At 47.3% G+C, this 93290-nt stretch carries 90 protein-coding genes, 11 tRNA genes, 1 rRNA gene and 1 riboswitch (1 of these 103 cut by a window edge); of the genes, 80 read left to right on the top strand and 22 right to left on the bottom strand.

Translation table 11 applies throughout. The annotated features are described in order from the left end of the window. From rrf to GQF01_RS01085, 20 genes are all read left to right on the top strand, one after another. A 5S ribosomal RNA gene (gene rrf, locus GQF01_RS00990) occupies positions 1-55 on the top strand; it begins 84 nt to the left of the window's first position. A gap of 46 nt (positions 56-101) precedes the next feature. After that, positions 102-193: transfer RNA gene (locus GQF01_RS00995), tRNA-Ser, on the top strand. A gap of 39 nt (positions 194-232) precedes the next feature. After that, positions 233-307 (top strand) — tRNA-Glu (locus GQF01_RS01000). Positions 308-333: 26 nt separating this feature from the next. Next, a tRNA-Val gene (locus GQF01_RS01005) sits at positions 334-406 on the top strand. An 18-nt stretch (positions 407-424) separates the two neighbouring features. Next, a tRNA-Met gene (locus tag GQF01_RS01010) sits at positions 425-501 on the top strand. A gap of 68 nt (positions 502-569) precedes the next feature. Next, positions 570-646: transfer RNA gene (locus GQF01_RS01015), tRNA-Asp, on the top strand. Positions 647-661: 15 nt separating this feature from the next. Beyond that, a tRNA-Lys gene (locus GQF01_RS01020) sits at positions 662-734 on the top strand. Between the two features lie 18 nt (positions 735-752). Further along, positions 753-837 (top strand) — tRNA-Leu (locus tag GQF01_RS01025). A 144-nt stretch (positions 838-981) separates the two neighbouring features. Next, the gene (locus GQF01_RS01030; protein WP_127458787.1) at positions 982-1233 is read left to right on the top strand and encodes a DUF1450 domain-containing protein; all 252 of its coding nucleotides are present in this window, start codon (positions 982-984) and stop codon (positions 1231-1233) included. Between the two features lie 117 nt (positions 1234-1350). Further along, positions 1351-1860 (top strand): ferritin, encoded by a 510-nt coding sequence (locus tag GQF01_RS01035; RefSeq protein WP_161404912.1) that lies wholly within the window; start codon positions 1351-1353, stop codon positions 1858-1860. Positions 1861-1991: 131 nt separating this feature from the next. Further along, positions 1992-2618 (top strand): GyrI-like domain-containing protein, encoded by a 627-nt coding sequence (locus GQF01_RS01040; protein WP_161404914.1) that lies wholly within the window; start codon positions 1992-1994, stop codon positions 2616-2618. Between the two features lie 48 nt (positions 2619-2666). Further along, the gene (locus GQF01_RS01045) at positions 2667-3122 is read left to right on the top strand and encodes a hypothetical protein (protein ID WP_161404916.1); all 456 of its coding nucleotides are present in this window, start codon (positions 2667-2669) and stop codon (positions 3120-3122) included. Between the two features lie 14 nt (positions 3123-3136). Then, entirely contained in the window at positions 3137-3835 is a 699-nt protein-coding gene (locus GQF01_RS01050) for an AIM24 family protein (RefSeq protein WP_161404918.1), read from the top strand. 101 nt (positions 3836-3936) lie between these two features. Then, positions 3937-4011 (top strand) — tRNA-Gly (locus GQF01_RS01055). Positions 4012-4019: 8 nt separating this feature from the next. Then, a tRNA-Arg gene (locus tag GQF01_RS01060) sits at positions 4020-4096 on the top strand. Between the two features lie 24 nt (positions 4097-4120). Further along, a tRNA-Pro gene (locus GQF01_RS01065) sits at positions 4121-4194 on the top strand. A 6-nt stretch (positions 4195-4200) separates the two neighbouring features. Continuing rightward, positions 4201-4271, top strand: a tRNA-Gly gene (locus tag GQF01_RS01070). Between the two features lie 516 nt (positions 4272-4787). Next, positions 4788-5720, top strand: a complete 933-nt coding sequence (locus GQF01_RS01075) for an aldo/keto reductase (RefSeq protein ID WP_161404920.1) — start codon at positions 4788-4790, stop codon at positions 5718-5720. Between the two features lie 148 nt (positions 5721-5868). Beyond that, positions 5869-6018: riboswitch (cyclic di-AMP (ydaO/yuaA leader) on the top strand. A 1-nt stretch (position 6019) separates the two neighbouring features. Next, positions 6020-6928: a C40 family peptidase gene (locus GQF01_RS01080; protein ID WP_235958728.1), complete on the top strand. Its 909-nt coding sequence runs from the start codon at positions 6020-6022 to the stop codon at positions 6926-6928. 168 nt (positions 6929-7096) lie between these two features. Further along, positions 7097-7756: a hypothetical protein gene (locus GQF01_RS01085; RefSeq protein WP_161404922.1), complete on the top strand. Its 660-nt coding sequence runs from the start codon at positions 7097-7099 to the stop codon at positions 7754-7756. Between the two features lie 75 nt (positions 7757-7831). Here GQF01_RS01085 and GQF01_RS01090 read toward each other — a convergent pair whose 3' ends face one another. Beyond that, positions 7832-9013 carry a glycosyltransferase gene (locus GQF01_RS01090; protein ID WP_161404924.1) on the bottom strand — a complete coding sequence of 394 codons (1182 nt, stop codon included), beginning with the start codon at positions 9011-9013 and terminating at the stop codon, positions 7832-7834. 101 nt (positions 9014-9114) lie between these two features. On the opposite strand from GQF01_RS01090, the gene yyaC reads away from it, so the two are divergent. The 18 genes from yyaC to GQF01_RS01180 all read left to right on the top strand — a co-directional run bounded on the left by yyaC (position 9115) and on the right by GQF01_RS01180 (position 31251). Then, entirely contained in the window at positions 9115-9666 is a 552-nt protein-coding gene (yyaC, locus tag GQF01_RS01095) for a spore protease YyaC (RefSeq protein ID WP_202555964.1), read from the top strand. Positions 9667-9681: 15 nt separating this feature from the next. Beyond that, the gene (locus GQF01_RS01100; RefSeq protein WP_161405183.1) at positions 9682-11490 is read left to right on the top strand and encodes an ABC transporter ATP-binding protein; all 1809 of its coding nucleotides are present in this window, start codon (positions 9682-9684) and stop codon (positions 11488-11490) included. A 368-nt stretch (positions 11491-11858) separates the two neighbouring features. Next, on the top strand, positions 11859-12839 hold the full coding sequence (locus GQF01_RS01105) for a phosphotransferase enzyme family protein (protein ID WP_161404926.1): 981 nt from the start codon (positions 11859-11861) through the stop codon (positions 12837-12839). A 162-nt stretch (positions 12840-13001) separates the two neighbouring features. Beyond that, positions 13002-13265 (top strand): hypothetical protein, encoded by a 264-nt coding sequence (locus tag GQF01_RS01110; protein WP_161404928.1) that lies wholly within the window; start codon positions 13002-13004, stop codon positions 13263-13265. Between the two features lie 136 nt (positions 13266-13401). Beyond that, entirely contained in the window at positions 13402-14289 is an 888-nt protein-coding gene (locus GQF01_RS01115; protein ID WP_161404930.1) for a LysR family transcriptional regulator, read from the top strand. Between the two features lie 106 nt (positions 14290-14395). Further along, complete coding sequence (locus GQF01_RS01120; protein WP_161404932.1) at positions 14396-14833, top strand: rhodanese-like domain-containing protein; 438 nt, start codon at positions 14396-14398, stop codon at positions 14831-14833. Between the two features lie 124 nt (positions 14834-14957). Beyond that, entirely contained in the window at positions 14958-17078 is a 2121-nt protein-coding gene (locus tag GQF01_RS01125; RefSeq protein ID WP_161404934.1) for a helix-turn-helix domain-containing protein, read from the top strand. A 48-nt stretch (positions 17079-17126) separates the two neighbouring features. Further along, positions 17127-17591: a response regulator transcription factor gene (locus tag GQF01_RS01130; protein WP_161404936.1), complete on the top strand. Its 465-nt coding sequence runs from the start codon at positions 17127-17129 to the stop codon at positions 17589-17591. 126 nt (positions 17592-17717) lie between these two features. After that, the gene (locus GQF01_RS01135; RefSeq protein WP_407945382.1) at positions 17718-19088 is read left to right on the top strand and encodes an aspartate aminotransferase family protein; all 1371 of its coding nucleotides are present in this window, start codon (positions 17718-17720) and stop codon (positions 19086-19088) included. A 34-nt stretch (positions 19089-19122) separates the two neighbouring features. Then, complete coding sequence (locus GQF01_RS01140; RefSeq protein WP_161404940.1) at positions 19123-20886, top strand: IucA/IucC family protein; 1764 nt, start codon at positions 19123-19125, stop codon at positions 20884-20886. Positions 20887-20888: 2 nt separating this feature from the next. After that, positions 20889-22127, top strand: a complete 1239-nt coding sequence (locus GQF01_RS01145; RefSeq protein ID WP_328803375.1) for an MFS transporter — start codon at positions 20889-20891, stop codon at positions 22125-22127. A gap of 10 nt (positions 22128-22137) precedes the next feature. Further along, on the top strand, positions 22138-23970 hold the full coding sequence (locus GQF01_RS01150) for an IucA/IucC family protein (protein WP_161404942.1): 1833 nt from the start codon (positions 22138-22140) through the stop codon (positions 23968-23970). Then, the gene (locus tag GQF01_RS01155) at positions 23970-25922 is read left to right on the top strand and encodes an IucA/IucC family protein (protein WP_161404944.1); all 1953 of its coding nucleotides are present in this window, start codon (positions 23970-23972) and stop codon (positions 25920-25922) included. The genes GQF01_RS01150 and GQF01_RS01155 overlap by 1 nt, the downstream gene beginning before the upstream one ends. A gap of 76 nt (positions 25923-25998) precedes the next feature. Further along, entirely contained in the window at positions 25999-26613 is a 615-nt protein-coding gene (locus GQF01_RS01160) for an RraA family protein (protein ID WP_161404946.1), read from the top strand. Positions 26614-26642: 29 nt separating this feature from the next. Continuing rightward, positions 26643-27977, top strand: coding sequence for an LLM class flavin-dependent oxidoreductase (locus GQF01_RS01165; RefSeq protein ID WP_407945383.1), 1335 nt, complete (start codon positions 26643-26645; stop codon positions 27975-27977). A gap of 145 nt (positions 27978-28122) precedes the next feature. Continuing rightward, entirely contained in the window at positions 28123-29109 is a 987-nt protein-coding gene (locus tag GQF01_RS01170) for an ABC transporter substrate-binding protein (protein WP_161404950.1), read from the top strand. Between the two features lie 79 nt (positions 29110-29188). Then, positions 29189-30214: a FecCD family ABC transporter permease gene (locus GQF01_RS01175; protein ID WP_161404952.1), complete on the top strand. Its 1026-nt coding sequence runs from the start codon at positions 29189-29191 to the stop codon at positions 30212-30214. Next, positions 30211-31251 carry a FecCD family ABC transporter permease gene (locus GQF01_RS01180; protein ID WP_161404954.1) on the top strand — a complete coding sequence of 347 codons (1041 nt, stop codon included), beginning with the start codon at positions 30211-30213 and terminating at the stop codon, positions 31249-31251. The genes GQF01_RS01175 and GQF01_RS01180 overlap by 4 nt, the downstream gene beginning before the upstream one ends. A gap of 362 nt (positions 31252-31613) precedes the next feature. On the opposite strand, the gene GQF01_RS01185 is transcribed toward GQF01_RS01180, so the two are convergent. The 3 genes from GQF01_RS01185 to GQF01_RS01195 form a co-directional block, all read right to left on the bottom strand. Further along, positions 31614-31901, bottom strand: coding sequence for a hypothetical protein (locus GQF01_RS01185; protein WP_161404956.1), 288 nt, complete (start codon positions 31899-31901; stop codon positions 31614-31616). A gap of 116 nt (positions 31902-32017) precedes the next feature. Beyond that, the gene (locus GQF01_RS01190; protein ID WP_161404958.1) at positions 32018-33439 is read right to left on the bottom strand and encodes a sulfatase-like hydrolase/transferase; all 1422 of its coding nucleotides are present in this window, start codon (positions 33437-33439) and stop codon (positions 32018-32020) included. 50 nt (positions 33440-33489) lie between these two features. Next, a complete protein-coding gene (locus GQF01_RS01195) occupies positions 33490-34050 on the bottom strand; it encodes a hypothetical protein (RefSeq protein WP_161404960.1) in 561 nt (186 codons plus the stop codon). Positions 34051-34213: 163 nt separating this feature from the next. Between GQF01_RS01195 and GQF01_RS01200 the strand changes: the two genes are divergently transcribed. From GQF01_RS01200 to GQF01_RS01215, 4 genes are all read left to right on the top strand, one after another. Next, on the top strand, positions 34214-34510 hold the full coding sequence (locus GQF01_RS01200) for a hypothetical protein (RefSeq protein WP_161404962.1): 297 nt from the start codon (positions 34214-34216) through the stop codon (positions 34508-34510). Next, complete coding sequence (locus tag GQF01_RS01205) at positions 34504-35139, top strand: HAD hydrolase-like protein (RefSeq protein WP_161404964.1); 636 nt, start codon at positions 34504-34506, stop codon at positions 35137-35139. Before GQF01_RS01200 ends, GQF01_RS01205 begins: the two co-directional genes overlap by 7 nt. 184 nt (positions 35140-35323) lie before the next feature. Next, positions 35324-35794 (top strand): signal peptidase II, encoded by a 471-nt coding sequence (gene lspA / locus GQF01_RS01210; protein WP_161404966.1) that lies wholly within the window; start codon positions 35324-35326, stop codon positions 35792-35794. 97 nt (positions 35795-35891) lie between these two features. Continuing rightward, entirely contained in the window at positions 35892-36236 is a 345-nt protein-coding gene (locus tag GQF01_RS01215; RefSeq protein WP_161404968.1) for a hypothetical protein, read from the top strand. A gap of 53 nt (positions 36237-36289) precedes the next feature. Here the strand turns inward: GQF01_RS01215 and GQF01_RS01220 are convergent, their stop codons facing one another. Continuing rightward, positions 36290-38437 (bottom strand): DNA topoisomerase III, encoded by a 2148-nt coding sequence (locus tag GQF01_RS01220; RefSeq protein ID WP_161404970.1) that lies wholly within the window; start codon positions 38435-38437, stop codon positions 36290-36292. 187 nt (positions 38438-38624) lie between these two features. Between GQF01_RS01220 and GQF01_RS01225 the strand changes: the two genes are divergently transcribed. The 6 genes from GQF01_RS01225 to GQF01_RS36800 all read left to right on the top strand — a co-directional run bounded on the left by GQF01_RS01225 (position 38625) and on the right by GQF01_RS36800 (position 45840). After that, positions 38625-40226 (top strand): sensor domain-containing diguanylate cyclase, encoded by a 1602-nt coding sequence (locus GQF01_RS01225; RefSeq protein ID WP_161404972.1) that lies wholly within the window; start codon positions 38625-38627, stop codon positions 40224-40226. Between the two features lie 452 nt (positions 40227-40678). Further along, positions 40679-41710 carry a hypothetical protein gene (locus tag GQF01_RS01230; protein WP_161404974.1) on the top strand — a complete coding sequence of 344 codons (1032 nt, stop codon included), beginning with the start codon at positions 40679-40681 and terminating at the stop codon, positions 41708-41710. After that, complete coding sequence (locus tag GQF01_RS01235) at positions 41700-42353, top strand: DUF4129 domain-containing protein (protein WP_161404976.1); 654 nt, start codon at positions 41700-41702, stop codon at positions 42351-42353. Before GQF01_RS01230 ends, GQF01_RS01235 begins: the two co-directional genes overlap by 11 nt. After that, positions 42310-43566, top strand: a complete 1257-nt coding sequence (locus tag GQF01_RS01240; protein ID WP_161404978.1) for a DUF4350 domain-containing protein — start codon at positions 42310-42312, stop codon at positions 43564-43566. The genes GQF01_RS01235 and GQF01_RS01240 overlap by 44 nt, the downstream gene beginning before the upstream one ends. 5 nt (positions 43567-43571) lie before the next feature. Beyond that, entirely contained in the window at positions 43572-44492 is a 921-nt protein-coding gene (locus GQF01_RS01245; protein WP_161404980.1) for an AAA family ATPase, read from the top strand. After that, entirely contained in the window at positions 44443-45840 is a 1398-nt protein-coding gene (locus GQF01_RS36800) for a DUF58 domain-containing protein (RefSeq protein ID WP_161404982.1), read from the top strand. The genes GQF01_RS01245 and GQF01_RS36800 overlap by 50 nt, the downstream gene beginning before the upstream one ends. On the opposite strand, the gene GQF01_RS01255 is transcribed toward GQF01_RS36800, so the two are convergent. Then, positions 45835-46809, bottom strand: coding sequence for a stage II sporulation protein M (locus GQF01_RS01255; RefSeq protein ID WP_161404984.1), 975 nt, complete (start codon positions 46807-46809; stop codon positions 45835-45837). The two genes, GQF01_RS36800 and GQF01_RS01255, sit on opposite strands and share 6 nt — an antisense overlap. Positions 46810-46908: 99 nt before the next feature. Here GQF01_RS01255 and GQF01_RS01260 point away from each other — a divergent pair, with 99 nt between their 5' ends. The 3 genes from GQF01_RS01260 (at position 46909) to GQF01_RS01270 (ending at position 49053) form a co-directional block, all read left to right on the top strand. Continuing rightward, complete coding sequence (locus GQF01_RS01260; protein ID WP_161404987.1) at positions 46909-47706, top strand: RDD family protein; 798 nt, start codon at positions 46909-46911, stop codon at positions 47704-47706. A gap of 221 nt (positions 47707-47927) precedes the next feature. Then, positions 47928-48617: a Rossmann-fold NAD(P)-binding domain-containing protein gene (locus GQF01_RS01265; protein ID WP_202555966.1), complete on the top strand. Its 690-nt coding sequence runs from the start codon at positions 47928-47930 to the stop codon at positions 48615-48617. 142 nt (positions 48618-48759) lie between these two features. Next, on the top strand, positions 48760-49053 hold the full coding sequence (locus GQF01_RS01270; RefSeq protein WP_145667347.1) for a Dabb family protein: 294 nt from the start codon (positions 48760-48762) through the stop codon (positions 49051-49053). A 685-nt stretch (positions 49054-49738) separates the two neighbouring features. Here GQF01_RS01270 and GQF01_RS01275 read toward each other — a convergent pair. After that, the gene (locus GQF01_RS01275; RefSeq protein ID WP_161404989.1) at positions 49739-50602 is read right to left on the bottom strand and encodes an AraC family transcriptional regulator; all 864 of its coding nucleotides are present in this window, start codon (positions 50600-50602) and stop codon (positions 49739-49741) included. A 144-nt stretch (positions 50603-50746) separates the two neighbouring features. Between GQF01_RS01275 and melA the strand changes: the two genes are divergently transcribed. Next, the gene (gene melA, locus GQF01_RS01280) at positions 50747-52045 is read left to right on the top strand and encodes an alpha-glucosidase/alpha-galactosidase (RefSeq protein WP_161404990.1); all 1299 of its coding nucleotides are present in this window, start codon (positions 50747-50749) and stop codon (positions 52043-52045) included. Positions 52046-52113: 68 nt separating this feature from the next. Here melA and GQF01_RS01285 read toward each other — a convergent pair whose 3' ends face one another. Next, complete coding sequence (locus GQF01_RS01285) at positions 52114-52431, bottom strand: dehydrogenase (RefSeq protein ID WP_161404993.1); 318 nt, start codon at positions 52429-52431, stop codon at positions 52114-52116. 109 nt (positions 52432-52540) lie between these two features. After that, positions 52541-52903 (bottom strand): cupredoxin domain-containing protein, encoded by a 363-nt coding sequence (locus GQF01_RS01290; RefSeq protein ID WP_407945386.1) that lies wholly within the window; start codon positions 52901-52903, stop codon positions 52541-52543. A 261-nt stretch (positions 52904-53164) separates the two neighbouring features. On the opposite strand from GQF01_RS01290, the gene GQF01_RS01295 reads away from it, so the two are divergent. The 7 genes from GQF01_RS01295 (at position 53165) to GQF01_RS01320 (ending at position 64640) form a co-directional block, all read left to right on the top strand. Continuing rightward, positions 53165-53764 (top strand): DedA family protein, encoded by a 600-nt coding sequence (locus tag GQF01_RS01295; RefSeq protein WP_161404997.1) that lies wholly within the window; start codon positions 53165-53167, stop codon positions 53762-53764. A 113-nt stretch (positions 53765-53877) separates the two neighbouring features. Beyond that, the gene (locus tag GQF01_RS01300) at positions 53878-54444 is read left to right on the top strand and encodes a thioredoxin family protein (protein WP_161404999.1); all 567 of its coding nucleotides are present in this window, start codon (positions 53878-53880) and stop codon (positions 54442-54444) included. Positions 54445-54466: 22 nt separating this feature from the next. Beyond that, entirely contained in the window at positions 54467-55090 is a 624-nt protein-coding gene (locus GQF01_RS01305; protein WP_161405001.1) for an MBL fold metallo-hydrolase, read from the top strand. 266 nt (positions 55091-55356) lie between these two features. After that, positions 55357-55662, top strand: coding sequence for a hypothetical protein (locus GQF01_RS35820; protein WP_202555968.1), 306 nt, complete (start codon positions 55357-55359; stop codon positions 55660-55662). 223 nt (positions 55663-55885) lie between these two features. Then, positions 55886-56971 carry a Gfo/Idh/MocA family protein gene (locus tag GQF01_RS01310; RefSeq protein WP_161405003.1) on the top strand — a complete coding sequence of 362 codons (1086 nt, stop codon included), beginning with the start codon at positions 55886-55888 and terminating at the stop codon, positions 56969-56971. A gap of 130 nt (positions 56972-57101) precedes the next feature. Then, complete coding sequence (locus tag GQF01_RS01315; RefSeq protein WP_235958742.1) at positions 57102-59066, top strand: AraC family transcriptional regulator; 1965 nt, start codon at positions 57102-57104, stop codon at positions 59064-59066. Between the two features lie 489 nt (positions 59067-59555). Then, positions 59556-64640, top strand: coding sequence for an S-layer homology domain-containing protein (locus GQF01_RS01320; protein WP_161405005.1), 5085 nt, complete (start codon positions 59556-59558; stop codon positions 64638-64640). Positions 64641-64716: 76 nt separating this feature from the next. Here GQF01_RS01320 and GQF01_RS01325 read toward each other — a convergent pair whose 3' ends face one another. From GQF01_RS01325 to GQF01_RS01335, 3 genes are all read right to left on the bottom strand, one after another. Beyond that, positions 64717-65619: a TIGR03943 family putative permease subunit gene (locus GQF01_RS01325; RefSeq protein WP_161405006.1), complete on the bottom strand. Its 903-nt coding sequence runs from the start codon at positions 65617-65619 to the stop codon at positions 64717-64719. Positions 65620-65645: 26 nt separating this feature from the next. Next, positions 65646-66584, bottom strand: a complete 939-nt coding sequence (locus GQF01_RS01330; RefSeq protein ID WP_161405008.1) for a permease — start codon at positions 66582-66584, stop codon at positions 65646-65648. Positions 66585-66833: 249 nt separating this feature from the next. Next, a complete protein-coding gene (locus GQF01_RS01335; RefSeq protein ID WP_161405010.1) occupies positions 66834-67337 on the bottom strand; it encodes an RrF2 family transcriptional regulator in 504 nt (167 codons plus the stop codon). Between the two features lie 233 nt (positions 67338-67570). Between GQF01_RS01335 and GQF01_RS01340 the strand changes: the two genes are divergently transcribed. The 4 genes from GQF01_RS01340 (at position 67571) to GQF01_RS01355 (ending at position 70247) form a co-directional block, all read left to right on the top strand. Next, positions 67571-68206, top strand: coding sequence for an FMN-dependent NADH-azoreductase (locus GQF01_RS01340; RefSeq protein ID WP_161405012.1), 636 nt, complete (start codon positions 67571-67573; stop codon positions 68204-68206). A gap of 61 nt (positions 68207-68267) precedes the next feature. Further along, a complete protein-coding gene (locus tag GQF01_RS01345; RefSeq protein WP_161405014.1) occupies positions 68268-69215 on the top strand; it encodes an EamA family transporter in 948 nt (315 codons plus the stop codon). A 22-nt stretch (positions 69216-69237) separates the two neighbouring features. After that, positions 69238-69699 (top strand): carboxymuconolactone decarboxylase family protein, encoded by a 462-nt coding sequence (locus tag GQF01_RS01350; protein WP_161405016.1) that lies wholly within the window; start codon positions 69238-69240, stop codon positions 69697-69699. Positions 69700-69785: 86 nt separating this feature from the next. Further along, complete coding sequence (locus tag GQF01_RS01355) at positions 69786-70247, top strand: carboxymuconolactone decarboxylase family protein (protein ID WP_161405018.1); 462 nt, start codon at positions 69786-69788, stop codon at positions 70245-70247. Positions 70248-70318: 71 nt separating this feature from the next. Here the strand turns inward: GQF01_RS01355 and GQF01_RS01360 are convergent, their stop codons facing one another. The 5 genes from GQF01_RS01360 to GQF01_RS01380 all read right to left on the bottom strand — a co-directional run bounded on the left by GQF01_RS01360 (position 70319) and on the right by GQF01_RS01380 (position 73846). Then, positions 70319-71086 (bottom strand): ABC transporter permease, encoded by a 768-nt coding sequence (locus tag GQF01_RS01360; RefSeq protein WP_161405020.1) that lies wholly within the window; start codon positions 71084-71086, stop codon positions 70319-70321. Then, a complete protein-coding gene (locus tag GQF01_RS01365; RefSeq protein WP_161405022.1) occupies positions 71087-71857 on the bottom strand; it encodes an ABC transporter ATP-binding protein in 771 nt (256 codons plus the stop codon). 18 nt (positions 71858-71875) lie between these two features. Then, entirely contained in the window at positions 71876-72742 is an 867-nt protein-coding gene (locus GQF01_RS01370; protein ID WP_161405024.1) for a pentapeptide repeat-containing protein, read from the bottom strand. Between the two features lie 13 nt (positions 72743-72755). Beyond that, entirely contained in the window at positions 72756-73085 is a 330-nt protein-coding gene (locus tag GQF01_RS01375; protein WP_161405026.1) for a PadR family transcriptional regulator, read from the bottom strand. A 410-nt stretch (positions 73086-73495) separates the two neighbouring features. Then, on the bottom strand, positions 73496-73846 hold the full coding sequence (locus tag GQF01_RS01380; RefSeq protein ID WP_161405028.1) for a winged helix-turn-helix transcriptional regulator: 351 nt from the start codon (positions 73844-73846) through the stop codon (positions 73496-73498). Positions 73847-73923: 77 nt separating this feature from the next. On the opposite strand from GQF01_RS01380, the gene GQF01_RS01385 reads away from it, so the two are divergent. Further along, the gene (locus GQF01_RS01385; RefSeq protein WP_161405030.1) at positions 73924-74586 is read left to right on the top strand and encodes an NAD(P)H-dependent oxidoreductase; all 663 of its coding nucleotides are present in this window, start codon (positions 73924-73926) and stop codon (positions 74584-74586) included. A gap of 33 nt (positions 74587-74619) precedes the next feature. Here GQF01_RS01385 and GQF01_RS01390 read toward each other — a convergent pair whose 3' ends face one another. Then, positions 74620-75333, bottom strand: a complete 714-nt coding sequence (locus GQF01_RS01390; RefSeq protein ID WP_161405186.1) for a DUF421 domain-containing protein — start codon at positions 75331-75333, stop codon at positions 74620-74622. Positions 75334-75608: 275 nt separating this feature from the next. Between GQF01_RS01390 and GQF01_RS01395 the strand changes: the two genes are divergently transcribed. Beyond that, positions 75609-75824: a DUF3502 domain-containing protein gene (locus GQF01_RS01395; protein WP_328803376.1), complete on the top strand. Its 216-nt coding sequence runs from the start codon at positions 75609-75611 to the stop codon at positions 75822-75824. 251 nt (positions 75825-76075) lie between these two features. Beyond that, complete coding sequence (locus tag GQF01_RS01400) at positions 76076-76633, top strand: TetR/AcrR family transcriptional regulator (protein WP_161405032.1); 558 nt, start codon at positions 76076-76078, stop codon at positions 76631-76633. A gap of 255 nt (positions 76634-76888) precedes the next feature. On the opposite strand, the gene pdxR is transcribed toward GQF01_RS01400, so the two are convergent. Next, positions 76889-78325, bottom strand: coding sequence for a MocR-like pyridoxine biosynthesis transcription factor PdxR (gene pdxR / locus GQF01_RS01405; RefSeq protein ID WP_161405188.1), 1437 nt, complete (start codon positions 78323-78325; stop codon positions 76889-76891). Between the two features lie 1052 nt (positions 78326-79377). Between pdxR and GQF01_RS01410 the strand changes: the two genes are divergently transcribed. From GQF01_RS01410 to GQF01_RS01465, 13 genes are all read left to right on the top strand, one after another. Continuing rightward, on the top strand, positions 79378-80541 hold the full coding sequence (locus GQF01_RS01410) for a YhgE/Pip domain-containing protein (protein ID WP_235958745.1): 1164 nt from the start codon (positions 79378-79380) through the stop codon (positions 80539-80541). A 28-nt stretch (positions 80542-80569) separates the two neighbouring features. Further along, a complete protein-coding gene (locus GQF01_RS01415) occupies positions 80570-81166 on the top strand; it encodes a TetR/AcrR family transcriptional regulator (protein WP_161405034.1) in 597 nt (198 codons plus the stop codon). A gap of 6 nt (positions 81167-81172) precedes the next feature. Beyond that, entirely contained in the window at positions 81173-82132 is a 960-nt protein-coding gene (locus GQF01_RS01420; protein ID WP_161405036.1) for a PfkB family carbohydrate kinase, read from the top strand. Positions 82133-82275: 143 nt separating this feature from the next. Continuing rightward, entirely contained in the window at positions 82276-82983 is a 708-nt protein-coding gene (locus GQF01_RS01425) for a CpaB family protein (protein ID WP_161405038.1), read from the top strand. A 20-nt stretch (positions 82984-83003) separates the two neighbouring features. Beyond that, a complete protein-coding gene (locus GQF01_RS01430) occupies positions 83004-84239 on the top strand; it encodes an AAA family ATPase (protein WP_161405040.1) in 1236 nt (411 codons plus the stop codon). A gap of 57 nt (positions 84240-84296) precedes the next feature. Next, positions 84297-85754: an ATPase, T2SS/T4P/T4SS family gene (locus GQF01_RS01435; RefSeq protein WP_235958754.1), complete on the top strand. Its 1458-nt coding sequence runs from the start codon at positions 84297-84299 to the stop codon at positions 85752-85754. A gap of 3 nt (positions 85755-85757) precedes the next feature. Next, on the top strand, positions 85758-86690 hold the full coding sequence (locus GQF01_RS01440) for a hypothetical protein (protein WP_161405042.1): 933 nt from the start codon (positions 85758-85760) through the stop codon (positions 86688-86690). A gap of 12 nt (positions 86691-86702) precedes the next feature. Next, complete coding sequence (locus GQF01_RS01445) at positions 86703-87575, top strand: hypothetical protein (RefSeq protein ID WP_161405044.1); 873 nt, start codon at positions 86703-86705, stop codon at positions 87573-87575. A 16-nt stretch (positions 87576-87591) separates the two neighbouring features. Continuing rightward, positions 87592-87741: a hypothetical protein gene (locus GQF01_RS35825; RefSeq protein WP_164819826.1), complete on the top strand. Its 150-nt coding sequence runs from the start codon at positions 87592-87594 to the stop codon at positions 87739-87741. A 15-nt stretch (positions 87742-87756) separates the two neighbouring features. Beyond that, positions 87757-87903: a hypothetical protein gene (locus GQF01_RS01450; protein WP_161405046.1), complete on the top strand. Its 147-nt coding sequence runs from the start codon at positions 87757-87759 to the stop codon at positions 87901-87903. Beyond that, positions 87900-88325 carry a hypothetical protein gene (locus GQF01_RS01455; protein ID WP_161405048.1) on the top strand — a complete coding sequence of 142 codons (426 nt, stop codon included), beginning with the start codon at positions 87900-87902 and terminating at the stop codon, positions 88323-88325. Before GQF01_RS01450 ends, GQF01_RS01455 begins: the two co-directional genes overlap by 4 nt. Before the next feature lie 34 nt (positions 88326-88359). After that, positions 88360-88824, top strand: coding sequence for a hypothetical protein (locus GQF01_RS01460; RefSeq protein WP_202555993.1), 465 nt, complete (start codon positions 88360-88362; stop codon positions 88822-88824). Positions 88825-88878: 54 nt separating this feature from the next. Then, positions 88879-90063 (top strand): M24 family metallopeptidase, encoded by a 1185-nt coding sequence (locus tag GQF01_RS01465; protein WP_161405052.1) that lies wholly within the window; start codon positions 88879-88881, stop codon positions 90061-90063. Between the two features lie 340 nt (positions 90064-90403). Here GQF01_RS01465 and clpP read toward each other — a convergent pair whose 3' ends face one another. From clpP to GQF01_RS01480, 3 genes are read right to left on the bottom strand one after another with little or no spacing between them, the layout of a single operon-like run. Then, complete coding sequence (gene clpP / locus GQF01_RS01470) at positions 90404-90985, bottom strand: ATP-dependent Clp endopeptidase proteolytic subunit ClpP (protein ID WP_161405054.1); 582 nt, start codon at positions 90983-90985, stop codon at positions 90404-90406. A gap of 39 nt (positions 90986-91024) precedes the next feature. Beyond that, positions 91025-91333, bottom strand: coding sequence for a hypothetical protein (locus GQF01_RS01475; protein WP_161405056.1), 309 nt, complete (start codon positions 91331-91333; stop codon positions 91025-91027). Between the two features lie 14 nt (positions 91334-91347). Continuing rightward, a complete protein-coding gene (locus GQF01_RS01480) occupies positions 91348-91932 on the bottom strand; it encodes an ArsR/SmtB family transcription factor (protein WP_161405058.1) in 585 nt (194 codons plus the stop codon). Positions 91933-92306: 374 nt separating this feature from the next. Here GQF01_RS01480 and GQF01_RS01485 point away from each other — a divergent pair, with 374 nt between their 5' ends. Continuing rightward, positions 92307-92810, top strand: coding sequence for a GNAT family N-acetyltransferase (locus tag GQF01_RS01485; protein ID WP_161405060.1), 504 nt, complete (start codon positions 92307-92309; stop codon positions 92808-92810). Positions 92811-93290: the final 480 nt, after the last annotated feature.

Raw genomic sequence — 93290 nt, forward strand, 5'->3', positions numbered from 1 at the left:
TCCCTGATAGCTCAGTTGGTAGAGCACTCGACTGTTAATCGAGTTGTCACAGGTTCGAGTCCTGTTCGGGGAGCCATTTTTATCCTATGCCAGGCTTTCATGGAGAGGTGTCCGAGCTGGCCGAAGGAGCACGATTGGAAATCGTGTAGGCGTCACAAGCGTCTCGAGGGTTCGAATCCCTCTCTCTCCGCCACCTATAAGCTCGATTTACTTAAGAAAAGCCTGTTTACGTGGCCCGTTGGTCAAGTGGTTAAGACACCTCCCTTTCACGGAGGTAACAGGGGTTCGAGTCCCCTACGGGTCACCATTATTACTTTAGAAGTATATTCCCATGGAGGCTTAGCTCAGCTGGGAGAGCATCTGCCTTACAAGCAGAGGGTCGGCGGTTCGATCCCGTCAGCCTCCATTTTTACCTTTTTAACGACGCGGGGTGGAGCAGCCCGGTAGCTCGTCGGGCTCATAACCCGAAGGCCGCAGGTTCAAATCCTGCCCCCGCAACCAACCTCTTAAAGTGTGAAACTTTTGACTTCGTCAAAAGAACCCAATATGAGGTGCAATATTTTATGTGTGGAGCCGTGGTGTAGAGGCCTAACATGCCTGCCTGTCACGCAGGAGACCGCGGGTTCGAATCCCGTCGGCTCCGCCATTTTTTAATCAGTTTGAGTCATTAGCTCAGTTGGTAGAGCACCTGACTTTTAATCAGGGTGTCGTAGGTTCGAATCCTACATGACTCAGTTTTTTTTTCGTTTTATGCGGTCATGGCGGAATTGGCAGACGCGCACGGTTCAGGTCCGTGTGGGCTAACCCCCCGTGGAGGTTCGAGTCCTCTTGACCGCATCACAAAGAGCTTTCTTAATTCCTTCTAAAGGAGCTAAGGAAGCTTTTTTTTGTACATTCATTTTCAAATTACTATTGACATTGATTATTATTATCACTAATATCAGGGTATAGGCGGTATATTTGAGCGGTGGAGGTTATGACTTGAAAACGATTAAATACTGCTGCAGAAATGAGAAATTCGGATCCAAACAAATATATAAGTCGTTGAAGAATGAATACCCTGACTTGAAGCAAAAGAAGAAGGATTGCCTAGGGAATTGTAAGCATTGCAAGAAAGAGTGCATCGCGATGATCGGCAAAAAAGACTTAGTTTGTGCCGCTTCGCCTGACCTACTATATGCTCAGCTGAAGCAGATTATTGCTGAATCCAGGGCTGAAACCGTCATGGCCTGAATATTAACCTTTGTAAAATTTCCGACTTCCGTTTGTATTTGTATATGAAGTTCTGGTAATCTTGTATGTATGGGGATTTGCAAAAGATAACCATACAGAAAGGATGTGCAGCACATCATGTTAAAAGATGAACTTACGGAAGCGCTCAATGAGCAGATGAACTATGAATTTTACTCCGCGCACGTCTATTTGGCCATAGCTGGTTATTGTGCAGCAGAAAGCTTGGATGGATTCTCGAACTTTTTTATGGTTCAGGCGGAAGAAGAAAAGTTTCATGCTATGAAGATTTTCAAATTTATTAATGATCGTGGGAAAAAGGTTACCTTCGCTGGCATGGACACGCCTGTGAATGAGTACGAATCGATCCTCGACGCTTTTGAGCATGCCTACAAGCATGAGCAGGAAGTTACAAGACGCATTTACCATCTGTCTGATTTGGCACTCAACGATCGTGAGCATGCGACTATGCAGTTCCTCAAATGGTTCATTGATGAGCAGGTAGAGGAAGAAGCAATGTTCGACAGCATTATTAATAAGCTGAAAAGAATCGACAAAGACAGCAATGCCTTCTTCATGTTGGATGCGGAATTTGCACAGCGCTCATTCACTCCACCAACCGGGGAATAATTACATACTATTAATGAAGACCCAAACTTACTTTTTCGCCGTTATTGGCGAAGGGTAGGTTTTTTTATGTTTACTGACGTATAGCTGTCAGGGTTTATTTTATATACTGAAAGAAAAAAAGGAAGTGCCGCATGGAAAAATTAGATTTGACCAAAGCCTACAAGGCCTATTACACAGCTCCGACCAAACCGCAGCTAATCGATTTTGGACCAGTTTGGTATGTAACGATCCAAAGAACTGGGGATCCGAATGGAGAGGTCTTCGCATATGCCACTGAAGCACTCTATACGCTTTCTTACAGCATTAAGGGCATTTATAAGATGGAAGAGAAAGACTTCACTGTGGCCAAGCTAGAGGGCTTGTGGTGGGTAGATGGAGATAGCCGCAACGCGTTGGAGGTACCTAAGGAACAGTGGCGTTGGAAGCTGCTGATCCGGATGCCCGATTATGTCACCGCAGAGAAGGTGGAGGAAGCCCGAGTTAAAGCAATAGGTAAGAAAAAAGAACTAGTGCTGCTTTCGGATATCCAATTTGAAAGTTTGCATGAAGGAAGCTGTGTACAGATGCTGCATATTGGTCCGTATGCCACCGAGCCTGAAACGCTACGTCAAATGTATCAATTCATGGAGACAAGCGATGTAAACATTAGCGGCCTTCATCATGAAATCTATTTATCCGACCCCAGGAAGATTGAGCCTTCGAAAATGAAAACGATTTTGCGGTACCCTGTAAAGGCGGTAGGAGTGGTGAAGGGGTGATTTTTGCTGTAAAATAGAAGGAAATGTCGAACTGCTGGGGGGAAGGCGATGCGGACACGTCCTATTCAAGCGATTGGTTATGTGATCGGCGTTCTAGTGATTGGGATAGGGCTCATGATGCCTACGACTGCAGCCCAAGCCTCCTGGCTCGATCGGGTGAAAGATATTTATCAGCTGCCTGAGAATGTGGAGCAGATTCAGAAAGATTACGAGGCAACGAAACAGCAATTAGAAGAGCAAAAGGACAAGCTATCGGAAACGATTCGACATTCGCAGGAAACCGAAGAAAAGCTCCTCCAGCAAAACGAAGCACTCCAAAAGGAAAATGAACTGCTGCAAGAGCGCTTAAAGGTCATGGAGCAGGTGGCGTTAGATAAAGAGAAACGGAATCGTAAAATAACGAATATGGTTATCGCGGTAGTGCTGCTTATCGTGCTGTATTTTGTACTCGGACGGGTATTTCGGTATGTAGTCTGGCGGAGACAGAAGCGTCAAACGAGATAGGAGGCCTGAGAGGCATGGATGTAAATTTCGAACATGCAAGCTCACACGCGAAAATGGCCACCTTGCGCATCGAACAAGACGAATCAATTCATGTGCTGCATCCAAACCAGATCGTAGCTTTTCAAGGGAGGTCCGAGCAAAGAGAAGACTCTTTGATGAAGCTGCCTAGTATGTACCGCAAAAGACGTTTGATTCAATCACGCGTGCGAGGTCCCGCTCAGCTCATGCTAGGCTTGCCAGAGGGCTACAGTATGTCTGTTGTGCCTATTGGGGTTGACGATGACCTATTGTATGAGTTTCGGCATGTTCTGTTTTATACGGACGGTGTCAGCTTTACTTCTCATCTGCAAAATGTTAAGAATACGCTGATCACGCAAGACCTTGTGAAAATGCAGTTCAAAGGGCCAGGAACGCTAGGGCTTCTGACTGCTGGTCCCTTGTATCAGATGGCGTTGGATCCTAAGCAGCCTTTATATGTAGATATTAACTGTCTTATTGCGTATCCACGGAGTGCAGTGCTGCGCCTCAGCGTATACGGCAATACATTAGCGAGTCAGCATATGAATTACCATTGGGAGATGACGGGGCACGGACATGTGCTGCTGCAGCCATGCAAGCCGGATCGTAAGCTCGATGAGCATATGAAAAATGACAGCTTCTTGCGGCGAATTGCAAGGGAAGTGCTCCCTTTTGGCGGTATTTTTATAAAATAATACGTTTGTCACAAAAAACATTTGCATTTGTTCTCAAATCCTGATATATTATTCCTTGTCGCCTCTGAGAATGAAATCAAGTGACAAGCAAGATATACCGTGCGGAAGTGGCTCAGCGGTAGAGCATCGCCTTGCCAAGGCGAGGGTCGCGGGTTCGATCCCCGTCTTCCGCTCCATAATTTAAGCGCCCTTAGCTCAGCTGGATAGAGTATTTGACTACGAATCAAAAGGTCGGGAGTTCGAATCTCTCAGGGCGCGCCATTCTTACTTAAGTTATAAGCGTTTCGGGATGTAGCTCAGCTTGGTAGAGCACCTGCTTTGGGAGCAGGGGGTCGCATGTTCAAATCGTGTCATCCCGATATTACGCGGGTGTAGTTCAATGGTAGAACTTCAGCCTTCCAAGCTGGTAGCGTGGGTTCGATTCCCATCACCCGCTTCAAACAAAGAAAGAGCCACCTTCGGGTGGCTTTTTCTTTTGTGCGTTTAGGGAAGAGAAACCACAGAGGGTAGGGCCGTCCGTGAAGGCAGCTTGAGTAATCTCGTGTAGGACGAGCGTCCAAATCTACCACTGGTTGCTTCCGAAGGAAGCATGTTCAATGAGGTCGAGCAGGTGAGAGGGAACTGGAGTCCGCTATTTCGGGCAAATCTGTTTAATTCCCCGATTAGGGGGAACTACAGGGCCTTATTTGCCACCCAAAGGCGAGCTTATAGGCTGAAACTGCAAAATAACGGAACATAGTTCCCTCGGCGGGGCAAATGCACCGTTTTCCAACTAAATAGAGGCCTGTAGTTCCCGTTAACACACAGGGGAACACGATGTAGCAAATGAAAACATCCTGATAGGATGCCAGAACCTCCTCATTTCTTGGCAAAAGATGATGAAAGCGGTATACTTATTTTGTTAACGTGTGCATTATCGTGAGACGATATCAATGAAATGAGGTCGGCGACTATGAAGGCGAAGAGGCTTGGAAATGCAAGTTTTGACATCTCAAACATAACCTTTGGCTGTTGGGAGCTCGGAGGAGGTCCTTGGGAGTTCACGAACGACCAAAATAATATCGAGCTCATCCGTAAAGCTTTCGAGCTCGGCATCACAACGTTCGATACGGCAGAAGGCTACGGCAATGGGCACTCGGAAGAGATCGTCGGTGCTGCTTTGGCAGATATACGCAAACAATGTATCATCACAACGAAGGTGAGCAGAAGCAATCTAGCTCCTCAAGATGTACGGAGATCAGCAGAAAACAGTTTGAGTCGTTTGAAGACAGATTACATAGATGTTTATTACATTCACTGGCCTAGTTTTGAGATTCCCGTGCAGGATACTCTTGCTGAATTTGTGAAGCTGAAGGAAGAAGGCTTGATTCGGGCTATTGGCGTTTCGAATTTCTCTCTGGAGCAGCTGAAAGAAGCGGTGAATTACGCACAAATCGATGTAATTCAGCCTGAATACAGCTTGCTGCACAGAGCCATCGAGCAAGAGATTTTGCCATTTTGCCAGGAACATAACATTGGTGTGATGAGCTACAGCTCGATCGCGAAAGGGATTCTGACAGGTGCTTTCCATCTTGATGGAAAGACGTTGAAAGAGGGAGACTTCCGCAAAGAGAGAAGGCTGTTCCTTCCGGAGCATTTGGAGGCAGAGAAGGAGCTACTGGCTGTGATGAAAGAAATGGCTGATTCCAAAGACGCTAACGTGTCACAAGTAGCAATTGCTTGGCTGCTGCACCAGGAAGTACTTACTTCGGCCATTATAGGTACACAGGACGAGCATCATCTCGAAAATAATATCAAAGCGGCCTCATTGTCATTATCCGCCTCAGAGCTAGAGACTCTGAACACAGTCAGTGAGCGTGCATTGTCAGTAATTGGCTACTCCTAGCAGCCTAGTTGCAAACCACCCCGATGGGGTGGTTTTTTGTTATGCCTTATGGTGAGCGGGATGTAAGCATTATTCGACAAAAGCAACTGGTAAAAATTACCATTTGTCAAAAGTTGTGCCTACCAATTAAACTATGCTAGTCTAACATAGACAAAAAATGCCGAATCTCGGAGCATCGAAAGCTCTGGTACGGGGGACTTCTTTATTTGGGGTGAATGAGCGCTGCTAGCTGAGCGTACTAGGGAAAACCTCTTCCCGAACCCGTCAACTAACCTCGGAGGCGTCAAGGAGGCAAGGCTTTGAAATCTTTTTCTTCACGTCTTATTTGTTCATGCGCAATTGTATGCGCCGCAGTACCAATGTTTACAGCACACTCCGCTCAGGCTGCTTCGGCGCCAACGGACCGCCCTGTAAAGGTGCAAGTCAATGATGAGCTGCTGAAGTTCCCGGAAGTTCAGCCTTACATTGATGACAAAGGCATCATGCAAGTTCCACTCCGAGTGCTATCTGAGAAGCTGGGCTATCAGGTGAGCTGGGAGAAGCAAGCGGATCAAATCGAGGTCACACTGGTTAACAAACAGCAGTCGATCTTACTCGTGACAGAGCAGCCACAAGCGCTCGTGAACAGTAAGAAGATCAGTTTGGAGAGCAGTCCAACCGTGTACCAAGGGAACACCTACGTTCCACTGCGTTTCATCACGGAAACCTTCGGTTCGCCAATTGAATGGAATGATGCAAACCAGATCGCGATTGTGGATGTGGATGGAAAGTCGCACAAACCAGCTTGGATTGCACCTCCACCGCCGCCAGCTCCAGCACCGGCTCCTAAGGTTGCAGCAGCTCCTGCTCCGTCTGTGAGTGAGCAAATTGCTCAGACGGCAAACGCCTATATGGGCGTGCCTTATGTGTGGGGGGGCACGACACCGAGAGGATTTGATTGCTCTGGTTTTGTGCGGTTTTTGTATCAAGCGAAGGGGATCGATTTGCCTCGTACGTCAGCGGAAATGCACAGTGAAGCAGGCACGAAAGTCACGGATTTGAAAGCCGGAGACTTGGTGTTCTTTGCTTCAAAGACAGTGAATCACGTGGGCATTTATCTAGGCAATGATCGATTCATTTCAGCGACTACATCTAGAGGCGTGGCTGTGGACAGCCTGTCGAGCGCATATTGGAGCGCAAGATATGTCGGAGCGAGAAGAGTTCTGTAAGGATAGGACTATCGAACACTTGTTTCTATGTTCTTTCGAATGAAAGACATAGAGAGCGGGTGTTTTTTTTCGTTCGCAGAATCTTGCGATTTTTATCGAAATTTTATGGTTTTTAGCCTATAATGAAGAAATGTTTGGAAGAAAGAAAGAGCAGGTGAACACGAGCGCATGCATTTAAGTGTCTGGAAGAGTTGGTTTCATAAAAAGAGACATTCGAGTATAGCAGATAGCATGTATACCGTGGATAAGGGTCCTGCCATGCCAGAAGAGATCCGGGAAGTTATTCAGCAGTTTTTTCGTACATACAATCATTTCAAAGGGGCTAGGAGCCTGCAAACGGATACGTTTATCAAAGAAGTATTTTACGCAACGAAGCAAGATCCTAGAGACCAGAGAACAATAGAAGAAATGGAAGCCTATATCCAACACAAAAATGTGCTGAGGTTGCGGCTGAAATCTTATGTAATTGATGAATATTTAAGCCTAGGTGAGAAAATTTGTATGATTGGTGTTACGCGGGAATTCAACAACAATCATAAGAATCGCGTCTTGTATTTTCTAATTAAAGAAGATCATGCTTGGAAGTTTCACCATATCGCAAGGTCACATCATGGCACTATTTTAGATAAATTTCAAATTAAAGAACAAACGGGATTCGTCGTAGGCAACGATAAAGCTGCACTCCTGTTCCTGACACACTCTAGTTCAGTAGATGCCTCCACGTTTATAACGGGAGATTACGTGCATGCTGAGGGGTATTTGGACGTGGAACAAGAGCCGAGCAGCCATTTGTACTATCGGGTTGTACGAATGAATCGTGTTCACTAGCTGTAGGATCATGCCACAAACCGTGAGGGTAAGCTTTGCTCTGTCGAGTAACGCTTATTTGGCGTCTGTGCTAAACTATCTTCTACTTCTTTTTAGTTCACGCAGCGAATAAAAGGTGCCTCTCCAGTAAATGCCGCCTTGTTTCCAAGTCAGCCAAACGGAGCGAACAATCGTGTAAACAAGCAGCGAAGCGCTGACAGGAAGCAGATAAGCGGAATCACCTCTGAGGCTCATTATTCGGGACATGAGCTTGCGATAGAGCCAGATTTGCAGAATAACAGCAGCCGCATAGACGGCTCCACGCCAATCCCAGAGGAAGAGAAGGCCAAGCCATGGGCCAATAAAAAAGCCGATCTGTCCCAAACAAGCGAGCAAAGCAACGATGTAGCTGTAGCGAAAGCCAGAAAAAAGGTTTTTTTCCAGTCCAATAACCGCTTCTTTGAGCGAAGGGTACCATTCTACTTCAAGCAGGTGCATGGCAGACAATATTCTTTGGCGGAAACCTGCTCTTTTGAGGAAGATACCTAACTGTAGATCATCATCAGGTCTTAACGCGATCGCCTTATGCATGCCGATCGCTTCATAGGCGCTGCGGCTTACCATATTGAACGCGCCGATACCAATGCCAGGGGCTTTGGAGTTGTCAATATTCGCACGCCAGGGGCGAACGAATAACGAAAATGAGAACAGAAAGAAATGGACGAATCCCTTGAGTAACGCGCCTCGCGCGATCATATTTGGCGTCAGCGTGAGGTGCTGCACATCCTGTTCCTTCATATAACTGACTGCGTCAGCTATCGTGCCAGGAGTAAACAGAATGTCCGCATCTGTAAACAGCAGATACTGTCCTCTTGCCTGTAGATATCCTTGGTATAGCGCATGGTTTTTGCCAAGCCAGCCTTCGGGCAAGTGAGTGATGTGAATGATTTGCAGTTTGGTGGAGATGTCTTTCTTGCCTTCGGACCATTTGCGCAGCTCCTCCAGCCGGACACCGGTGGCATCCTTCGATCGATCATTGACAGCAATGATTTCGAGGCGCGGGTAATTCTGGGAAAGCAGATGCCTGACGGTTTCGCGGATTGTCGTTTCCTCTTCTTTGGCTGCAATGATGACAGATACAAGCGGGGGCTTGTCTGGGAATTGACTGGACTTAGACTTAGGCAGCGTTCGCAGGTGAGGCAAACCTTTTAATACATCCATAGTGACGAATAACCAATACAGGAGGGTTAGAAGAGCGATGATGCCGAGAGTGGACACAGGATACCTCCTTATGGAAGAATAGAAGTTGATCGCATTATATCATTCATCCTTGGTAGGGGGAAATTTTGCTGGAAGCTTGTAAGAGGAGGAAATGATAGATGGGGGAAACGCCCGACACACGAGAGCAGTTTTGGAAAAAAATGAATGGTGAGCAGTTGGCTCTCTTTCTTGAAACCATTGGAGAATCATCGGAGATTGAGCCGAGCGAGCTCTTTTTTGTATGTATTGGGACAGATCGATCAAGTGGAGATGCCTTGGGACCTTTAGTAGGTAGCAAGCTTGCCGAGTTTGGATATCCTCATGTCATAGGCACGTTGGAAGCACCCTGTGATGCCAGTAACATTGCGGCGCGACTGCAGGAAATTCCGCAGGGCAGTGTCGTAATTGCGATAGACGCTTGTTTGGGCCAGAAGTTGTCGGTAGGCATGTACCAAGTATCGAATCAGCCGCTTGCGCCAGGCAAGTCGGTTGGGAAAGATTTGCCCCATGTTGGCGATTACACAATTGCCGCCATTGTTAACGTGGATGGCCCAAGGCAGTATAATATTTTGCAAACGACGTCGCTTTACAGGGTTATGAATATGGCGGATGAAGTGGCGAGAGCGATTCGGCATGCATTTCCCCTCGTACCCTCGGATAGACAGAGCTAGTAACAGAATGGAGTGATGAAATTGGGACCAGGCGGTGGAGGACGGCTATCTGATAGGGATAGGCCTAAGGCGAAGTTGAAGGATGTATCGGTTAAAAGAATTCTGACCTTGTTCCGAGGCTACTGGGGGCAGTTGTCAGGCATTATAGGGCTGGCACTGCTGGCAGCTATAGTCGGGTTGATCCCCCCTTTGGTCATGAAGGAGATCATTGATAAGGCGATTCCGCAAGGAAGCATGAAGCTGCTAGCCGAGATGGCGATGCTCATGCTGCTGCTTCCAATCGTGAGCGGTGTGCTGGGCGTATGGCAGAATCATCTCAACACAAAAGTAACGCAAGGGGTAATCCGGGATTTGGGGCTGACTTTGTTTCAAAATCTGCAGCGCCAGTCGATGGCTTTCTATACGGATGCCAGATCGGGCGAAATCGTGCAGCGGATCACAGGGGATGTGCAGGCCGTTCAAGGCGTCGTTACCTCACTTGTGGTGTCATCAATTACGCAGCTTGTCATTGTTGCAACAACGATTGGTATTTTGTTTGCCCTGGATTGGAAGTTGGCGATTATCGCTGTGCTGATTCTTCCTCTTTTTATGATGCCGGTTAAAAAGGTTTCGAAGCTGCGCAAAGCACTCCGCATCCAAACACAAAAGGTGAGGTCTGATATTACCTCACAGCTAAGTGAAAACTTCGGCATCTCCGGCGCTTTGTTGACCCGTATTTTCGGTAGGGAGCGGCAGCAGGAGGCCGACTTTAAGGCAATGAACCAGAAAGTGATGGATCTGGAGCTGCGGCTTAATCTGGTCGGCCGATGGTTCGGGATGGCGACGAGTACGCTCGGGCCGCTGGGTACAGCCATTATTTACTTGTATGGCGGGTTTTCGGTTATTTCCGGCACCATGTCACTCGGGGCGATTGTTGCCTTCTCGGCCTATCTCGGCCGATTGTATATGCCTGTAGGTACACTGCTGAACCTACAGGTAGAAGTAGGGACGGCGCTGGGCGTATTCCAGCGGATTTTTGAATACCAGGACATGGTGCCCGATGTCATGGATGCTCCTGATGCGCGGCCGCTGAGCCAAGTTGCGGGGCGAGTGGCTTATAAGCAAGTTTCCTTCGCTTATAAGCCAGGGCAGTACGCGCTGCGGGACGTTACGTTCGAGGCGCAGCCGGGCGAAATGATTGCGCTCGTCGGGCCGAGCGGCGCCGGCAAATCGACGCTGATCGGCATGATCGCGCGGCTGTATGACCCGACGTCGGGAAGCGTCGAGGTCGACGGCATGAACGTCCGCGAAGCTCGGCTTGCTTCGCTTCGCGCGCAAATCGCGTACGTGACGCAGGAATCGTTTCTGTTCCACGCGACGATTGGGGACAACCTGCGCTTCGCGCGAGAGGACGCTACGCGTGAGGAGATGGAGGCCGCGTGCCGCCAGGCCTACATCCACGACTTCATCGTGTCGCTCCCCGAAGGGTACGACACGATGGTTGGAGAGCGCGGGCACCGGCTCTCCGGCGGCGAGCGCCAGCGGATCGCGATTGCTCGCGCGATCCTGAAGCGCCCGCGCATCCTCATCCTCGATGAGGCGACGTCGCATTTGGACTCGGAATCCGAGTCCTATGTGCAGGCGGCGCTCGAGGAGCTGATGCAAGGGCGCACGACGCTCGTGATCGCGCACCGGCTCTCCACGGTGCTGGCCGCCGATCACATTCTGGTGATCGAAGCGGGCAGCGTCGTGGAGCGGGGCACGCACCGCGAGCTGCTGGCTCTTGACGGGCTGTATGCGCGGCTGTACAGCACGCAGTTCGCCAAGACGGAAGAAGAGGCGTAGGGGATGGCTCTGGAAGGTCTGTAAAGTCTGCAAAGACAAGACCTTTCGGGGCTTTTTTTTGCACGCAATATTTTGCACACGAAATAGGGTTTGCGGATGTTTTAGGAGGGAGGGAACTAGAGTCCGCTATTTCGGCCGAAACCAAGTAGTTGGCTAGGAAGGGGAACTAGGATCCGCTATTATGCCTTATGTGGGCTAAATGGGCAGTCTCGGCGGCGAATAAGACCCTGTAGTTCCGATTCATGGGGGAATATGCCAGTTTTGCTGAATTAGCGGCCTATAGTTCCCTCAGCGTTGAAGGATTTGCTCGATAAACGGCCAAGTATATGTTATTTCCACATGTCGGTGATAGGACAAGGAGCAAAGCAATGGTCGAGATCAGCCAGGTGCTGGAGGAAATCGTTACAGATATTCAGAAGAGTTTTGGCAGAAGAGTTAGGGATGCTCAGCGGCTTAACAAAGGTTGGCTGAATGTAAAATGGCGACTTATGACAGACAAAGGTCTTGTATTTGTTAAGTTCTATCATCCGGATCGGTATAAGCTGCATGTGCCAGCGAAAAGAAAGAAGATAGAGAAGACCTTGTATTTGCAGCAGCGGCTGCATGAGTCAGGCTTATCCTGCCCAGAGGTGTACGCCTCATTGGAAGGAGTGTTCGTGCAGGAGACTCCGACGGGCCACCACTATGCGATCATGGACTGGGTGGAGGGAAATGTTCCCGTTCCCGGGGGCATGAGTCCTTCCCATATGTATGACTTAGGCAAAACAACAGGCCACATGCATCAAATGCTTCATGATGTTCCGCTAGCCAACCAAGCATGGGAACCGGATCAGGCAGGTTGTCTTAAGGAGCTTCAAGCTAACCTCGAGCAAGCGATCCAGAGCCATAACCTGCCGCTTATTGTGCTGTTGGAAAAGGCGATCAAGAACGTCCAAGCGCTGGATTTTGATATATTTTCAGAGAGTACGATTGGCTGGCTGCACTGGGATCTGTGGGCGGATAACCTGCTGCTTCGTGCAGATGGGGTAGCGGGAATTGTCGATTTTGACCGCATGGATGTGGCTTATCCAGAAATCGATATCGCTCGAGCTGTGTTGTCTGGTGCATGGGAGATGGATGGGATTCGTGTGGATACGGCTCAGGCTTTTCTAAATGGGTATCGGGAGCATGCTGCCGCGCCAAGGGGGATACTTCTTCGGGCTGTTCAAATGCTGTATTTAATTGAATCCATTTGGTGGCTTCGTACGGAGATTTATGAGGAGACTGGTGTCCCGGCGCGGTTTTTGCAGGAAATGGAGTGGGTTACTGAGCATTGGGACAGCATTCCTGATTTGATTGGCCACTTGTAGTAATCTTCCATGATCTGGACAAGCTAACGACAACGAAGAGGCGATGCGAGGGTTAAAAAAGAATGATCTCTATCGCCCGCAGCTAAACCTGTCCATGCCAAACTAGAACTCTTGCATACGATATAGGGAATCGCATTTCAAATAGGAAGCGGGTGAGGTTCCATGAGAAAAACGCAGGCAGCTAAATTGGAGAATCAGGTCTATTCGAACCGGGTCGCAAGATCGGAGTTCGATAACAACTGGCGAACGGTGATAGGCAGAGGCGGATATATCATCTATATTGCGACGGCCAATCGGGCTAAAGTGACGGTTCTGCTGAATAACGGGCAAAGCAAATTAATCACTTTCAATAAAGGCGGTAGAGTGCTGGTCGGTTCCGGTGGCGTTAGTCATTATAGTAAACCCCATTTGGCCAAAGACCTATAATAGAAGCTAAGAGAGGAAGGCTGCCGAGGTTCGGTGGCTTTTTTAGTAGTCCAAAAAGGACGAAGAAGACGTTATCCTCGCGTGCCATGTGTGGTACGATGTAGCTAATATGTGTACATAAAGAAGGTGATTCATAGTGGAATTAACGTATCTAAAAACCTTTCGTGAAGTAGCCAAATGGGGAAGTTACACACGCGCTGCGGAAGTGCTCGGATATGCGCAGTCGAGTATTACGACTCAAATTCAAAAGCTGGAGGAATCTTACGGAGCCGTTCTTGTAGAACGATTCGGAAGAAGTATGAAGCTCACACTTGCTGGCGAGGCGCTCCTGCAATATGCCAACGAGATCTACAGGCTCCATGAGGAGTCAAAGGAGGTTGTTTCCCAGCAGTCCAGAGGGATAATTTCCATAGGTACGATAGAAACGCTAGCTGCTTTTTTTCTTCCGCCGCATCTTCAGACGTATCGCCATCATTTCCCGGAAATTAATGTGATGATTCAACCGGGCAACGAGCCCTTCATTATTGATGCTGTGAAAGAGGGTGCGCTTGATGTGGGCATCATTCTGGATCCACCATTTCAGGATCCTGAGCTTCATTGCTGCATGTTAAGGGAGGAGGAGCTCGTTATCATCGCTAGTCCTGCGCACAAATTTGCCCGTGTAAACGAAGTGCAGATCGGAGATTTGGAAAAAGAATCGTTAATTCTAACGGAAGATGGTTGTACATACAGGGCTACGCTGCTTAGGACGCTCAAAAGCAATCAAATTCCCTATTCCTTGTCTTATGAATTTGGGAACTTAGAAGCAATCAAGCAGTGCGTCATGTACGGACTTGGCATAGCCTTATTACCGCGCATCGTTGTTGCCGAGGATATTAAGAATGGCAGGCTCACCGCAGTCCCGCTTGTTCATCCAGATTTTAAATTCTACACGCAGCTTATTTACTCAAAGAAGAAATGGCAGTCCAAAGCGTTTACTGGCTTTTTGGACGTTCTTGGCGCCTTTAATTATCAGAATGATTGAAGTTAGGTATCAAATACTATCGATAACTCCATGGTTTGGGATCGTGTTATAGTCAATTCAAGTCATTCAGCGATTGAAAATAACACTTCAAATGGAGGTAATCCCTATGAACAATCAAACGGTAGTATCGCTAGTATTGGAAACACCTGCTGCCTCACCGGTGGCTGTATATCGCCATTTTATGAACAAATTATCGATGGAAACGGATGTAGCGGATGTACGCTATGACATGCAGCATGGGGTCAATGACTTCTTGCTGATCGACGTGAGAAGCAGTAAGGCGTATACAGAGTGTCATATCCCTGGGGCGATCAATGTGCCCTCAAACCAGATCAATGATGAGACGACGGCGGCTTTGTCCAAAGACCAAGTGATTGTTGTCTACTGCTGGGGACCGGCATGCAATGGAGGCACGAAGGGCGCGGCCCGTCTATCTGGGCTTGGGTTTAAAGTGAAAGAAATGCTAGGTGGGATTGAGTATTGGCGTAAAGAAGGAAACGAGGTAGAGGGCACATTAGGGCAAGCGGCTCCATTGATCGGATAATAGTCACTCGGCGTTCCTGCACGAAATAGAGGGAGTTTTCAGTAATTCCCGTTAATTGAAGAGGCACTCCCTCGGTCATTCGATGACTTTGGGAGCAGCCTTTTTCTTTTTGGATTGGAGAGGAATGGATATTAAGGGTTTTTTAGATAAAACAATTGATATTGATTATCACTATCAATATAATAAAGTTAGTGAATTGGTAATCATCCAACAAATACCAGGTGGTGAACGGGAATTGTCTTTTCAGGAGCATATTTTACTTTGGAACCATGCGGCACTGAAAGTGCTAGACGTGCGCCGTACGATTATGCAGCCAGGTGAAAGTATACATGCCTACCAGCTTCCTGCGAGTGTATTTCTGTATGCAACACGTGGGAAAGCTCAGTTGCTGCTCGATAATAGTATGTATTCGGCGGATAAATGTCATGTTTGTCATGCAGGTAAAGGCACTTTTCTTGATATTGTCAATGTCTTGGAGACTTTTGAGTATTTTATGGTATTTTATAAAGCTGTTCTGGCGCTTCCTGCCAGGAAGGAACTGCTGCGACTGCAGGAGAAAAGCAATCCGTTCAAGCTGCAATTTGGATTCATGCCACAGCATTCGCTTTCCTTGTTTCTACAGATGGAAGAGATGCATCAACAGTGGACGCAGCTAGGCCCATTGGAAAAGTTCCATGTGAAAGCTTTATTTCATCAGTTTGTCTACGAGATGCTGCATCAGCTGCAGGAGCAGGGCAGAGAAATGACAGTTCCGGAACCTGCCTTGCAAGCGATCCGATATATGCAGGAACATTATGCGGAGCAAATGACGCTGCAAGGATTGGCGGAACTACTGGACTGCAACGGGCGTCAGCTGCAGCGGCTATTCAAAGCGAAGGTAAGTATGGGACCTATGGAATACTTAATGCAGGTGCGATTGGGAAAAGCGAAATCGCTTCTGCAGCATACGGACGTGCCTATCGCCGAAATCGCAGAGGACGTCGGATATACGGATAGTTATTATTTCAGCCGGATATTTAAAAAGCATGTTGGGGTTTCTCCAGGGCGATTCAGAGAGAAGTCTGCTCGGGCAGATTTTCGTCGCCATAATCCATGGGTTTTGTCGCAATTGCCCATTGTTCCCAGTAAATTGCAAAAGTATAGTGGGTTAAGTGAGGATGAATATCATTATCAGGAAGTCGGCGGAGGGATGTCAGCGGTGTATCCCTACTCGGTTCCAAAGTCTTCTATTGCTATTGGTTTTATGCTTACACTTGCGTTGCTCCTCAGTGTGTGCTCAGGGCCGGCCCCTATTAGCGCTCAGGCAAACGGGAGTGCAGCTTATACGAAAAGAACTTTGGTGCAGTCTTCGGCAGTAGTCGGGAAGACGGCAGAATCCAATGCTGTTAGAGCTGTACACACAACTCGTACGATCACACATCTTAAAGGCGAGCTGCCTCTCGACACTATACCGGAGAGAATTGTTGTACTCGATGCGCAATATACCGACCAGTTGTTGGCACTCGGTAGACAGCCTGTTGGCAGCGTTATTGCTACATCGGATGTTTCGGAATTCCCTGCCTATGTCTCGCATCAGCTGAGCGGCATCAAATTAATGGGGACGAAGGAAAGGCCTGATCTCGAGGCGATTCAGCAGGCAGAGCCGGATCTTATTATCTGCACGGAGTTCCAAGCGGATAGGTATGACGAGCTTGCTCAGATTGCGCCGACGCTGCTGCTGGATCGGAATGCGGATTGGCGCTGCACGCTTCATACGTTTGGGCAGATTTTGGACAAAGAGCAAGAGGTACCTGACGTATTGGCAGCTTACGAGCATAAGATTGCCACTCTGCAGACCGCGCTAGCAAGCAAGTTAGGCCGCGAAACGGTTGCCCTGATCAGGCCGCGCGACCATCAGATTCGGCTTCACACCACAGCACATCGCACAGCAGATATTTTGTACAGCGAACTAGGGATTCAAGCGCCAGATTTCGCTAATGATAGCGAGATTTCTAGCAAGTGGGTTTCACTGGAGGATCTTCAACAAGTAGATCGGTTGCTAGTGCTAACGGACGACTCGAATACAGAGCTGATCGGTGAATATCAGAAATCCGAGATTTGGCAAGGGTTAAGAGCCGTCCAAGCCAATCAAGTGTACTCCGTAAATACAACAATGTGGATCGGATATTACGGCCCCATTGCCATCGATCTTATTTTAGATGAAATAGCAGAAGCTTTCCTGCAAGAAAATTTGCTGACGGTATAGAGATAATGTGTGAGAGTCACCTACTATATACGGATGGAGAGAGAAAATATGACCTTAACCAAAGTACGATTGACGATCGATTCCAGTGCTGAGGATGAATTGGCGCGAGCTAAGCTGGTCGATCTGCATCAAATTGTCGTTGATCAGGTGATGCGGCTGGAGATGAATGAATCTGTCAAGGTCACGATTGAGTACGGGGGAGCCGATCGGGAAGATCGGCTTTCTTCACATACGGTGGTAAGCGGTGATGTTTATGTAGATGAAGTGCAAGGTGGAAAAATGGATAGTTTGAGTGAGAGGCAGCGGCAGATCGCCGAAATGTTATGCAACCATTATTCAATTAAACGAATTGCGGAAGAGCTTTATGTGAGCGTTAATACCGTTAAAAAACATATTCAGAATATGAAAAAAGCGCTCAATATCGATGTTTCGGGCGCAGATTTTATTTATACGGTGAAGAAAATACTTCAATATGGGGGCGGCGAGGAGAAGGCCATGCTTCAATCGGAGTAGCGATATTATCTGATTGGAGAATAGACTGCATTCGGATTTGTTTGGTATGCTGTTACTATTAATTGATAATGATTATCAATATCAATTAATGAACAATAAACAAACAAGATCTGAAGGAGTGAAGCAATGATGGTTAATCTTACAGTCACGGAACAGTCCCAAAATACGCGCTATCTCGAAAGCCAATCGCAGCGGGAATCCAATGCGAGATCGTATCCTAGAAGGCTTCCGATTGCGATACAAGAAGCGGAGGGAATTTACGTAAAAGATATGGACGGCAAGGTGTATTATGATTGCCTTGCAGGAGCCGGGACGCTTGCGCTCGGTCACAATCATCCTGTGGTCGTGGACGCGATCAAGGAGATGCTTGACAGCAAGCGACCGCTGCACACATTGGATCTGACAACACCGCTGAAGGAGCAGTTCGTGGATGAACTGTTTGCCAGCTTGCCAGAGGAATTCGCCAAGCATGCACGCATTCAGTTTTGCGGACCGACTGGCGGAGATGCCATCGAAGCAGCGATTAAGCTTGTCAAAACGGCTACGGGCAACCGCAGTATCCTGTCTTTCCAAGGCGGATACCACGGGTCAACGCATGCAGCTATGAGCCTTAGCGGAACGCTGGGGCAAAAGGAGAAGGTGAACGGCCTTATTCCGGACGTACACTTCATGCCATACCCCTATGCTTACCGCTGCCCGTTCGGCGTTGGTGGCGAACAGACACACGAGCTTTCCTCCCGTTATATCGAGAATTTACTCGACGATCCCGAAAGCGGTATTGTTTCCCCTGCCGGGATGATTTTCGAAGTTGTACAAGGCGAAGGAGGCTCTATCCCTGCACCAGTGGAATGGCTTCGTGAAATGCGGAGAATCACGCAGGAGCGGAACATTCCACTCATTATTGATGAGGTGCAGACGGGACTTGGGCGGACTGGCAAGCTGTTTGCTTTCGAGCATGCCGGCATCATTCCGGATGTCTTGGTATTATCCAAAGCGATTGGCGGAAGCTTGCCGCTATCGGTGGTCATTTACAATAGCAAATTGGATGTATGGAAGCCAGGTGCGCATATCGGCACGTTCCGGGGCAATCAGATGGCGATGGCAGCTGGTCTAGCTACTCTGAAATTCATCAAGGAACACGATGTTCCTGGCAAAGTAGAGAAGCTGGGTCAATATTTACGCACTCACTTGAATGAGCTGAAACTTGATGTGAACTGCATTGGAGATGTACGTGGAAGAGGCCTAATGGTCGGCGTAGAAATCGTCAACGCGAAAGGGAAATTGGATCGACTCGGCCATTATCCCCAGTATCCAGAGCTGGCTAGACGGATACAACAGGAATGCTTCCACAGAGGCTTAATTCTGGAAGTTGGCGGCCGACATTCTTCCGTGATGAGGTTCTTGCCACCACTGATCGTCACGCAGCAGCAGCTGGATGACATTGCGCGCCTGTTCAGTGAAGCTGTTCATGCGGCATGCGCAGCTCTGGATGCGTGACTGGAGCGGTAGAGAGAGGAGAGATCGACCACGGATGTTACAACAGCAAACGGACGCAGTCGCGAGAAGCACGGAGCTTGCGGAAATGGCGACCATACGCGCGTTACTAAACAGCTATTTAAGAGAAACCGGTGAGAGGGATCCACGGGCAGCAATCCCCGGATTACGCTATTTCATCGATACCTTTCCTAAGCAAGGCGATCCATTCCTGCTTCATCTTCCGATGATCGACAAAACGATTACGGGGGCCATCACGTATTATTCGGCCATAGGTCAGCATGCGTATGGATCGTTCTTCTATGAAGCGATAGCTGGCGGGGTATTTCGTGAGCTCGATATGGGACGGTTGCTTACGCTGCTGCTTACAGAGCTGGGAAACCGAAAAGAGGCCCAGAATGGTCATGCGGATGAACAGCGAGTGAGATCCCGAATTGAGAATAGCTTCCGCAAGATGAGCCACTACATGGAGCATTTCCTGAATCAAATGCAAGTGGATATGGCCTGGAAACCGGAATGCGTCCGCTCGGAGCAGTCGCTCTATATCGGTCATCCGTTTCATCCTTATCCGAAAAGCACCGAAGGTTTTGACTTTAGTGAGCTTGCCGCTTACAGCCCTGAGATGGGCGCCTCCTTTCAACTGCATTACTTTGCAGTCCGCAAAGAGTTGGTGCATGAAGAGTGGCTGGATGGAGAAGAAAGCATGGCGCTTCCGCCCTTTGCCTTATTGCATGCGCGTCAGCAGTTAGGCGATGCAGCAGGAAGCTACAAAGTGCTGCCTATGCATCCTTGGCAAGCCGTTTATGTCATGCGTCAGCCGCAAATTCAGGAAAGGATGAAGAAAGCGGATATTATCAGCCTTGGTTCATGCGGTCCTGTCGTATATCCGACTTCTTCGGTAAGAACAGTGTGGGAACCGACAGGAGGTTACGGCTTCAAGCTGCCTCTCCATGTTCGCATCACGAATCTGCTGCGGGAGAACACGCAGGAGCAAGCAGAGCGGACGATGGATGCGGCACGGGTGCTGCATCATCTTAAGGATGAATGCCAGAACGATCATTTCCAGATTCTTTCCGAGACGGGATACAGCAGCGTTAGGTTGGCAGAAATGCCAGAGGAATGGTCAGCATGTTTCACGGTCATTTATCGCCCGATGGAGCTTCCTAACCCATTCACGTACGTACTGGCATCGATGTTAGAATGCTTACCAGGTCAAACGGAGCCTAAACTGATTCAGGCAATTAAGCATAGCAGGCAGGGGACACTGCCTGACTTGCGTGAATGGATGGCCGCATACCTGCGAATTTCGATGGTCTCGCTGCTGCGCATGTTAGCTGAACAGGGAATTTCCTTCGAAGCACATCTGCAGAATTCGCTGGTGTCCTTGAAAGATGGCATGCCCGATTGCTTCTATGTGCGTGATCTTGAAGGAGTAAGCATCGACCGCCGCAAGGCAGCTGAAGCGGGCTGGACCCAGTCATTGCTGGCCGAGAGCAGTCCTGTGCTGTATGAAGAGTCTGAAGCTTGGATGAGGACTAAATACTATTTCTTCGTGAACCATCTTGGTTCACTGGTCCATACGATTGCAGCATATAGCCGTGAAGCCGAGGAGCCTTATTGGCGTATCGTCCAGCAGGTGCTCCAGCAAGAGCGTTCAGAAGCAGATGAAAGAATGCTTCCTTACATTGACGATTTGCTGCATAGCGCAAGCTTACCTGCCAAAGCCAACTTCACAAGCTGCTTTTTATCTAGGGGAGAAAGACCGCTGTTTGTCGACATCCCTAATCCGATGAAGGTGTAGCTGTGGAGAAGTGGAAACGCAACCTCTACATTCTATACGTCGGTCAATTTATGGCCATGGCCTCAACGAGCAGCATTACCCCCTTTTTACCGCTGTACTTGCAAGATCTTGGACTTACGGATCCGAAAAAAGTGCTTTTCTGGTCCGGCATGATCTATGGAGCGAACCTGTTGACTGCCTTTCTATTCTCCCCCCTCTGGGGGAAGCTGGCTGACCGCTATGGACGCAAAGTTATGCTCGTCCGATCCGGCATCGGGATGGCGATTACGATTACGCTGATGGGTGTTGCAACCAGCCCTGTGCACTTATTGTTGCTGCGTCTCGTCAATGGTGTTCTCTCCGGGTTTGGCCCGGCTGCCATCGCTCTTACCGCAACGAATACACCCAAGGAACGCGGTGGATATGCGCTGGGTATTTTACACTCCGGGGCGGTAGCCGGAACGATCTGCGGGCCGCTGCTGGGCGGTTTGATGGCCGACCATTTCGGTCTGAGAGAGGTGTTCTTTTACACTGGCATCAGCATTTTTGTGGCCGCATTGATCGTTATTTTCGGGGTTAAGGAAACATTTGAGAAGAAAGTAAAAACCGAGAAGAAAACGGATCTGATTCAGGATTTCAAAATGATTGTGGCTCGTAAGCCAATTGCTTCGCTATTCGTCTCCTCGGCAATCCTAAGGGCGGCGATGATCGGCACTCTGCCGCTTATTCCGCTGTACGTACAGCACTTGGCGACTGGATCGGATAATCTGGTCGTCTTGGCAGGGATTACCTCAGCATCCATGGGGATAGCCAATATGATTACTGCTCCGTACCTGGGGAAGCTGGGTGATAAATTCGGTTCGCATCGGGTTTTTATCTATGCGGTGCTTGGCGCGATTGTATTTTCAATTCCGCAGGCGTTTGTTCACCAATTATGGCAGTTAATTGTATTAAGATTTTGCACGGGAGCTTGTATTGGCGGCATGATGCCATCGATGAATGTGCTGATTCGGCAGTACGCGCCAATCGGCATGGAGAGCCGGACCTATAGTTATGTCAATTGTGCTGTGCTGCTTGGCGGCTTGGCAGGTTCACTCGGTATGGGCGTCATAGCGTCGAATTTTGGCTTGCCGATGATTTTTCTGTGTGCAGCCGGATTGCTTATCCTAAGTAACATTTGGATGAAAATGAAAGTGTTCCCTCACATCACGTCGCGTAAGGAATCGGCTGCCCTAGCAGGCGGCCAGGAAATAATCAAATGAGGTGTAGCGAATGAATACGACACAATGGGTACCAGCAAACCAAGCTGATTTGGATAAAAAAGTAGAGGAACGGGTGCTTGGACAGTTAATCGAAGCCGTACTTTATGAGCAAATTGCCATCCCCTTGAGCGGAGTGCCTGCTTCCGGATTTGAAGGAGAGCTTACTTTGCAAGGGAAAGCGGCTGATGGGGAGACGGTTACCTACCGTTTTCTAGCAAAAAGAAAAATGACCTTTGACCGCATCCGATTAGCCAGAGATACGATTAAACGCAAGAAGGGGAATGAAGATTGGGCCGCTGCACAGTTGTCTCCATTCGTCCTGGAAGTGCTTGGCCAGATTCAGCCAGATAAAGAACGGCTGGGCATGCTGCTGGAAGAGCTGCAAAGCACGTTCGTGAAAGATGTGCAGGCTCAGGCTTACCGGGCATCTGCGCCGCAATCTGTGCCACAATCAGGGGATCAGCGCAGCTATGATGAGTTGGAAAGCTTGCTGGACGGACACCCGTATCACCCGTGCTATAAATCTCGAATCGGCTTTAGCCTAGAGGAGAATGCCCGTTACGGCCCTGAATTTCATCAAGATCTTCAGCCTGTATGGCTGGCTGTTGCCAAGACACATAGTCAGCTTTCCCTTCTGGATGGGGAAGATTATCGGGACATGATCCAGCATGAGCTGGGCATTGAAACTTATAGCCATTTCGGGACGATTTTGCTCGACAAAGGGTTGCCTGCGGCTGGTTACCTGTTCATGCCTGTTCATCCATGGCAGTGGGAACACATGATTACCTCCGCATTTCAGCAGCAACTAGCAGATTCAACGATTGTGAAGCTTGGGTCTGGAGAAGATGTGTACCGTGCGCAGCAGTCCATTCGCAGCTGGGCTAATCAGTTAAACAAAGAGAAAGCTTATTTGAAAATGGCGCTGAATATTACGAATACTTCGACCAGACGGATGCTCGCGAAGCATACCATCTTGAATGCGCCGCTTGTTTCACGCTGGTTGTTGTCACTGACGGAAAAAGATGAGACGGCTAAGAAGCTTGATCTTGTTTTTCTGGCTGAATTTGCAGGGATCACCTATGAATATGAGAAGCTTCCAGCCGATTTGCAGCCGCAGGCTTACGGAAATTTGGGTGTGGTGTGGAGGCAAAGCGTTCACCGCTTCCTGAAAGACGGCGAAGCTGCTATTCCGCTGAGTTCAGTTACGTATGTAGACGGTCAGCAGCCATTCATCGAACCATGGGTGCAGCAATATGGCCTACAAGCATGGACGCGCCAGCTGCTTGGTGCAGCCATAACCCCGCTTATTCATATGCTGTATGCGCACGGATTGGCGATGGAGTCGCATGCTCAGAATATCGTGCTCATCCATAAAGACGGCCTGCCTGTTCGACTCGCATTGAAGGACTTCCACGATGGTCTGCGCTTCTCTAAGGCAGAGCTTCCACAGCCGGAGTACTGTCCAGATCTGCACTTAGAACCTGCTGCGCACCGGGCAATCAACCGGCATTCCTATATGCAAACGGATGATTTGGATGCCGTGAAAGATTTTCTGCATAGTGCCTTTTTCTTTGTGTGTTTGGGCGATATCGGGATATTTTTGAACGAGCGTTATGGGCTGGAGGAGTCGGAGTATTGGCAAATGGTGGCTGATGTGATTCAGCAGTATCAACAGGAGCATCCCGAGCATGAGGTTAATTTCGGGAAGTATGATCTCTTCTCCGATACAATTCGGATCGAACAATTAGCACGAAGAAGGCTGTGGAAGGACATGGAAGTTGATCCGAAGCATGTTCCGAACCCCTTAGCACAATATCGTTTCTCACAAGGAGGTCAGCTATAATGCCAAACAAACTTACGAGCAATAGGGCCGAATATAGGGTGATGGAAGATTTGGTGAATGCTCTGCTGGCGGAACAGTTTCTAGATGGTCATGCCTCTATAGAACTGTTGTCCAAAGAGGAGTGGGCTTCAGTTGCCTCGGAAGATAAGTTTTTGAAAATGGTTCAGGAGCAGTTCGGAGCCGATGCAGTAGAGGAGGCTACTCATGTATACCAGTGGAAACTGGAGGATGCCGTGATCGTGTTTCCCGTGAGCACTGCGATCACACAGCCATATCGGTTTGAAGCTTCCTACGGGGTGTACAAAGTGAGCCAAGGAAAGGATCTGTCCAAGCTTGGCCCGCTGGAACTGATGGGGTATGCTGTGACTTTGTATGCCAATGACCCGGTGGCGGTCGATCCTTATGGAGCGGTAAAGTTCCTGCACATGATCGAGCAAACGCTGCTGCAAACCTCTTTTTCGCTTGAAAATGAGCAGCCGAGCGCACATATTCTCGGGCTGCCGCAAGCAGCATCGCTACTCGAGGCAGAGCGCAAAGCGGCTTACCGTGATCGGCCTTTTCACCCCGTGTCCAAGGTTAAACAAGGCTGGGTCTATGATGAGTGCAGCAGCTACACGGCGGAATTCGGTCGTCCGATCAAGCTGAACTGGATGGCTGTGAAGCAGGATTACGTCGTTTCCGGGCTGGAGGAAGGGAAGGAGTTGTTCCCTGTAGATCTGCTGCTCACGGACGAAGAGCGCAACCAGATCAGCGTCGAGCTGGATAGACGTGGTTTAGGCGAAGGCGCGTATACCGCTATCCCGGTGCATCCGTGGCAGATGTCTGCGATTTTGCCGGACCATATTAAAAGGGAGCTCGAAGAGAAGATCTGTATTCCTTTGGAAACAGAAACGGGCACCTTCTACGCAACTTCATCTGTGCGTTCCTTAATGCCGGAAGTGGAGAGTCCTTATCATGTGAAACTGCCGTTAGGCATTTATTCACTGGGCGGACTTCGTTATCTGTCGGCGATTAAGCTGATGAATGGTCAGCAAGCGGAGTCTTTGATGAGACAAGCCGTGGAGCGGGATGCCGTGCTGAAGCAAAAGCTGTTTTTATGCGATGAAACAAAATGGTGGGCGTATTTGCCGGAAGATCGGGATCTGTTTGCCGACTATCCAAGACATTTATCAACGATGATCCGGGAATATCCAGCCCAGCTCGTGCAGGATGCTGATATTCGCTTGCTGCCTATGTCGGCGCTATCTGTTCATGAATCAGCGGAAAACGGCCATATCTTCGATGAGTGGCTGAAGTTGATTGGAGCGGATCAAAGTGCTGAAGCCGCCGTGCAGCTGTTTCGTGAAGTGCTGGTGTCCTACTTCGAGATCTGCTTCCGTCTGTTCCGACTCGGCATGATGCCGGAAGTTCACGGTCAAAACTGCGTGCTGGTTTGGAAGCAAGGCAAAATCGAAGGACTGCTGCTTCGTGATCATGATGCGCTGCGTGTGCATGTGCCTTGGTTAAACGCAAACGGCCTTGAGGATCCAGCCTATACGCTGCGTGCGGGTTATCCGAACTCGTTGTATCATGATCAGCCACAGAAGCTGCTGACTTTCTTCCAAATGCTCGGCATCCAAGTGAACAGCTATGCGATATTGAGAAGTGTTTCTCAATACTACGGCTTGAGCGAAGCTTCCTTGTGGAAAGAGCTGCAAACATGCCTAGAGGAAGCTATCCAGAAAGCGGATGTGCCGGATGAGGTGGCTGATGTTCTGAATGACGCGCTGTTCGTTAAGGCTGCTTGGCCTTGGAAGCAGATCGTGCGTCCGCTCCTGAAGAAGCAGGCGCTGCGCGTGCCTGGCAGCATGCCTTATGGCCAAGGAGAAGTGGCGAATCCCTTTCATGTTTTGACTCAGACGCATCAGGTGCAGGATGCGAGCAAAGAAGCGCAGCTAACGAGTCGCGGATAATTAAGGATGTTAAGGATGTTAAGGATGTTAAGGATGTTAAGGATGTTAAGGACGATAAGGATAGGAGAGATCACTTATGTTTCGTATTCAGCCTAGGGTACAAGGCGTTACGCCAGAGCTTCTTGAGTTATATAAAGAGATTAGCCCTTCCACGATCGGTCATTTGACGGATTTCGGTTTCTTGCACGGTGCTCAGCCACTGTTCAGGCCGATTCGGCTGCTCGGGAACGCAGTAACGGTACGCACTCCTCATATTGACTCCAGCGCCATTACCAAGGCTATGGAGTTGGTGCAGCCTGGAGATGTGCTCGTTATTGATATGTCAGGCGATGAGCAGCGTGCTTGCTGGGGAGAATTCAGAACCTATGCGGCGATAGCTAAAAAGGTTGCTGGTGTCGTTGTTTCTGGCTGTGCTGCGGATGTTCGCGCGATTACAGGGCTAGGCTTTCCCGTCTATTCGAAGGGAATTAGCGCGCTCACCACGCGGACACTGAAGCTTGAAGGCGAGGTCAATACGCCTGTTAGCGTTTTTGGCGTAAGCGTTCAGCCCGGCGATTTGATCGTGGGAGACGATGACGGCGTATTCGTTATTAATCCGAGCGAGGCGACAGAAATCGGTGTGAAGGCATTGGAGAAACAGCAGAAAGAAGAGCAGAGAAGAAAAGAATACGGTTATGTCCTGCCGTCATAGACAAATTTGTATAAATCGGGGTGATAGGAGTGAAAGAACCGAAGAAACAACTGCATTTGAATTTGTTTATTTTGAGCACAGGTCATCATGAAGCTTCGTGGCGGCATCCAGACGCAGAGCCGGAGTTGGCGACAAGTCTGGGCTACTACCAACAGCTGGCCAAGACTGCGGAGCGAGGCAAAATGGACGCTATCTTTTTAGCGGAAAAATACAGATTAACCCCATTAATTAAATATCGGGTCATTCCCCAGCTTGAAGCATTCACGCTGTTATCGGCGATTGCTGCTGTGACAGAGCATATTGGACTGACGGCAACAGCCTCGACAACCTACAACGAACCGTATCATATCGCGAGAAAGTTCGCTTCACTCGATCACATTAGCGGAGGTCGTACGGGATGGAATATCGTGACGTCGACAGGGGATGCAACGGCGCATAATTTTAGCAGGGAGCATCATTTGGACCATAAAGTCCGCTACGACAGGGGCAAAGAATTCGTGGAAGTTGTGAAGCGGCTGTGGGCGGGCTGGTCAGAGAATTCGCTAGTGATTGATAAGCAGTCAGGCATCTATGCGGATGTCAGCAAGATTAAAGGCGCTGAGTTTGCTGGTGAATTTTTCTCTGTAAAAGGGGCCTTGAACATCCCGCGCTCTCCGCAAACGCATCCTGTTTTGGTGCAAGCGGGTTCGTCTGAAGATGGCAAGCAGTTTGCTGCCGAGCTGGCGGAAGTCATTTTTACGGCTCAGAACACGATGGAGGAAGCGATTGCCTTTTATGCGGATGTGAAAAGCAGATTGAAGCAGTTTGGGCGCTCTGAGGATCAATTGAAGATTTTGCCTGGGTTTATTCCTTTTGTAGGAGACACAGAAGCGGAGGCGAAAGCGAAAGAGAGGGAGCTGAATGAGCTGGCAGTTTCCGAATATGGGATTAGGAGCCTATCGGATTTGCTTAAGATCAATCTGTTTCAGTATCCGCTGGATGGTCCCGTTCCACTGGAGGATCTTCCATCCCTTGACGAGATACAAGGGCAGAAAGCACGTTTTCAACTATACGTCGACCTGGCACGCCGGGAAAATATGACGATTCGGGAACTGATTATTCGGACAGCCGGGGGCAGGGGGCATTTTACCTTTGCAGGAACGGCCGTGCAGATTGCAGATGAAATGGAGCGTTGGCTCGTCAACGGGGCGGCCGACGGGTTTAATTTGATGCCTGCTTTGCTGCCGGGCGGCTTGGATGATTTTGTGAATAAGGTCATTCCCGAGCTTCAGAACAGGGGCATCTATCGCAAGGAATATAGCGGTTCTACATTGAGAGAGCATTTGGGTTTAACCATTGAGCATGAGCTAGTAACACGCAGTTAGTTGGGAGTTGGCATTGGCTGTATGGTTGTCAGAAATGTCCAAAAAAGTGGTCGCGTATGTCCATTTTCATTATTTGGTACTCCCGTATAATAATAATGAGAATCAATATCATTGATTAAGTAGATAGGTAGGGGGATTAACCGAAATGGTAGGGCAAAAAAAAGCAACACTAGTACTTGCTGCTATGCTTTCTATGGCAGCCATCTTCACCGGATGTCAGCCTAAGCAAGAAGCGGCTCCGGCAGCAGCACAAACGCAAGCACCGGCTGCACAGGCGACTGCGGACGCGAATAGCGTAAGAGTGATCAAGCATGCGATGGGAACGACGGAAATCAAAGGAACGCCGAAGAAAGTCGTTACTTTGTTCCAAGGGGCGACGGATGCTGCTTTGGCATTAGGCGTGAAGCCGGTTGGAGCGGTTGAGGCGTGGATCGAGCAGCCTTGGTACAATTATATTAAGGACAAAATGGACGGCGTTACGAACCTGGGGTCGGAGAACCAGCCGAACCTGGAGAAATTGGTTGCACTGCAGCCGGATCTTATTATCGGAAGTAAATTCCGTGATGAGAAAATTTATGAGCAATTAAAAGCCATTGCACCAACGGTTATGACGGAAGACGTGTATTTCTGGAAAGACTCGTTAAAATTGACGGCTGAAGCGACGAATACGAAGGATGCCGAAACGAAGTTCTTGGCTGACTGGAATAAAAAAGTAACGGATTTCAAAGGTAAAATGGGTGATAAATTGAAGCTGGAAGCCGGTATTGTTGATTTCCGTGTGGATCATGCCCGTATTGTTTACACAGGATTCTCGGCTTCTGTCCTGGAGGAACTCGGCGTCACGCGCCCAGCTAACCAACGGGGCAAAGAGTGGGGGATTCAGCTGCAATCCAAAGAGAATATTACACAAATGGACGCAGACATCATTTTTGACCAAACGGCGAATCGGACAGATGGTCGCTTGGAGTTAAGAAAAACGTGGAGCGACTCTCCGCTGTGGAAGAATTTGAGAGCTGTTAAAGCAAGCAAAGTATTCGAAGTTAACGCAGCGACGTGGAATAATGGTTCCGGCCCATTAGCAGCAGCTCTAATGATTGATGATCTTTATAAATTCTATGGTGTAACTAAATAGTTGCAATACCGAGGCTGTTGACCTTCTATGTCAACGGCCTTCGCTTAATTTTATAGCTAGTTACAAAAGGAGGATCCCTGTGAGACCATTACTGCACCAGACACCCTATAAAGCACTGGGTTTGGTGTTTGGCATTGTTCTTTTGCTAGTATCGTTTGTACTAAGCGTTATACTCGGTTCATCGCATACGAGCTTTACATCTGTTGTACAGTCGTTGACACATTACGATGTAAATTCAAACGAACAAGTGATCATTCGTACGACCCGAATTCCCCGAGCCCTATTCGCCACACTGGTTGGAGGAAATTTAGCTGTTGCAGGAGCGCTTATGCAGGCACTGACACGGAATCCGTTAGCTTCGCCGAGTATTTTCGGCATTAATGCAGGCGCCGTTTCATGTGTCGTCATTGCAATTACATTCCTCCCGCTTACCTCAATTGACCAATTGATTTGGGTAGCTTTCGCAGGCGCAGCGATTGCTGCTTTCGTCGTATATTTCCTCGGGTCTCTAGGCAGGGAGGGACTGACGCCGATCAAAATTGTATTGGCCGGTTCGGCTATGACGGCTTTGTTCAGCTCTTTTACCCAAGGAATGTTAGTCGTCCGCGAGGCAACTTTGCAGAATGTGATGTTCTGGTTAGCCGGATCAGTGGCAGGCAAGAACTTGGATACGTTAGTTCCGGTGCTGCCCTACATGCTAGTTGCCGCTGCAACAGCTCTGGTAATGGCACATCCCGTTAACATTCTTGCTTCGGGTGATGATGTTGCCAAGGGGCTGGGACAGAAGCTTGGATTAGTTAAAGTGACTGTAGCCATCATCGTGATTCTATTAGCAGGAAGCTCTGTGGCTGTTGCTGGTTCGATTGGTTTCGTTGGCCTCGTCATTCCGCATATTGTCAGGTTTATCGTAGGCATTGATTATCGTTGGGTGATTCCCTATTCCGCTATATTGGGGGCTGTTCTCCTGCTTCTAGCCGATCTTGTAGCTCGGTTTGTCATTATGCCAGGAGAGGTGCCGCTCGGTATTATGACGGCTTTGATCGGCGTGCCGTTTTTTGTCTACACGGCTAGAAAAGGGCTGCGCTCGAAAGGAGCGACATCATGAGGCAATTAATCGTTTATCGAAGCAAAACAGGAAGATTCTCCTTTCTTTTCCATCGGCGAACACTGCTGGTTATTTCGGGTCTGACCTTGCTAACTATCGTGATGTTCGTAATTAGCACGGGCCTTGGCAGTACGTTCATTTCGCCGCAGGATGTGTTGAAAACGATCTTCGGAAAAAGCACCCCGCAGCATGAACTGGTAATCGGAACATTAAGGCTTCCACGGATTATCGTAGCCATCCTCGTGGGTGCTTCGCTAGGTGTTGCAGGCTCGATACTTCAAGGGATGATCCGTAATCCGCTTGCCTCACCTGATATTATTGGCGTTACCGGAGGAGGGACGCTTGCGGCTGTTGCATTCATTACATATTTTGCAGGTACTGTGAGCATTCATTGGATGCCTATGGCTGCTTTTGTAGGGGCCGCCATCGTGTCCCTTATCATTTATTTATTGGCCTGGCACAAAGGTGTTACGCCAACGAGGCTTGTCCTGATCGGGATTGGGATTTCGGCAGCGACGAGTTCATTAACGATGTTAATGATTGTGCTTAGCCCTATGAATTCAGCGACCAAAGCGTATACATGGCTGACTGGGAGTGTCTACGGCGCTTCTTGGGACAACGTGTACACTTTGCTGCCTTGGGTCCTTGTGTTCATACCGATGGCGCTCTATTTTGCCAGACATATTAACTTGCAGGAAATGGGGGATGATCTGGCTGCAGGGCTGGGAGCCACGGTTCAGCTACATCGCTTCCTTTTGCTGTTCATCAGTGTGGCACTGGCGGGTTCGGCTGTGGCGATTGCGGGCGCGATTGGCTTTGTAGGATTAATTTCACCGCATATTGCGAAAAAGCTGGTTGCTCCTTCCTACGGGGGATTGATCCCTGTGTCAGCACTGATCGGCAGCCTGTTGGTGCTGATCTCCGATACTGTGGCAAGAACGGCTTTTCCTCCGCTGGATATTCCGGCAGGTGTGTTTACGGCAGCTATTGGCGCTCCGTTTTTTATCTTTCTGCTGTATCGGAATCGGAATCGATGAGAAAGTAGAAAGATAGAGTAGATTGGGTAGGCGAAGAGAGTAGAAGGATGGGGTTAAACAAGATTAAAGTGCGGGAATAGATGGGGTCTCCATCTGTTCTGGGTAGCGTGGAAAGAAATAACGGAATTTGCTCCCGTTATTTCTTTTTATTTACAAGATATTTAAGGTTTAGCTGGAAAAACTCCTGTTAAACTCCCTCTTACATGTGCCTGCTAGGCGAAATCTGCCGAATTAGCTGGAGAAATTCCAGGTATAAGCACAATTTTCTCAAAATCGCCGAAATTAGAGGGAATTTATACCACTATTCGGAAGGAAGGGTTGAGGAAGCGCAAGGGCATTGCCAAAATTCAATCAGCAAGCAATCAGCACGCAGGTGGCTGCGCCTCAAGAGTGTTACGGCTGCAATCGATATACATCGGGTAAACGAATTCCTTTTTCTGATCAAGCAGCTGATCGTTCAAGATGCCAAAATCCGCAAGCCCCTCAAAAACTTCAATCACTTTGACCGGTTTTGCCGTACTTTCTAATTCATTTTGATTAGGATAGGAGAATTTCATCGCTTTGTCCTTTATGAGCACATCTATAAACATGCACAACATGATACCTACAACGAACACACCCATTATAATGAATTCCAAATCTCTCATCATGGTTGTCCTCCTATGAATCATTTTTCATAGGTTAACGTACTTTGGATAAAATGTCGCTCGAATGGCGGTGTCGTATTCTAGCTTATTTTAACGACAAGGATCAATTGCCCTGTTCCTTAATCAAAATAAGCTTTTTTCCCTTTTCCATGAACGCCGGCCAACCCGATTTGCCCGAATCCGGTTACACCTTCACGGGCGCCGTCTATCAATGGATCAACGTAGAGGGCAAACCAGGCTTCCAATTCTCCTCTCATCGCAATGCTCTGCTCTTGCGTTCCGGGGAGGTCGATCAGATTATGCTTTTCATCGGGATCCTCGGCCAAATTGTACATCTCATGCGGACCGTAAGGGTAGCGGTGCACATATTTCCAGTCAGTCGTCCGAATCATCCGCACAGGACCGTACTCGTCATAAATGACAACCTGCTCACGCATAGGAGCCGATTCGCCCAAGAGGAGGGAGTGGAAGCTTGATCCAGGAAGCCTGGCGGCACTCGGTTGATCACAGCCCACATAAGCAAGCAGGGTAGGCATAAAATCGTACCCGCTTACGAGATTATCGCAAACTTGCCCTTGGGGAATGATGCCCGGCTGGCTAAAAATAGCCGGTACTTTGACGGAAGTATCGAACATGTTCTGCGGGAACGTACCGTTTCCTTTACCCCATATGCCATGATGGCCGCAGTTGAAGCCGTTGTCCCCCATATAAATAAGCAGGGTATCCTTGCGAATGTCCATGCTGTCCAGCTTATCTACGATCCGGCCGACATTCATATCCATGGCGGTCACAGCGGCAAAGTAACCTTTCAAGTTCTCCCGTTGATCATCCGACCATGGCGCTGTTTTGAGCGACCATGGATGCTTGGGCTCCTGCGGGCAAGTTTCAAACTTGCAGCTATCGTAAGAATCGACAATGTCCTGAGGATGATTATCGATCCATGGGCTGTGAGGCGCCGTGTAGTGGACGCTTAAGTAGAACGGCTTGCTGCCGTCCTGCCGATCTAAGAAGGAGAGCGCATCGTCCGTGATGACGTCGGTCAAATAGCCAGGCTCATTCACCAGTTCGCCGTCGCGAATCATCGGGGCATGGTAATAATTGCTGCCGCCGCTTTGGTGCGCAAACCAGTGCGTGAACCCTTTTTGCGGTGTGATGCTGTCTCCCAAATGCCATTTGCCGCTTAGCCCGCAAACGTATCCGGCGCCAGCCAACACATCGGTGTACGCCGTCTGCCCCTGCAAATATTGGATGGCGGATTCGCCCACATTGCCATCCCGGATCCAATCGTGTACACCGTGTTGGGACGGAATGCGCCCAGTCATCAGCGAAGCACGTGCCGGCGAGCAGACCGGCGAGGTGCAAAAAAAGCTGGAAAACCTCATCCCTTGGTCTGCAACGCGATCCAGATTAGGTGTGCGGATCTCGACATTGCCTGCACATCCCATAGCCCATGCCCCGTGGTCGTCTGATAAGATAACTACGATGTTAGGCTGCTCATTTCGGCTTGCTTGTGTCGATCCCTGCTTTTGGTTGGTACTCATCGTCGTTCATTCGCCTCCATCATTCATATTTTGAGGGCTGTTATCTCTTACTATTTGACAGTCTGGGGGGAACTTTCACTACTAGAGGTACTTGAAACCTCAGTGGTTGGATCCAGTTTAGTCTCTTCACGAAGCAGATAGCTGAAAAATAGGATGTAGTAAGACACGATGATGAAGAATACGCCAGCTGTTACGGGGTCTTTTGTAAATTGGGTCAGATCAGCAGGATTCATGCTGGCAGGGTTCGGGGAAAGCGCGATGAAAGCTACGCGATAGATAATACGGCCAAGAAATAGCACGAGGACAGCAATTTCAATCCATAGATGAGTGCGGTAATACCAGCCGTCAGCGCGATGCTCGAAGCGAGTGTGCCGAATGGCGGTGAGCCCTAGTCCCGCGCCAGCTGCAAGGCCAATCAAGTATCCGATGAAATGGATGGGATGAACGAAGCCTAGCAGGAAAATGGCGATTCCCAGGATACTGAATAGTGTAAGCCGGAATTTGAGCCGGCCTTTGGCAAGCTTTTGAAAGCCAATGGTACGTTTGGTTCGACGATAAATAAAAAAACAAACGATCACGATAGGGATGGCGTAATGCGCCCAATCTTGCATGGTTGTTCCTCCAATCGGTCTGTTACATTTACTCATTGTAGCAAATTTAGGCAGCTTGTCATGAGAAATCTTATTCCGTTTACAAAAAACTGTCATACACTTAATAGTAGTGCTATAAACTTACTATTACACACAAAATGTGCCGCAAGGAGTTGACATGCATATGGCTCTAATCACTCACGTTAATGTATGTAATGCAGACGATGAAATTTACTGCTGTCTAAGGAATAAAATTGTTAAGCTAGATGCCGCTCAGCAGAAAGATTTCTGTCAAGGTTGTAAAATGTTTGCTGGAAATGCAGACGACTATGGGCGTGGGGTATCCTGTGTGTGGGAAGACCTGCGCATCGTCAGCAATCCGCATATCGCCAAAGATCCACTTGTAGAATTCGCGAATAATCAAATCAAAGAAGTGCCGACTGAGGGGCCGGCCCTATTTCTATATACAACTGAATGGTAAAACATATCCTATTTGATTTTGATGGGACACTTGTCGATTCCAGAGCTTTGCTTGTTAAGTTGTACAATGAAATAGCGGGACAGCATCAATTTCGCAAGATACGCGAACAGGATCTTGCACTTCTCAGAACGCTTTCGATTGCGGAGCGGGTCGATCGGTTAGGCGTGCCTGCCCTGCAGATTCCTAAGCTGGTTATCGCTGGCAGACAGCTGTATCAAGAGAATATACGGACTCTTCACGTGGTGCCGGGAATGAAGGAGGTCATCGCTAGATTATCCTCCCATGGGCTGAAAAGTTCCATTCTCTCCTCCAATTCGGAGGCGAATATTCGGTTGTTTTTAAAGAATAACAAGATGGAAGGCTCCTTCAAGGAAGTAATCTCGGCGAAACTTCTTTTCGGCAAGCACCATGCCATACGCAAAGTCATGAAGCAGTGGGGCACAACGCCTGCGCGAATGATTTATGTCGGAGATGAACTAAGGGATATCGAGGCCTGCAAAAAGTTAGGCGTGCCGATCGTCGCCGTTACATGGGGGTACGATGCCCCGCGACTGCTGCTTAGAGGGCAACCTGATTATGTAGTAAACACCCCGGGGGAGCTGTTGAGAACACTCCTGACATTAGCTTGATGGAGAGAAGGAAGAATAAACGCATACAGAACGCTCCGCGTGTAGCTGCCAGGCATAACTGAGGCGGCTATTTGTGTTTCTAACTGATGGGCATGCGTCAGCAGGGAGCCGTAAGATTCGCAGTATAGGCCACTAATCATGTAAAATAGTGTTGAGGCAGTATTTTTCAAGTAGGGGGAGTGTTATGTTATTTTATATCGTCTTTTTTGTGGTTACGGTCATTGATCAAATTTCTAAGGTTTGGATTCGTTCTATGTTGAAGGTGGGAGAATCTATGCCATTCTATAAAGACATTATTTCTTTTACGCATTATCAAAATACGGGTGCAGCAGGCAGTTCGCTGCAGGGTTGGGCACGTTACCTCGGCATTTTTGCTGTCATAATTGTCATAGCAATCTTGTATTACAGGAAGAAAGGACGTCTTCAGGGTGTTCTATTGCAGTGCGGAGCAGCCTTCTTTGCGGGCGGAGCGATAGGCAATGCGATTGAGCGATTGTTATTCGGGAAAGTGACGGATTTCATCGTCTTTCGTTCGGGGAATGGCATCATGAATCTAGCGGATTTGGCGATTAATTTGGGCGTCATATGTTTTGTGTTGGATATGTTCATCTCACTACGGCGAAGAGGTTTCCGAAAGGAAAATACGGCTTCATAGATTGGGTATATTATACTATGCGATATAGATCTAAGGAACTATTTGTGGTATCCTATTCTACGTAGATGGTGTAGTTGTTAGACTGGGAGATGGTCGTATGAGTATGGAGAGACAAGCTTTGATCGATGATTTTTTTGTCATGATTCGCAAGTTGAATAAAACAGGCGCTGATATTATCCATGTGAGGGATTTCTTCTGGAAATCATCCGGAAAGCGCGGTTTTGTAACTCCAACGGTTGAATTTATGACGGTGCTCAAAACGTATAATGTGGTTTTATTTCATGAATTCCGCAAGTCACTTGTTCCCAATACAAGTATGCATATATTAGCGAATGTACACATGGAAGCAGGAGATGCGCTGATTAGTCTAGGCATTACGAGCATAGAACAGCTGCAGTTGGCGGTAAAAGGCAAACTATCGGAACTGCCTGTAGAAGTGTAGAAACCAAGCAAAGACGAGAGTCTCTGCTTGGTTTCTTTTGTGTATATACAATGCTAGTCTTTCTTATTCTGCTGAAGTGCGGCAAGCAGCTTGTCAGCGAGCGAGTTCCCAATGCCAGATTGATCGGAATATTGCTCGATGAGTTGACGACTGGCCTTAGCCGAGGCACGACGGCCGCCGCCGGAGGCTTCATTATCGATCTTCTCCACGACGTTGCAGGGACGGCATTGAAAATACTTGCCGGATTTTCCTGTGTGGATCTCCATTTTTTTATGACATTGCGGACAACGATGATTCGTTAGCTGGCCGTCCGCTTCACGCTTGTAAGAGCATTCTCGGCTGGAGCAAACGAGATAACGCCCGCGTTTGCCTTTAACTTCCTGAAGGAATTCCCCGCAGTCCGGGCACTTGCTTCCTGTTAGGTTATGCGGTTTATAGGCCGCTCCGCTTTTCTTAACCTCATTAACTAATTCCACGGCCTTGGTCCGAATCCCGCTTAGAAATTGCTCCATACTTCCTTTGCCCTTAGCAATACGTTCAAGCTCAAGCTCCCAGCGAGCGGTCAGTTCAGGAGAACGCAGCTCTTCCGAAGCGAGCTCAATAAGCTGCTTGCCCTTGCCTGTTGGTATGAGCTGGGAACCTTGACGCTCGATGGTGTCGGAAGATACCAGCTTCTCAATAATATCTGCGCGAGTTGCCGGCGTGCCGAGACCCCATTTCTCCATCTGCGATAGCAAAGAAGCTTCATTGTACCTGCCAGGCGGTTTGGTATGGCGACTCAGTTGATGAGCCTGCTTAACAGTAACGGCGTCCTTCTCTTTGGCCTGCGGCAGCAGCTGAGACATATCGTCATCCGTGTCTGATTCTTCCCGATCCGGATCGGTGAAATCGTTCGCGCCATAAACCTCTTTCCATCCGGCTTGTTTGACTACTTTACCTGAGGCATGCAGCTTCTCACCGGCGATTTCGACGGTCAGCTTCGTTTCATCGTAGCGGCAAGGGCCGTAGAATAGGGCTATGAATCTGCGTACAATTAGATCGTAGAGCCGGCGCTCGTCAGCGCTTAGGGTTGCAAGCGAGATGGCTTCGCCGGTCGGTATAATCGCATGATGGTCCGATACCTTGCTATCGTCGATGATGCGCTTCGTGATCGTTAACGGCTTACGCAGTAATGCGGCGGCGAGCGGTGCATAGGGACCAATCGCTGCGCCTTTGAGTCTGCCTGCCAATGTCGGAGCCATATCTGAAGTCAGATGCCGTGAATCCGTCCGAGGGTAGGTAACAATCTTGTATTGTTCATACAATCTTTGCAGTACGTTCGATGTCTGTTTGGCCGAAAAGCCGAACTTCCGGTTGGCATCACGCTGAAGCTCGGTCAAATCATAAGCAAGCGGGTGAGGAATCTGCTTTTCGGTCTGTTGAACCTGCGCGATGCGGCCACTTTGGCCCTGCAGCTTCGCCTTCAACGCATCCGCGCGCTCCTTATCGAAAATGCGCGAGTCGCCTGTTTGGGGGTCTCGCCACGCCGCGCGGAAAGAGCCCAGATCGGCTTCGATCAACCAATAGTCGACAGACCGGAAATCCCGGATTTCGGACTCACGGTTGATCATCATGGCCAGCGTAGGCGTCTGCACTCGCCCAGCGGACAAGGACGCGCCGAACTTGCTGGTCAGCGCGCGCGTCACATTCAGGCCGATCAGCCAATCGGCCTCGGAACGGCAGACGGCTGCTTGATACAGCCGGTTATAGTCGGTGCCAGGCTTCAGCTGCGCGAAGCCTTCACGAATCGCCTGATCCGTCTGCGACGAGATCCAAAGCCGTTTGAACGGCTTCTTCCAGCGGATCAGCTCCATAATCCAACGGGCGACGAGTTCCCCTTCGCGCCCGGCGTCTGTGGCTATCACCAGCTCGGCGAGATCGCCGCGCCGGCTCAGCTGTTCGATGCCGCGAAACTGATGCGACGTTTCTTTCATGACCTTAAGCTTCATGCGCTCAGGGAGGATTGGCAGATCCTCCAGATTCCAGGTTTTGTACTTAGGGTCGTAATCGTCAGGCTCGGCTAGCGTGACAAGATGGCCGAGCGCCCAAGTGACGACATATTTGGGGCCTTCATAATGGTGCTTTTGCTTCTGAGTGCAGCCGAGGACACGGGCAATTTCTTTGGCGACGCTCGGTTTTTCTGTGAGCACGAGAATTTTCATAGGAATAATGACCTCATTTCTTCTTACAAATTAGCATAAGCGAAAGAAGTTTTCTTTTCAAATGCGTTCGAATATGGGAGAATATCCCTGATGAATCATGTCGAATAATCATTTATTTTGCCTGTTTTTGTCCTAAATTCAAGGTATAATAAGCCTATGATGAGATAAGAAAGGAGCTGAGACCAGAATGGGACGCATATTTGCTTATTTCTCCAGTCAATCGATGAAAATGAGGTTCCAAATGTGGATTGGCGTCGCTATCCTGGCTTTAGCATTTTCCATTATTGTCCCATTTTATTGGATCGAGAAGAGGAATCGAATCGATGAAGCGGAAGATCAGCTCAAACAGATAATTACACTGCAAAGTTTATATATTGAGAAATGGAATCAGGAAAAACTGGATGCCGTCGAGCGATTTGCCCTTTCGAATTATGCTAAATTCCATCAAATGGAAGAACTAAAGACGGAATTTCAAAACTATACACGCCTCAATTCAGAGTTTGATACATTGAATTATGTCGAGCCCAATGGAGTTATCTATACGAGCCGTGATTCAGCGATCTATGTTGGAGACCAGCCATTTTTTAAGAATGCGATGGAGAATAGGAGTTATATTTCGGGGGTCGACATCTCGCGAGAGACAGGCAAGCCGATCATTACCTTTTCAGCACCGGTGATGGGGGATCTGAATGATTTTAAAGGCGTTGTGATGGGTGTAGTGACACTGGATATGCTGAACAAGCTAATGAAACAGCTGCGTTTTGGTGAGACAGGCGAAGTGTATGTCTTAGATCCGAAAGGCCAAATCGTGGCCGCTTCTGATAACTCGAGTATGAACGAGGCGAAATTTAATAGTTCCAAGACTTCCGATATCATTGATAAAGCCAAAAGCGGCAAAATGTCGAGCAATGTCTATACAGGATTCTATGGTAAAAAGGTGTTCGGTCAGTACCAGTGGTCGACGGGGAAGAATTGGATTGTCGTGGGTGAAATTACACAAAAAGAGGTTTTTCAGAAATTAAATCAGCTGAGCTTGACGATTATTATTATTTCCCTCATTGCCTTAATTCTTAGCATCCTAGCCGCCCTCACGATAGCTTCCCGCATCGAGCGACCTATTCGCTATTTGCTCCGAGCCACCCAACACATTCGTAAAGGAACCTACCATTACCAGATTGATGCAGATGAGATCAGGAATGCTCCAATTGAGCTGAGATCGTTAGTTAACACATTTAATTTGATGTCTGAAAAGCTGAATACAACCATTACGCTGCTAGAGGAGTCTGCGCTTGTCGATCAATTGACGGACATTCCTAATCGCCGATTTGTGATGTCAGAAGGGAATGAAGAGTTGAAGGCATGTATCGCAGCGGGCTATACGTGCTCGGTCATGATGATGGATATTGATCATTTTAAAAAAGTGAACGATACCTACGGGCATTTGGTAGGCGACCGTGTTCTTCAACAGGTAGCTTCTTTGCTGAAACAGCTGGCTAGCAGCAATACCATCGTGGCGCGTTATGGTGGTGAGGAATTTATTCTAGTATGCCTCCGTCAAAATGTGCATGAGAGTGCTCTTATGGCCGAGCAGATCCGGCAATATATTGAAGCGGATCCATACGCCGATGAGCAGGTGACGGTGCAGTTAACGGCGAGTATCGGCGTAGCCGAATTTTCGCCCAAACTGGAGTTTGGCACGATGGTGCTTGAAGATATGATTTCCAGAGCGGATCACGCGCTGTATCGCGCAAAATCGGCGGGGAGAAACCGGGTGGAGCTAGATCGATGAGAAATCATGGGTCTGGCTTTTTTTGCTAATTAACGCCGATTACTCCATCTATTTTTCGCAAAAGTCCCACTTTTGGCCAATTAACTGGATTAAATACCGTTACTTCCGGCAAAATCGGCATAATTCGGGTGGCTGCCTGCGATTTAGATGGAGGTTTTCCAGCTAATATGGTTTCTTGCCACTGAGCGGGGCTGATTAGCGGTAGCTTTTCCATCTATTTGGGGTGAGGCGGCTTACTGGCTGCGGGGCTGTGGAACCTGACTGTGAACCAAAGCATGGACCAAAGTATGAACCAAAGCATGAACCAAAGTATGAACCAAACCGTAGATTAACCTTTAGCCCCCCCGTCGGAGATAAGCTGCATTTACATACAATTTAGTAGTCAGAATATTGCAGGATTAGTGTATAATAGTCAAGGGGTTAAAGAATTACCAACATTTGGGGGGTTATCCATGTACAACGCAAGTGCAAGACCAATGGGCATTGGAAGATTGTTAGACCGCAGTTTCCAATTATATCGCAAACACTTCGTAGTATTAACATTCATCATGCTAATTTTATACGGTCCTTATTATCTGCTGCAGCATTTGCTGACTTTCCAAGAAACAGCGGCAACATCGGGGTCCTTTATTGAGCAACTTCGAAACGGCGGTTCGCTGCAGGATATGTTTGGACCGAACTCTTCGTTTCTACAAAGTGATCCTACTTTACATGACAAAGGATACATTGGGAAATTACTCATTTTGGTGCTGGTGTTGACACCGATTCTGATTTTAGGCCTAATGCCAGCTTCTATCGCATCTGTTGTTCATCTAGTGAAGGCTAATTTTTATGGGGAAGAGACACCAGGATTAGGACAGTTATTAAAAAAATCATTCTCTCGTTTTTGGCCGTTGGCAGGCAGTACGTTCCTATTCGGACTCATTATGTTCGGCTTTTATTTCGGAATGGCCATTATTGCTATTATCTTTGTCTTCATTTTTGCAGTTGGCGGAAGTTTCTCAAGCAGTGTAGGCGGGTTTGGTGGCGGTGCAGTAGCATTTGGCATTGTGTTTTTTGTCATTATTGGACTGGGAGCGCTGTTCACGTTTGCTTATTTTATGATTCGTTGGAGTTACTACTTACCTTATGTAGCGCTGGGAGAAGAATCGATTGGCATTGGGCGCAGCTGGGGCTTATCGCGTAAAAGCTTTTGGCGCTTATTTGGCATGTACGTTGTGCTTACTCTCATTCTGTATTTGTTTCTAGCTGTCGTTCAGCTTGTGATTGCCGCTACTTTGGGGGTAGGACTTGGGGCACAGCTGCTGCAAAGCTTGATTTCTATACTGGTTATGTCACTGTGGTTCCTGCCGTATGTGGTTAGTTTCTTTGACCTGAGGGTACGCAATGAGGGATTGGGCTTACAGTCTTTGATCGATCATACAATCCCAGATGCTTCAGCAAACGATCTACCTATTGATTTGGATAAAAAGAATGAGTTATAGTTTCGTAATTTCTTCACAGGACGACAAAGAACAATTGCTGCAAATATTGAAACAAGATGAATACACAGCCTATGAGGCCAAAAAGAATGGCTCACTGTGGTCATGGCTGGAACCAGTGTTTCGAAAAATAAGGAGCTGGCTGCCTCATTTTGACGTATCTGATTCCGTTACAGACTGGTTAACTGTTGGAATAGCTATTGTGCTGCTGGGTATTGCAGCTTTTGCAATCTATTGGTTTCTAAAACAAATCATATGGCAAAAGCGGGTTCGTTCGGAAACGTTTTTGCCGCAAGGCGAAGTAAGCCGGTCGTATCGCTATTATTGGCAGCAAGCATCGGATCTTAAGGGCACGGGCGATTGGAGAGAGGGAGTGCGCTCCGTCTTTCTGTCGCTTCTGTTTTATATGGAAGATGCGCGCTTGATTCATGTGGAGAAATGGAAAACAAACTGGGAATATGCGGAGGAGCTGAGGGGCACGGCTTCCTTGTTAGTTCCCTTGTTCCAGGAGAGCTCGCTGCTGTTTGAACGAATTTGGTACGGACAAGAAGCTGTAACTGAGCAGCAATTCACATGGCTGTATGAACAGGTAGCTAGAGTTATTGCCAGGAAGGAGGAAACCGCGGATGACAAAAGGGCTGAATAAGCTTCATGTGGGACTAGCCCTTAGCATTGTGCTGTTTCTTGTACTAGGGTTCTGGCTCGTGAAGCCAAAGCTGCCGGACTTACCCGCGAATCTATCCTTTTCTGCAGATGTAGATGGGACCAAAGCTTGGAAAGAGCTGCTTGCAACGAAGCAATCGGCCGTTAAGGAATGGCGGCTGGATTGGAAGCATTTGCCCAGCGGAACCTCGATGCTGTTAGTCGCTATACAGCCGTCCGCCGTGACGAAGTCCGATCGGGAGCATTTGTTGACCTGGGTGCAGGCGGGGAATGATGCGATTATTTTTGATCGTGATCCTCAGGGCTGGGCTTCTTGGGAGACGGTTCAGGTGGATGGGGCGAAGGATAGGCAGGATGAAACGGTTGAAACGGATGCACAGAATAATCAGACTAAACAGGATATAGCGGATGAAACGGATACAAAAAATAATCAGACTAAACAGGATACAACGGCCTCAACGATTCGTGTTTCAGCGGGTTATGCGTCAGCAGAGGGGACACTGACAGGCAAAGTCGACACCACCTATCGGATTCAGCCTGGGGGCAGTGGGCTGGCGCTGTTCGAAGATGAGCGCGGCGTGCTCGCCAGCCGCGCACAGGAAGGGGCGGGCAGTATCACGATGGTGCTGACCCCGACGTGGTTGCAGAATGGGACAATTGATGAGGCGTCCCATTTTGAATTAATCTGGCCGCTGTTCGCGAAGTCCTGGGACGCCGTGTGGGTCGATGAGACCCATCACGGCTACGGGACGAAGCCCGGACTGCTGGCCGTGTATCCCGCGTGGCTCGTGCTGGCAAGCGTGCAGCTTGGTCTTGCGCTGCTGCTGTGGCTCTGGCTGCGCGGCAAGCGCTTTGGCCCCATCCACACGCCGCGGGCGTGGACGGTCCGCCGCGGCGACGAAGGCGTGCACGCCGTCGCCGCTTGGTACGAGCGCCTCGGCTACAGGCGCGAGGCCCTGGCGCAGCAGCAGCTGTTCCTGCGGCAGCTGCTTTATCAGCGCTGGGGGCTTAGCCCCAGCGCTAGTGCTTTGCAGGCCGCGGAAGCTGCGCGCGGCCGGATGTCTGAGGCGCATGCAGCGCAGCTGGTGCGCCTGCTGGCGGAGCCGCCGGCAGAGAGCGGCGGCGTGAGCACGGCAGCGTTCGTGCAGCGAACGCGGGAGATGGGCGAAATGATCGCCTACTTGGAGAAGGAGTGAGCGCAATGAATGAACTGATACAAGCCATGGAGCAGCGCGTGTACGGCCAAAAGCTGAACACCAGACTGCTTGTAACCGCCTTATTAGCTGGAGGGCATGTCCTCCTTGAGGGAGTACCGGGCCTCGGGAAGACGAAGATGGCGCGCACCCTCGCGGAACTATCTGGCGGGGAATACCGCCGAATTCAATTTACACCGGATTTGATGCCTGCAGATATTACAGGCAGTGTGATCTATCACATGCAGGACCATTCGTTTACAACGATTCAAGGTCCGATCTTCACGAATGTGCTTGTGGCCGATGAAATTAACCGATCTGGGCCGAAGACGCAGGCAGCGCTGCTTGAAGCGATGGAGGAGAGGCAGGTGACGATTCAGGGGAATACGTACAAGCTTCCTAATCCATTCCTTGTTGTTGCGACCCAGAATCCCGTCGAGTACGAAGGCACTTATCCGCTGCCGGAGGCGCAGCTTGACCGGTTCATGTTTAAGCTGGTGCTCGATTACCCTGGCGAAGAAGCTGAGATTGCCATTCTTCGTGGGCATGTGCCGTTTCACCAGCATCTAGAGGAGCCTCTTCAAGCTTTAATGAACCCTGATCGGGTAATGGAATGGCAGCGCAAGCTGACGGATGTCGTGGTGGAGGACTCCTTATACACCTACATCGCAACGCTTATTCGCCAAACCCGGGAGTCCAAAAAAATCCAGCTAGGAGCTAGTCCCCGTGCAGGAATCGCTGTGCTTATGGCAAGTAAAGCATGGGCTCTATTGGATGGCCGGACCTATGTCACGCCAGATGATATTAAGCTTGTCGCGCGGCCTGCACTGCGGCACAGACTGCTGTTGACACCGCAAGCGGAACTGGAGGGCGGAACGAGTGACCAAATCATTCAAGAAACGCTCGGCTCTATTCCGGTTCCTAGATAAAACCTTCTTCCACGATTTCATTTTGCCCACGCGAAGGCTCATTGGTTTGGTCCTTATTGGTGCAGCCGGCATGCTGATTGCCGCCCTTTTTGGTGCGGTTCTGCCTGTTTTTTGGAGCTTCAATGCACTGTTACTTGTACTGAGCGCGATTGATCTCCTTTTGCTTCCCAAACGCAGCAGCTGGAAGATACGTAGAATTCTCCCTGAACAGGCGGATGTGAGGAACACTTTTGAGGTGAGTCTGGAGCTTGGGAGTTTGGATTTGGAATTGGGCTTGGGTTTGGAGCGATCTGCTGTGCACGTCGAGCTTATGGATCATTTACCCTACACATTTCAATTGGAAAGCAGTCAATTAAGCGGCATCTTCCAAGGGAAATCAGCTGCTTTCGGCTATACAACGACGGCTACTGAGAGAGGTCGGTATGGTTTTGAGAACGTGTATCTGCGCTATTTCGGAGGTATGGGACTTTGGAAGAAGCAGCTGCTTCTGAGTTCCTCAAATACCATTGAGATTTATCCGGACTTGTCTCAGGTGCGAGGTGTGCTTAACGCGGTTCAGGACGTTTTAATAGTAGAAGGCCATCGAGTGTTTAAAAAGCAGCGCAGCGGCTCCGAATTCCACTATATCCGTGACTACGTGCAGGGGGATGACATCCGGCTTATCAACTGGAAAGCGTCGGCGCGTGCGACGAAGCTGATGACGAACCTTTTTCAACCGGAAAAAGGGAAGATTGTTACCATCGTGCTGGACTGCGGAAGGCAGATGGCCATTGAGCTGGAAGGGCAAGTGAAGCTGGACAGAGCCTTGGAAGCTGCGCTGACTTTGGCTGCTGTAGCGCTCAAGCAAGGGGATCAAGTAGCATTAATTGCTTACTCCAACAAGGTCAAAGTGTATGTGCCGGCAGGAAAAGGACTTCCTCATCTGCAAGCATTAACGAGGGCCGTGTATGACTTGAGAACGGACTTTGTTGAATCTAGCACACAGATCGCTTTCGCACATGTGCTGCGTTTTCTGAAAAAGCGCTCGCTTGTCGTCCTATTTTCGGATATGGAGAGCTACCTTTACAATCAAGAAATGCTGCCCTATGTGCAGCGGCTCCGCAAAAGCCATCAAGTGCTGCTCCTATCGTTGCAGGACCCGCTGATTCATGAGTGGGCTCGTGTTCGCGCTGAGGATAGTCGGCAGGCTTATAAGATGAGTATGGCCCACAAGTTTACGACAGACCGAACCGCTTATGTAAACGAAATGGCCGGCAGAGGCATTCCTGTGATGGATGTCCCCGCCGACCAGCTTACGCTTAGCGCTGTTAATGCTTATTTGGATTTGAAAGCTCGTGATCGTTTATAGCGTTAATTGTTGTCTATTGTTCGTTCGTTTGCGAATGCCATAAACGTAGTATAACGCGAGGAGCAGCAGAGTTACGCCTGCGATGATGTATTTCATTTCGAGAGGCAGCGTGGAAGGTGTAATGTATCCTTCAATGAGCCCTGCGATGATGAATAACGGAATCGTGCCGATCAGGAGCTGGGCGGATTCCTTGGCCGACTCCAGAAAACGCAGCTTGCGCGGATAAGGTCCTGGTACGAAGAAGCGGTAGCCCATATATAAACCAGCTCCGCCTGCTATGAAAATAGCGGTAAGCTCAATGATACCGTGCGGCAAAATGTACGCCCAGAATACATAACTTTTACCGGATTGCATGTAAATAGCAGCTAAGGCACCAACGATAAGACCGTTGCTGATCATGAGATAGACGGTTCCGATGCCAAGCGTGATCCCGCTGATGAAGGCGAGGACGGCGACTCGAATATTATTCGTCATAATAGCCGTGGAGATCAGCGGTGAGTGCAGGTCGCCTCGGGGATCGGCTGTTTTGGACGGATCGATATTCTCGGCCATCCCACCTGGCATAATGAAGGCCAGATTGAGCGGATCATGCCAGATGGATAGGAAGCCGAGCAAGCCTCCAAGCAGAAAAAGGACAAAAGCAAAGCCGACGAACAGGCTTCTTGCCTGGATCAGCGAAGGGAAGTAGTGAAGGAAAAACTCCTTCATCTGGGTGCTGCTTGTATGGCTGTCTTTATACATTGTATTGTGAGCTTGTGAGACCAGATGATTCAGGTAGACGGTAGTTTCATCTGCGGGTGAATGAGTTTGGAGTGTGGCTAAATGCGCTGAAGCCGTCTTGTAAAGCTCAGTAAATCTGTTCACATGACTGGCCTGCAGGCTGCGTTTTCTCTTATTTAGCTGAAGCAGCAGCTGCTCTAGCTCCGTCCATTGGGATTTGTGTTCTCGAATGAAGCGCGAGATGTCCATAAAAGCCTCCTAAGCGTTTAACTAGCTCTAGCATAATCTGTTCATTTTATCATAGGAAAGTCTTAAATTACCATAATTATGCAACGTTAAGGAGATGCTATGAACGAGTCTCTGGATAAAGAAGTGACGGTCATCACCCCTGAGCAGGTGCAGTTGCAATTTCAAACTGCCGGAATTGGCAGCAGGGCGGTAGCGCATCTATTGGATAGCCTTATTTTATTAATCGTAAATGGGCTGTTGTTCGTGTTCGTTATTTTGGTAAGCAGGTTATATTCGGGCAGTTGGCTGCCTGACCTTGCGGATTATCTGATAGCCATTACCATCGTTTTATGGATTTTGTTGAATTTGGGTTATTTTGTTTGTTCAGAAGCTTTTATGGGCGGTCAGACATTGGGGAAACGAAGATTAGGCATGCGCGTTATTCAAAACAATGGGCAGTCGGCTACGCTTTTATCCATAATCATTCGCAATCTGTTTCGTTTGCTGGATATCCTGCCTGCTTTCTATTTCGTCGGGATGCTCAGCATGTTCTTAAGCTCGAAGGATAAGCGGGTTGGCGATATGGTAGCTGGAACGATGGTTGTGATTGAAGCGCGATTTGAACGGGTCAAACGGCGAAAACAGCTTGAAAAAGCGATCGCTCGCAAGAACTATCCGGACATTGCGCTTCACATAGAGGAGGCTCTCAGACAGGGCATTACGGCTAAGGACTGGCAGCTGCTGCAGGCTTGGGTTGAGAGAGTACCTACCATGTATGACGCGAAGTTAGCAGAGCTGGCTGCTCCCATTGCACACTATTTTGCGATAAAATTAGATCAGGATTCTGCGATTGCTCACGATGCTTCTGCGTTCTTGGTCAAGCTCTATGAGATTCTGCGCGAGGATTGGGAAGTGTGAGGTAGGGCAGGGTGTGGGCTTGGCATGGCATGGGAAGGTAAGACTAAACATGGCAAGGTAAGACATGGTAAGACATGGGAAGACGTGGCAAGACGTGGCAAAGCAAGACCAGACCAGACCAGACAGAGCTAGGCAAGCAAGGAACAGCATGACACGGTACGAAATACGGCACGGCATTGAATCGTTGATTGGCTATCCATGCGAGTTGAAGGAGTGGCGGTATGGGAACGACGGCTATAGTAGCGGGCGGTACAGGGTTAGTAGGCCGAGAATTGATCAGGCTGCTGCAGGAGGACGCTCAGTACGACAAAATTATTGCGCTTGTTCGCAGGGACATCCAAGTCCGTCATCTTCGGGGGAGCGAGAAGTTGGTCCAAGTGAAAACAGACTACAGCCAATTAGATGCTGATCTAGGCCCTTCAGTTATCGCTGCTATGGCAGGTGCTCACGTGTTTTGCGCATTGGGGACAACCATTAAGAAAGCTGGTTCCCAAGAACAATTTCGCAAAGTAGACTTCGAATATCCGATGAAACTTGGTGAGATCGCTGGCAAGGGGAAGGCCAGTGTTTTTGCTATTGTGACAGCGATGGGAGCAAGTAGTGCTTCTTCGATATTTTATAATCGGGTAAAAGGCGATGTCGAGCAGGGGCTGCGGTCACTGAACCTTCGCTCACTCTATATGCTTCGTCCCTCTCTGATCCTGGGGGATCGGGATGAGGTCCGAGTAAGTGATCAGCTGGGAAGCATTTTTTCACGAGTAGTTTCCCCGCTTATGATTGGCGGGCTTCGGAAGTATCGCCCCATTCAAGCGAGCAAGATTGCTGCTGGATTAATAGCTTGCGCCCAGACAGGTGAGGCAGGTGCCCATGTGATATTGTCCGACCGAATTGCTGAGTTGGCTGATAAGTAGAGGACTATTTTCGTTGGGAAGATTGGGAGGGGGCCGAAGTGTTCCGACCGTGGATATCGACGAGCCATCTCCTTCCTGATATGATGAAAGACGTTACAAATAAACGTACCAAAATTGTTTTGGGGAAAGAAGGGTTTATACGATGATCGATCATATTGTACTGGTAAAATTCGGAGAAACAACAACGCAGGAGCAGCTTCAAGAAGTTGTTGACCGCTTTAAAGCGCTTCGCCCTCATCTGACGGGAATCGTCGATATTCAAGCTGGCATTAACTTTTCAGAGAAAAATAAAGGATACCAAGTGGTTCTGTCGGTTCGATTTGAGGATCGCGCAGCGCTTGAAGCATATGGTCCAAATCCGGAGCACCAAGCGGTTGCGGCATATATTCGCGAGGTAGGCCGTGAGGATAGTTTGATTGTTGATATTGAGATTTAAGAGCGCGATGCCCTCGTCCGATGGGAATGGGGCAACTTATTTACCTTTTAACTGGAAAAACTCAAGTTAATTCTTCCTTTGAACGGTGGATTCAACGAATAACTGGAAAAAGTACCGCTAATGCAATCATTATTTTCATAATCCGGCTCACAGTGGCTGATTAGCGGGAGAAATTCCTGTTATATGGTCGAGCGGCGATGATATGCTGTAAATTAGCAGGATTAATTCCATCTAATATTAACGATGCTACAAAGTGCAAAAAGGGTTATCTCAAAAGGTCAGGAGGACCTATGGGGTAGCCCTTTTTGGCTGTATGAAGACTAGCGGGGGGAACTATGATCCGCTATTCTCGAGATTACAGGGGCATGAACTAATTAGGGGGAACCATGGTCCGCTATTTCGTTCGAATTAACCCCAATATTGGGTTTTCTGGCCAAATAGGACCCTGTAGTTCCGCAATTCTCCAATATCCGGCTATTTTGGCGGAATAACGCCCTGTAGTTCCCTTGCGAACAAAAAAACGATGGGGGCTACCCACAGTAACCAGACTACTCTCTCTCTCCCCAGCACCAATCAGCAGAAACCAGATACTCTCTCTCCCCAGCAGCATTCTGGAGTAACCAGACTGTTCCCCCCAGCACGCCAAAAAGGGGCGAGCCACTGTCGTCTGCTCGCCCCCAACTATTTAGCTCCCCTTACCCGTAAGCTCCTTCCGGTACACCGAAGGGGCGCTGCCGCTCCATTTGTGAAACTGCTTGGAGAAATAGAGCGCGTCGTTGAAGCCGACAGACGAGGCCACCTGGTCGATGGTCATGGCCGTCTCCAAAAGCTGCCTGGCGCGTTCCATGCGGATTTTGAATAGGTACTGCATGGGAGCGAGGCCTGTGGCCTGTTTGAACATTTTGCACAAGTACGTTCGGTGATAGCCCAGTGTCCGGGCGAGCTGCTCGATGGAGACGACTTGCGTATACTGCAGCTCTAGATAGCGGACTGCCTGACTCACTTGCCGCTGGATCTCGGTTTCGGTGGCAGGCTTGGTTTTCACCTGGTGAGCACCTGCCCGGCCAAGCTCGCGAAGCAGCAGGCGAAGCCAGCCCGCCGCTTCCATATCCTCCAGCGCCGGGTACATCGACTGCTGAAAGCTGGAGCGGATTCGGCGGTAGTAGTGACGCATGGAGCGGGGGACGCTCCCCGTGATGACGGCATTTTGCGGGGAAACGCCGATCTGAGAGAGCATTACGCCTGCTGCATACCCCGTGAAAGCGACCCATGAATAATGCCAAGGATTCTCGGCATCCGCTGTATATCGGAACAACTCCCCAGGGTAGATGATGAACGTGTCGCCTGCTGTGCAGTGGTAGGTGCGGTTGTGCATCTCAAAAGTGCCGTTACCTGAATGCACAGTGTGAACCAGATAGTAATCGTGGACACCAGGACCTGTATTGTGTAGGGCAATGGGTTTTCCTTCGCCGCTAAAAAGCACAGAAAGTTCGCTATTGCTCTCATGCGGATTAATGCTGACGGTAAAATAGGTATGCTCCGTACTCATATAAACCTCGGAATTTTTTATTCTAAGCGTACCTCAATAAACTACAAATGTCCATATTGGAGTTCGTTCAATCCATATGCTTCCAAAGCTTCCTGCGTTATAGTGAAGATAGGAAAACGACAACAAATTGGAGGGTATCCACACATGTCCAAAATTACTTTTCTAGGTGCAGGAAGTACTGTTTTTGCGAAAAACGTGCTTGGCGATTGCTTGATGACTCCCGCACTGCAAGGCTTTGAAATCGCTCTCTTCGATATTGATCACGAACGTTTGCAGGATTCAGCCAACATGCTGAATAACATCAAAAAAACAAGCGGCAGCACGTCTGTCATTCATGTGTATACCGACCGCAAGGAAGCATTGAAAGGTGCAAAATACGTTGTTAATGCCATTCAAGTAGGTGGCTATGATCCATGTACGATTACGGATTTTGAAATTCCGAAAAAGTATGGTTTGAGACAAACGATCGCAGATACAGTTGGGATTGGCGGTATTTTTAGAAATCTGCGGACGATTCCGGTTATGCTCGATTTCGCAGCAGATATTCGCGAGGTATGCCCAGATGCTTTGTTCCTAAACTACACGAATCCGATGGCTGTATTAACAAATGTTATGAACACGTATGGCGGTGTTCGCACCGTTGGTCTATGTCACAGTGTACAGGCCTGTATTCCTGAGCTGTTCAAGAGCCTTGGCATGGAGAAGGAAGGCGTCAAAGCCAAAATTGCAGGCATTAACCATATGGCTTGGCTGCTTGAGGTAACGAAAGATGGCGTCGATCTGTACCCAGAAATCAAGAAACGGGCGATCGAGAAACAGAAGGAAAAGCATAAGGATATGGTCCGTTTTGAAATGATGCTGAAATTCGGTCATTACATTACGGAATCCTCCGAGCACAACGCGGAATATCATCCGTACTTCATCAAACGGAATTATCCGGAGCTGATTGACCGCTTCAACATTCCGCTTGACGAGTATCCACGTCGCTGTATCGAGCAGATCAGCCGTTGGAAGAAAATGCGCGAGGATCTCGTGAATGATACGAATTTGACGCATGCGCGTTCTCATGAGTATGCCTCCTACATTTTCGAAGCGATTGAGACAGATGTTCCGTTCAAAATCGGCGGCAACGTGATGAATACCGGCTTAATTACGAATTTACCGCGCGAAGCGTGCGTGGAAGTCCCTTGTTTGGTTGACCGTAACGGGGTTACACCAACGTATGTAGGCGATCTGCCGCCACAGCTTGCGGCGCTTAACCGCACGAACATCAATACGCAGCTATTGACGATTGAAGCGGCTATTACACGCAAACGTGATCATATTTATCACGCAGCAATGCTTGATCCGCATACGTCAGCTGAGCTGTCGATGGATGACATTGTCGCGATGTGCGACGAGTTAATTGAAGCGCATGGCAGTTGGCTGCCTGAGTTCTCCTAAGAAGCATATCGATAAAAAAGAAGGCCATGGCGTATGTCTGACATACCCATGACCTTCTTTTTCTTGTTTCAGCCGCCAAACGCGTCGCGAAACGCATGATTTAGAACCTCCAACTCAACTTTCCAAATGGGAGCAAGTTCAGGTCCTACGTTAATGTCAAACCAGTCTGAAAGCGCCTTGCGGTTAGAACCATTTTCTACGATGAAGGGCAGATTGAGCATGACCTTCTTCACATAAAGCTCCTCGGCCTCCTTAATTTGCTCCAGGGACAGCCATATTTTCAACCGTTTCACAGTCCGGTATAGCTCCTTGCTGCAGGCTCTTCGAATGCTGCGGGCGTTGGGGAATTGCTGTTTATGTTTTTCACCTTGTTTGTTATTGATCATCGCTGTATCCACACTCCTCTATGCTATTTGTATGCATGGAGTGGGCGTAGAGCCACTCGGGACATGAAGCTAAGGAGCCCAAGTTGTGTGGCACAGCCGTAAAAGATCGTTAATCAACTACCAGGTAGCCAATCATAGGTCCGCTATGAGCGATATCGGCATGTGTCATACAAATGATGCGGTATGTGCCTTCTTGATCGGCTGTAAAATGAACGATAGTCTCTTTTCCCTTTTTGACTTCACCGCTAATGTTAAGTCCTTCAATGAGAAAAGGATGGCTTTCACCGTTGACGCCGTAGATACTGAGTTTGATTCGTTCCCCTTTTTCGATGAAAACAGTGCCGGGATCCCAGCGATAGGCTTCAATCGTTTTGCCATCTTTGGTGGTCGATTTGAACTCACCTACAACCATTTGAATGGTTCTTTCGGGCGCAGGCTCAGCCAGTGTGGGCACGATTTTTCCACGGTTCATATAGAGAACACCCGAGAGAAGCAGCAGCAGAACGACGGCTGCCAGATAGAGATGCTTGCGCTTAATAATCCATACTTGGGACATAGGGCCCGCCTCCTGTACAAACATACTTGTACATTTTATGCAGAGGCTTGTCAGCACATGAATATTCTTTCGTATCTCCCTGCGCAATAAGTGGGTGAAACTGGTTGATGAGAGCCCGTCTGTGTTAGAATGGAGGGTAGAAATCGGATGGATCATAGAGGGAGAGAGGGTTCATGAATGGGTGAGTTGATTCACAGTGTTTTGCTTTACTTGGAAGGGCTTGGGTATTGGGGGATTTTCCTCGGACTAATGCTGGAAGTGATTCCGAACGAGCTGCTTCTTGCCTATGCGGGTTATTTGGTATCCAAAGGTGAAATTAATTTCTTTGGTGCCATTGTTTGCGCGGTAATCGGCGGGACACTAGCCCAAATCGTGCTTTACTGGATCGGACGCTATGGTGGCAGACCTTTCCTGGAGAAGTACGGCAAATACTTGCTGATCAGCAAGCATCATATTGATGTGGCTGAAGCGTGGTTCAACCGCTATGGCACGGGCATGATTTTTACAGCTAGATTCATTCCTATCGTCCGTCACGCTATATCTCTACCGGGTGGTATGGCCAAAATGCCGCTTGGCAAGTTTACTCTGTACACAGGTTTAGCACTAATTCCTTATTCCTTTCTCTATGTTTACTTGGGGATGAAACTCAAAGATAACTGGGAGACGATTGATGAAATCGCAGGGCCGTACATAAAACCATTAATTATTGCAGCGATTGTTTTAACTCTCTTGTATGTGGGTTATCAATTCTATTTGAAAAGAAAAGCGAAAGTTTAGCGATCTGGATTTGCGCATTCGGTTCAATTTGTTACAATAATAAGGAAGAATCACGAAAATGGAGGGACTTTGATCTAGATTCAATGATCCCTATATTAGGAGGATGAGTAGCGATGAGTACGAATCTTGCAAGCAAATTGCGCACTGGCTTGAAGCCACAGCAATTCATTGACAGCATGGAGAAGAATAAAGACAAATTTTTGGATTACTACAACGGGTTTGCATGGGACAATGAAGAGGATAAGGAATATTTCGATTCCCTAAACAATCGTGATGATTTGCGCTGTGTCATTATTGCTGCAGACTGGTGTGGCGATGTTGTTCGCAACGTGCCTGTCGTATTCAAAGCGCTTGAAAACAGCGGTGTGCCTGTAGAAGTATTGATTATGGAGCAAAACTACGACGTAATCGATCAATTCCTGACAGGTGGCGGCCGTTCGATTCCAGTCGTTGTGTTTACAGATACTGGCGGTTTTGTACTTGGACATTGGGGCCCACGCCCGACAAAGGTTCAAGCGGTCATGACGCAGTTCAAACAAGAAAATCCAGATCGCGAAGCGCCAGATTATAACGAAAAAATTCAAGTAGCCAGAGCCGAAATGGGTCGTCAATATGGTGAAGGTAACGGGTACCACGCTGTTATCGTGAAGGAACTTCGTGACTTAATCGAGTCGTTCTAAGTGAATGCTAAGGTGAGGGCATATGATTAACATAGAAACATTTGTTTTGGGACCCGTTAGCACGAATGCGTATTTATTATCAGATCCGGAGACCAAAAAGGGTATTATTATCGATCCTGGGATGAACCCGAAATCGCTAATTAAGAAGATTGCCGACTTAGACATTGAAGCAATCCTTCTGACACACGCGCATTTCGATCATATTGGCGGCGTTGATGAAATTCGCAAGCTCAAAAAGTGTCCCGTTTACATTCATGATCTGGAAGCCGACTGGCTGACCAATCCGAAGAAAAACGGTTCCACTCGTTGGCCGGAACTGGGGGTCCTTATTGAGACGGATCCGGCCGAGTTCGCGCTGGATGAAGGGCAAACGTTGGAGTTTCTGGGCATCAAACTCCAAGTATTTCATACGCCAGGTCATTCCCCAGGGAGCGTGAGTTTCCTATACGACAAATACTTGTTCAGTGGCGATGTGCTGTTCAAGCTGTCCGTAGGCCGAACGGATCTGCCTGGCGGGGATAATAACGATCTGCTGGACTCTATCCAGGATAAGCTCTTCCACCTCGAGGACGATACGATCGTCTATCCGGGGCATGGCGGTAAAACAACGATTGGCTTTGAAAAAGATAATAATCCATATGTGTAGAAGAAACAGCGAGTCGGGATTGCTTTCCTGACCGCTGTTTTTTTGTTGTCTGCGCCTGCTGGTTGCTCGGAACTCTCGCCTGGTACAAGCGGGCTGATGCAGGAGGCTCGTTCGCCCATGATACGTAACCATTTTTGGGTGAACTGGGTGTTTACCGTGTTCGTGGTAGGTGCTCCCCCATAGACTGATGTTGTAAGCTATTCACCCAACCCTAACGATAACAACCTAATTGTTAAGCTTCAATATTCTAAGGAGGTGCTCCATCCATGGAGTTTGTAAAACCAACGTATCCAATTGCACCGATGCCAGCTCCGATGCCTATGCCAGCCCCGATGCCAATGCCAATGCCGATGCCAGTCGCACCGCCACCGGCGCCTATTATGCACCACAAACCAGTTCACAATGACATTCACTTGCATGCTTCGTACCAACAAACCTCGTTTGTATTCCCTAAACCAGTAGCCGTAGCGCCAGTAGCCAAAGTTTGCGCATACCCTAACAACAACGTAGGCAGCATTCTTGTTCTGTTCATTTTGCTTGTCATTATTACACGTTGTATTTGTAAATATTAAGAGAGTCATTCACTCGACCCACGGCAGGGTAACCTGTGTGGGTTATTTTTTTATGACGATGCGGTACATGCTTTGTTCCCAGATGTTTACTCAAGCGTGAACCGCAAAGTAGTATCATTTTTTCACAACATAGCGTCACATTTGATCCCCTCATCTTGTTAAGCTTAGAAGGTCAACAAGAAACAAAGGCAGATCATTCATAAATGATAGGGGACTATATCATATGCAAAAAAGCGATGGCATGAATTACGCACCAGTCGGTACTTTTAACTCCGTTTGTGAGCCCGGCGAGTTTATATTTGCAGCAGCAGCTTTGGATCACGGTCATATTTATGGAATGTGCAACGGGCTTTGTGAAGCAGGCGGCGAGTTGAAATGGGTCTATGACCCGGATCCAGCGAAAGTAGATAGATTTGTAAGTAAATTCCCTAACGTGAGAGTGGCTAGCTCCTTGGAGGAAATCCTTCAGGACAGCGAAGTCAAGCTGGTTGCCTCAGCAGCGATTCCTAGCGATCGTGGACCGCTTGGTCTGAAGGTGATGGACAGCGGCAAAGATTATTTCACTGACAAAGCGCCGTTCACTACACTGGAGCAGTTGGAAGCGGCACGCGCGAAGGTTGCTCAGACGAAACAAAAGTATGCCGTTTACTACAGCGAACGTCTTCATTCCGAAAGCTCCAATTTTGCGGAACAGCTGATTAAGCAAGGTGCGATCGGCCGTGTGCTGCAGGTAATTGGCCTTGGTCCACACCGTGTTAACCTGTCGAGCAGACCGGATTGGTTCTTTGAGAAAGAGAAGTTTGGCGGTATTCTGTGTGATATCGGGAGCCATCAGATCGAGCAGTTCCTACAGTTCACAGGTGCGAAGGATGCCAAAGTCGTACATAGTAAAGTAGCGAATTATCACTATCCGCAGTATCCGACGTTTGAGGATTTCGGCGACGCGACATTGGTTGGAGACAATGGGGCGACGGGCTACTTCCGCGTGGACTGGTTTACACCAGATGGCTTAAGCACGTGGGGCGATGGCCGTATGACGATCCTCGGTACGGATGGTTATATTGAGCTTCGCAAATATGTGGATATCGCCAGAGAGCAGACAGGCGATCATGTGTACCTTGTGAATGGGGATGGCGAGCAGCACTTTGCTGCCAAAGGCAAGGTTGGATTCCCGTACTTCGGTCAGTTGATCCTGGATTGCTTGAACCGTACAGAGAATGCAATGACACAGGAGCACGCTTTCAAAGCCGCAGAGTTGTGCCTGATTGCACAGCGCGATGCGATGAGAATTGCACCGGAAGGTAACTGATAATACCTGCAGTCACGCAGCGCACGAATGAGCTGACCTCAATAGAGGTCAGCTTTTTTTCATGAAAGTGCCATTGTGGCACTGTTGCAGACTATTTTATAATAGAGGGATAGGACAAGGGGGGAAGAACATGACGGGGGATATGCAACTAGATGAGCAACTCCATTTATGGTATCAGGCTGCAGTAAAAATCATGGATGTACGGCATGTGAAGATGACATCCGGCGAAGCGCTGCGTGCCTACCGACTTCCGTCGAATGCCTTTATCTTTGCCTTGCAAGGCGCTGCGAGTATTGCGCTCGATGATCGCGACTATGCCGTTAATAAATTTCATCTTCTACACAGCGGGAAAGGAAGTTACTTGGATATCCAGCTTACGGAGGATATTTTCGAGTATTACCTTGTGCTGTACAAGGCTAGCATTCCGCTTCCTACGACGAAAGATAAACTGAAATACATAGATAAAAGTAATCCCTTTTATATGCAGTACAGTTTCTTGCCTCATTTGCCGATGCTGCTTTATCAGAACCTGGAGCAGCTCGAGCGAGAGTGGAACGACGCCAGCAGGTTATCGAAATTGCATGCCAAAACATTGCTATACAATTTCATTTACGAGCTGATGTGCCAGCTTCATGACCAAGATGTGCCGATGATCCAAGGGGAGCCGGTCACGCAAGCGATTCGCTACATCCATGAGCATTATGCAGAAGCGATTACGCTGGAGCGATTAGCGGAAGTGCTGGATTGCAGCCCAAGGCAAGTGACGCGGATGTTCAAAAGCCAGATGAGCGCCAGTCCGATTGACTATCTGATTCGGTATCGCATGGAAAAAGCCAAGAAGCTCCTGCTGGATACGGATGCTACACTTCAGCAGATTGCAGCAGGCGTTGGCTATCAGGATGTTTATTTTTTCAGCCGCACATTCAAAAAGCATACAGGCATTGCACCGGTTCATTTTAAGGAAAATCACCAAATACCCCTTTCCAGTCCCAATAATCCATTCCTGATGTCTATATCTTCCATTGCATTGAACAAGCGGGGAGGGCATACTAGTCATGAGGATAATAATCATTCTCAATATAGGAGTGAAGGGGTATTACCAATGTACAGAAGTTCCAAACCGTCTATTGCTTTAGTTTTATTGCTCAGCCTTACCTTGTTCGTAACGGCATGCGCCAGTTCATCGAGCCCAGCAGGGGATAACGGGCAAGCGCCAGCTTCCACGAGCAGTACCAAAGAGCAAGCCGCAAACGAACGGGTTCTAAAAGATGCATTAGGACATGAAGTGAAGGTTCCAGCCAATCCGCAGCGTGTTATCGCTTCATATTTAGAGGATCACTTGGTAGCTCTAGGGGTTAAGCCTGTTGCGCAATGGTCCATTAATAAAGGGACTACGTCCGTTCAAAACTATTTGCAAAAAGATCTGAATGGCATTCCGACGATTCCTTTTGATCTTCCTTTTGAAGCTGTGATGAGCTTTAAACCGGATCTGATCATTATGGACAGCGCGGAAACCGTTGCAGGTGATAAATATGATCAATACTCCAAGATTGCTCCGACCTACACGGTAGGCGGCGATAAAAACAATGATTGGCGCCAAGAGCTGCTGACCATTGGTGAAGTTCTGAACAAGAGCAAGGAAGCTAAGCAAGCCCTGGAAACATACGACAACAAAGCCAAGGATGCTAAGGAAAAGCTGCAAAAGGCGATTGGCACGCAGAAGGCCGCGGCGCTTTGGGTGACGGCTAAGGCTGTTTATGTGGTAAGTGAGAAATTATCGAGCGGCGATGTGTTGTACAAAGATTTGGGACTTAACATCCCAAGTGTCGTTCAAGAAGCTTCCAAAACAGGAACAGCTAACTGGCTCGCCCTATCCATGGAGAAGCTCGCTACGCTGGATGCTGATTATTTATTCATTGTGAACAGCAAAGGCGTGAGTAAAGAAGAAATTGTCAAAGATCCCGTATGGGCAGGGATTCCTGCTGTGAAAAAAGGTCAAGTGTATGACTTTGACAATAACTCCAGCTGGTTATACACAGGCACTATTGCGAACAGCCAAATGATTGATGATGTTTTGAAAAGCGTTGTGAAGTAAGCGTAGAAGAGTAGCGAAGAAGAGTAGCGAAGAAGGTTTAAGCGAAGAAAAGTTAGCGAAGAAGGTTCTTGGGACGGCAGCTGCCAGCTTAAGGCCTTCTTTTGTTTTTGTGGAAAAGTGCGAAGAGCCGGCGGTGTAGCGGCGCTAGCGTTGTTTTTCATCGCTACCGCACGATGAAAGTTCGAAGAGCTAATATAATCGGGATTCAAGGTGATAGAGAGTGTCGGCGATTTAGTCGTTCTAACTCCCAATGTTCCACTTTACGATTAATCCACCATGTTTACAAAATCACAACATACATTTAACATTCCGCGAATAAAAAACCAATAGAATACAATTAAATACAATATAAAAACAACTAAATAAAATGTTTTATTGTGATTATTTGTTGTTTTTACGTAAAAGGAGGCTAGTTTTTCATCAGGTCAGTCAGACTTTTTCTTTGAACACATCGCGTGCAAATCGAAGATATCATAAGGAGGACTCATCATGTTAAAAGCCAAGAAAGTGGTATCCGCACTAATGGCCTGTACGATCGCTTGCTCCGTTGTTTATTCAGCGGGAGCGGGTTTTATCCCAGTCGCCTATGCGTCCACTGTTGACAGGCCAGCACCTTCCGTACCAGCAGGCCGGTATGAACACCCTGTCAGCGTTATGCTTACTTCCGCAACTCCGGCGGCAGACATCTATTACACGCTGGACGGTATGATGCCAGACGAAACGAGCCTTAAGTTTGATGGGACACCGATTGTCCTCACAGAGTCAGCGAATATTTCTGTTGTTGCTTTGAAAGATGGGGTCTGGAGTAAGGCCGGAACGTACGGCTACATGATCAAGACAGCTGAGCAACCGCTGCTGAAATTCGCAGCTATGTCTGACCTCCATATCGGTAGGAACAATGAAGCTGATAAATTGAGCACGAAAGCACGATATACGAGCAATTTTGATGTCATGTCTTCCATTTTCAAGCCAGATGCTATTGTGATCGGAGGCGATTTGATCAATGATAATGGCGATGGGAAGGGACCTGATCATACTTTTGTTCGCGAAGTTTTTCAGGAGCAAATGGCACGCAAAGGCTGGGAGGACATGCCCGTACAGATTGCCATCGGTAACCATGACGCTAGTGTTGCTGACGTGAAAAATGGTTACCCTGCTGAATGGTTCACGGACCAGTCAAACGGATATTATGAAAAGGTGATCAAAGGCTATTCCTTCTTCTTTTTGAACGGGAACAACTACAACGGAGACACAGGCCAAAGAAACTGGCTAAAGGGAAGGCTAGCAGAACTGACAGCCGATCCGGCCAACCTTAATAAGCCGATTTTTATTACGTTGCATCATCCAATTAGTGGTACGGTTATGGACGGACAGCAATCAACCAATGGTAACTTGTACACGGATTTGCAGAATTATCCACAAGTTGTTGTTTTATCTGGCCACTCACATCTGAACATTAACGATGATCGTGCCATTTATCAGAAAGATTTCACAGCGGTCAACCTGGGATCCATGTCTTACGTGGAAACAGAGGGTGGATATGCGGCTGTCACGCATGAAGGTCTAATGGAAGGCCGTGATCAATTCCCGGATAATCAATCCGAATTTATTGAGGTGTACAGCGATCGCATTGAGATTGAGCGAGTGGCTTATAATGGCGATCCAGGCTCCATCATTAATGGGGGGTTATGGCAAGGGATAGGCAATGAAGGAGCAGGCACACCGCCTCCTTATTCCAGTGCTGGCGCTCTAGCAGGCAAGAAATGGGTTGTCAAACTACAAGGAAACTCCAACACAGACATTAAAAACAACTTCACCTACACAACAAGCAACCGCAACAAGATTGCTCCCCAATTTCCAGTCAACAACATTCTTCAGGTATTGCCCGGAACCAATCATATACCGGTACTCTCTTTCAGACAAGCCAAAGACGATCAGTCCATGCATCACTATGAAATCAAATTGTATGACCAAAGAACGGCTAATGTTGTGAAATCATACAACGTTTTATCGGATTATTACTTTTTACCGATTCCAAACAAAATGAATATTCCGATGGCCGGATTGACGCCAGCAACCTCTTACGTCATTTCAGTAACAGCAGTCGACTCTTACGGTAATAAAAGCGCTTCTATGCAGAAATCTTACCGGACGGAAGGAACCGCGCCTGAATCGACGCCGATTGACCCGACAACGATGTGGAATCAGCTCGCTATGGACATGAAGTTTGACGGCAATCTGAACGAGGAGGCTTCCGGCGCAACGGGTTTAGCTGCTCCAACCGGCGATGTCACCTTTGTCGAAGGCAAATCAGGACAAGCTGTTCTTATTGCAGCAGGTAACGGCAACTATGTCGATCTTGGCGCCAGAGACGACTTAAAGTTCGGAAGTGGCGACTTCACACTTTCGTTCTGGCATAAGGGCAATCTGGCAGGAGATCAGACGATCCTCTCCAATAAAAACTGGAATTCCGGTGGAAATCCAGGCTGGTATGTCGGTCCTGCCTCTACGAACAATATGAGCCTTAACATGGCTTCAGGGGGCAAACGAGTTGATTATTCGGCATCAAACGTGGGACAGGAGTGGCACTACTTTACGATATCCGTAGATCGGGCACATAACTCAGCTTCAACCTATGTGGATGGCATAGTGAAGGCAACCAAGGACATCTCTGTACTGGGGACTTCCAGTATGGATACTTCATTTAACATTATTCTTGGGGCAGACGGCAATAAAGGCAATGGCGGAGCGACCGTTACGCTAGACGATTTGAAAATATGGAAACGCGCTTTATCCGCAACAGAAGCCAAAGCGTTATCCGACTCCTACAAGGAAGAATCATCAGATTCCTTATACAATTTCGGTCAATTGACTGCAAAAATTCAAGAATCCGAGCAATTCATTGCCCATGTTACGGGAACAAGTGGATTATCGCTTCCTGCACAGGTGCAAAATGCGCTGGCAGTTCAGATTTCGGCAGCAAAATCCTTAACTTCTGGCTCTGGAGCAACCGTCATTGATCAAGCCTATCTAGATTTGATTTGGGCTTTGCGAGCGGCCCAGAACGGCATTATTTACACATTTATACCAAAAACCAACTTCTCGATTGATTCTTACAGCTCTTACGCAGACAATGAAGGTGCTGTTCCAGAGCATATACTGGACGGTCAGGAAACATCCATCTGGCACTCTAGATGGCAATCACCAGAGGCTACTTTCCCACATTGGGTCGTTATCGATATGAAAAACACATATAAACTGAGCGGCATCCAAAGAAAGAGCCGTCCAAACCAAAGCAAGATGGAATTCCCCAAGACATTTGAATTGTACGCTTCGGATCATGTGGCCGATCTGAATGATCCAACATTCTTGGCGAATGCGGCAAATAAGGCTACCGGTACTTTTGGCCAAACCTGGACGGGTACGGTTTATACGGATTTTGTTTCATTGGACAAAACCGTGGAGGGTCGGTATGTGAAATTCGTCGTTACTGGAACTTATGACGCCGGGGCAGCTTATACCAGTATGAGCGAAATTGATTTTACAGGTGAAACAGTTTCAAATGTGGATGCGAGTTATTTGACGGATTTGAAAGTGAATGGCACTACATTGAGCGGTTTCGTCCCGAGTCAACTCGACTATGCGTATTCGGTACCTTATGGGACAACCGTGGCAGCCGTGACTTATGAGAAAGTTAAACCTACTGCAACCGCAGTGGTTGATGGTGGTAAGAATTTAGTTGTTGGTGCTAATCTAGTCACCGTTACGGTAACAGCGGAAAACGGTGCGACCAGTGTTTATAACATTGTGGTAACCCGACAACCGGAATCGCAGGCATCTATTCCGATAGCCACATTAACCGGGACATCTCCTGTTCTCGCAGGGCAAAGCTTTAGTGTGAATTATGGATTAAATAACGTATCCAGCAGTGTATATGGAGCTGTATACGCCCAGGACTTGACGTTCCAGTTTGATCCGAATGTATTGGACTTTGTTTCTGTAACATCTTTGAAGAATGGCTTGGAGGTGTATGTTAAAAAAGGTACAGCTGGCACAGTTAGAGTGCTGCTTGCAAGCCTAGGAGCCGAAAGTAGCATCACTTCCGACGGAGATTTGTTGGAACTTCACTGGAAGGCCAAAGAGATTAATAAGGCGACGAGTGCAAGTGTAACACTCTCCCAAGCGCAGCTTGGGTATGCATCAGGGGGGTCGACTTCGCTGGATGCTGTTTCCAATAACGTACAAATTAATGTGTTAGATCATGATTCAGATCCAGATCCAGCTCCAAATGGAACACCATCAACATCGCCGAACCAAACCATAACACAAACATCAAGCATAAACGGCGTTCAACTGATTAATTCATCTCCAGAAATAGTGAAACATGAGAACGGACAAACAACGTCCAAATGGAATGTGGATGCAGCAACGATCCTACGAGCCATTCATGCTCTGAGCCCATCAGGAGATAACAATGAAATCCAATTGGAAGTAAAAGGTACAACAGATGCGGCGCAAGTCCAACTTCCAGCAGAGGTAATACAAGATACCCAGTCGAAGGTTCCCAATGCTGTCATCTCCGTCAAATTTGGCAACGTGACCTACGAATTGCCAATCAAAGCGATAGATGTACAAGGTTTGGCGAACGCACTTGGCACCGACGTGAAAAATGTAAAAATCAGCGTCACTATTGAGAAGTTGAACGGAACAATCGCAAGTCAACTGGATGCAAAGATTCAACAAGCCGGTTTCAAATCGTTGACTCAAGCCGTAGATTTTACTGTAACTGCTGAAGGGAGCGGTAAGTCGATCACAGCAAATGATTTTGGCAAAACGTATGTGAATAGAACGCTTGCTCTTACTAAGGTCAGTGATACGGCACATGTAACGGCCATCATGTACAATCCAGCTACGGGTGAAATGGACTTTGTACCAGCCATCTTTACAACATCAGGCGGTAACATGCAAGCAACGATCAAACGTCTGGGCAACAGCATTTATACCGTTGTAGAATCGTCAAAGTCGTTTGATGATTTGAACGGTCATTGGGCTAAAGCGGATATTGAACTTCTGGCTTCCAAGCTAGTGATCAAGGGTATGACCGAGATGAACTTCGTCCCTGAAAACCAAATTACGCGTGCGGAATTTGCAGCGCTTTTGGTACGTGGACTAGGATTGACAGAAGCCAAACTAGGAAAGTTTACAGATGTGAAGGAATCCGATTGGTATTCCGGAGCGGTAGGGGCAGCCGTTAAAGCTGGTCTAGCAGAGGGTTTTGAAGATGGGACGTTCAACCCTAATGCCAATATTACGCGGGAACAAATGGCGGTAATGATTACGCGAGCGATGGCGCTTGCAGGTACCAGTGTGGAAGTGAATACCAAGGCACTTCAGGCATTCGAAGATGAGAAATCCATCAATGGATGGGCCAAAGACGCGGTTGCCAGAGCGATGAACGCTGGCATTATGAACGGAATAACCAATTCCAGTTTCATGCCGGGAGATAAAGCAACTCGTGCTCAAGCGGCGGTCATTATGAAACGATTGCTGCAATTTGAGAAATTCATGAACTAATTGGATGAGAAGTTAGCAACAAAGCTCAAAAAAGGCTGTGCCTAGGTCATTAAATGACTTTAGGGACAGCCTTTCTTTAACTTCCAAAGTATGGATTTTGATAGACATAAGGGCTTGTGGGGGCATCTTGCGTGTCTACTGTTTTCGCTACGATGACTAACACGTCTTTGCCTTCAAATTGACGTTTCTCTATGGTGCCAAGAGCGACAGCGTAGGTATCGGTTTTCCATTGTTCTGGGGAAGAATCGGTTTCCACCAGGATAGCCAGCGGTACAGAGTCTGCGACGCAGCATCTCATGGAGAATCTTCCCAAGGCAAATTGATTATTGCTCATGCTAGCCAAGCGGTAAACGTAACCGCTAATCTGCACCTTTTTACCTACAAACTGATCTTGATACAAATCAAGCGACGTCAGCGATTCGATATAATAATCATCGTTAATCACAATGAGAGGCTCCTCTTTGTACATGTCTACAGCTCGCTTGGCGTAAGGCTTGGTATATTCATTAAACGGAAAGACCTTATCTGTATCTAATTGCAGTTTATCATTCGGAATTAAGTTCGGGCTGGCATCTCCGTAATTGTTATTCACTAGGATGCCCGACGGGGTGAAATTTAATCCTTTTTTGGCTGCCATGTGACTGCCTAATACCGCATTAGGGAATGAAAAAGCAAGAACCAGCGGGATAACCAGCACCGCGTACATAATAATAACGCCAGGTTTCCATTGGTCGTGGGTATGCGCTGAGCATGAGCAGGTTGTCGCCGATGCCTTGTTCTTGGCACGGAGATCTCGAACCGCCAAATAGAGCTGATGCATCGCCAACACATACATGCCTACAGCAAGGCTTTTTACCCAGAGATCCATGGACGGAGCCACATAATAAATCAAAGCGTCGGATCGGCTGATCTGTATGATAAAAATAACGAATGCGAGTAGACTGCGGCTCGAATTGTTCGATGCGCAAACGTGGACCATTTATGCATAGTTACCTTGCCTCCATTCTATAAGTACGAATACAGTTGATCGAATGCGACCGACCCTAGCAGCACGACAGCCGCAGAAATGAGCATAACCGTCACGACAGTTTTGACTCGGAAAACCTTGAGCAGCATCATAGTGCTTTTGATATCGAGCATAGCGCCAAATACGAGAAAAGCGAGTACGGAACCGAGGCTGAAACCAGGAATGAACGTAGCGCCAACGAAAGCGTCTGCGGTCGAGCAGATGGAAAGGATGTAGGAAAGCCCCATCATGAACAGATGAGGAGTGAAGTCCCCATCGCTTAAGGTAAGCAACCATTTCTTACTTACAACCGTTTGCAGCAAAGCAGTAACAGTGGCGCCTAATACTAAGAATTTGCCTACATCAAACATTTCGATGGCGGCATGTTCCAAAGTTTCATGCCATTTATTTTTCAATGCTGCTGCCTTTGGTGTTTTAGTTGGGAGAGGTCTTTTGGGGCTTTTTTTGCTTGGAGTAACAGGCGTAGTCGTAGGGGTCACTGGTGAGCGAAGTGCAGAATTGCGTACACCTCGGGCGGCCCACAGTCCAATAATAGCTGCTGTGAGGAAGGCCAGTACCATACGGGCAATCGCCATCTCGGGGTGAGCGCGGAACGCCACGAAAGTGGATGTGAACACGATGGGATTAATAATCGGTCCGGCGACCATAAAGACAAGACCGATATATGGCGGCATGCCTTTGCGGATCAGTCGGTGTACAACAGGGATAATTCCGCATTCGCAAAGCGGGAAGACGATGCCCAGCAGGCATCCAAAAAGGATGCCGGGAATTGTTTTTTTCGGTACCCAACGTTGAAGTGTCTGATCGCTAATGAATGTTTGCAGCAAAGCAGAAATCACTACGCCGAACAGAATAAACGGAAACGACTCTAGCAAAATACCGAGAACCATGGTGCGAAAATCACTTAGAAAACTCATGAAGCCGCTGCCTCCTTAACAAATGATGAGCGAAAGAAATAACTGAAAACTTATAGCAACATTTTTTAGTGTTTTTAATTTGTTTGTTGTGTGTTTTGATTTTAACAGGCAACTATTAGTTCTACATCATCATTTTGTTAAGAAAATATGAAGAAGAGGCGAGGATGGTCAATTCCTCTCTCCTAAGCAAAAAGACACCTAACATCAAAGGATGTCAGGTGTCTTGATTTGGCCTGGAAAAATCGAAGGCTATGAGTTGCTATTAGCAAAATACGCGCGAGTATCTTTGCGGGATTGAGGCGTTAATACGCGATCAAGCTCTTCATTCAGCCAAGTAAGTGATTTGTTCCGCAGAACATTGCGCATACTATCTTCAGCTTCAAGCATGGCCATGTTAATCACACAAGGAGAAGCTTTGGTACATGCTGCGAACTCTTCATCACGATTACATAGATAGCTATTATCTTTGATATTTTTGCACTGAAAAATAGGCATAGCACCTTCAACAGCTTCAACAACATCCCAAAAAGAAATATCCTCGGGAGACTTGGCTAATTTATAACCACCTTTAACCCCAGGAACGGAGCTCACGATACCAGCCTTGGTTAGTTTGCTGAAAATCTTCGAAAGATAGGTCTCGGAAATGCCTTGAAAAGCGGAGAGCTCTTTAATCCCAATGGTAGCATCAGGAGGAATATCAATTAAATATACCAAGCAATGCAGTCCATATTCAACGCCAATACTATACTGCATGCAAACACCTGCTTTCAGATAAAAAAAGTTCTTATCCATCATCTTAGGTGGATTTAATACCCTTGTCAAATAGGGTTATTTGTCATTTTTAGCCAATAAGTCTTGTTTGATTTTTGGGTTGACAGCGATGAACGAAACAGATATATTATAGACAAGGTTAATCGCCGATTGATATTGTCGACGATGTGCCAAAGCGAAATCAATCAACGATTCACGGAAAGGAGAAATCCATCATGTCAACCGTTTTGTATGTAACTGCACACCCACTAGAGAAAAGTACATCCTATAGTTTGTCTGTAGGTCACGAGTTTATCCAAGCTTACCGTGAAGCGAATCCCGAAGATGAAGTTATTCATCTAGATCTATTTCAAGTAGATGTTCCGCAACTAGACGCTGACGTTTTAAATGCCTGGAACCTATTGAGAAGCGGCGGTTCCTTGGATCAATTAAGCGCTGGTTCTCAGGCTAAAGTGGCCCGTTTAAGTGAGCTGGTTGATCAATTTCTAGAGGCAGATAAAATTGTCATCGCCAATCCAGTATGGAATTATTTATTTCCACCTGTATTGAAAGCTTATATTGATGCCATATGTGTAGCAGGAAAAACTGTTAAATATACACCTGAAGGAATCATTGGCTTAGCTACTGACAAGAAATTGCTTCATATTCAGGCTTCCGGCAGCGTCCTCTCAGAGGGACCAGCAGCAGGCTTTGAATTCAGCCATCGCTATTTGACAGCCATATCCCAATTCATAGGGATACCTTCTATAGAAGTTATATATATTGAGGGCACGGGTGCAAAACCAGATCAAGCACCTGCCATTAAAGAAAAAGCCGTTCAACAAGCGCTCGAACTGGCCAAAAGCTTCTAAAGTCACACATTACATTCTGATTGTGATGCACGGTAGGTCCAGTTAGAACAAAAGAGGCATCATGAAATACATTCTATTAGTACTAGTTGGGGCTTGCAGCTTCGGTCTGTTATCTACTTTTGTAAAGAAAGCCTATGTGTCTGGATTCCATGTCGGTGAGGTCGTCGGCAGCCAAAATCTGTTTGGTGTGATTATGCTGTGGACCTTGGTGTTCGTGACTGTGAAATTCACGAAGCAACCCGCAGCGCGGCAGGTACTTAGAGTAACTAAGCGCCAAACGCTCTCCCTCATGGCCGTAGGAACGACGACAGGCATAACAGGAATGCTCTTTTATACGGCGCTCCAGTATATATCGGCTTCTTTCGCGATCATCTTGTTGTTTCAATTTACATGGATGGGAATCTTGCTCGAAGCAATCATTGAACGTAAGCGTCCTGGGAAAGATAAAATTGTATCGCTCATCCTCTTGTTTATCGGAATTATTATGGCAAGCGGCTATTTGGTTGGAGACCAGAAGGAGATTTCTTGGCTAGGTGTTACTCTTGGCTTGTTGTCTGCGATCACTTATGCGCTCTTCATTTGGTTCAGTGGGAAAACGGCCAAACAAGTCGTTCCGATCACACGTAGCGCCATTATGCTATCTGGCTCGTTTATTCTTGTCATGTTGGTGTTCCCACCGCATTTTCTAATAAATGGATCTCTTAACGAAGGGCTGTTACCTTGGGCTCTGCTGCTGGCACTCTTTGGTATCGTCATTCCACCGTTCTTCTATGCGATTGGCGTGCCGCGTATTGGCAGCGGATTAGCTACAATCTTAAGCGCTGCCGAACTGCCGACAGCCGTCATCATGTCATACGTCGTACTGAGCGAGGCCGTCAACTGGCTGCAATGGCTTGGTGTGGGTATCACGATATTCGGTATTGCCCTGCCTGAACTTATGAAGCACAAGAAGGGGCAATCGGTAATGGGAGGTTCGGCGCAAAAAAAGTATGAATTACATGAACAATAAAAAACTAAGGAGTGTCACCTGCATGCAAATCAGATTGGATTATATGAAAGTACAACCGGAGTCTCTACAAACACTATTAAAATTGGAAGGGTACGTGAAAAAGAGCGGTCTTGACGACAAGCTGGTGGAGTTGATTAAACTTCGTGCTTCACAAATTAATGGCTGTGCCTACTGCCTTGATATGCATTCGAAAGATGCACGTGCAATGGGAGAGACAGAGCAGAGAATCTATCTGCTTAACGCATGGAGGGAAGCTCCTTTTTATACGGAAGCAGAACGTGCCGCACTAGCCTTAACAGAAGCAGTGACCAGAATTTCCGATGGCGGTGTGTCTAAGGAGTTATATGAGCAAGTCCGTAAACATTTTGATGAAGTTGGATTTGTTAATTTGATTATGGCGATTAATGCCATTAACTGCTGGAATCGCATGGCGATTTCCACGGGCATGGTGCCAGGAGATTATCAACCCCCTGCACGCAAATAACAGATTTACGCAGGTGAAGTCAAGCTAAGGATATTGATGGAGCTATTCCACACAAAAAAACTAAAAAACCAAGGAGTGTCACACACATGGAAATCAGATTGGATTATATGAAAGTGCAACCGGAGTCTTTGCAAACACTACTAAAATTGGAAGGATACGTGAAGAAGAGCGGACTTGACCACAAATTGGTGGAATTGATTAAACTTCGTGCCTCGCAAATTAATGGCTGTGCTTTCTGTCTTGATATGCATTCGAAAGATGCACGTGCGATGGGGGAGACGGAGCAAAGAATCTATCTGCTCAACGCATGGAGAGAAGCTCCATTCTATACGCCATCGGAGCGTGCCGCACTAGCATTGACTGAAGCTGTGACCAAAATTTCGGAAGCAGGCGTGTCGGAGGAATTGTATGACCAAGTACGCAGACATTTTGATGAGGAACAATTCGTTGATTTAATCATGGCAATTAATGCCATTAACTGTTGGAATCGGATGGCGATTTCCACGGGTATGGTGCCAGGAGATTATCAACCACCAGCAAGTAAATAAGCTATTTTTACAAGTGAGGCGAAATCCCCGTACATGAACGATGTATGGGGATTTTGTTTGTAGTGTATTTGTCAGATCCGCTTGTTGTACACTCTCATTGCGAATAAGTAGGCTACAATCATAATCCCGACGCACCAAGCAAGCGCAATCCATATCTCATTGCCCACTGGCTGGCCTGACAGCAATGCGCGGATAGCTTCAACAATCGAGGTCACTGGTTGATTTTCGGCAAAGAGGCGTACGATGGTCGGCATGGACTCGGTTGGCACAAAGGCCGAACTAATAAAGGGCAGGAAGATGATCGGGTAGGAGAATGCGCTCGCGCCATCGACGGTTTTGGCAGACAGGCCAGCAATGACAGCGACCCAAGTCAAGGCCAGCGTAAACAGTGCGAGTATGCCGGCAACAGCAAGCCATGGCAGCAAGCCAGCGGATGAACGAAAGCCCATAACCAGCGATACGAGGATGATGACGACAACGGATATAGCGTTGGATACCAGCGAGGTGATGACATGCCCCCATAGTAAAGTGGAACGGGCAATCGGCATCGTGTGAAACCGCTCGAAGATGCCTCGCTGCACATCGATGAACAGGCGGTAAGCGGTGTAAGACACGCCACTAGCAATAGCAATCAATGTAATACCGGGCAGCAGGTAATTCACGTAATTATCCGTTCCAGTTTGAATGGCACCGCCTAACACATAAACGAACAAGAGCATCATCGCGATTGGCATAATGGTGACCGTGACGATGGTGTCCATGCTGCGGAAGATATGGCGCATGGAACGTCCAAGCATGACGCTAACGTCGCTGAAGAAATGATTTTTTACTGTTTCCATTTATTTCTCCTCCTTTTTACCGACGATGGATAGGAATATTTCCTCTAAGGTCGGCTGCTTTTCAACATATTCCACCTTTGTGGATGGGAACAGCTTTTTCAAATCCGAGAGTGTGCCGTTCGCAATAATTCGGCCCTCGTGCAGAATGGCGATCTTGTCAGCAAGCTGCTCCGCTTCCTCCAGATATTGCGTCGTCAGAAGCACCGTCGTTCCGCCGTCGGCAAGCTCCTTGACGACCTTCCAAACCTCGATACGTGCCTCGGGGTCGAGTCCAGTGGTAGGCTCATCGAGGAAAATGATTTGCGGCTTTCCTACAAGGCTCAAGGCGATATCGAGCCTGCGGCGCATGCCGCCGGAATAAGTAGCCACCCTGCGGTCAGCCGCATCTGTCAATCCGAAGCGTTGCAGCAAGTCATCCGCAACCTGACGCGGATCCTTGAGGTAGCGCAGCTTCGCAATCATGATGAGATTTTCCCGCCCAGTCAAAATTTCATCCACCGCGGCGAACTGTCCAGTTAGGCTGATCACTTGCCGAACATGATCGGGTTTGGATGCGACATCCATTCCGCCAACGGTGGCGGCTCCGCCGTCTGCTTTGAGCAGTGTGGTGAGGATTTTGACCACTGTTGTCTTGCCTGCCCCGTTAGAGCCAAGGAGAGCGAAAATGCTGCCTTTTTCCACCTCGAAATCTACACCCTTTAGCACTTGATGCTGCTTATAGGATTTCTCCAGTCCTTTTACTTGAATAGGTTTGGTCGTCATCGTTTGCATGATATTCCCTCCCTCAATTTAAATGACAGTAACTTTTGACAAATTAGCTTCCATGCCTTTCAGTGCAGCGAAGGTCAGTTTATCCATTGTTGCGCCGTCGAAGCAGATGCTTTTGATGGCTCTGTAATACTTCTTAGACAAGGTGAACCCCGAGAGGAAAGACACATTTTTGAGTGTTGCGTTTCGGAAAGAAACTTCGTTTAAAGCTGCTTTGTCAAACTTAACACTGATAAACGTCTGTCCGTCAAAACGCTGCCCTGTCAGGTCGGTGTACTTGAAGTCAACCCCGTCGAAGGAACACCCTTCAAAAACCGTTTTTCTTAGATCGGTCATGGATAACGTCACGTCAGTCATTCTTATTCCAGTGAATTTGACGCCGTCGAGCCCCGACTTGCTGAAATTGGTTCGTACAAGAATTGCCTTATTGAAGCTTGCATTGGTCAGGTCAAGCGTGGATAGGCTGCAGTCCGTCAAATTGGCGCGGTCGAAGTTGGCATCTTTGACATCACTGCTTTTAAACGAGCTGCCCGTCAAATCTGCGCCAGAGAAGTCAGAACCTTGCAATGCGCTGCTATTAAATTGTCCTTTATGGGCTCTAACGCCCGCAAAGTCACTTTTCACCAAGTTGCTTGCGCTAAAGTTAACCAGCACTTGTCGTTCCAGTGAGCGGGTGAGGTTAGCTACCTCAAGAATGGTTTGTTCGATGTCGCCGATGCTCTCAATTGTCATCTTCAGAGCTGTTTCATCATCTTTGCCCTCAGCTTTGAGTTCTCTGTACCGCTCTTGCAAATCGGAGTGCAGGTCCGCCTTCAGTTCTGTCACGCTTTTTACCCCGTCATATGGTGTGAAAACACCGTTCAAATAGTTCGCCAATTGCTGATTCATGATATCAATCTCCTTATAATAAATTTTCTAACACGCGCTTTGCATACTCCCAATTGCTTTTGTTACGGGTGTAAGTTTCCTTGCCCTTTTCTGTAATCCTAAAGTACTTGCGACGTCCTCCTTGCGTTTCATCGCCCCAATACCACTCGATGTCCAAGTCGGCTTCGAGTCGCCGGAAACTGGAGTACATCGTTGCTTCCTTCAACTCGTATTCGCCGCTGGAACGCTCGGCAATCAGCTTGACAACCTCATAGCCATAGCGATCAGCTTCAGACAGGAGCCGTAAAATCATTGTATCCGTATGCCCGCGAAGCAGGTCGGATGTAATTTTGCTCTCGCTCATGTAATCACCTCACATTCATAGGATACGACATATTACTTTGACTGTCAAGGTACTTTTATAAACAAAATACATAATCAGAGTAAATAGTGTTATTCGTACAATACATGGATAGCCGCGGAAAACAAAAGAGGGTGCCCCAATAGCCAGTTCCTTGGCTATTGGGGCACCCTTGCAGTCGCGTGGTTGGTTAGTTATTTGCAGATTGCCGAGTCACAGGGTCCGTATAAAAGTAAGGAATACCCGTGACTTTACTTTTGTAAAGCATATGTAATAAAAAAGCCTTCTTATGAAAAAAATGAATAGCTGATATAGTAGAGCTCCAAGGCAATCGACATCTCAAGTGGTTGTCCAGTAATAAACATAAAGGAGAGAAAAAGATAGGAGAGCGCAAGATGATCTAGGCGAAGGACTTACTCTTTAATGAGTTGATGTTGTTCACGGGCGTCCCATTCGGTTTTCCAACGATTGATTTCCTGAAATACGCTAGAAAAGGCTTCACCTTTTTCAGTAATTGCATACTCGACGGTCACGGGTACTGTGGGAAACACGGTGCGTTTGATCATCTGATGTTCTTCGAGGTTACGTAAGGTATCCGTTAATCCTTTGGTGTTAACATTGCCTAGATTTCTTCGCAATTGATTAAAGCGTTGGGGTTCCTTTAAAAGCTCTGTTATAGCTAAAAACGTCCATTTCCCAGAGAGAAATTGCAAGACTTCAGAAATAGATGCGATACAAACAGTCCCGAACTTTGCTTGTTCCATGTTGTTATCCTACTTTCTTATTTATTGTTGAAATGTCACTAGACGTGACTAAACCATATTGAAAGGAATTTTGATCAATGGATATCGAGGCTAGAAAATCTGAATTGATGTCAACGTATTATTTCAGACATGCAACCAAGGAGTTTGATTCGACTAAGAAAATATCCGAAACGGATTTCAACTTCATACTTGAGGCAGGGCGCCTTTCGCCAAGCTCAGGAGGGAATGAACCATGGAAGTTTGTAGTTGTTCAAAGTCCTGAATTTAGAAAAGAACTTGCACCGCTCGTTTCAGGCGCAGTCCGTTCACTGCCAACGTCGAGTCATTTCGTACTCATACTTGCTCGAAAGGGCCTCACGTTCGATTCTCCCTACCTGTTTCAGCAGCAAACCAAAGTAAAGGGGATGCCTGTCGAGGTGTATCAAAGCATGCAGCAAGCTTATGCACAATTCTATGAAGAGCTCCATTTAACTACCGAGAGGGAGCTCTTGGATTGGTCTTCAAAGCAAACGTACTTGGCGATGGGGAACATGATGACAGCAGCGGCGCATATTGGTATTGATTCATGCCCAATCGAAGGTTTCGATTTAGATGCCGTCAATGAATTACTTGCCGAGAAAGGGCTGCTTGGAAACGATGAGTTTAGCCTGAGTGTCATAACGGCTTTTGGTTATCGGGCTAATGAACCGAAACGTTCCAAAACGAGACGCCCTATGGAAGAGATCGCGCAATTTGTGTAATACCGCGAGTATTCGCGTATTGGTGAAGTGGTACTAGTGCCGAATAGGAGGGGGACGAATGGCAGTTTTATTGGAAATGTAAATCATGCCCTTATCGTCGACAGATGCAAAGAAGATATCGTCTTGGCGGATCCCTTTCGCTTCTAGCTGTGACGTCAACCAGAATGTGTCTTTCTTGATGTAAGAAAGGGTGTTTGTATACAAAGTCCCTTCTACGATTAATGGATAGGATAGGTCGCTTTGTGGCCTAGTTAGTCCCAAATCTTCGAGAGTGGGAGCTGACTTGGGGCCGTTTTTGTACACAGTCAATTTCCCGTTTGCTTCCACTATGGCAAGTTCAACATCGGGGAGATGGAAAACGTCCTTCTCGCGCAGCATTTGGAGGATATTATCGATTGAATAACGTATCTTCCTAATGTTTTTGACCAGCAGATTTCCTTGATGAATCACGATTGTTGGTTCGAATGAAATTAGTTTACCGAACTTTCTTGACTTAATTGCTAATAGGGAGACAATCCGCTGCAGTAGACCGAGCAATACGATGGCTATTGCGATATGAAAATGGTTAATGCTCGGTTCAGCTATATCGGCGCCGACGACGGATCCCAAGGAGAGTACGACCAGAAAATCGAACACAGGCAACTCTCCAAGGGAGCGTTTACCCATGAATAATCCGACAATCAACATAAGGGGGTAAATCGTTAGGATTCTTCCCGCAATTAACAGGAGATCCTTCATGGTTTCTATAAACATGCGCTCACTGCCATCCTTTTGTTCAAACTAGCCTTGATCAGAGATTGAGAATTGGATTTATATTCAATATGTCCAAATGATAATTTTTTACTACGCTTCCTATCGTTTTTGTTATACCTCAAAGCTGGAATCTACTAAATATCCCAAATTATACGCCTGGAACGGAATGGGAGTACGGCTCTTGGTTTAACACGAATGTAAAGAAAGGGCAGCCAGCCGACTTATTTGATCAATTTAAGAAACTGAATGATTCTGCTGCTTCATCCCCGTTGCTAGGATTCCTGTACAATCCTGATTCCTTGAAACAGGAGTACGCACAGGTGAATGCCATTATGGGGGAAATGATTCCGGCGATCATGTCAGGTACAGTGGATCCGGCTGAAGCGCTTCCGAAGTATATCGATCGGTTGAAGAAAGCGGGCATCGATAAGCTCACGGCAGATGCTCAAAAGCAAATTGAGGATTGGAGAAACGGGAAACTATAGCTTAATAAAAAACACTAAGGCAGCCTGAACGGCTGCCTTTTCTTGATCTAACAAACTGGGTGAAATGTGGTTATAGGTTGATCGGCATAAGATCCAAAACCCATCCGATAAGCTTATTCGTATCCATTGGGTGCTTAAGTATAATACTTGCGTACAACACGGCACCAATCGTTGATGGACGAGCGGTTGCAAGACGAATTCATCAAATTTAGTAAATTGACACTTATCAATTAGTAAGTTAGAATCTTCGTATGGACAATCGAAAAGAACAAATTGTTAGCCTGACGCTGGAACTAATTCGAAAAAAAGGCTATGTTGCAATTAGCTACGATGATATATCAAAAAAATTAGGTGTGACAAAGGCAAGCATTCATTATCACTTTGAAAAGAAAGAGGATTTAGCAATTGCATTAACTGGAAAGCTTCATAAATCTTTTGAGCGGTTAGTTTTGTCCACGAAAGATGTATCAATGCCTGTTGAAGAGAAGATTAATCAATTTATCACCAAGCAGTTTGAGCTTGGAGGAGATGCCATCTGTCCATTATCTTCGCTACAAACAGATTATGAATCTCTTCCAGAAGCTGTCCAACAAAGAGTTCAAGTGCTAAGTCAGTTTGAGTTCACAAGTTGGGTTGACGTTTTAACGGAAGCTCAAAAAGAAGGAATAGTAAATAGTTACGTTAATACTGAGTCTTTAGCTTATGCCGTCCTATCATGCATAAAAGGGGGCATGCAGTATAATCGCGTGTTAAGCAAAAACATAATACCGCAGGTTGTAGATCAAATAAATAGATTAATAAGATGCTAATTTTTTTTGAATAACACTTATCTACTAGTAAGTTAATAAATGTCTGGTATTAGGCGAAATAACAAGAAAACACATCACTTCAGGAGTAGCCACTGCTGTGCTGTAGGTATTCTAATGAAGAAGACAAGCTGTATATCGCTGGACTAATGGGTTCGGATGAATATGAAGTAGGTATCCCTATGCTGACAAAGATGAGATATTAAAGATAAACAACTTTGAGAATGCACTTAGAGCAGAGAACTTTAGCAAAAGTCTTCATTCCATTAGCCTACGTATTGCCTTAGCAAATTTGGCTATCCCCAATTCAATGTCCTCCGGTTTCGATCTTGCGAACGTAAAACGTACGTAACCCGAATCAGAACCATACACACTTCCGGGTACGAATATAATTCCTTGCTTAATCGATTCTTCCAACAATTTAGCGTCGGGAATATCCGGAATCAATTTGCACCAAAAATGCAATCCCCCTTCCGGCGCCGCGTATTCAATTAGTCCGGAAAGTTCCTTCTCTAGAGATTCAATGAGTAAATCGCGTTTAAATTGAAGTTGGATACGCAAGCTCTCCAAATGGGGTCCGAAATAAGATGACTGTAAAAATTGTGCTGCTATCTGCTGGGGAATGATGCTTAATCCAAAATCCATCTGTTGTCTAGCATCGGTTAGCCGTTCCACAATGGAACGAGGAGCTACCATCCATCCTATCCGTAAGCCAGAGGCTGCGATCTTGGAGAATGAGCCAATATAAAGAATTGAACCCGTAGTATCCATTGATTTGAGCGGTAAAGGGGGGACTCCTTCATAAGATGTTAAGCTATAAGGATCATCTTCCACAACGGGAAGTCCTAATTCACAAATGATGTCAAGAAGACGTTTACGTCTTTCAACGCTTAGTACAGTACCAGTGGGGTTCTGATAGTTTGGATTTAAGAACACCATCTTGATACGATGTTTTTTGTATAAAACGCGAATATCTTCTGGCTGTATGCCATGATTGTCAACCGGAAGACGAAACAAACGAAGACCTGCTGATTGAAACATGGGCAGCGAATAGCAGTAGGATGGATCTTCAATTGCAACGGCATCACCTGGAGAGAGTAGACATTGCGTGATTAAAAATAACGATTGCTGAGAACCTGATGTGATAAGAATGGAGGATTCCGTTGCCTGAATTCTTCGATAATTACTCAGATATTGTACTAATGCCTCTCTCAATGGAGTGAAGCCTTGAGGGTTATCGTAACCCAAATAGGATGTATAAGCGTTTCTACTCATTAATGCAGCGATTTCATCAGTAGGTGCTAAATCACCAGATAGTTCACCGCTCGCGAAGTCAATCAGTGATGGATCTTGGCCTAACGCTTCGCGAATCCTTCGCAAAAAGGGCAGGTTCGGAAGAAAGTTTCCTCCTTCTGCAAACCTACTCCAGTTTGGAGTATGCTTCGGAGTGGCCCCCCATTTGGATGTACTTACACGAGTCCCGCTACCAGTACGACTTTCGATAATCCCAAGGGACCGCAGTTCCGCGAATGCAGAAATAACGGTGCTGCGGTTCACTTCAAATTGTTCAGCAAGTTTCCGCTCAGAAGGCAGTAAGCTGCCCGGGGGAAACTCCCCATATGAAATTCTTTGCTCGAGATGGTCGGCAATTTGTTCGTAAAGAGCTTTTTTACTATTGCGTTCAGGTTTCCACATCTTAAAATCCCCTTGAATATCAATCAAACTACACAAATATTAAATTTATCATACCACTTATCAACGAAGAATAATCTATGTTTTCGTCTTTATCATTTAGCATTCTGTGAACATGGATGAAAGTACAACATTGTCATTTGCAAACCTAATAACAATCTTATCCAAAGACGGACTTTATCCATGATTGATATTAAGTATCGTTAATGGATGGCATAAAAAACTGATTGATTGGTTGGTTACATTCGTTCACATCAATTTTATGATAGTAATTAGAATTGCAGTTGAGTCATGAGCTATGGAAAGGAGATGGACCATTTGGCAGCATCGATATCTTTTATTTTGCTTTGCAGTGCAATTGTAGCAAGTCCTTTGTATGTCGCTATAGGAGGGGCTTTTCTCATCCGTAAGGATGAGCTTGATATGAGTAAAAAGTAAAGATTAATAATTACTATAAAAAATGGATGAACCAACAAGGAGTGAATTAAAATGAATAATTCATATAGAAATAATTACGAACAAAAAATGAATGGGCTTCTCCCATTATCAGTTATATTTTTCCTTTCAGTTTTTTCTGGGTTTTTTTATTTTCTTGTTAACGAACTTATATTGAAGTAAAGCTATTTTTTGAGTACTTTATGAGGAGAGGGAGAAAAACTGAACTAGATCTTTCTTTGCGAAAATAGAGTGAGTAGCGTCAAGAAGTTATCTATGTTTATGTGAGTCTCCCAAATGGAAAGAGTATAAAAAAACCTATATTTTTTTGTAGATTACTTATCAACTAGTAGATTGAATTTCACTAAAAACAATCATCGAGAAGCATAAATGTAAAACATTGGTAGACAGTGTGTTTGAGAAAGGTACAACGTTCACTATTTCTATTAATGATTTTAGGGAAAAATTGGGGACAATTTAAAAGGAGCTGGTACTATGAGTCAACCCAAAGTTTCTTCTTTCTAGTTTAACTGATTGACAGACATAAGGCTCCCCCCTATAATAATTTAAACAAACGTTTAATTAAAATGATCGTTTAAATTTAAATAGGAGTGGTAATTTTGAAACTAGCACTAGGCGCATTTCTTAAGCAAGGCACAACGAAGGTAGGCATCATCACGGCCATTATGTTTCAGTTGTTATTTAGTTTGATTTGGATGACTGGCTATGCAGGTGTATCGGATAACACCAAGAATTTGAAGATCGCTATCGTCAATGAAGATCAAGGTATGGGGAACACAGTGGCAAGCAATTTGAGAGTGAATCTGCCTTTTCAAACAGAGCAAATAGACTCAAATGACAAAGCGCAAGAAATGCTTAACAACCGCGAAGTGCAAATGGTTATCCACATCTCGGACGATTTTACAAAAAAACTGCAAACACCGGGGCAAACGGCTCCGATTTCATACACAATCAATGAGTCTAATCCATCTATGATGAAGCCCGTGATGCAGGCGGTAGCAGGCAATGTAACGGCAACTGTGAATAAGGAAGCTGTGGCTGCTGGCGCATCGGCCGCGCTTACTCAAATGAGTCCCAAAATGCCGGCTGAACAAGCGGGGCAAATCGCGCAAGGACTGGCTAACAAGGTAACCTCGGATATTCAGAGTACAAATAAAGTGAAAGATATGCCGAATCAAATGCTTCCTATGATGCTTGTGCTTGCTTCTATTGTAGGAACTATGATTATGGGGATGAACTTCAGCATTTCAACGAATATTGTTGGTGCATCGGTAAGTAAAATGGGCAAATTGGCTGCTCGCTTCATGCTGACTGTTGGTGCTGCAGTCGTTGTTGGACTTATCAGCGCGACAATGGTTGTTGCTTTGGGCGGGCATGTAGAGAAAGGATTTATGGCATTATGGTCGTTTGAATCCTTATTCTTGCTCACTTTTGCGCTCGTTGCACAAATGTTTTTGACATTGTTTGGGAACGCAGGTATGCTATTTAACATCGCGATGTTATCCTTGCAGCTGGTGTCTTCTGGAGCCATCGTGCCAAGGGAGCTTTTGTCGAACTTTTATCATTCTTTGAGCAATGTATTCCCAGCCACCTATGCGGTAAACGGTCTGATGAATATTTTATTCGGCGGTCCTGGTGTAGGGAAAGAAATAAGCTTTTTGCTCCTGATTGCAGTTATAGCATTCGCTATTGATTTCATGGTTGTATCTGTTAAAAAAGCAAAGGCTGTACCCGCTACGAGACAGCTGTCACAAACCGCTTAACTTTTCAATATAAGGAGGGCGCTAAAGTATGGCACACCAAGAGTCAGACATAAAGATGAAGATAGTGCTCGCTGCAAAAAAGTTATTCGCAGAGCATGGTTATGATGCTACAAGCGTTCGTCAAATTTGTGAGGAGGCCGGGGCCAATGTGGCTCTGGTTTCCTATTATTTTGGTGGAAAAGAGAGCGTTTTCCATGAAATTTTCAATCAGTTTTTCCCATCGCACAAGCTTTCCGGCCTTTTTGACATTGAAGATCCTGTAGAAGGAATTAGGGCGATTATTGCCGAAATTATTCGGATCCGGAATCAAGACCCTCAAATGATTAGTCTCATCCAAATGGAGATTATTATGGCATCCCCACGGATCGATAAGATACGAGCTCTTGTTTTTCCTGCATGGGAAAGGGTGAGGTATCTGCTTGAGAAGGGAAGGAATGAGGGGCTTTTTGACTTCGGTTCTCTGGACAGTACGCTTATGTTTGTATTAGGTTCGATATTTTTCTATAAGCAGCGAGACTTTTTTGAGCCGCTTTTTACGGACCCGCGGCCAGATATGGAAACGCTTATTCAGCAAACAACCACCTATGTGCTGAACGCATTAGGCTATCAGAGTAAAGGGGAGTAAGGACGTATGAGTAAAACCTATATTGTGTGTTTAGGTGAGCTTTTAATCGATTTCGTACCCGAAGTAAACGGTCAAGCCTTGGCGGACGTAACGAGCTTCCAACGGGCAGCAGGCGGAGCACCGGCCAACGTGGCCGCGGCGGTCGCCAAACTAGGCGGCGACGCAAGGTTTATCGGCAAAATCGGCCGAGACCCCTTCGGCGATTTCCTCGTGCGCACACTTGACGAAGTCGGCGTGCAAACGGCCATTGTCCAGACCGACGAGGCGAAGACCGGCCTGGCTTTTGTTTCGCTGCGCGCGGACGGTGAGCGCGATTTCTTGTTTTTCCGCGACCCAGCGGCGGACATGCTGCTGCGCGCAGACGAAGTCCAGTCGCAGTGGCTGGAAGACGCAGCGGTCTATCATTTCGGCTCGGTATCCCTGATAGCCGAGCCTTGCCGCACCGCGACGCTGGACGCAGCGCGCAGAGCGAAAGATCTTGGCGCATTGGTGTCGTACGACCCCAATGTGCGCCTTGCGCTATGGCCGAGCGCAGATAGCGCTCGGGCCGAGATTCTGGCGCAGCTTCCGCTTGCGGATGTGGTCAAGGTCAGCGAGGAGGAGATCGAATTCCTCCTCGGCGTGGACGCGACCACTGGGGCGCAGCAGCTGCTGCAGCGCGGACCTAAAGTGATTATTATCACTTTAGGCCCTGAGGGCTGCCGCGTTGTGAGCGCGCGGCAGGATGTTGTCATCCCCGGCACGCCAGCGGCAGCCGTGGATACAACAGGCGCCGGCGACAGCTTCGTCGGCGGCATGCTCTTTCAGCTGGCGTCGCTAGGCGTGACGCCTGCGAACATCGTTGAGGCGCTGGCTGAGGCTGGCGTTGCCGAGCGTGTTTTTGGCTTTGCCAACCGCGTAGGCGCCATCACCACAACGCGCCGCGGTGCAATTGCTGCACTTCCAACGCTTGCGGAAGTGCAATAAGTTAAACAGGATTAGGCCTTTTTCGTAATTTATGTTGAAATATGGAAGATTCTATGATATTTTTAATGAGCGAAGAACGCAGATTTCGGATGAATGTCCGAGAGCTGCGTTTTTTTTGTTTTTTAGTCGATGGAGGTGAGAGTTTGAATCGCAGGAGGAGCCTGCTTATTGCCGTGGTGGCTGCTGCTATGGCGGCCATGCTCGTCTATGGGGTATATGTGCTGCAAGTGAATCAGGTGGAGATGCAGCAGACGATTCCGGTCGTTGTTCCAAAGGATTTTATTCGTGCAGGAGTCTTAATACGTGAGGACATGGTGGAACTTCGACCTGTTCAGAAGGGAAGTTATACCTCTGGTATGCTGACTAGCCTAAGCGAGATTATTGGGCAAGAAACGTTGATACCACTAGGCACGAAGGAACCTATTTTAAAATGGAAGGTAAATCGCTATCATATGCTTCCAAGCGCACAGCAGGCGACCTTCCAAATACCTAAGGAATATTTGCTGTCGGTGTCTAACGGTATTCGCGCAGGCGACCGCGTTCGTGTGTATGTGTCGGGTACAGATGGCAGTTCACGCAGGCTTTTTGAAGAAAAAGAAATTAAGGTGGCTTCTGTCAAATCTTCGGCGAATGTGGAAGTCGACAATCCCAAGAATCCGAATCTGATATCCAAGGTGGAAGGTGATAAGGAGAAAATGTATGCTTCCCGCTTGGAAGCTAATGGGGCAATTGACCAAATCAATTTGAATCTAACAGAAAATGAGTGGCTGGAGATTGATCGGTTATGCAGCGCGAAGAAAGCAAAGCTGGTTATTGCTTTCAGTTCCTCTTCAATTTTGACGGGAGAGTGAGAGATAAGGAGAGATGAGGTATGAATATCGGATTACTTTCAACAGATCAAAGATTAATAGACGAAATTATTCATGTTGTTTATAGAAAACCATTGAACTGGATGATTTCATCAACAGCGACAGATTTGATCAATCGGTTAGCGGAGTTAACTTTCTCACATGTGATTATTTCGGATCGTGAACTTGATTTTGGCGGTTTGGAGGAGTTTCTTGAAGGGCTGCAGCGAGTGAAGCCTGACATGAAAATCATTGTTTTGCTCTCCAACTATCATGATGTAACGATCAACGAGAAGTATGTGAAAATGTGCAAGCTCATGAGGTTGGACTACATTCAGCCTGGGCGCAGCACCGCAGTCATTGCGGATGATATTCGGGCTTGGGTAGATGGGTTTGGAGGAGATTTAAGGTATCAACAGCCTGTAGGTAAGTTAGTAACATTCATTGGATCCACGCCAAATATCGGGACGACCTTGGCCTCTTTTGGTGTGGCTTATTCGCTGGCAGCGGAGACGTCGCAGAAGGTGGGATATCTATGCTTGAATCTAAAAAGCTCTAAGCTCCACCGCTATTTAGGGAGAGACGAAAATGGGTTTACGCTGGATGGCTTGCGCGCAGACCTTAAAGCTCAAAGCTTGACGCCAGAAAGGCTGCTCACCGTTTGTGATAAAACGAAGGAAGCCCACGGCCTATATGTCCTCTATGGGAATATGCTGCGCGAGCAAGCGGAGTTCTTTTCTCCATCGGAAATCATACATTTGCTGCGTGTAGCCCGGAGAGCCTTTGATATTTGCGTCATAGAGGTTAATGCCTATTGGGACAATGCGGCGACTGTTTGCGGATTATTGGAAGCTGACAGCAAAGTTGTCGTTACGACAGCGGATATTGCTCATTTTCAAGAGGATTTTTCGCGCTGGATTCGGCAGGTTGGGTCGGTTTTTGGCTTGCAGCCGGATGGTTTTGAGTTAATGGCCGTTCAGACAGAACGTCAATCCAAGCATAATGATTTTACGATTAAAGATATTCGGAAGGAGACTCAACTTCATTTGATTGGACAGATTGCCAAGCATGGGGACGCACTTTCTCGCTGCAATCAAGGCAAGCTGCTCGACATGTTGAGCCCAAGTCATCCGATGTATGAGGAGGTTAAAGCTGTTGCGGCCAAATTAGCCGACTTTTATAAACTGCCCAGGAAGGAGACTGTAAGACAAATTACATGGCTGCAAAAGCTGATGACAGGGAGAAAAACGGCAAGTTAATGACAGGGAAGCGGGGTGAAAGGAGTGAATGAGGAAAGGTTTTCGATTATTACTTATATGCACGAACGAAAAGTGAAGGAAAAGGTCGTAGATACAGGAACATACGCGGGGAGCAGCTGCAGCATAGAGAAAATGGTTAGATTAGAGGCAGGAACTAGAGATGTCTGCAGCGATTTAGGAGAGGAGGCTGGTGGACAGTCCGCACAGGAAGATGTGATTTTCGATCAGTGGGTACAGGATATACGCAGTGAGCTTGTGACGATGAAAGGTAGGACGGAGGCAGAAAAACAACTGTACAATGAGACGCTGAATCGCGCCATTCTTGGTTATGAGGAGGATCGTGGGAAGCTTCTTGCCGTTATTCATGACCTCGTGACCAAAAGAAGGCTTACCGGCAGACCGCCCCGAACCAGCGGATATACGACTTTGCCGGAGGCGATTTTCGCCGAAATTATCGGAATGAATGTACTGGAGCTGGTATTGAAGCATAAGGAGGGACTTGAAGAGATCCAGGTTGTGGGGAGGCAGATTTTTGAGGTGCGTGGCGGGAGTGCGATTCCCTCTTCTTATATGCTTCCTTCTGTACGTGAATTAGAAAGAATTCAACAAAATTTGGTGCTTTTTAACAATGATATGCTGAATCCTAGAAAACGCTGGGCTGAGGTCGTGCTGAGGGATGGATCGCGAGTGACGATGACCGGCTTTGGATTTACGGCTGAGCCGACGTTAACGATTCGTTTTTACACCGTAAAAAGGTTTGATTTGGCGACTCTGGCTTCCGCGGAGCTTGCCACGATGAATCATCGAATGGAGCAATTGATTCGGTGTTTGATCCGTTCTTATTTTAACATTGTCGTTATTGGCCCTACGAATTCGGGTAAAACCAACCTGATTAAAGCAATCATTGCTGAAATGGATCATAACGAAAGGATTATTACGATTGAATCGCGATTTGAATTAAATTTGAAGCGTGATTTTCCGAACAAAAATATCGTCGAATATGAAATTGACGAGGAAGATCCGAGACATTCGGGCTTACAGGCTTTTAAGCTGGCATTACGTCAATCACCGAAACGGATCTGTCACGCGGAAATTAGAGACGAAGATGCGAACCTTTATGTCAGAGCTTGTACGAGAGGTCATGAGGGCAGCATTACTTCCGTCCATGTAAGTGAACTTGAGGATGTTCCTGATGCGATTACGGACATGTGCATGCTGGATGGCAGGGGGATGGACCCTTTGCGGTTGACCAAGCGGATAACGACATTTGTGACACAAATCGGGATGGAGATGGCCGTTGTCCACGGGAAAAGGAAGATTGTGCGGATCGTCGAATATCGGTACGAAAATGAGGAGGTTTGCGTGACGGAACTCGCAGCTTATGACAAGTCGACAGAGGAATGGAAATTTCCCGGGAAATTGTCGCAACCTGCATCGCGGAAAATCAGCAAGGCTGACCAAGAGGGGTATGCTTTGTTGATGAAGCTCGGTTTTATTGAGAAAGAAGGCGAGTAATGCATGATTTTCGCTACATATGCCTTTCTGGTGTTGTTGTTTATCGTCGTATTCCTGGCTGTGCGATCCGTTTTACACCTAGTAATCCGACAGCGCAAAGCCAGATTTAGGCTGCATTATGTCAAAATGTCTTCGTTCGGCAATCGTTTTAGCGCATATTTGGGCAAGAGAAGTCGTTTGATTAAGCATGTAAAGGAGATGATGGAATCCGTCGAATTAGGCATGAGCTTGCAAGCGATGCTGGTGTTAACTTTTGTCTTATTTTTAGTCGGTGTTTTGGCGGGAAGCTTGTACTTTCAATCGCTAAAAGGGGTTTTGATTTTGACTTGCATCTGCGTGTCGCTGCCCTATGTGCTGCTTCGACTTAAGCTGGTTAGTGTCAGACTGCAAACCCGGTTGGAGTTTCTCCCGGCTGTAGAAGTATTTTATCAGTACTATATGGTAGATCCTCATAGAAATATGAAAATGGCGCTGAAGTATTGTTTGGAGGAAAACCGTATTTTGTATCCCATAAAGCCTGTATTTGAACAGCTTTATCGTAATTTGATGACGCAGAGAGATAAGGAGGAGAGTCTGCGCATTTTTTCACTCACATTGGGTCATGTATGGGCTGAGTATTTCATTGGCATTATGCGCGTTGCTTTGACGGAAGGGAGTTTTGTTGGCGATAGCTTCAAAGAGCTAATAATCGACATGCGAAAAGCGCAGCGATCGGATCAAATGGAGAGAAATCGACTTCTAGAGATTCGGATTGCCAATTTTACGCCGATTTTGTTTCTTGCCTTATTTTTGTTCATTAATTTCAAAGTAAACGCTGACAATGCGTATTTATACTATATTTTGGACCCTGGCGGAAGAAATATGATTTTGGATGCGCTTTTGCTCATATTCGTTTCCTTTATTATGGGGATCTATCTTTCAATGCGAAGAATGTGAGGGGCTATTGAAATGATTCAGATTGCATCCAATGTGCTCTTATTCGTGTTTATCATGACGGCAGTTTATCACGTTATTAGGCTTGTACCTGTTCGAGCCAGCAGGTGGAGGACGTGGCAAGTCGTGAGTGTACTTCGGGAGAAAAAGCTTCCTGACTGGTTGTTCAAATGTTTAGGGCTGAAGGCAAAAATGATAGAAGAGAAACGTCAGTTGCTGTTGGGCTGCGGCATTCGGATGAATGCAGGGCTCTACGAAGGCGGTAGGAGAATGTTGTTAGGGGCAACTTTTCTAATTGGGGCTTTAGGATATGCTGGCTTGCAGCATCCAGTGCTCACTTTGTTTATTGAGCCTATCTATGTTGTGACAGTAGCGGCTTGTTTGCTACTATTTTTGTTTTTCGATAAAAAAGTGCTGGTTCAATTGAAGGAAAAGAGGTCAAATCGCATCGTACGGGAGATTTATGTCATTAGTCATCATCTGCTTTATTACAATGATTCACATATGAGTTTACATGCTAAATTATCTTTATGCGCTCCTCAAACCCGTTCGATTCGAACGCAGTTCGGGCTGCTGCTTAATGAATGGTATCAAGGCTCGGAAACGGCGATTGCCCAGTTCAAAATAAGGTTGGGGACGGACGAAGCGCATAGCTTCGGAGAGACACTCAATGTGCTCAGATTGAATGAACACGCCAGTTATTACGAGCTGCTCAAGCAAAGGATTCAGGACTACAAAGAGAAAATGGAGTTAGTCCGGGAGAGTAAAAAAGAGGCAGTTTCTTATGTGCTGTTTGTACTCGCCGGACTGCCAATTTTGAATACATTCCGGGTATTTATGTATCCATGGGTCGCCGAAGGTCAACGATTATTTCATGCAATTAACTAAAGGAGTGGGGTGCGAGATGAGAAATATTTTAGTTACCGTTATGATGCTGATTGTGGTTGCTTTCCTTTTTACATCGATTGTGAATGATGGTTCGACAGGATTAAGGCGGAATATTTCGACGCATGGCACACAAGCAAATACAGACATTACGGCATTGAGGCCTTAATACAGGGGGCAGGCTGTGAGGTCTATTTTGGTGACAGTGATGCTAATTATAGTTGTGATTGTTATTTATAGCAATGTGGTTGGCGGAAGTACGGGAACGCGCAAGCTGGTGAGTAACGGCGGTGCCAGAATTAATGGGACGATAGAACGGATTGATCCATGAAGCAGCTATTGGTTTTCGTTTTACTAGTAACTATGCTTTGTTGGTTTATGTTCGCTCCTGTGTATAAGCATGTCGTTATCGTTCGCCAAGCGGTTCTGCAAAAAGAGGTGGATTATTTGCTGGAAATTGGCGCTAACGGCAGGCATGGCTATATTGACAGCTTAATGATTCAAGAGTCCAGGGCTCGCATGGAGGAAAGGGGATTTATGCCAGGGGATCTCATTTATACGGTCGAAACCACAACAGGGATAGGGGGAACGAATGCGAGTACTCCTGTTTGGCGTGGAGCGGGACTGCGTTTGAAGCTGACTTACCCGTATCATCGTCTTTTTGTTATCGATCAATTGGTAGGGATAACTGTCCCTGCGGAAACTGACCGTATGGGGGCCAGCGGCATGAAGATGAGTGAGTATGTGCCTTGAAGGTTGAGGGGATGTTGTGTATAAGCTGCTTTTCATGGCGCTGATGAGTGTTGTGTTTATGTCGATGTATGCGCTGCAAACGGATGAAGAGCTTGCGATGCACACGCTTTTTCATGGGAAGCATGCGCTTAACCGTGCGGTGCATGCGGCTGCTCAGCAAAGTGATCAAGACAAGCTGGCTGAGGGCATCTATGCTATAGATGAGAGTAAGGCCAAGTCTGTGGCACTACAGTATTTACAAGCAAATTTAAGACTGGATGCGGCGAATCATCCGCTGCCGAATACTTTTTTACAAGACGAGGTGGTGGTCGAACTATTTAAGATCGTTAATGAAGGGGAGGTGTTTCCTTATACCTACACGAACTCCGCCTACGGTTATTCGGTTACGCTGGACCGACCAGGGGTAATTATGTTTATTCGTTTGGCGTTCCCGAGAACGTATACTGTTCTGCAGCCGATTACTTGGAGGATTAAGTGTTCGGCAGAAATGGTATTTTGAATGTATAATAGCAGATGTGGTGTACATTCTTGGAGTTTGTGAGGAGAGGTACGAATGACGATTTTCCAGCAAAGGCAGCAGTGGCTTCAGGGTGAGATGATTAAGCGAGGATGGTCCGGCTTCCTGGTCACCCATCATGTGGATATATATTATTACTGCGGCTCGATGCAGACGGGGTATTTGTTCATCCCGGCGGAGGGCGAGGCGTTGTACCTCGTTCGCCGGAGTTTGGTCCGCGCGGAGGAGGAAGCGTCAGCGGACGTGGAAGCGCTGGGATCTTGGAAGACGCTGGCTGAGCGTCTTCGCGCGCGCTGCGCGAGCGGATCCGCTGCGGATGCGCCGCTGCGGATTGCGACTGAGCTGGACGTGTTACCCGTCCAGCTGTATGGGAAGCTCCAGGCCGCGCTGCCCGGCGCGGCCTGGGAGGATGGCTCGCTGCTAGTGCGCGAGCAGCGAATGATCAAATCGCCGGACGAAGTCGCGGCGATTCGGGGGGCGGCGCGCGTGGTCGACGCGGCGCTGGAAGCGGTCATCCCCCACATTCGTGAGGGGATGGCGGAGTTTGAGCTGATGGCGCTCATCGAGCATCAGCTCCGGCTTCGCGGGCACCAAGGGCTGATGCGCATGCGCGCGTACAATTCCGAGTTAATAACCGGAATGGTCGCGACAGGCGCGGCGGCAGCGGTGCCCACCTATTTTGACGGGCCGGCCGGGGGCACGGGGCTACACCCGTCCAGCCCGCAAAGCTCAGGCCGCGCGCTGCTTGTGCGCGGTGAACCGATCCTCGTCGACATTGGCTGCATGGTCGACGGATATTTGATCGATCAGACGCGCACGCTTGTGATCGGCGATTTAGACCCTGAGCTGCAGCAGGCTTACGACGTGGCGGAGCAGGTGCTCCGCGCCACGGAGGCTAAGCTGCAGCCGGGCATGATTGCCGAGCATCTGTATCTGCTCGCGCTGGATCAAGTGCAGGAAGCGGGGCTGAGTGCCCACTTCATGGGGTACGGCGCCGACCAAGTGAAGTTCCTTGGTCACGGCATCGGGCTCGAGATCGACGAACTGCCGGTTCTCGCCAAGGGTTTCAAATACCCGCTGGCGCCTGGCATGGTCATCGCGATCGAGCCGAAGTTCACTTTCCCTGGACGCGGCGTAGTCGGTGTTGAGGATACGTATCTGATCACGGATAGTGGCTGGGAGAAGCTGACGATTTCGAGGGATGGTATTATCCGAGTATAAGTTTTTTTGAGTAGCTATATAACACAGCAAGGCTGCCCCGAGCGTAGAATTTTCTACTTTGGGGCAGCCTCTTCGTGTTGCTGATCTATATCATTTACCCAATTCGCTTAGATTGGTGCGAGCGAGCAGAGGGAGGGAACTACAGTGCGCTATTTTGAGCTAAATCGGCTAATTTCAGGTCCTTGCAGAACTACAGGGTCTTATTTGCCCCAGGGTGGCCTCATCTCACTTAAAACTGCGGGAATAGCGGATCAGAGTTCCCTTCGTTTGGCCAAATGGCCGTTCGCAGCCGAAATAACGGACTATAGTTCCCATAAGCCTAACAGTCATGGACGTGAAGTTAGATCTTCTCGATGACTTTATCTATCAAGCCATACTCTTTGGCATCCGCGGCATTCAAAAAGTAATCGCGGTCGGTATCCAGCTCGATTTTCTCAATCGGCTGTTTCGTTGTTTCCGAGAGAATGCGGTTGAGTGTGCGGCGTGTTTTGAGAATATGCTGAGCACGAATATGAATGTCGCTGGCTTGCCCTTGAGCGCCGCCCCAAGGCTGGTGGATCATGACCTCTGCGTTTGGAAGGGCAAAACGCTTGCCTGGTGCACCGGATGACAGTAGAGTCGCGCCCATGGAAGCCGCCATTCCCACACAAATGGTAGATACATCAGGTTTGATGAAATTCATCGTATCATAGATCGCCAATCCGGCCGATGTTGAACCTCCGGGGGAGTTAATGTAGATTGAGATATCTTTCTCTGGATCTTCAGCGGAAAGAAACAAGAGCTGGGCAATAATCGCATTGGCTACATGATCATTCACTTCTGTTCCTAAGAAGATAATTCTGTCTTTCAGCAAACGGGAATAAATATCGTAAGAGCGCTCTCCGCGCGCGGTTTGTTCAACAACCATAGGTATAAAGCTCATAGGATTCATCCTTTCTATTTTGAGAGTAATGTATTCCTGTTAACATGCCGCTCTGCTTTGTACAGTATGACGGTAAACAGGCTGTTTTTGGCCAAAACCTGAGGAAATAATGAGAAGACGGACAGGTTCCTCGCCCTGAGAATGGAATTCACGGACCGTGATGGTAGCTTCCGACTCAGATATGCTCTGGCGGCGATAGTCGTCGATGGAGATCACTTGGTTATCTGATTTGTTAGGAACTACGCGCTCTACAGGGCGCTCCCATGAGATAACAGGTGTTCCTGGCGCTGTGTTCTTCTGTTCTCTTTTTGATTCTTGTTCTTGCTCTTGTTCATGTTCTTGACTCATCGCAGGTGTCCTCCTCATTCTTTCGGTTTCGGATACACGGCTAATAATACTTGATAGGCTTCATTCTCATCTTTGCCGGCAGCGTAACGTTCCACTAATTGCTGTACCATGGCAGCATATTCCTCAATGAAGGCCTGTCGCTGCTGCTCATCGGACAAATGAACCTGCAACTGCAGTGTAGCACTGGGAATTTCTTGCCCAACATCAGATTGCTCCATCAGCAGCATGGCATCACGTCTTATTCTCTCTGAGGTTGTGACTAGATGGGCGAGCGAGCTTTGGTCCTTCAGCTTTTGCACAGTTTCGGGCTTCATGCTGAGACAATCAGCAAGCACGAAGGTTTTGGCAATGGATCTGTACAGGACCTCGACCAGATTGCGCACTTGACGCGTACCGACTCGCTGCACTAAACCCGCTTTTTCCAAAGCCTTCAAGTGATAGTTGATTCGCTGCGCGGTCTCGCCAAGCGTTCGAGCTACTTCAGCTGCAGAGCCTGGTTCCAGAAGCTGTGCGATAATCTCCCCACGTAGGGGGTTAAGCAGTACAGTAGCTTGCTCGGGTGACTCAATGTAATACCTTTCTTGAATATCGTTTAGCATGGAGAGGATGCCTCCAGTACAATGATTATGTTACGTAAAAATATTTTATTACGTGGAAGAGGGAAAGTCAATGGGCGGTTAGAATGTGTGTGTATTGGATGACAAATTGGTTTTGAAATTGCCAATAAAGTTTTGAAATGACAAATAAGATTTGAAATAAAAAACGTTCACTTCACTCATTACTGGGTGGTGAACGTTTTTTTACTGAGTTAGAGCAAATGATTAACAGCAGAGGGTATTAAGCGAACGGGCAGATTAGTTGAGGAAGTCGTGTTAGAATAGGACGAGGTTAGTTAGCTTCATAAGAAGAATAACTAATAAATTTATAAACGTGGTTTCAACGAAAGTTAAACTTCTGACGGGGAGAATGCAGATTGGAAACAAATCGTTGTAGCATTAACATAACTAATCAAGCTGACTATATTGATTTGTTGAAATTATACAATGACATTAAAGTATGGGATTACTTGGGCGGTCAAAGAAGTTCACAGCAAATTGAAGATAGAATTACAGAATGGATAAATCCCCAAGAAAACTGCCATTATTGGACAGTTAAAGAACTAGGTTCAGGTGCATTCGTAGGAAGCATTTTATTAACACCACATTATGATGGAGAATATACTCAAATTTCATATATGTTTTTATCAAGTTTTTGGGGTAATGGTTTTGCATTGGAGGCGGTAAGTCAAGTATTATGCCATTCTTTCGAAGATAAAGCATATAAAAAGATACTTGCTGAGGCGCAATCGGCAAACACTTCGTCATGTGCCTTATTAAAGAAACTTGGGTTTTATGAAGTAAAAAGAGTTACTCGATTTGATGCAGAACAAGTAATTTATTCTATAGACCACCCAAGCCATAGGGTCGTAGTAGATTAAACTATTGGGACACGTTTATTTCAATACATATTGGATTTTATGCAATTTTCTGTGTTGATGGAATTTCGAGAAAAATATATAGTGCCATAGGACCCAAATTCCAATGATGCTAAAGTGCTTATAGAGTTATTATCAGATACCCTACAGTGCATAACTGGTGATAGTGGAAAGAACTCCTTTGACGTAAGAGATGTAACTGTTGGGCTGCCAAATGGAAAATAATTAAAACCTGTGTAATTACGAAACATTGTTGACGTTACGAAGGGGACATACCCATCATGACGTTATTCAGTTTATAATAAAGTCGTGTACTTTATGGAATGTCTTTTGTTAACCTGTGATGGTGTTTGAATAATGTTCCACTGACAGCAAGTATTTTAATATTCTAAGGACAACGATTGTTCTGGTAGGTATAGAGGGGTTTTTAATGATGAAAGAAAACTTTTGGCGTGATTTACCACGACCTTTTTTTGTACTAGC

Origin of the sequence: Paenibacillus silvestris, from assembly GCF_009882985.1 — a bacterium.
GTDB lineage: Bacteria > Bacillota > Bacilli > Paenibacillales > NBRC-103111 > Paenibacillus_E > Paenibacillus_E silvestris.

Bases quoted from the DNA above. Each gene is read 5' to 3' on its own strand.
- GQF01_RS01035 (WP_161404912.1), top strand. From the start codon at position 1,351: ATGTTAAAAGATGAACTTACGGAAGCGCTCAATGAGCAGATGAACTAT.
- GQF01_RS01040 (WP_161404914.1), top strand. From the start codon at position 1,992: ATGGAAAAATTAGATTTGACCAAAGCCTACAAGGCCTATTACACAGCT.
- GQF01_RS01045 (WP_161404916.1), top strand. From the start codon at position 2,667: ATGCGGACACGTCCTATTCAAGCGATTGGTTATGTGATCGGCGTTCTA.
- GQF01_RS01050 (WP_161404918.1), top strand. From the start codon at position 3,137: ATGGATGTAAATTTCGAACATGCAAGCTCACACGCGAAAATGGCCACC.
- GQF01_RS01075 (WP_161404920.1), top strand. From the start codon at position 4,788: ATGAAGGCGAAGAGGCTTGGAAATGCAAGTTTTGACATCTCAAACATA.
- GQF01_RS01085 (WP_161404922.1), top strand. From the start codon at position 7,097: ATGCATTTAAGTGTCTGGAAGAGTTGGTTTCATAAAAAGAGACATTCG.
- yyaC (WP_202555964.1), top strand. From the start codon at position 9,115: ATGGGGGAAACGCCCGACACACGAGAGCAGTTTTGGAAAAAAATGAAT.
- GQF01_RS01100 (WP_161405183.1), top strand. From the start codon at position 9,682: ATGAAATTGGGACCAGGCGGTGGAGGACGGCTATCTGATAGGGATAGG.
- GQF01_RS01105 (WP_161404926.1), top strand. From the start codon at position 11,859: ATGGTCGAGATCAGCCAGGTGCTGGAGGAAATCGTTACAGATATTCAG.
- GQF01_RS01110 (WP_161404928.1), top strand. From the start codon at position 13,002: ATGAGAAAAACGCAGGCAGCTAAATTGGAGAATCAGGTCTATTCGAAC.
- GQF01_RS01120 (WP_161404932.1), top strand. From the start codon at position 14,396: ATGAACAATCAAACGGTAGTATCGCTAGTATTGGAAACACCTGCTGCC.
- GQF01_RS01125 (WP_161404934.1), top strand. From the start codon at position 14,958: ATGGATATTAAGGGTTTTTTAGATAAAACAATTGATATTGATTATCAC.
- GQF01_RS01130 (WP_161404936.1), top strand. From the start codon at position 17,127: ATGACCTTAACCAAAGTACGATTGACGATCGATTCCAGTGCTGAGGAT.
- GQF01_RS01135 (WP_407945382.1), top strand. From the start codon at position 17,718: ATGATGGTTAATCTTACAGTCACGGAACAGTCCCAAAATACGCGCTAT.
- GQF01_RS01140 (WP_161404940.1), top strand. From the start codon at position 19,123: ATGTTACAACAGCAAACGGACGCAGTCGCGAGAAGCACGGAGCTTGCG.
- GQF01_RS01150 (WP_161404942.1), top strand. From the start codon at position 22,138: ATGAATACGACACAATGGGTACCAGCAAACCAAGCTGATTTGGATAAA.
- GQF01_RS01155 (WP_161404944.1), top strand. From the start codon at position 23,970: ATGCCAAACAAACTTACGAGCAATAGGGCCGAATATAGGGTGATGGAA.
- GQF01_RS01160 (WP_161404946.1), top strand. From the start codon at position 25,999: ATGTTTCGTATTCAGCCTAGGGTACAAGGCGTTACGCCAGAGCTTCTT.
- GQF01_RS01170 (WP_161404950.1), top strand. From the start codon at position 28,123: ATGGTAGGGCAAAAAAAAGCAACACTAGTACTTGCTGCTATGCTTTCT.
- GQF01_RS01180 (WP_161404954.1), top strand. From the start codon at position 30,211: ATGAGGCAATTAATCGTTTATCGAAGCAAAACAGGAAGATTCTCCTTT.
- GQF01_RS01185 (WP_161404956.1), bottom strand. From the start codon at position 31,901: ATGATGAGAGATTTGGAATTCATTATAATGGGTGTGTTCGTTGTAGGT.
- GQF01_RS01190 (WP_161404958.1), bottom strand. From the start codon at position 33,439: ATGAGTACCAACCAAAAGCAGGGATCGACACAAGCAAGCCGAAATGAG.
- GQF01_RS01195 (WP_161404960.1), bottom strand. From the start codon at position 34,050: ATGCAAGATTGGGCGCATTACGCCATCCCTATCGTGATCGTTTGTTTT.
- GQF01_RS01200 (WP_161404962.1), top strand. From the start codon at position 34,214: ATGGCTCTAATCACTCACGTTAATGTATGTAATGCAGACGATGAAATT.
- GQF01_RS01205 (WP_161404964.1), top strand. From the start codon at position 34,504: ATGGTAAAACATATCCTATTTGATTTTGATGGGACACTTGTCGATTCC.
- lspA (WP_161404966.1), top strand. From the start codon at position 35,324: ATGTTATTTTATATCGTCTTTTTTGTGGTTACGGTCATTGATCAAATT.
- GQF01_RS01215 (WP_161404968.1), top strand. From the start codon at position 35,892: ATGAGTATGGAGAGACAAGCTTTGATCGATGATTTTTTTGTCATGATT.
- GQF01_RS01220 (WP_161404970.1), bottom strand. From the start codon at position 38,437: ATGAAAATTCTCGTGCTCACAGAAAAACCGAGCGTCGCCAAAGAAATT.
- GQF01_RS01225 (WP_161404972.1), top strand. From the start codon at position 38,625: ATGGGACGCATATTTGCTTATTTCTCCAGTCAATCGATGAAAATGAGG.
- GQF01_RS01230 (WP_161404974.1), top strand. From the start codon at position 40,679: ATGTACAACGCAAGTGCAAGACCAATGGGCATTGGAAGATTGTTAGAC.
- GQF01_RS01235 (WP_161404976.1), top strand. From the start codon at position 41,700: ATGAGTTATAGTTTCGTAATTTCTTCACAGGACGACAAAGAACAATTG.
- GQF01_RS01245 (WP_161404980.1), top strand. From the start codon at position 43,572: ATGAATGAACTGATACAAGCCATGGAGCAGCGCGTGTACGGCCAAAAG.
- GQF01_RS01255 (WP_161404984.1), bottom strand. From the start codon at position 46,809: ATGGACATCTCGCGCTTCATTCGAGAACACAAATCCCAATGGACGGAG.
- GQF01_RS01260 (WP_161404987.1), top strand. From the start codon at position 46,909: ATGAACGAGTCTCTGGATAAAGAAGTGACGGTCATCACCCCTGAGCAG.
- GQF01_RS01265 (WP_202555966.1), top strand. From the start codon at position 47,928: ATGGGAACGACGGCTATAGTAGCGGGCGGTACAGGGTTAGTAGGCCGA.
- GQF01_RS01270 (WP_145667347.1), top strand. From the start codon at position 48,760: ATGATCGATCATATTGTACTGGTAAAATTCGGAGAAACAACAACGCAG.
- GQF01_RS01275 (WP_161404989.1), bottom strand. From the start codon at position 50,602: ATGAGTACGGAGCATACCTATTTTACCGTCAGCATTAATCCGCATGAG.
- melA (WP_161404990.1), top strand. From the start codon at position 50,747: ATGTCCAAAATTACTTTTCTAGGTGCAGGAAGTACTGTTTTTGCGAAA.
- GQF01_RS01285 (WP_161404993.1), bottom strand. From the start codon at position 52,431: ATGATCAATAACAAACAAGGTGAAAAACATAAACAGCAATTCCCCAAC.
- GQF01_RS01290 (WP_407945386.1), bottom strand. From the start codon at position 52,903: ATGAACCGTGGAAAAATCGTGCCCACACTGGCTGAGCCTGCGCCCGAA.
- GQF01_RS01295 (WP_161404997.1), top strand. From the start codon at position 53,165: ATGGGTGAGTTGATTCACAGTGTTTTGCTTTACTTGGAAGGGCTTGGG.
- GQF01_RS01300 (WP_161404999.1), top strand. From the start codon at position 53,878: ATGAGTACGAATCTTGCAAGCAAATTGCGCACTGGCTTGAAGCCACAG.
- GQF01_RS01305 (WP_161405001.1), top strand. From the start codon at position 54,467: ATGATTAACATAGAAACATTTGTTTTGGGACCCGTTAGCACGAATGCG.
- GQF01_RS35820 (WP_202555968.1), top strand. From the start codon at position 55,357: ATGGAGTTTGTAAAACCAACGTATCCAATTGCACCGATGCCAGCTCCG.
- GQF01_RS01310 (WP_161405003.1), top strand. From the start codon at position 55,886: ATGCAAAAAAGCGATGGCATGAATTACGCACCAGTCGGTACTTTTAAC.
- GQF01_RS01315 (WP_235958742.1), top strand. From the start codon at position 57,102: ATGACGGGGGATATGCAACTAGATGAGCAACTCCATTTATGGTATCAG.
- GQF01_RS01320 (WP_161405005.1), top strand. From the start codon at position 59,556: ATGTTAAAAGCCAAGAAAGTGGTATCCGCACTAATGGCCTGTACGATC.
- GQF01_RS01325 (WP_161405006.1), bottom strand. From the start codon at position 65,619: ATGGTCCACGTTTGCGCATCGAACAATTCGAGCCGCAGTCTACTCGCA.
- GQF01_RS01330 (WP_161405008.1), bottom strand. From the start codon at position 66,584: ATGAGTTTTCTAAGTGATTTTCGCACCATGGTTCTCGGTATTTTGCTA.
- GQF01_RS01335 (WP_161405010.1), bottom strand. From the start codon at position 67,337: ATGCAGTATAGTATTGGCGTTGAATATGGACTGCATTGCTTGGTATAT.
- GQF01_RS01340 (WP_161405012.1), top strand. From the start codon at position 67,571: ATGTCAACCGTTTTGTATGTAACTGCACACCCACTAGAGAAAAGTACA.
- GQF01_RS01345 (WP_161405014.1), top strand. From the start codon at position 68,268: ATGAAATACATTCTATTAGTACTAGTTGGGGCTTGCAGCTTCGGTCTG.
- GQF01_RS01350 (WP_161405016.1), top strand. From the start codon at position 69,238: ATGCAAATCAGATTGGATTATATGAAAGTACAACCGGAGTCTCTACAA.
- GQF01_RS01355 (WP_161405018.1), top strand. From the start codon at position 69,786: ATGGAAATCAGATTGGATTATATGAAAGTGCAACCGGAGTCTTTGCAA.
- GQF01_RS01360 (WP_161405020.1), bottom strand. From the start codon at position 71,086: ATGGAAACAGTAAAAAATCATTTCTTCAGCGACGTTAGCGTCATGCTT.
- GQF01_RS01365 (WP_161405022.1), bottom strand. From the start codon at position 71,857: ATGCAAACGATGACGACCAAACCTATTCAAGTAAAAGGACTGGAGAAA.
- GQF01_RS01370 (WP_161405024.1), bottom strand. From the start codon at position 72,742: ATGAATCAGCAATTGGCGAACTATTTGAACGGTGTTTTCACACCATAT.
- GQF01_RS01375 (WP_161405026.1), bottom strand. From the start codon at position 73,085: ATGAGCGAGAGCAAAATTACATCCGACCTGCTTCGCGGGCATACGGAT.
- GQF01_RS01380 (WP_161405028.1), bottom strand. From the start codon at position 73,846: ATGGAACAAGCAAAGTTCGGGACTGTTTGTATCGCATCTATTTCTGAA.
- GQF01_RS01385 (WP_161405030.1), top strand. From the start codon at position 73,924: ATGGATATCGAGGCTAGAAAATCTGAATTGATGTCAACGTATTATTTC.
- GQF01_RS01400 (WP_161405032.1), top strand. From the start codon at position 76,076: ATGGACAATCGAAAAGAACAAATTGTTAGCCTGACGCTGGAACTAATT.
- pdxR (WP_161405188.1), bottom strand. From the start codon at position 78,325: ATGTGGAAACCTGAACGCAATAGTAAAAAAGCTCTTTACGAACAAATT.
- GQF01_RS01415 (WP_161405034.1), top strand. From the start codon at position 80,570: ATGGCACACCAAGAGTCAGACATAAAGATGAAGATAGTGCTCGCTGCA.
- GQF01_RS01420 (WP_161405036.1), top strand. From the start codon at position 81,173: ATGAGTAAAACCTATATTGTGTGTTTAGGTGAGCTTTTAATCGATTTC.
- GQF01_RS01430 (WP_161405040.1), top strand. From the start codon at position 83,004: ATGAATATCGGATTACTTTCAACAGATCAAAGATTAATAGACGAAATT.
- GQF01_RS01435 (WP_235958754.1), top strand. From the start codon at position 84,297: ATGCACGAACGAAAAGTGAAGGAAAAGGTCGTAGATACAGGAACATAC.
- GQF01_RS01440 (WP_161405042.1), top strand. From the start codon at position 85,758: ATGATTTTCGCTACATATGCCTTTCTGGTGTTGTTGTTTATCGTCGTA.
- GQF01_RS01445 (WP_161405044.1), top strand. From the start codon at position 86,703: ATGATTCAGATTGCATCCAATGTGCTCTTATTCGTGTTTATCATGACG.
- GQF01_RS35825 (WP_164819826.1), top strand. From the start codon at position 87,592: ATGAGAAATATTTTAGTTACCGTTATGATGCTGATTGTGGTTGCTTTC.
- GQF01_RS01455 (WP_161405048.1), top strand. From the start codon at position 87,900: ATGAAGCAGCTATTGGTTTTCGTTTTACTAGTAACTATGCTTTGTTGG.
- GQF01_RS01460 (WP_202555993.1), top strand. From the start codon at position 88,360: ATGGCGCTGATGAGTGTTGTGTTTATGTCGATGTATGCGCTGCAAACG.
- GQF01_RS01465 (WP_161405052.1), top strand. From the start codon at position 88,879: ATGACGATTTTCCAGCAAAGGCAGCAGTGGCTTCAGGGTGAGATGATT.
- clpP (WP_161405054.1), bottom strand. From the start codon at position 90,985: ATGAGCTTTATACCTATGGTTGTTGAACAAACCGCGCGCGGAGAGCGC.
- GQF01_RS01475 (WP_161405056.1), bottom strand. From the start codon at position 91,333: ATGAGTCAAGAACATGAACAAGAGCAAGAACAAGAATCAAAAAGAGAA.
- GQF01_RS01480 (WP_161405058.1), bottom strand. From the start codon at position 91,932: ATGCTAAACGATATTCAAGAAAGGTATTACATTGAGTCACCCGAGCAA.